The organism is Kitasatospora purpeofusca, from assembly GCF_000718025.1.
Taxonomy (GTDB): Bacteria; Actinomycetota; Actinomycetes; order Streptomycetales; family Streptomycetaceae; genus Kitasatospora; species Kitasatospora purpeofusca.
In genome coordinates this window covers 1-114,683 of the sequence record NZ_JODS01000025.1, presented here as the reverse complement: position 1 = coordinate 114,683, position 114,683 = coordinate 1, and the positions used below count along the sequence as shown (strand labels likewise).

Sequence of the window (114,683 nt, the reverse complement as noted above, 5' to 3'; positions counted from 1 at the left end):
ATCGAGTTCGGCGACGGCACCGGCGGTGTGCGGCAGTCGATGACCGAGTTCCACGGCGGAGTGCTGTGCATCGTGGCCGCCGGCGAGGGCGCCCACCTCGCCGTGGTCACCGACGAGGACGCCGACGTGGGCGTGGTCGGCCACAACATGCACGGGCTGATCGAGCAGATCGGCGTCCACCTCAGCGCGCCCGCCCGGGAGGGCGCGGCCGGGGCGGACGGCCCGGTGACCGACGGGAGCGCCCGGGCATGAGCGGGCGCGGGGGGAACACCGACGGGCGGCGGGTCCGGCCGGGCCGGGACGACGACCCGGACCGCCTGTACACCATCACCCGGGGCCGCAGCCGGGCTCCGGAGAACGCGTTCGACCTGGTCACGCTGATCGTCGCCGAGCGGGAGCCGGCGTCGGGCATGCAGTCGGAGCACGCGCGCATCCTGCGGATGTGCGAGGCGCCGACCGCCGTGGTGGAGGTCGCCGCGGAGCTGGCGCTGCCGGTGTCGGTGGTGAAGATCCTCCTCGGCGACCTGCTGGAGGCCGGGTCGATCACCGCCCGCCACCCCCGGTTCGCCCCCAACAAGGCCCGGCTGCCCGATCTCGACACGCTGAAGCAGGTACTGCATGGACTCCAACAGCTCTGAGGGCCGGGACCCTCGGCCGAGCGGGCGGACACCGCTGCGCCGCACCGCCGACAACGCGCTGAAGATCGTCGTGGTCGGCGGCTTCGGCGTGGGCAAGACCACCCTGGTCGGCGCGGTCAGCGAGATCCGTCCGCTGAACACCGAGGAGACCCTGACCAGCGCCGGGGAGGGGATCGACGATCCGACCGGCGCCTGGGGCAAGCGCTCGACCACGGTCGCCTTCGACTTCGGCCGGATCACCCTCTCCGCGAGCCAGGTGCTGTACCTGTTCGGCGCGCCGGGGCAGGAGCGGTTCTGGTTCCTCTGGGACCGGCTGTTCTCCGGGGCCCTGGGGGCCGTCGTGCTGGTGGACACCCGGCGGCTGGCGGACTCCTGGTACGCCATCGACCGGCTGGAGCACCACGGCACGCCCTTCGTCGTCGCCCGCAACAACTTCGGCGACCCGACCCACACCCTGGACCAGGTCCGGGAGGCGCTCGACCTGCCGCCCGAGGTGCCGCTGCTGGACTGCGACGCCCGGGACCGGGAGTCCGGCAAGCAGGTGTTGATCGAGCTGGTCCGCCACCTGACCGCGCGGGTCGAGGCCGAGACGGCGGGCACTCCCGCCGCCGCTGCCGCCCCCGTCCTTGAGGAGAGCACCCCGTGACCGAGCCCGCCGCCACCCCGCCGCCGGGCTGCCCGGCCCACGCCGGCGCCACCCCGCTGTACGGGCCGCGCTTCCAGACCGATCCCTCCCAGGTCTACCGGGAGATGCGGGCCGGGCACGGCCCGGTCGCGCCGGTCGAACTGGCCGGCGGGGTGCCCGCCTGGCTGGTGATCGGCTACCGCGAGCTGCAGCTGGTCACCGGCCAGCCGCAGCTGTTCGGCCGGGACTCCACCCGCTGGACCGGCTGGGCGACCGTCGCCGAGGACTGGCCGCTCAAGCCGATGATGGCGCCGGTGCCGTCGATCCTCTACGCCGAGGGCGAGGAGCACGTCCGGCGCTCGCGGGCGGTCACCGACGCGCTGGCCGCCGTCGACCCGTACGAGCTGCGCAAGCACTGCGAGGAGCTGGCGGACCGGCTGATCGACGGCTTCGCCGGGCGCGGTGAGGCGGACCTGGTCGCCGAGTACGCCCACCGGCTGCCGCTGCTGGTGCTCTGCCGGGTACTCGGGCTGAGCGAGGAGCAGGCGCCGGTGCTCATCGACGGCCTGCTGACCATGCTGGACGGCGGCCCCGACGCGCCGGCCGGTGCGCAGCGGCTGCTCGCCGTGATGCTGGAGCTGGTCGAGGAGAAGGCGGCGCACCCGGGTGACGACGTCGCCTCGCGGATGCTGGCGCACCCGGCGGGTCTCAACCACGACGAGATCATGCGGGACCTGCGGGTGATGCTGATCGCCGGTCACCAGCCGACCTCGTACTGGATGTCCAACGCGCTGCGGCTGATGCTCACCGACGAGCGGTTCGCCGCCTCGCTGTCGGGCGGGCGGCGCAGTATCAGCCAGGCGCTGAACGAGGCGCTCTGGGAGGACACCCCGACCCAGATCTTCGCGGGCCGCTGGGCGACCAGGGACACCCAGTTGGGCGGGCAGCGGATCGCCGCCGGGGACATGCTGCTGCTGGGTTTCGCGGGGGCCAACGCGGACCCGTCGGTGCGGCAGTCGGACGGGCGGCCGGCCGAGGGCAACCGGGCGTACCTGAGCTACTCGTACGGCGAGCACGGCTGTCCGTTCCCGGCGCAGGAGGCGGCCGAGGTGATCGCGACGACGGCGGTCGAGGTGCTGCTGGACCGGCTGCCGGACCTGCGGTTGGCGGTGGCCGAGCACGCGCTGGTGTGGCGGCCGTCGGCCTGGGTGCGCGGGCTGGTGGCGCTGCCGGTGTCGTTCGCCCCGGGATACGCGGGCTGAGCCCGCTCCGGGACACGGGCCCGGCCCGGATCCGGGATCCGGGATCCCGGAGCCCCGGCGGTGCCGGGGTCGCCGTACCGCTTCACCAGAACCGAAGGAGTGCTGTAGCCATGTCCGCCCCCGCCCCGTTCGTCCCCACCCCGTTCGTCCTCGATCCGCTGGCCCGCGACAATGCCGCCGAGGGTGCGCTGCTGCGTGCCGCCGGTCCGGTGGTGCCGGTGGAGCTGCCCGGTGGGGTCGCCGCCTGGGCCGTGACCCGGCACGGGCCCGCCCGTGAGCTGCTGACCGATGCCCGGCTGGTGAAGGACGCCCGGCACTGGGCGGCGTTCCAGCGCGGCGAGGTGCCGAAGACCTGGCCGTTGATCGGTCTGGCGGTGCCCGGTCCGAGCATGGTGACCACCGACGGCGCGGAGCACCGGCGGCTGCGTGCGCTGGTGGCGCACGCGTTCACCCCGCGCCAGGTGGAGCTGATGCGTCCGCGGGTGGAGGCGATCACCCGGGACCTGCTGGACACCCTGGCGGCGGGGGAGCCGGTGGTGGACCTGAAGTCCGCCTTCGCGTTCCCGCTGCCGATGACGGTGATCTGCTCGCTGCTCGGCGTCCCGGAGTCGGAGCACGCGCTCCTGCGCGACCTCTACGAGCGGTTCTTCGGCGCCCGCCCGAACCCGGAGGGCATCCAGGCGACCATCGCCGGGCTGAACGCCTTCGTCAACGGCGTGGTGGCGCAGCGCCGTTCGGTCCCCGGTGACGACCTGGCGAGTGTGCTGCTGCAGGCCGACGCCGAGGGCGGGGCGCTGACCGACGCGGAGGCGGCGGCCACCCTGCGGGTGATCATCGCGGCGGGGCACGAGACCACGGTGAACCTCATCGGCAACGCGGTGCGGGCCCTGCTGGCCCATCCGGACCAGTTGGAGCTGGTGCGGGCGGGCAAGGTCGGCTGGGACGCGGTGGTGGAGGAGTCACTCCGCTGGACGCCGCCGACCAGCAACTTCCTGTTCCGGTTCACCAGCGAGGAGGTGGCGGTGGGCGACACGGTGATTCCGGCCGGGGAGCCGGTGCTGGTCTCCTACAACGCGATCGGCCGGGACCCGGCGCAGCACGGGGTGACGGCCGAGGTGTTCGACGTGACCCGGGACCCGATCCGGCACCTGTCGTTCGGGCACGGTCCGCATGTCTGCCCGGGTTCGCCGCTGGCCCGGCTGGAGGCGGGGATCGCGCTGCCGGCGTTGTTCGAGCGCTTCCCGGGGCTGTCGTTGGCGGTGCCGGACGAGGAGCTGCGGTCGAGCGGCTCGCTGGTGGTGAACGCGCTGAAGGAGCTGCCGGTCCGGCTGTTCTGACGGCGGGGCGGTCGGGGTGGTCGGCCGCGGCGGGGGTGGTGCCGGGTGGGGTGGGCGCCCGGCGCTCGGGGTCACAACTGGGGCACGCGGTGACGAAGGGCGTGCCCGGACCTTGGCGGGCACCTCGCGGCTGCGTTACCGTCGTCGGATCGGCCGGCCGCCGCGTCCATGTCGAACGTAGAACTCCGGTACAGCGCAATGCCGTTCTGTCGCACAGCCGAGCGTTCACGCCCCGGCGAGGAGGACCGCGTTGACTCCCACCCCGACCGTGCCGTCCACGACCGTGCCGCCCCCGTTCCCTGCCCGCCCCCGTCGTCGTCGCCGTCCGCTCGCGGCGGTGGCCCTGCTGGCCGTCGCGGCCCTGACCGCGGCCTGCTCCAACAGCACCGACAGCTCGGGAGGTTCGGGCGGCGGCGGCAACCAGACCCTGTCCGGCGACTGCGCCCGCTACCAGCCCTACGCCGGCCACGGGGGCACCACGGTGACGGTGTTCGCCTCGATCCTCAGCCCCGAGTCGGACAATCTGGAGAAGTCCTGGGCCGACTTCAGCCGGTGCACCGGTATCAGGATCAGCTACGAGGGCAGCAACGACTTCGAGTCGCAGCTGCCGGTGCGGGTGAGCGGCGGCAACGCCCCGGACTTCGCGATCGTCCCGCAGCCCGGCCTGCTCGCGCAGATGGTCAAGAGCGGCAAGGTGGTCAAGCCGCCGCAGCAGACCGTGGCGAACCAGGAGAAGTGGAGCCCGGTCTGGAAGACCTACGGCTCGGTCAACGGCACCTTCTACGCGGCGCCGATGAGCGCCAACATGAAGTCCCTGGTCTGGTACTCGCCCAAGACCTTCAAGCAGGCCGGTTACGAGGTCCCGAAGACCTGGGCCGACCTGATGGCGCTCAGCGACCGGATCGCCAAGGCGGGCGGCGGCGCCAAGCCGTGGTGCGGCGGTATCTCCTCCGGTACGGCCACCGGCTGGCCGGCCACCGACTGGCTGGAGGAGGTGGTCCTCGGCACCTACGGCGGCGAGGTCTACGACCAGTGGGTGAACCACCAGGTGAAGTTCTCCGATCCGAAGATCGCCGCCGCGATGAGGACGGTCGCCGACTGGATGCAGAACCCGGCCTGGGTCAACGGCGGCTACGGTGACGTGAAGTCGATCGCCACCACGACCTTCCAGGACGCGGGCGCGCCGATCCTCACCGGCAAGTGCCTGATGCTCCAGCAGGCTTCGTTCTACAAGGCGCAGTGGCCCAAGGACACGAAGATCGGGCCGGACGGTGACATCTTCGCCTTCCACCTGCCCGCGGTGGACCCCTCGGTGCCCAACCCGGTGGAGGGCGGCGGGGAGTTCCTCACCGCGTTCGCGAGCCGGCCCGAGGTGCAGGCGGTGCAGAACTACCTGTCCAGCGCCGACTGGGCGAGCAGCCGGGTGCGGACCGCGACCGGCTGGGTTTCGGCCAATCAGGGTGTGGACAAGAGCCTCTACACCGATCCGATCGACCGGCTCTCCGCCGACGCGCTGACCGACCCGGCGGCGACCTTCCGGTTCGACGGTTCGGACCTCATGCCGGCCGCGGTCGGTGCCGGGCAGGAGTGGAAGTCGCTCACCGCCTGGTTCGCCGAGGGGCAGTCGATCCAGAAGACCGGGAGGGGGGCCCGCCGGCGGGCCCCCCCGCGCGGGGGGGGGGCGCGGCCCCCCCCCCCCCCCCCGCCCGCCCCCTCCTCCCGCCTGCTTCCTCCGGCCCGCTTCCATCGGCCCCGCGGGTTCGCGGCCGCGGTCCGCCGCGTCCCCTCGTTCGGTTCCGCCCGCCTTCCGGTAGCCCTGGTTCCCGGTATCCCCGCCTCCTGGTAACCCCGCCTCCTGGTAACCCCGCCTCCTGGTAACCCCGTTCCGCCTCCCGTTGGGAAAGGACGTGACGCCATGTCCCTCGCCGCCGGTGCCTGGGGCGACGCGATGGTCAAGTTCGGCAACGGCCTCGGTGCGATCGCCGGCTTCGTCGGCATCCTGTTGCTGGTCTTCCTGGTCGCCGGCCGCGCCTCCGGCCGGATCGCCCGCCCGCTGGCCGTGCTGGTGCTGCTCGGACCGGCACTGGTCCTGCTGCTGGTCGGCCTGGTCGCGCCGCTGGTCCGTACCGTCTACCTGAGCCTCTACAGCGACGACAGCAGCCGCTTCGTCGGCGGCGAGAACTTCGGCTGGGCCTTCACCACCGGTTCGGTGCGCGAGGTCCTGGTCAACACCCTGCTCTGGCTGGTGATCGCGCCGCTGGCGGCGACCGGGCTGGGGCTGGTGCTGGCCCTGCTGGTGGACCGGATGCGCGGCCAGGCGGTCTACAAGTCGCTGATCTTCATGCCGATGGCGATCTCCCTGGTCGGCGCCTCGATCATCTTCAAGTTCGTCTACGAGTCGCGCGACCACTCGCAGCGGCAGATCGGTCTGCTCAGCCAGCTGGCGATCTGGCTGGGCTGGGACGACCCGCCGAACTGGATGCTCGCCCAGCCGCTCAACACCTTCCTGTTGATGGCCGTCATGGTGTGGGTGCAGACCGGCTTCGCCATGGTGGTGCTGTCGGCGGCGATCAAGGCGATCCCGGACGAGGTCACCGAGGCGGCCCGGCTGGACGGCGCCCAGGGGCTGCGGCTGTTCCGGCACATCACCGTGCCGATGATCCGCACCACGGTGGTGGTGGTGCTGACCACGGTGATGATCACCACGCTGAAGGCCTTCGACATCGTCCGCACCATGACCGGCGGCAACTTCGGTACCCAGGTGCTGGCCAACGAGATGTACTCGCAGTCCTTCGTCCAGTTCAACACCGGACGGGGCAGCGCGCTGGCGGTGATCCTCTTCCTCGCGGTGCTGCCACTGGTGGCCTACAACATCCTCCAGCTGCGCAAGGAGCGTGCGGTCCGATGAGCGTACGGCGGGACGGCGGCGCCGTCCGGAAGGCCTTCTCCGCACCATTGGCCTCGGTCTTCGTGATCGCGGTGACGGTGCTGTGGACTGTCCCCACCCTCGGGCTGCTGGTCACCTCGCTGCGCCCCAAACGGGACGTCACCGCGGACGGCTGGTGGAACGCCCTGCTCCACCCGGACCTCGGGCTGGACAACTACCACACGGTGCTGTTCGAGGGCGGATCCGGCGTCTCCACCGGTCTGATGCCCTTCCTGGTGAACTCGCTGGCGATCAGCGTGCCGGCCACGCTCTTCCCGCTGGCGCTGGCGGCGATGGCCGCCTACGCGCTGGCCTGGGTGCGGTTCCGGGGCAGCGACACCCTGTTCTTCCTGGTCTTCGCGCTCCAGGTGGTGCCCCTGCAGATGGCGCTGATCCCGCTGCTCCAGCTGTTCTCGGGCGGTGCGCACCTGGGTTCGCTGACGCTGCTGCCGGCCCTGGACCTCAAGGGCACCTACGCGCCGGTGTGGCTGGCGCACACCATGTTCGCGCTGCCGCTGGCGATCTTCCTGCTGCACAACTTCATCGCCCAGCTGCCCCGCGACCTGATGGAGGCGGCGGTGGTGGACGGCGCCTCGCACTTCAAGATCTTCCGCTCGATCGTGCTGCCGCTCTGCACGCCCGCGCTGGCCTCGTTCGCGATCTTCCAGTTCCTCTGGGTCTGGAACGACCTGCTGGTGGCGCTCACCTTCGCCGGCGGCACCCCGGAGGTGGCGCCGATGACGGTCCGGCTGGCGCAGTTGTCCGGATCCTTCGGCGGGCGGTGGGAGCTGCTGACGGCGGGGGCGTTCCTGTCGATCGTGATTCCGCTGGCGGTGTTCTTCGCGCTCCAGCGCTACTTCGTGCGGGGGCTGCTGGCCGGTTCGGTCAAGGGCTGACGCCGGTCCGCCTGTTCCGCCCGTGATGCCCGGTCCGGCTGTACCGCCCGTACCGCCCGGTCCGGCTGTACCGCCCGTACCGCCCGTTGGGTCCGGGGGAACGTCGGGGTTCAGGTCATTCCATGGCGAATGTGTCGATTTCGTGGACACGGTCGGTGGGTTACCGGTACACCGTTAGGGGCTGGTCGGCCGAGATGACACAGGGGGGCGGTCATGGCAGACACGGGCACACGCCTGGGCGGGCGTACGGACAGACGCGGCGGCGGTGGTCGGGGCGGTGGCGGGAGCGCGGGCGGGCGGTGGTGGCGGCGGTCCGGAGTCCTGCTGGCGGCCCTGACCACCGCGGCGGCACTGGTGTCCGGGCCGGGCGCGTCCCCGGCGGCGGCCGTCACGGCGACGCTCGGCAGCACGGCGGTCGGCACCGCCACCGACACCGCCGACTCCAACTACCTCAACGCCTCGCGCTACGTGACCGGTTCGTCCGGCGGCACGGTCAGCAGCGTCTCGGTGTACGTGGACGCGGTGGACGCCGCGCCCAACAACCGCTTTCAGACCGCGATCTACCAGGACAACGGCGGCAGCCCGGGCGCCCTGCTGGCGAGCAGCGCCACCGCCACCCTCGGCGGGTCCGGCTGGAACACCGTCCCGCTGACGGCCACCCTGACCGCCAACACGCCGTACTGGCTGGCCTACAACACCAACGGCTCCGGTCCGACGGTCAACAACCTGCGCTACAGCCCGGGCGGCACCAGCGTGTACGGCAACGGCGGCCTGCCGTTCGGCAACTGGCCGGCCAGCGCGGGCGCGGTCACCAGCAGCGGGCTGAGCTTCTCGATCTACGCCACGTACAGCACCGAGGCGTCCCCGCCGCCCCCGCCGCCCGGCGCGGGCCCGGGCACCGAGGGTCCGATCCTGCTGGTCACCAGCCAGGCCAATCCGTACACCCGGTACCTGGCCGAGATCCTCAAGGCGGAGGGCCTGAACGCCTACCGCCAGGTGGACATCTCGGCCGTGACCGCTGCGGTGCTCGCCTCCGCCGAGGTGGTGCTGCTCGGCGAGATGCCGCTCACCGCCGCCCAGGCCGCGCTGTTCACCACCTGGACCAACGGCGGCGGCGAGCTGGTCGCGATGCGCCCGGACCGGCAGCTCGCGCCGCTGTTCGGCCTCACCCCGGCCACCGGCACCCGCGCCGACGCCTACCTCAAGGTGAACACCGCCGCCGCGCCGGGCGCGGGGATCACCGGTGACACCATGGGCTACCACGGCCCCGCCGACCTCTACACGCTGAACGGCGCCACCGCCGTCGCCACCCTGTACAGCGACGCCGCGACCGCGACCGCCAATCCGGCGGTCAGCCTGCGCACGGCCGGCAGCGGCCGCGCCGCCGCGTTCAGCTACGACCTCGCCAAGTCGGTGGTGCAGACCCGGCAGGGCAACGCCGCCTGGGCCGGCCAGCAGCGCGACGGCGTCGACGGCTACGAGGCCAGCGAGATGTTCTTCGGCACCGGCGGCCAGTCCGACTGGAACGACCTGGACAAGGCGCTGATCCCGATCGCCGACGAGGAGCAGCGGCTGCTCGCCAACCTGCTCACCCAGCTCGCCTCCGACGACGCGCCGCTGCCGCGGTTCTGGTACTTCCCGCGCGACGTCAAGGCCGTCGTGGTGATGACCGGGGACGACCACGGCGTGGGCGGCACGGCCGGCCGCTGGGACGGCTACATCGCGCAGAGCCCGCCCGGCTGCTCGGTCGCGAACTGGGAGTGCATCCGCGGCTCCTCCTACATCTACACGGACGACCCGCTCACCCCGGCCCAGGCGAAGGCGTACAGCGACCAGGGCTTCGAGGTCGGCGTGCACGTCAGCACCAACTGCCGCCCCTGGGGCAGCACCTCGGTCCTGCAGGGCTACTACCGGGACCAGTTGGCTGCCTGGCGGGCCAAGTACCCGAACCTGCCGAACCCGTCGAGCAGCCGCACCCACTGCGTGGAGTGGGACGACTGGGCCACCCAGGCGAGGACCAAGCTCGCCAACGGGATCCGGCTGGACACCGACTACTACTTCTACCCCTCGAACTTCACCCAGGACCGGCCCGGCTACTTCAACGGCACGGCGCAGATCATGCGCTTCGCCGACACCGACGGCAGCGTGATCGACGAGTACCAGGCCACCACCCAGCTCACCGACGAGTCCGGCCAGTCCTACCCGGGCACCGTCAACACCCTGCTCGACGCGGCGTACGGCGCCAAGGGCTACTACGCGGCGCTGACCGCCAACATCCACACCGACTTCGCCGCCTCCGCCGCCTCGGACGCGGTCGTCGCCGCCGCCAAGGCGCACGGTGCCCCGGTGGTGTCCGGCCGGCAGATGCTCACCTGGCTGGACGGGCGCAACGCCTCGGCCTTCACCGGGCTGGCCTGGAACGGGAGCGCGCTGACCTTCGGCATCACCGGCGGGGCCAACGGGCTGCGCGCCATGCTGCCGGTCGACGCGGCCGCCGGCACCCTGACCGGGATCACCTCGGGCGGCCGCCCGGTGCCGTACCGGGTCGAGACGGTCAAGGGCATCGCCTACGCGTTCTTCGACGGCGCGGTGGGCTCGTACAGCGCCAGTTACGGGCAGGACACCACCGCGCCCGCGGTGATCGGCACCACCCCGGCCGGCGGCGCCGACGCGGTCGCCCCGGGCACGGCGGTCCGGTTCTCCTTCAGCGAGCCGCTGGACCCGGCGAGCGTCACCGGCGGGTCCGTCACCCTGCGGACCGCGTCCGGCGGCGCGGCGGTCGCGGGGTCGGTGGCCCACGACGCGGCGGCGAACGGCGTGGTGTTCACGCCGGCCGCCCCGCTGGCCCTCACGACCGGGTACACCGCGACCGTCCAGGGCGTCCGGGACCGCTCGGGGAACGCGCTGGCCGCCCCGTACACGTTCTCCTTCACCACCGGGGGAGCGGAGCCGCGGACGATCGGGAACACGGCGGTGGGCTCGCTGATCGACGACACCGACTCCAACCACCTGAACGGGAGCCGGGTGACCACCGGCGCCGATCCGGCGGCGCTCACCGCGCTGAGCGTGCACGTCGGACCGATCGCAGCGGCGCCCAACAACCGGTACCAGCTGGCCGTCTACACCGACGCGGGCGGCTCGCCGGGCACGCTGGTGGCCGCCACGGGCCCGGGCACGCTGACCGCCAACGCGTGGAACTCGCTGCCGGTGAACCTCACCCTGAGCGCCAACACCTCGTACTGGTTCGTCTACAACACCAACGGCACGAGCACCACGGTGAACAACATGAACTACTCGACCGGCACCGCCGGGCAGGGGGCGTACAGCAACACGGTGGTGCCGTTCGGCACGTGGCCGGCGGACTTCGGGCCGGCCGTGAAGGACTCCTTCCGGTACTCGCTCTACGGGACGTACTGACGGCGGTCCGCTTCCTCCCCGGCTTCGGGCCGGGCTCTGTCACAGGGGTGCGACAGAGCCCGGCCCGGTGTTTTTGAACTTGTTCAGAATGGTCTACAGTCGGCTTCGGCCGTGGTGCCCGGTGTCCTCACCGGTGTGGTTCCGCGTGCTCGTCGGCGGACCGCCCGGAGGGTGGATTCCGCGTTCCCACCCGACCATTGAGGGGGATCCCATGTCCGGATTCAGCATGCCCGCCGCGGGCGGAGTGCCGCCCCGGCCCGGCGTCGGCGGTGCTGGTGCTGGTGCTGGTGCTGGTGCCGGTGCGGAGGCGGGGGCGGGTGCCGGTGTGCCGGCGGCCGGTCCCACCGGGGCCTTCGGCCCTGCCGGTGGCTACGGCTCCGGTGGTGCTCCCGGCGGTTTCGGCCCCGGCGGCGCTCCCGGCACCGGCCCGTACCGGGCGCCCGGCACCCCCGCGCCGCAGCCGTTCCAGTGGCTGCGGCCCAGCGACCCGGACCGGAAGGCCCCGGCCACCGGCCGGACGGTGCTGGCGGCGGTACTCGCCGGTCTGCTCAGCTCCTGGCTGCTGATCGACGGACTCGGCGTCAACCTGCTGCTCTGCGCCGCGGTCGTCACCGTGGGCGCCGGGGCCGCCGCCCGGGCCGCCGGTCGTCGGCCGAGGGCCTGGACCGTCCTGTGGAGCGCGCTCGGGCTCGCCCTGCTCGCCGTCCCGGCGCTGTACGAGGCGGGCTGGCCGGTGCTGCTGAGCACCGTCTGGGCGGTGGGCCTGGCCTCGCTGGCGCTGCACGGCGGACGGCGCTGGAGCGGTGTCCTGCTCGCGCTGCCCGGCCTGCTCTGGCAGCTCGTGCCCGGACTGGTGTGGGCCGGCCGGACCCTGCGCGGCCGCCGCGTCGGTGACCGGGGCCAGGTGGTGCCGGTGCTCAAGGGCGTCCTGGTGGCGGTGGTGCTGCTGACCGTCTTCGGCGCCCTGTTCGCCGGGGCGGACGCGGCCATGGCGAACGTCCTGGAGAGCCTCGCCCCCAGCATCGATCTCGGCGAACTCCCGGCCCGCGCGGCCCTGTTCGTGCTCGGCCTGGCGACCGCGCTGGGCTTCGCCCACATCGCGGCGGGCCCGCGGCGCTGGGACCGCACGGTGGTCCGGCCGGGCCGGGCCAGGGGCCGGCTGGAGTGGGCCCTGCCGCTGGCCGCGCTGAACCTCATGTTCGGCGCCTTCGTGGTGCTCCAGGCGGTGGTGGTGCTCGGTGGCGCCGAAGCGATCCTGGAGCGCACCGGGATGACCCGCTCCGAGTACGCCCGGCAGGGCTTCTGGCAGCTGCTGGTGGTCACCGTGCTGACCCTGGTGGTCGTCGCGCTCGCCAAGCGCTGGGCGCCGCGCGGGACGGAGGCCGACCGCCGGCTGGTGCGGCTGCTGCTCGGCGCGCTCTGCCTGCTGACCCTGGTGGTGGTGGCCGCGGCGCTCGGGCGGATGTGGTTCTACGTGGACGCCTCCGGCCTGACCACCCTGCGGCTCTGGGTGCTGGCGGTCGAGATCTGGCTGGGCGTGGTGTTCGTGCTGCTGATCGTGGCGGGCCTGACCCCGTCGGCCGGCTGGCTGCCGCGCGCGGCGGTGCTCAGCGCGGTGGCGGCCGCCGCCGTCTACGGGTTGATGGGGTCGGACGCGATGGTCGCGGAGCACAACGTGGCCCGCTTCGAGCGGACCGGGCAGATCGACCTGCGCAACGTCCGCTCGCTCTCGGCGGACGCCGTGCCGGCCCTGGACCGGCTGCCCGGCGACTACCGGACGTGCGCCCTGGGCCAGGTGGCGTACGACCTGCGGGCGGAGGGCTCCACGCCCTGGTACGCCACCAGTCTGGCGGCGTCGCGGGCCCGGGGGATCCTCGCCGAACGACCCGTGCCGGATCACCATTCGTACGCGGAGGACGCCTGCGACCGGGTGGGCATGAGCCGCGACGACGCCTTCGAGGGCTGAGCGGCGGCGCCGGTCCCGGTGGTCGCGAGCTTCCGGGAGCGTGCGAAGGGCCGGTCGGGAGCGTGCAGCTCCCGACCGGCCCTGTTCCGTGCTGTGTTGCGCGGTGCTGTGTTGCGTGACGCCGTACGTGGTGCCGTGTTGCGTGGTGCCGCGTCCGGTGCGGCCCACCGCGGTGGGCGACCGGGGTGGGCGACCGGGTCAGTGCACGGCGACGCCGGCCGTGTCCGACGGCAGGTCGGAGGCCTTCGCCTTGATGGCGACGACCGCGATCACGAAGGCCAGGCCCGCCATCACCGCGCCGACGATGAAGCCGTGCGAGATGCCCTGCGCGAGCACCTCGTTGGCGGCGCCGGTGCCCTTCGGGAACTCCTGCTTCTCCATCAGCCAGGCCTTCTGCTCCGGGGTGGCCGTGGCCATGAACCCGGGCAGCTGGACCTTGGCCTCGGCCGTGGCGTAGTGCGCGAACACCGTGGTCAGGATCGACAGGCCGAGCGAGCCGCCGATCTGCTGCATCGAGTTCAGCAGGCCGGAGGCGGCGCCGGTCTCCTGACCGGAGACACCCGCGACGGCGAGCAGCATGACCGGGACGAAGACCAGGCCCATGCCGAAGCCGAAGACCACCGTGGGGCCGAGGATGCCGTCCACGTAGCCGCTGTCCGCGTTCATGAAGGTCAGCCAGGTGAGACCGACCGTGACCAGCAGCGCGCCGCCCGCCATGAACGGCTTGGGACCGTACTTGGCCTGCAGGCTGGAGGCCAGCTGGGCGGCCACGATGATCGAGGCGCTGATCGGCATGAAGGCGAAGCCGGCCTTGAGCGGGCTGTAGTCCAGCGGGCCCTGCACGAAGAGCGTGATGTAGAAGAAGATGCCGAACATGGCGGCCGCCAGGCAGAGCATCATCACCAGCCCGCCGGTGCGGTTCCGGTTCGCGAACAGCTTCAGCGGGGTGATCGGCTGCGCGGTGCGGGTCTCGATGATCACGAACGCGGCCACCAGCACGACGCCGGCGGCGAAGGAGCCGAGCGTCACCGGGTCCGACCAGCCGTCGGACGCGGCGCGGATGAAGCCGTACACCAGGCTGACCAGGCCGAGCGTCGAGGTGAGCGCGCCCGGCAGGTCGAACTTGCCCGGGTGGCGCTCCGACTCGGCGATGTAGCGCGGCGCGGCGAAGGCGATCAGGACGGCGATCGGCACGTTGACGAAGAAGACCCAGCGCCAGTCGAGGTACTCGGTGAGCAGGCCGCCGGCCAGCAGGCCGATCGCGGCGCCCGAGCCGGCCACCGCGGAGAACACGCCGAAGGCCCGGTTGCGTTCGGGCCCCTCGTCGAAGTTGGTGGCGATCAGGGCGAAGGCCGTCGGCGAGCAGATCGCGCCGCCGATGCCCTGGAGCGCGCGGGCGGCCAGCAGCATGCCGCCGTCCTGCGCGAAGCCGCCGAGCAGCGAGGCCAGCCCGAACAGCAGCGTGCCGGCGATGAAGACCCGGCGTCGGCCGAGGATGTCGCCCGCGCGTCCGCCGAGCAGCAGCAGGCCGCCGAAGGTGAGCGTGTAGGCGTTGATCACCCACGAGAGGTTGGTGGTGGAGAAGTCCAGCGCGTCCCGGATCTGCGGCAGCGCGATGTTCACGATGGTGGCGTCGAGCACCACCATCAGCTGCGTGGCCGCGATCACGGCGAGGGTGATGCCCTTGTTCGGGCCGTGCCCGCTCCGCGTCGGAGAGTTCTTGCTGAGTGTGTCGGAGATAGCCAAGTTGATGCCCCCTGCTGGCTACTGCTTCGTATGCTGCGGACTCTGGGGTCCGGCCCGGCCCGACGGCGTCCCGCGGGCTATGAAGGAACGGTATCGTTCACTACTGTGGACGATAGCGTCGGCGAGATTATGAACGCAAGCGTTCCTTAGGGTTGGTGATGATGGATCAGTTGGTGCGGCGCCAGGCGAAGGAACGCTCGGCCGGTCGGCAGGCCCCCCGGGTCGAGGCGGAGCGCGCGCCCGAGCCCATGCGGGGCCCCTGCCCGGTCCAGGCCGTGGCCGAGGCGCTGACCAGGCCGGCGCGGCGGCGCGGGCGGGAGCTGGAGGCGGCGATCTTCGAAGCGACGCTCGATCAGCTCACCTCCGGCGGGTTCGCGCGGCTGACGATGGAAGGGGTCGCCGGTGCCGCGCGCACCGGAAAGGCCGCGCTGTACCGGCGGTGGGCGTCCAAGGTGGAACTGGTCATCGACGCCCTGGACTCCACTCTCCCACGCCCCACCGACACCCCGGACTTCGGGTCCGCCCGTGAGGAACTGCGGCACCTGGTCGAGAGTTTCGCCTCGGTGGCCCGCTCCCGGGCGGGCGGTGCCGTGACCGCGGTGATGGCCGAGTTGGACCACGAACAGGCCCAGCTGTTCAAGGACTTCATCGCCCAGCGGATGATCGAGCCCACCAAGGGCGTGATCCTGGACATCCTCCGCCGGGGCGCCGAGCGCGGCGACGTCCGACCGGACGCGGCCACCCCGCTGGTCGCCGACGTCGTCCCGGCGATGCTGCTGTACCGGGTGAAGGTCTGCGGCCGGCAGGTCGGGCCCGAGTTCGTCGACCAGTTGGTGGAGGAGGTCCTCGTCCCGCTGATCCGGGTGTGAGGGGGAGGCCGGGGCGGTCTCCTGCCCGGCCCTTCCTCCCGCCCCGCCCGGTCGTCGTCCGAGGTGGGGCGGGGCGGGAGTCGGGGGCGGGGCTCGGGCCGGTCGGGGGTGCGGGCGGGTGGCTTAGGCTGGAGTCCGACCAGCTGAACGGACCCCTCTCATGCCCATCGTCCCGCCGACGCACTCCGTCGAGCGCTCGCTGCGCCGGGCCGGCGCCAAGATCGTGGTCGGCCTCGACGAGGTCGGACGTGGTGCCTGGGCCGGTCCGGTCACCGTGGGCGCGGCCGTCACCGGCCTGCGCCGGCCCCCCGAGGGGCTGACCGACTCCAAGCTGCTCACCCAGCTCCGCCGTGAGGCACTCGCACCCGTCCTCGCCGACTGGGTCAACGCGTACGCCCTCGGTCACGCCTCCGCCTCGGAGTGCGACGAGCTCGGGATGACGGCCGCGCTGCGGCTGGCCGCCGTGCGCGCGCTGGAGGCGCTGCCGGTGGAGCCGGACGCGGTGATCCTGGACGGCAAGCACGACTACCTCGGCGGTCCCTGGCAGGTGCGCACGGTGATCAAGGGCGACCAGTCGTGCATCTGCGTGGCCGCCGCCTCCGTGCTCGCCAAGGTCCACCGCGACGGCATGATGGCCGAACTCGGCGAGGAACACCCCGAGTACGCCTTCGGCGACAACGCCGGCTACCCCTCCCCGGTCCACCGGGCCGCACTGGAGGAGCTCGGGCCGACCGAACACCACCGCCTCTCCTGGTCCTATCTGGACGCGCTGCCCAAGTGGCGTCATCTGAAGCGGATCCGGGTGGTGCCCGGCCCCGCCGGAACGGTCTCCGCCGAGTCCGCCGGGGAGCAGCTCGCGCTCGGTTTCTGACACTACGTCGGGATATTTCGACCGCGGATCGTAGGGCTCGTGGTGACCAATGGGTGGGGCGCCCGTGCGCGTTCGACCGGCATTTGATAGATATCCGGGTATGCCTGTCTTCCCCGAGGAGCCGGAGATCAACGAGAGCCTCCCGGGCCCCGGCGTTCCCAGTCCCCGCGAGTCGGACGCACAAGCCCTCCACGCGCCGGCCATCGGCGGCGCGACCCCCGTCGTACCGTCGGCCGCCGGCCCCGCGCCGGTCCAGGTGCCGGGGCCCCGCCCCGCACCGCCGCGGGCGGCTCGGCCGCGTTCGACGAGCGCGCGTGCGGATCGTCCGGGGCCGTCGCCGCGGCCGAGCCCGATCCCCAAGCCCGGTCCCCGATCCGCGCCGCAACCGGCGTCGGTCGAGGTCCGGCACGTCCCCGCCAGTCGGTCGGCGGCGCTGGACCGCGCCGACGAGACCGTCGACCAGTTGCTGGACGCCGGCCGCGAGCCCGGCGCCGTCCTGGTGCTGACCGTCGGCGCGGCGCACCCGTGGCAGCAGCACGAACTGTCCTTCGGCGAGGAGCGCTACTGGGCGCAACTCACCGAGGGCGGCGACGTCTTCTACGCCGACGCGGAGCTGACCCGCCCGGTCCGCCGACCGGTGGTCGTACTGGTCGTCAACGGCGGTTCGGCCGAGCGTGCCGCGACGGCGTACGCCAAGGCGCTGCGGCACGCGGAGGAGCTGCTGGTGGTCTGCGGCGGCGCCGACCCGGCGGTCGCCGGTACGGCGCTCGCCGCCGTCGGCGCACCCGCTCCGCGCGTTCTGCCGGCCTGAGACCCACGCCGGGATCCGCGACCCGCGGGGGCCCTTCGGCCCTCGCGGTTCCGGCCTCCCGGCCCGGTCGACGACCCCGGCCACGGCTCCGTCCAGTCCTGTTCCGGTCCCTTTCTCCCCGTCCTCCCCGTCCTGTTCCGTCCCGGCCCGGTGCCCCGTGGGTGCCGGGCTTCGGCATGCCCGGGGCCGGGAGTGCGCGGAGCCGCGGAGGGGCGGGTGGAGGGCAGGGGTGCGGGAAGCCCGACCGGCAGGGCGGCGACGTGTGCCGGAGCCGGGGCGTGCCGGAGCCGGGGCGTGTCGGAGCCGAGGCGCGCCGCAGCCGGCGCGTGCCGGACCGGCGTCCGCCGTCACGGACCGCGGACGGGAGGCCGTCCGGTCAGCGGGTGCCGGTGCGCCGGGCCGGTTCGATCGCCGTGACCCGGGCGGGCGTCCACGGGCGGTCGCCCTGACGGGACCGCTGGGTCCGGTCGCCGCGCTGCGGCCGCTCGGGTGCCGACCGCAGGGGCCGCTGGCTGTGCGAACCCTCCAGCGCCGTGCGCGGCGGCAGCTCGGTCACGGTGTGGACCGGACCTTCCGCCCACGAACCCGCGTGCGGATTGCGGCCGCTCCGCCCGTCCCCGAGGATCTGCCAGCCGGCCGGGGTCAGCGCCACGTACGCTCCGCAGCGCAGCCCGTGCAGGGTGGCGGCGTCCCGCAGGGCCCACATCCACGCACCGTCCTGCTCCGTCCAGCCGGCCGCGCCCTCGCGGCAGCGCAGCAGCACGGCCGTCCGGGCCGGGCTGGGCAGGCGCAGGTCGTGCGGGGTGACCTGGCGCAGGTGGGTGAGGATCGCGTTGCGGTGCTGCCAGCCGTCCGCATCGTGCGGCCAGGGGGCGAAGGAGGCCGAGGCGGTCACCCGGTGCTCGGGGTCCAGGACGGCGACCACGACCGTGCCCGGCTGCGGCAGGTGCCGTTGGTGCAGCTCCAGTACGAAGTCGCGGGGCTCGCGGAGCAGCGGGATCCCCGATTCCGCCCAGGCCTCCAGGTCGAGCATCCGTCTGGGCGACGAGCTCCGGGCGAGGGGATACTGACCTCGGTCGATGCCGCTGATCACGATCCTCCTTCCCGACCCACGGGCGCGCGGGTGCATGCGTACGCCGAAGGCACCGTCCATGGGACTGGGCTCCGGGTACGGTCCAATTCTCAGGGTAGGAGGGGTGGAGCGGCAATGATGAAATGATGAACGCCGCCCGAAAGCCAACGTTCTGCCGGATATATTCCACGGTCGCGCGAAACCGGCCAGGACGCCTCCGGACCGGGATCCGACCGTGGCGCAGCGCGCTCCGAAGCATCTCCGCCACCTCCGTTCCTCCTTTCCCGTGACGGTGTCCCGTTGATCCGTCCTGCGGATCCCGCCGGTTCCGGCGCCGCCGCCGGTCCGTCCTCGTGCTGTTTCCGTTCTCCCGCCGTTCCTCCTCCCCGGTTGTTCCGGTGCCCGCGCCGGACCGGCGCCGGAGCGGGGACGACGCCCTCCGTCAGCCCTGGACCGCCAGGACGAGCGGCAGGACCGCGCTCGCGCCGGCCCGGCGCAGCAGCCGGGCGGCCACCGTGACCGTCCACCCCGAGTCGACCAGGTCGTCCACCAGCAGCACCGGTCCGTTCGCGGCCGCCAGCGCCGAGGCCAGCTCCGGCGGCACGGTGAGCGCGCCCGCCACCGAGTTCAGCCGCTGGGCGCTGTTGCTGCGCGAGCCGTGCGGCGGCTGCCCGGTCGCGTACTCGATCCGCCCGAGCAGCGGCATCCGCCCGATCTCGGCGATCCGGGCGCCGAGGCTGCCGACCAGCTGGGGCCTGGACGAGGAGGCCATGGTGACCACGCCGACCGGCCGGTCCAGCCGGGCGCCGTCGGCCGCCGCCGGGCCGGCCCAGCCGCCCGGCCCGCGCGCCCAGTCGGTCAGCACGGTGACCAGCGCGTCCACCGCCTCGCCGGGGACCGGCGCGTCCGGGGCCTGGTCGGAGAGCAGGGACCGCAGCCGGTTCCCCCAGCCGATGTCCGAGAGGCGGCCGAGCGCGCGGCCCGTCTCGGCCTGCTCCCCGGCCGGGATGCGGCCCTTGAGCGGGACCCCCAGGGCGTCCATGCCGGTGGGCCAGAGCCGCCGCGGCTCGAAGCCCACACCGGGACGGCCGAGCGCCGCCCGGGCCGCCTCCAGTGCCTCGGCCGAGACCTCGGGCCCGTGTTGCGGCCCGGCGCAGTTGTCGCACCGCCCGCACGGCACGGCCTCCTCGTCGTCCAGCTGGCGGCGCAGGAACTCCATCCGGCAGCCGCCGCCGGTCGCGTACTCGCGCATCGCCCGCTGCTCGGCCTCCCGGGAGGCGGCGACCTTGGCGTAGCGGGCGCTGTCGTACTCCCAGCTCCGGCCGGTGGCCGTCCAGCCGCCCTTGACCCGGCGGACGGCGCCGTCCACGTCGAGCACCTTGAGCATGGTCTCCAGCCGGGCGCGGCGGAGGTCCACCCGCGGCTCCAGCGCGGCGGTGGAGAGCGGCCGGCCGGCCTCGGCCAGCGCGTCGATGGTGCGGCGGACCTGCTCCTCGGGCGGGAAGGCGAGCGAGGCGAAGTAGCGCCAGATCGCCTCGTCCTCGCGACCGGGCAGCAGCAGCACCTCAGCCCGGTCGACCCCGCGCCCGGCCCGGCCGACCTGCTGGTAGTAGGCGATCGGGGAGCTGGGCGAGCCGAGGTGGACGACGAAGCCGAGGTCGGGCTTGTCGAAGCCCATGCCGAGGGCCGAGGTGGCGACCAGCGCCTTGACCCGGTTGGCCAGCAGGTCGGCCTCGGCGGTGCGGCGCTCGGCGTCCTCGGTGCGGCCGGAGTAGGAGGCCACCGCGAAGCCGCGCTCGCGCAGGAAGGCCGTCACCTCGTCGGTGGCGGCGACGGTGAGGGTGTAGACGATGCCGGAGCCGGGCAGCCGGTCGAGGTGGTCGGCGAGCCACGCCAGCCGGTGCGCCGGGTCGGGCAGGGTGAGCACGCCGAGGGTGAGGCTCTCGCGGTCGAGCGGGCCGCGCAGCACCAGGGCGTGCTCGTCGCCGGCGCCCGTGCCGAGCTGCTCGGCCACGTCGGCGGTGACCCGGGCGTTGGCGGTGGCGGTGGTGGCCAGCACCGGGACCCCGGGGGTGAGCTCGGCGAGCATGGTGCGCAGCCGGCGGTAGTCGGGGCGGAAGTCGTGGCCCCAGTCGGAGATGCAGTGGGCCTCGTCGACCACCAGCAGGCCGGTGGAGGCGGCGAGCTTGGGCAGCACGTGGTCGCGGAAGTCGGGGTTGTTCAGCCGCTCGGGGCTGACCAGCAGGACGTCGACGGCCCCGGCGGCGACCTCGGCCTGGACGGCGTCCCACTCGTCGGTGTTGGCGGAGTTGATGGTGCGGGCGTGGATGCCGGCCTTGGCGGCCGAGTCCACCTGGTTGCGCATCAGGGCGAGCAGCGGCGAGACGATCACCGTCGGTCCGGCCCCCCGGGCGCGCAGCAGGGAGGTGGCGATGAAGTAGACGGCGGACTTGCCCCAGCCGGTGCGCTGCACCACCAGGGCCCGGCGGTGGTCGACGACCAGGGCCTCGATGGCCGTCCACTGGTCCTCGCGCAGGGTCGCGCCGGGGCCGGCCAGCTCGCGCAGGACGGCCTCGGCCCGGGCCCTGACCTCGGCCCGGTCGGCGGTGGTGGCGGTGGTGTGGGTCTTCGGCTGCTCCATGGCGTCCATGAAACCCCGTGGGACCGACAGGGGGCGAACGGCGGTGGGCGAGGAGCGGGCGAAGTCCGGAGGTATTTCATCCGTTCTTCTGCTGAACGGCCGTCATTTTTCCCTCGGGAGAGTGGGGCGACCGTACGCCGAACGAGGGAGGAGTTATTCACAGGCCGGGTTTATCCACAGATTCCGAAGAATTTTCCGAGGGTCCCGGGAAATTGGGACAGCCTTCGGGCCATGACCGAAGAACACATCGCGCTTCCCTTCGGCGACGGTCCCGGTGGCCGTTCGCTCACCATGCGGGGCCCGGCCGACATGGCCGAGGCGCTGCCCTACCTCCTCGGCTTCTTCCCGGACGACAGCATCGTCGCCGTCGGACTGCAGCCGCCCGGCCTGCACCAGGGCGGGGTGATCCGGCTGGACATCCCCGAGTCCGCGGCCGAGTGGCCGTCCGCCGCGGAGGAGACGGCGGACCTCATGGTCCGGCTCTCCGAGCGGGAGGCGCAGCGGCCGGTCCAGGTGCTGCTCTACCTCTGCCAGGATCCGGCCGTGCGGGGGCCGGGCCGGGAGCACGGCCCGCTGGTGGAGGAGCGGTTGCGGCCGCTCGCCGAGCGCCTGCGGCAGGCCTTCGAGAGCCGGGGCGTGCGGGTCAAGGAGTCGCTCTGCGTCTCGGCGGGCCGCTGGTGGTCCTACCTCTGCACCCGGGAGGGCTGCTGCCGACCGGGGGGACACCCGATCCGGCGCGAGCCCGCCCCCGGCCCGGTCGCGGTCGCGGCGACCGTCGCCGGACTGGCGCCGCGCGGCAGCCGCAAGGAGATCCTGGCCGGGCTGGCCCCGATCGGCCCGCCCGGGGCCGAGTCCGCGCGGGCGGCCCTGGCCCGGGCCGGGGTCGGTCCGGGAGCCGCCCCGGGCGGGCGGCGGCCGCTCGACCGGAGGGAGGGCGCCCGGCTGATCGACACGGCCGTCGCCGAGTTCATGGCCGGAGCCGTCTCGCTCGACGACGACCGGGCGGCCCGGCTGCTGCTGGCGCTCCAGGACCGGGTCCTGCGGGACCGCGCCGCCGAGTACGCCCGGCCGGCCGAGCTCGCCCCCACCCGGCGGCTCTGGGGCTTCCTGGCCACCCGCTGCGTCGCGCCCCACGAGCGCCTCGCCGCCCCGCCGCTCACCCTGCTGGCCTGGGTGTCGTGGGTCGCGGGGGACGCCGCGACCGCGCGGGTGGTGCTCGGCCACACGCTCCGCCGCGCCCCGGGCTACCTGCTCGCGCAGTTGCTCTACGAGTCGATGAACGGCGGGTTCGCGCCGGAGGTGCTGCTGGCGAGCATCGAGGAGGAGCGCCACCGCCGCACCGAGCGGGAGCGGGCGGAGAGCGAGGCGGCGGCGGCCGCGGCGGAGCGGGAGGCGGCTCCGGACCCGTCCCCCGGGCCGGACCTCGGTGGTGCGCCCGGACCCGGCCCCGATCCGGCCGGGGGAGGAGCGGCGGAGCCCGGGCCCGGTGGCGCGGGGGCGGGAGCTCCGGCACGGGGGAAGGCCCGTCGGGGCCGGCGGCGGCGCGGCCGCCCGGTGGCGGGCTCACCGTCCGTCGACACCCCGTCCGTCGACACCCCGCCGGGGTCCGGCTCCCGCACCGCCGACAGCACCGACAGCAATGACAGCAACGACACGGCGGAGCCTCCCGGCCACCCGGCCGGGCCGGACGGTGTCGAGAGGCACGGTGCCGGGCGGCCGGAGGGGATTTCGGGGACCGCCCGGAGCGCCGGGGGCGGGCTCTGCCGGGCACGGGTCCCCGGTCCGGCGCCCAGGGCGGCGGCCGTCCCGCCCGGGGGCCGACGCCGCCGGGGCGCGTGCGGGGCGGAGCGGGGGCAGAGCCGTGCCCGGTGACCTCCGCGGCGGCCCGGCCGGGTCCGTCGACTGCCTCCTCCGGTGCCGCGCCCCCGACCGGCCGCCGGGCCGGCGCCCCGGTCGTCCGGCCGGCCGCCTCGACCGCCGTCCCGACGGTCGGCCGGGGAGCCGCCGGGCGGCCCGGGGCGCGGGCGCGCTACACCTCGCCGCGCGCCATCGCGATCAGCCGGTCCAGTACCTTGCCGCCGCTGACCCGGAGGCCGTCGTGCTCCCACTCGTTGGTGATCCAGGTCCGCACCCCCCGCACGGCCCGCGCGGTCTCCAGCGAGTCGGCGGTGTCGACGTACATGTCGTCGTGGTAGACCGCCGCGAACACCGGCACCTCGTTGGCGGCGAGTGCGGCCGGGTCGTACAGGTCCGGCCAGTCGGTGCGGGCGGCGAGCAGTTCCGCGGTCTCCTTCAGCGGGCGCAGCGCCGGGTCGGTGTCGAACACCCAGGGGTAGATCATCTCCCCGGTGAACAGCACCGGCGCGCCCGACTCCAGCGCGGCGCGGGCGTCGAACTCCGGGAACTCCGCGCGCACCCGCTCGGCCGCCCAGGCGGTCCCGGCCGGGTCCACCGAGTGCTGGCCGTAGATCGACTCGTGCAGGACGGCGTAGAGCGGGCCCTGGGCGAAGGAGAGCTGCGCCTGGGCGCCGGCGAGGAAGGTGTCGGAGAGTTCGGGGCCCTCGACGCCCTCCACCCAGGCCTCCTCCAGCAGGTAGTGGAGGGTCCCGGAGCCGCTCCCGGTGCCGAGCAGCATCCCGAGGGCCTGGAACGCCTCGACGGTGAGCAGCCCGCCGTCGGGCAGGGTGGCCGGGGTCGCGGCGAGGTGCCCGGCGATCCGCCGCACCGCGTCGACGTCCTGCGGGAACCTCGCGTAGTGGCCCTCGTTCTTGCCGACGACCCGCGGGTACGCGGCCCGGTAGACGTCGGCGGCGGAGCTGCGCAGACCGGCCAGGCCGCCGGTGACGAAGGCCCGGTCCAGTCCCTCGGGAGCGATCGAGAGGTAGGTGAGGGTGCAGAAGCCGCCGAAGCTCTGACCGAGCACGCTCCAGCGGCGGTCCCCGCCGAGCAGCCGGTGGCGGATCAGTTCGGCGTCCCGCACGATCGAGTCGGCCCGGAAGTGCGCCAGGTACTCCGCCTGCTCCTTGGCCCCGCCCCGGCGGGCCAGCGTCTGCCGGGTGGCGGGTGTGGACCGCCCGGTGCCGCGCTGGTCGAGCAGGAGCACCCGGTGGTCGTCGAGCGCGCGCTCCAGCCAGCCGTCCCGGCCGAGCGGCCGGCCGGCCTTGCCCCCCGGTCCGCCCTGGAGGAACAGCAGCCAGGGCAGGTCGGTGTCCCCGGTCCGGCCCGAGGCCACCACCTCACGGGCGTACACCTCGATCTGCTCGCCCTGCGGGGCGGCGTGGTCGAGCGGCACCTGGAAGACGTGCTCGGTGAAGGCAATCCCGGGCAGCCGGCTGGCGGTCGACATACAACTCCTCGGTCTCTGCTGGTCACAGCGGTCGCGTCGGCTCCGCCCGGGGTTGCCGGTGGCGGGCCCGCGACCCCCGCACCGTATCCTGGCCGCGGCCCGGGGCCGCCTCCGGCGGCAGCCGCCCGCGACCGCCCACCCGGCGGACCGTGCGGCCGGGCCGGGACCACGGATCGGCAGCCCCGGCGGGCAGCAGGCGGTCGCGGTGCACCGGGCGGGCCCCGGACGCCCGGCGGGCGTGACCTGTGGCCGGTCTCCGGCGTTGACCCCGGGGGCCCTGCGCCCGGGCGCCACCGCCCCGGGCGGGGCGGACCGGGACCCGACCCGGCACCGGTGACGGCGCCGTCGGACGGGGCGCGGAACGGGCCGCAGGGTGGGGCCGGACATCGGCTCCGGGGCCGGCGGCGGGGTGCCGGTCGGACCGTAGGGCCCGACCGGGCAACGGGGAGGGGCCTCCGGGCGCGACAACGCCCGGGGACCAACGGCGCGGGGCGGGTACCGACCGGGTACTCGGCACCGCATGGCACGGCCCGGCATCGGGTACGGCCAGACACGGCACAGACCGGCGGGGGATTCCGCCGGTTCGGAACCAGCACGCGATCGAGCATGCTCGCGGCCCATCGGCCTGACCGGCCACCGGACCGCCGAGGGGAGGAGAGTCCGGTGACCGCGATGAGGCCGCCACAGGCCGCACCGGCCGAGAGTGTGGTCGGCGCGCCGAGACCGGCGGGCCGGCCGGACCAGGCCCACCCGGCCGGCACCGGTGGTCCGGCCAGGTCCGCGCCGCCACGCCCGCAGCCGGCCGCGGTCCACCACGCGGTGCTGTGCGTGAAGGCGCCGGCGATGGCCGCCTCGGACCCCGACGGCCAGTTGCGCGGGCACGGCCTGCACGGGTTCTACCGCTCCGGCGTCCGGGTGGTGGCCCGGATGGAGCTGCGGCTCGGCGGGATCGAACCGCTCCCGCTCCAGGGCACCCTGACCACGGCGGCCCAGGCCCGTTTCCTGGGCGCCGTCCGCCTCCCCGGCGACCTCGATCCGGACCCGGCGCTCACCGTCGAGCGGCTGCGGCACGCCGACGGCGTGGAGACCGTCACGGTGCGCAACGCCGGCGGCCGCCCGGCCCGGCTGCCGCTGGAGATCGCGCTCTCCACCGATCTCGGCCCGGTCGCCGAGATCGCGGCCGGCCACCGCTCCCCGGACCTGCCCGGCCAGGTCCAGTCCGCGGGGCTGCGCTGGGCGGGGCCCACGCACAGCGCCACGGTCAGCGCCCAGCCCTCGCCGCACGCCGTGCTGGCCGGTGCCGGTGTGCTGCGCTGGGACCTCGACGTCCAGCCGGGCGCGCGCTGGTCGGTCGAGCTCCGGGCCGAGCTGGAGAGCACGGTGCCCGCCCCGCGCCCGCCCGGCGGCCGGGGCCCCGGCGTCCCGCTGCCCTGGGCCGAGCCCGAGGTGCGCTGCGACGACCCGCGGGTGGCCCTGGTGGTGTCGCGCTCCCTGGACTCCCTGGGCGGTCTGCTGTTCGCCGACCCGGACCGGCCGACCGACCTGTACCTGGCGTCCGGCGCGCCCTGGCGGTTCGGCCTGGCCCCGGCCGACGCGCTCTGGGCGGCCCGGCTGACCCTGCCGCTCGGCACCCGGCTGGCCGCCGGCACCCTGCGCGCGCTGGCCCGTCGTCAGCAGCAGTCCGCCGCCGGGTCGGGCGGGCCCGGCCAGGGCGGCCGCCGCCCGGAGGGGCTGCTGCCCGGCGCGCTGCGGCACGGCGGCCCCGAGCTGCCGCCGACCTGCACCGCCACCGAGGCCACCCTGCTGTTCGTCACCGTGCTGGCCGAGGCCTGGCGGTGGGGCCTGCCCCGGGCGGAGGTCCTCGAACTCCTCCCGGCCGCCGAGCGCGCGCTCGGCGCGCTGCGCGAGGGCCTGGTGGACGGTTTCGTCACCGACCTGAGCCGCCCGGTCGAGGAGCGCGCCGCCCACCCGGTGCCGGCCAGGGCCGAGGTCCAGGCCCAGGCGCACCGGGCGGCCCTGCACGGTGCCGAGCTGCTGGCGGCCTTCGGCCGGCCCGGCGCCGAGGAGTGGCGGGGCTGGGCGGCCGCCCTGCGCGGTCGGTTCCGCGAGCGGTTCTGGGTGGACGACCTGTCCGGCGGGCGCCCGGCCGCCGGGCTCGCCCCGGGCGGGCAGCCGCTGCCCGCCGTGGCCGCTTCCCTGGTCCACCTGCTCGACCCCGGCCTCGCCGTCGACGGCGGCCGCCACGAGACCCTGCTGGACCGTGAGCAGACCAGGCTGCTCGCCCAGCGGCTGGCGGCGCCGGAGCTGGACAGCGGCTGGGGGCTGCGCACGCTCAGCGCCAAGTCCCCCCGGTTCAACCCGCTCGGCCACCGCAGCGGGGCGGTGCGCGTCCACGAGACCGCGCTCGCGGTCGCGGGCCTCGCCGAGGCCGGCCACGAGAACGAGGCGGGGGCCCTGCTGGAGGGGCTGCTCGCGGCGGCGGCCCACTTCGACGGGCGGCTGCCCGAGATGTACGCGGGGGAGCAGTGGACGCCCGGCTCCCCGCCGGTCCCGCACCCGGGGGCCTGCCGGCCGGCCGCGGTCTCGTCCGCCGGGGCCGCGCACGCGGTGTTCGCTCTCGCCGGCGTCCGGCCGGACGTCCCCGGCGGGCGGGTGCTGGTCCGCCCGGCCAGTACCGCGCCGCTCGGGGAGCTGGAGCTGACCGGGCTGCGGGTCGCCGGCGAGCCCTTCTCGGTGCGGGTCAGCCGGATCGGCGTCGCGATGGTCGAGGAGGCGTCCGCGGAGCTCCAGCTGGTGGCCCGCTGACGGCACCCCACCGTCACCATCACGGTCACCGCCGCCGCCCGCCCGCGGCCCGGAGCGCACCGCACCGCGCCGGACCGGGCGCGGCGGTCGGTCGGGGGCGTCCGCGACGGTCGGTAGGTGGGTCGCAGCACGGTCCGTACGCGGGCCTGTGCTTATCGTCAGAGAGACGACTATGATCGTCGCCATGTCGCGTTATGACCCGTCGGCCTTCCCCCCGTTCGCAGTCACGGTCGACCTGGTCGTGCTGACGGTGCGCGAGCACGCGCTCTGTGCCCTGCTGGTCCGCCGGGGCGAGCCGCCCTACCAGGGCTACTGGGCGCTCCCGGGCGGCTTCGTCCGCCCCGACGAGGGCCTCGCCGAGGCGGCCTCGCGGGAGCTGGCCGAGGAGACCGGCCTGCGGGCCCCCTCCGCCCCCGGGCACGACGCGGCCGGGCCCGGTGCCGCCGGTGCCCACCTGGAACAGCTCGCCACCTACGGCCACCCCCAGCGCGACCCTCGGATGCGGGTGGTCAGCGTCGCCTACCTGGTGCTCGCGCCCGACCTGCCGACCCCGCGCGCGGGCGGCGACGCGAGCGGCGCCCGGTGGGCCCCGGTCACCGAACTCCTCGGCCCGGACCGGGCCGACGGTGTCCCGCTCGCCTTCGACCACGGGCTGATCCTGGCGGACGGCGTGGAGCGCGCCCGCTCCAAGATCGAGTACTCCTCGCTGGCCACGGCGTTCTGCGCGACCGAGTTCACCGTCGGCGAGCTGCGCCGCGTCTACGAGGCGGTGTGGGGCGTGGTGCTCGACCCGCGGAACTTCCACCGCAAGGTCACCGGCACCCCCGGCTTCCTGCTGCCCTCCGGTGGCACGACGACCCGTCAGGGCGGGCGCCCGGCCCAGCTGTTCACCTCCGGCGGGGCCAATGTGCTCAACCCGCCGATGCTGCGCCCGGAGTCCTGAGCCGCCCGGTCGTCACCGGTCCGGCCGGGCTCCCCGCCGGGGCCGTACCCGGCCCCGGCGCCGGACCGCGCGTCTCGGTCGCAGGATCGGATTTTCCCCTGATCGGGTGAGGTGTGCGGGCGGTCGGCCCGTGGCGCTCCCGTAATGCCCGGAATCTCCACCGCGGGCCCCTAATGTGCTGGCGCGGAACCGTGCGGGTGCGACCCGGCGCGCCGCGGACCAGGTCGGCCGAGGGCATGGGAGCAGCCAGCGATGATCCAGATCACCGGACTGACCAAGGTTCACCGAGGGGGAGGCCCCCCGGTGCTGCTGGATCTGACCTTCGAGGCCCGCCCGGGCGCGGTGACGGCCCTGCTGGGACCCGAGGGAGCGGGCAAGTCGACCGCGCTGCGGCTGATGCTGGAACTCGAACGGGGCCGGGGCGTCACCCTCTTCGCCGGCCGCACCTACCGGCGGCTGCGTCGGCCGGAGCGCGAGGTCGGTGTGCTCCTGTCCGGACCGGTCGACGCCCCCGGGGCGGCCGACCTCGCCGGGCACCCCGGCCGGAAGGCCCGGGGGCACCTCAGGATGCTGGCCGCCGCGGTCGGCGTGCCCGCCCGGCGGGCGGACGAACTCCTGGAGCGGACCAGGCTCGCGGCCGTCGCCGAGCAGCGCCTGCGCGCCTACTCGCCGGGCATGCACCGGCGGCTCGCCCTGGCGGCCGCCCTGCTCGGAGAGCCCGGCACGCTTCTCCTGGACGCGCCCACCGAAGGCCTCTCGCCGCGCAACGTGGAGTGGTTCCACGCCTTCCTGCGGTCCTTCGCCGCGGACGGGGGGACGGTCCTGGTCACCACCCGCACCCCGCAGGAGGCCTCGCAGCTCGCCGACCGGGTGGTGACCCTGGACCGGGGACGGATGGCGGCGGACGAGTCGGTGACGGAGTTCCGGCGCACCCGGCTCAGCCCGGAGGTCGCGGTGCGGGGGCCCCAGATGGCCCGGCTCGCCGATCTGCTGGCCGGTCAGGGCGCGCAGGTCCGGCGGGACGGCGGGACCGAACTCGCGGTGTCCGGCGTCGGCCGGACCGAGATCGGCGAACTCGCCTACCGCCACGGCATCCTGTTGCACGAACTCGCCGACCGGGTGGTCGAGCGGCCGGCTCCCCGGGCGGACCTGCGGGTGGTCGCGAGCGGTCCGGGCCGCCCCCGGACGCCGGAAGCCGCAGCCGCGCCGGTGCCGGAGGACGCCAGGGCGGCGACGACCGAACAGGCCGAACAGGCCGAACGGGCCGAACGGGCGGAACGGGCGGAACGGGCCGGACAGGTCGGACAGCACGACCGGACGGTGGCGATGCCGGTGGCGCGGCCCCGGGCGCTGGCCGCCGCAGCCCGGGACGCGGAGCCCGCACCCACCCTCGCCCTGCCGGTCGCGCCGCCCCCGGCCGGCGGCTCGTCGGCCTTGACCGCGCCGGTCGCGTCCGCCGCGCCGGGGCCCCGCCGCGGCGCCCGGGCCGTCACCCGGCGCGCGGTCGAAGCGGCCGAGGCGGTCGAGGCGGTCGGGGGACCGGGCGAAGCCGCCGGTACCGCGTGGCCCGGGCGCCGCGGCGGCGGGCGGCGGGAGGACGAGACCTCCCCGGTCGTCGCGGTGGACCGGCTCTTCCGGGACGGACTGACCGGCCTGGCGCGCTCGGCACAGGCCCCGGCGGCCGCGTCGAAGGCCGAGGCCCACGAGCGCCCGGGGGAGGCGGCCGACGGACTGCTGGGCGACGACACCGTCCGCCTGGGCCGCGTCACCCGCCCGCAGCCCGACCGGGCCGACCGGCCCGCGCCCGACCGGCCCGTGCCCCATCGGTCGGCCTCACCGGGCGCGGCCCCGGCCGGGCCCGTCGTCCCCGTCACCTCTGACCTTCGGAGCGAGTGAACCGTGCGAGTTCTGGCTTATGAGCTGCGCCGGGTGCGCGGCCTGCGATCGACCTGGCTGCTGCTCGGGCTCGTGGTGGTCTGCGACGCGGTGGTCGCCGGTGTGCTGGCGGGCCAGGTGGGGGACCGGACCCTCGGCGGCGCGGCCGCGGTGCGGCTGCTGACGGCGGCGGTGCCGCTGGTGCCGCTGCCGTTCGCGGCGCTGGGTGCCGGAGTCCTGGGCGCGCTGGCGTACGGCCACGAGGTGCGGCACCGGGGGCTGGCGGCCTCGCAGGTGTCCTACCCGCGCCGGGTCCGGCTGCTGACGGCCAAACTGGCGGTGACCGGCGCCCTCGCGGCGCTGCTCGCCCTGGTCACGCTGCTGATCGACGCGGTGACCGTGCACTTCGCCCTGCCCGCCGGGGTGACGGTGGCGGCCTGGTCCGACCCGGCCGCGCTGTCCGCCCGGGTCGCGGAGGCGCTGGCCCAGTCGGGTCCCGGCGGGCTCGTCGACGTGCTGCCGCCGGTGGCGGCGCCGCTGGCCCTGGTGGCCGGCCAGGGGGCGCCGGCGGCGCTGCTGGCCTTCGTACTGCTGGTGGTCGTGGCGGGCTGGACCGGGGTGCTGACCGCCGCGCTGACCCGGAGCGCCACCGCCGGAGTGCTGCTGCTCTGCGCGCTGCCGCCGCTGCTGGAGTCCGCGGTGGCGCTGGTGCTCCGGCAGAGCGGGACGCCCTGGCCGGCCCGGGCGGCGGAACTGCTGCCGTTCCCGTCGGGGATCGAGTGGGCGTACGGATGGGTGTACGGCGGGGACGGCCGGGTTGCGGGCGGCGGAGTTCTGTCGGCGGCTCCGGCCCTGACCGATCCGGCGCTGCTGGCCGCCGCGGTGGCGCCGGTGCTGGTGTTGCTGCTGGTCACCCTGGTGGTGCAGGCCCGGCGCCGGGCGCTCTGAGTCCGCGGCACGCCGGGGCGGTTCGCCAAGATCGACCAAGGGTGACCGTAATGAGTGGTTCACCCTGATAAGAAGTCAATTATCCAGTCACGGGCGATCACCCTTTCGTGTGCTTTTCACGAGAATTCTCAAGCTGTGCCCGCCGATCGCCGACAAAGGAGCTGTGAGTACCCTTGCGCACCCCACCATGACCTCCGCCCGTTCCGCCGATGGGGCCATCCCCGGTTCGGCCGACCTGGACCGCTACTCCTACGCCGACCGGCCCATCCCGCCGGCGCCCCGCTGGGAGGGCGCCGAGTCGGACCTCGCCCGGGTCGGCCGCAAGACCACCAGCAGCCGGGGCCGAGGCCTGCACGGCCAGCTCGTCCAGCAGCTGGGCCAGATGATCGTCTCCGGCGACCTCGGCGCCGACCGGCCGCTCGTCCCGGAGGAGATCGGCCAGCGGTTCGAGGTCTCCCGCACCGTCGTCCGCGAGTCGCTGCGCGTGCTGGAGGCCAAGGGCCTGGTCAGCGCCCGCCCCAACGTCGGCACCCGGGTCCGCCCGGTCAGCGACTGGAACCTCCTGGACCCGGACATCATCGAGTGGCGCGCCTTCGGCCCGCAGCGCGACGAGCAGCGCCGGGAGCTGTTCGAGCTGCGCTGGGCGATCGAGCCGCTGGCCTCCCGGCTGGCCTCCGGCCACGGCCGGGAGGACGTCCAGCAGCGGCTGGCCGAGCTGATCGAGATCCTGGGCCACGCCTGCGCCCAGGCGGACCTCGCCACCTACGCCCGGGCCGACGCCGAGCTGCACGTGCTCATCCTGCAGCTGGCCGGGAACCGGATGCTGGAGCACCTCTCCGGGATCGTCGCCTGCGCGCTCCAGGTGTCCGGCGGGCCGGCCACCGCCTGCGAGCGGCCCTCGGAGGCCTCGGTCGGGATGCACGCCCGGCTGGTGGAGGCGCTCGGCTCCGGCGACGGCAGTGCCGCCGAGAACACCATGCGGGCGCTGCTCACCGTCCACCCCGAGATCGAGCCGTCCGTCCCGGCGCCCCGGGAGCACTGAGCGGACCGTTCGGCGACCCGACACCGCCGCCCCGCCCCGCGACCTGCTCCCCGACCCGCCCCGTCGTGGTCCGACATCCGCGATTCCTCCGCGGCCTCCCGAAGTCCCCCTCGCGACCCCCGGCCCCCCGGCTGCCGCCACGGTGCGGCCGGGGGGTCTCCGTACATCCGGGGCCGCGCGGGAACGGAGGGGCGGAGGGGGCGGCGGAAGCCGAGGGCGAACGTGGGGACGGAGGGGGCGGAAGCGGCACCCCGGCGGTGGTTCGACGGTTGTTCGACGGCGGGTTCGACGGCGATTCGGAGCAGGCCCGCACCCGCCGGACAGTGGAATGGCGTGTCCATGGTGAATGGTTCGGTCGCGGGTGGGGGATGATGGAGGTCGGCCCCGGGCCGCGGCCGCCCACCGGTGTGACCCGCGACACGAAGGCCATGCGTAACACTTGACGAGCAGCAGCGATGTCTCCTGAGCGGGAGCAGCTCCGGAATAACCCAACGTGTCAGAATGCTGTGTTGGTCCGCGGCGCTGCTGCCGTCCTGCAAACCCAGACCTCAAACCCGAGTCGGTCGGAATCGACACCGCGTGCCCGACGCGCGATCTCCTTCCCCGCCCGCTCGGGCGGCCGGTACGGGTTCGAGTCCACTCATCGTCCGAGAGGTTGTTCGTGTCGGCCAGCACATCCCGTTCGCTTCCCCCCGAGATCGCCGAGTCCGCGGCTCTGCTGGCGCTCATCGAGCGGGGCAAGGCCCAGGGGCAGATCGCCGGTGACGACGTACGCCAGGCGTTCGAGGCGGACCAGATCCCGGTCACCAAGTGGAAGAACGTCATGCGCAGCCTCAACCAGGTTCTGATTGAGGAGGGGGTGGACCTCATGGTCAGCGCGGCCGAACCGGCCGGCGCCAAGCGCAAGAGCGTTGCTGCCAAGAGCCCCGCCAAGCGCACCGCGACCAAGGCGGTCACCACCCGGAACCCGGCCGCTCCGTCGGCCCCGACCAAGCCGCCCGTGCGCATCGCGCCCGGCGCGCCCGTCTCCACGCCCACTGTCGCGGCCGCCGCCGCGCCGGTCAGCACCGTCTCCGCCGAGATCACCGTCGAGGGGGCGACCGTCGGCACCGAGGTGAAGGCGGCCGTCGCCAAGAAGGCCGTGGCCAAGAAGGCCGTCGCCAAGAAGACCGCCGCGCCGGCCAAGAAGGCCGCCGCCAAGAAGACCACCACCGCCAAGGCCGCGGGCAAGGGCGGCGAGGAGGAGGTCCTCGGCGAGGAGGAGATCCTCGAGGACGTGGCCCTGCCCGGCGACAAGCCCGCCGCCGAGGGCGACGCCCCGGAGGAGGAGTCGGAGGGCTTCGTCCTCTCCGACGACGACGAGGACGACGCCCCGGCCCAGCAGGTCGCCGTCGCCGGTGCCACCGCCGACCCGGTCAAGGACTACCTGAAGCAGATCGGCAAGGTCCCGCTGCTCAACGCCGAGCAGGAGGTCGAGCTCGCCAAGCGGATCGAGGCCGGCCTGTTCGCCGAGGACAAGCTCTCGGCCGCCGACAAGCTCGCCCCCAAGCTCAAGCGCGAGCTGGAGATCATCGCCGAGGACGGCCGCCGGGCCAAGAACCACCTGCTGGAGGCCAACCTCCGCCTGGTGGTCTCGCTGGCCAAGCGCTACACCGGTCGCGGCATGCTCTTCCTGGACCTCATCCAGGAAGGCAACCTCGGTCTGATCCGTGCGGTCGAGAAGTTCGACTACACCAAGGGCTACAAGTTCTCCACCTACGCGACCTGGTGGATCCGCCAGGCGATCACCCGAGCGATGGCCGACCAGGCCCGCACCATCCGTATCCCGGTGCACATGGTCGAGGTCATCAACAAGCTGGCCCGCGTCCAGCGCCAGATGCTCCAGGACCTGGGCCGCGAGCCCACCCCGGAGGAGCTGGCCAAGGAACTCGACATGACCCCCGAGAAGGTCATCGAGGTCCAGAAGTACGGTCGCGAGCCCATTTCGCTGCACACCCCGCTCGGCGAGGACGGCGACAGCGAGTTCGGTGACCTCATCGAGGACTCCGAGGCGGTCGTCCCGGCCGACGCGGTCTCCTTCACCCTGCTCCAGGAGCAGCTGCACTCGGTCCTGGACACCCTGTCCGAGCGCGAGGCGGGCGTGGTCTCGATGCGCTTCGGCCTGACGGACGGTCAGCCGAAGACGCTCGACGAGATCGGCAAGGTGTACGGGGTCACCCGTGAGCGCATCCGCCAGATCGAGTCGAAGACCATGTCCAAGCTGCGTCACCCGTCGCGTTCCCAGGTGCTGCGCGACTACCTGGACTGATCGACGGTTCGGCACCGACGGTCCGACCGGAAGGCCCGGAGCTTCGCGCTCCGGGCCTTCCGGCTGTTCGGGAGGGGTGGACGTCACCGTCCGGGTGGCCCTTGTCGCTCGTCCGGGTGGCGGTGCGGCACAGAGCGGTCGCGGACCGTGGTCGGTCACCTACGCTGTGCCGGTTGCCTGCTGCCGAGCCACCTGGAGACACGGTGCCGCCCACCCCGGACCGTCCGGACCGCGCCGACCCGCCGACCGACGCGCCCCGCGCCGCACGCCCCGCCGCGCGCGCGGCCGGGGCCGCCGCCGGGCCCGCTCGCGCCCGGCTGCCCCGTCGGCGCCGGGCCGCCGTGCTGACGCTGCTGGCCGCGCTGCCCGCGCCGCTGCTGGCCCTGGACCCGGCCACCGCCGCCGCGCAGGCCCGGCCGCAGGGGAGGATCGTCGGCGGAACGACCGAGAGCACGGGCGACCACCCGTGGGTGGTGGCCCTGGCCAGTCGGCAGCAGTTCGGCTCCGGCCGCTCGGGCCAGTTCTGCGGGGGAGCACTGGTCACCCCCACCAAGGTGGTGACGGCGGCGCACTGCTTCTACGACGAGTCCGGCGGGCACCAGGTGGACCGGCCCGGGCTGCGGGTCGTGGTCGGCCGGGACGACCTGCGCGGCACGGTCGGCCGGGAGGTGGAGGTGCGGGAGGTCCGGATCCACCCCGACTACTCCTTCACCACCAATATGAACGATGTGGCGGTGGTCACACTCGCCGAGTCGCAGGGGAGCCGGCCGGTGATCGACCTGGTCGGCCAGGGCGAGACCGAGCCGTACCGCGCGGGGACCCCGGCCCGGGTCTACGGCTGGGGGGACACCACCGGCCACGGCGACTACTCGCCCCAGTTGCGCGGCGTGGATGTGCCGATCATCGCGGACCAGACCTGCGCCCAGGCCTACCCGGGCGGCCAGGACGGGCGTTTCGACGCCCGGGGCATGGTGTGCGCGGGCGAGCAGCGGGGCGGGAAGGACGCCTGCCAGGGCGACAGTGGCGGGCCGCTGGTGGTCGCGGGCCGGCTCGCGGGGCTGGTGTCCTGGGGGACGGGCTGCGCCGAGGCCGCGCACCCGGGCGTCTACACCAGGATCGGCTCGGTCTCCGACGCGGTCCGCTCCCTGCTGTAGCCGAACGGGCACGGGCCGCCGCCCGATCGGGCCGCTTCCGGGGCCCGGTGGTCCGGTGACCGGCGGTTCGCGAGCCGGCGGTCCGGAAACAAGAGGTCCGGGAACGACGAAGCCGGGCGGCCGACCCTTGGAAGGGCGGTCGCCCGGCTCAACCGGTCACACGCGGTGTGCGGCCGGACACAGCTCGACGTCGGTCTGCTGCTGGAGGCGCTCGGGATCAGCGCTCGTCGTCGTTGGCCGTGGCGGCGGTGGTGCCGAGGCGGTTGCTCTCGTCCTGTATCTCCACGGCGATCTTCTTGAGCTCCGGCTCGAACTTCCGGCCGTGGTGGGCGCAGAAGAGCAGCTCTCCACCGCTGGCGAGTACGACGCGCAGGTAGGCCTGGGCGCCGCAGCGGTCGCAGCGGTCAGCCGCGGTGAGCGGGCTCGCAGGGGTCAGAACAGTAGTCACGTCGCCTCTTCTCTAGCTCGACGAGCTGTCGTACCAGGGTCAACATCCAACCAGGCCGAAAACGTTCCCGCTCGTGGCTTTTCTTCTCTGAGGATTCTGCTGTCGTTGATGAGGACGTGCCCCGGGGGCCGGTGGTTCATGCGTACCGGATCCCAGGATCCGCCCGCGGCTCGAACGCCCGATCGGAACCGGGTGCGGGAGTCCGCGTAGCATAATCCTCTGCTGGGTTGGAGCATAAGCCCCGTCCCGGGCCCCGGTAGCCTGCATAACGGCAGTTCCGGAGCCTGTGCCCGGTCCCACGGTCCGCCAGGAGCAGTGGTACCGGGAGGAGATGGCGCCCCGGCGTCCCGAATCCGGCACGGCTCTTGTTCGCGGAGCGCGTACAAGCTGCGCGGGACCGGCCTGCCGTGCTGTGCACCCAGCGGAGGGGTGCGCACACGGAGGGGAACGGCTGTCGGTGCGGTGTGCTGCACTGGCGGACGCTCCGGACCTGTCCGGATGTGCCCCGATGTGACCGATGAGACAGAACTTCACCGAGGAGAGTGCCGCGTGAGTGCCGAAACGACCGTGCCGTCCGCTCTGCTGGCCGGCGACGACGGTTCCAACTACACCGCTCGGCACCTGCTCGTCCTGGAGGGCCTGGAGGCGGTCCGCAAGCGTCCCGGCATGTACATCGGCTCGACCGACAGCCGCGGCCTGATGCACTGCCTCTGGGAGATCATCGACAACTCGGTGGACGAGGCGCTGGGCGGCTACTGCGACCGGATCGAGGTCGTCCTGCACGAGGACTCCTCGGTCGAGGTCCGTGACAACGGACGCGGTATCCCGGTGGACGTCGAGCCCAAGACCGGGTTGTCCGGCGTCGAGGTCGTGATGACCAAGCTGCACGCCGGCGGCAAGTTCGGCGGCGGCTCCTACGCGGCCTCCGGCGGTCTGCACGGCGTCGGCGCCTCGGTGGTCAACGCGCTCTCGGCCCGACTGGACGTCGAGGTCGACCGCAGCGGCCACACCCACGCGATCAGCTTCCGGCGCGGCACCCCCGGCATCTTCACCGAGGCCGGCCCGGACGCCCCGTTCGAGGCGGCCAACGGCCTCAGCCGCGCCCGCAAGGTGCCCAAGACCCGCACCGGGACCCGTATCCGCTACTGGGCGGACCGGCAGATCTTCCTCAAGGACGCCAAGCTCTCGCTGGAGCACCTGCACAACCGGGCCCGGCAGACCGCCTTCCTCGTCCCCGGCCTGACCATCCTGGTGCGTGACGAGCGGCTCACCGAGAGCGAGCAGGTCGACGAGAGCACCTTCCACTTCGACGGCGGCATCGCCGAGTTCTGCGAGTTCCTGGCGCCGGACAAGCCGATCAGCGACGTGCTGCGGCTGCACGGCGAGGGCACCTTCAAGGAGACCGTGCCCGTCCTGGACGAGCTCGGACACATGACGCCGACCGAGGTCACCCGGCAGCTCGGGGTGGACATCGCGCTGCGCTGGGGCACCGGTTACGACACCACGCTGCGCTCCTTCGTCAACATCATCGCCACCCCCAAGGGCGGTACCCACGTCACCGGCTTCGAGCGTTCGCTGGCCAAGACCGTCAACGAGGTGCTGCGGGCCACCAAGCTGCTGCGGGTCGCCGAGGACGACGTCACCAAGGACGACGCCACCGAGGGCCTCACCGCCGTGGTCACCGTCCGGCTGGCCGAGCCGCAGTTCGAGGGCCAGACCAAGGAGGTGCTCGGCACCTCGGCGGCCAACCGGATCGTCGCGGCCGTCGTCGCCAAGGAGCTCAAGGCCTTCCTCACCTCCGGCAAGCGGGACGAGAAGGTCCAGGCCCGGGCGGTGCTGGAGAAGGTCGTGGCCGCCGCCCGCACCCGGGTCGCCGCCCGCCAGCACAAGGAGGCCCAGCGCCGGAAGACCGCGCTGGAGACCAGCTCGCTGCCGGCGAAGCTGGCCGACTGCCGCAGCGACGACGTCGACCGCAGCGAACTCTTCATCGTCGAGGGCGACTCCGCGCTCGGCACCGCCAAGCTGGCCCGCAACTCCGAGTTCCAGGCCCTGCTGCCGATCCGCGGCAAGATCCTCAACGTGCAGAAGGCGTCCGTGAGCGACATGCTCAAGAACACCGAGTGCGCGGCGATCATCCAGGTGATAGGGGCCGGTTCGGGCCGCACCTTCGACATCGACCAGGCCCGCTACGGCCGGGTCATCTTCATGGCCGACGCCGATGTCGACGGCTCGCACATCCGCTGCCTGCTGCTGACCCTGTTCCAGCGGTACATGCGGCCGATGGTCGAGCAGGGCCGGGTCTTCGCGGCCGTGCCGCCGCTGCACCGGATCGAGCTCACCAACCCCAAGCGCGGCCAGGAGAAGTACCACTACACCTACTCCGACGCCGAGCTGCGCTCCACCCTGCTGGAGTTCCAGCGCAAGAACCTGCGCTGGAAGGACCCGGTCCAGCGGTACAAGGGCCTCGGCGAGATGGACGCCGACCAGCTGGCCGAGACCACCATGGACCCGCGCCACCGCACGCTGCGCCGGATCAACCTGGGCGACCTGGACCAGGCCGAGAAGGTCTTCGACCTGCTGATGGGCAACGACGTGGCGCCGCGCAAGGAGTTCATCGTGGACTCGGCGGCCACCCTGGACCGTTCGCGCATCGACGCCTGAGCGACCCCGCCGGAAGGGGCCCTCCACCCGTGGGTGGAGGGCCCCTTCGCGTCTGTTCCACCCGCCGTCCACCCCGGCGCCGATCAGCCGCGGGCGGCGGATCCGTAGCGTCGGAGAGGTCAGACAGAGCCCTCCCGGACGGAGAACCCCGATGTCCACCCTGGTCGACGCCGCCCTCGTGGTCGTGGTGATGGTGCTCGTGCTCCGGCGGCAGATGAGCCCCCGGCGCCTGGACACCGACCGCCGGTTCTGGGTGCTGCCGCTGGTCCTCGCCGCCGTCGCGCTGAGGGATCCGCAGCTGGTCGACCGGGGGCACACCGCCTGGTCGGTCGTCCTGCTCGGCTGCGGGGTGGTGGCGGTGCTCGCGGCCGGCTCGGTGTGGGGCTGGACCGTCCGGCTGTGGCGGGAGGCGGACGGGGCGCTCTGGTCCCAGGGCACCCGGGCCACGCTGGCCGCCTGGGGCGGGATGGTCGCGATCAGGGTCGGCCTGTTCGGGCTCGGGGCGGCGCTGCACCTGCGGCAGTCGAGCAGCGCGCTGCTGCTGAGCCTGGCGGTGCTGCTGCTGGTCCGCTCGCTCGTGGTGCACTGGAGGGCGCGGGCCCTCGTGACCCCCGGGCGGGTCACCCTGATGTCCTGACCACCGCTGTGCGTACGAGGAGGCCCTCCCTTGGTCGAGGTCGACCGGTTCTGGACCCGCTGGCCGTCCCGCGAGGGGCTGGAGCGCGACGCCGACAGCCGCCCCCGGCGGATCCTCGCCGGGCTCGGCCGGCTCGCCCTGCTGACCACGGTCTGCTGGGGGACCTTCTCCGACGGCCGGTACTCCGGCTGGGCGGTGGTGGCCGAGGCCGCCGGGCTGGTCGCGGCGGTCGTGCTGGTCGTCGGCTTCCTGCACGCCTGCCGGAAGCAGCGCCCGGTGCCGGCGTACGCGCTGGCGGCCGGACTGTCCGCGACCGCCTGGCTGGCCAACGCGGGGCACGCCTACCTGCTCGCCGACGTGCTCTGGTACGGGCTGGCGGTGACCGCGCTGATCCGGCTGCCGCCCGGGCCGGCCCTCGTCACCGCCGGGGCCTCGCTCGGCTCGTACGCGGCGGTCAGCTGGGCCGGCACCCTGAGCATCGTGGCCACCTGCGGCGGACTGCTGCTGCTCGGCTACCTGCTGCGGCTGGACGTCGAGGCGCGCGGGACGGCGCGGCGGCTGCTCGTCCAGGAGCGGGCCGCGCGGGCCGCCGAGGCGGAGAGCGCGGCGCTCGCCGAACGGGCCAGGATCGCCCGGGAGATCCACGACGTGCTCGCGCACAGCCTCTCCGCCCAGCTGGTGCACCTGGAGGCGGCCCGGCTGATGCTGGACGCCGGCACCGACCGGGAGCAGGTCCGGGAGCGGGTGGTGGCCGCCCGGCGGATGGCGCAGGACGGGCTGGCCGAGACCCGGCAGGCGCTCTCGGCGCTGCGCGGCGAGTTCACCCCGGTCGGCGACTACCTGGTGGAGCTGACCGGGCGGGAGCGGGCGGAGTTCCGGGTGGCCGGGATGCCGCGTCCACTGGCCGCCGAGGTGGGGCTCGCGGTCCGGCGCACGGCGCAGGAGGCACTGACCAATGTGCGCAAACACGCCCCCGGCGCGCGCTGCGCGGTGGAGCTGCGCTATCTGCCCGAGGAGGTGGAGCTGGAGGTGCGGGACGAGGCCGCGGGCGGCGCGGGAGCGCCCGGCGGGCTGGCGGCGAGCGGTGGCGGGTACGGTCTGCTGGGGATGCGCGAACGCGCCGAACTGCTCGGCGGCAGCCTGCTGGCGGGCCCGCACGAGGGAGGATGGCGCGTGCTGCTGCGAGTGCCGGCATGACGGGGCCGGCGGTGACCAGGGTGCTGGTCGCGGACGACCAGACGGTGGTCCGCGAGGGCATCGTGATGCTGCTCGGGCTGCTGCCGGGGATCGAGGTGGTCGGTGCGGCGGCGGACGGCGAGGAGGCGGTCGCGCTGGTCGCGCGGCACCGTCCGGACGTGGTGCTGATGGACCTGCGGATGCCGCGCTGCGACGGCGTCGAGGCGACCCGGCGGATCCGGGCCGGGTACCCGGGCACCGAGGTCGTGGTGCTCACCACCTATGCCGACGACGAGTCGCTGTTCCCGGCGCTGCGGGCCGGGGCGCGGGGGTATCTGACCAAGGACGCGGGCGGCGAGGAGATCGCCCGGGCGATCGCGGACGTCCGCTCGGGGGCGGCCGGGCTCTCGCCGCAGGTGCAACTGCGGCTGCTGGAGCGACTGTCGGGCGAGGCGGCGGCGGGGACGGCGGGGACGGCAGGAGTGACCGGGGCGGCCGGCCCGGTGCCGTCCGGGGAGCCGGCCGCGGGCCCGGTCGCGGTGCCGCCGGACGGGCTGACCGCGCGGGAGGCGGAGGTGCTGGGGCTGATCGCGGAGGGCCTCTCCAACACCGAGATCGCCCGCCGGCTGTACGTGAGTCCGGCGACCGTGAAGACCCACATCAACAACCTCTTCGCCAAGACCGGCGTGCGGGACCGGGCGCAAGCGGTCGCGTACGCCTTCCGACACGGAATCACCGGGTCGCCGCAGTAGTCGGATGAGCGTCTGTCGGATCATCGATCACCTCATCGAGTGAACGTATCTGCGTTGGGAGTTTGGGGAGTTGGGGCGCCCCCATGATGGTTCGGGTCACAACCCCCCGGTCCAGGAGCAGCCGTGCCACAACCGCAGACGAGAAGTCCAGAGCCGGGCGGACAACTGGACTGGTGGGCCTCGGCACCGGCATCGCCACCCGGATCACCACCGGTGCCGGCCCCGACGGCCCCCACGGCCCCGGCGGTGTCCGCACCGTCGGCCGGGGCCGATGCCGAGGGCGGACCCTCGGACGACGCCAGCACCGAGGTCTACCGCTCCGTCCAGAACAGCCTGGCCTTCCAGCGGATCCGCCACAGCTACCGCTCCTTCGTCTTCCCGGTCAGCGGTGTGTTCCTCGCCTGGTACCTGCTGTACGTGGCCGCCCAGGCCGCCGCCCCCGGGCTGATGCGCACCCCGGTCGCTGGCCCGGTCAACGTGGCCTGGCTGCTCGGCCTGCTGCAGTTCGCCACGACCTTCCTGCTGACCTGGCTCTACGCCCGCAACGCCCGCACCCAGCGCGACCGGGCCGCCCTGTCGCTGCGCTGGGACACCCAGGACCAGTTGCGATGAGGACCGCCACCCCGCCCCCCGTGGCCCCCGCCGGCGACCACCACGACCTGGCCGTGGTGCTGTTCGCCGTCATCGTCCTGGTCACCCTCGGGATCACCTTCTGGGCCGGCCGCCGCCGAGGCGGCGGCGCCGACGACTTCTACGCCGGCGGCCGCGACTTCACGCCGCTGCAGAACGGCTTCGCGCTCTCCGGCGACTACCTCTCCGCCGCCTCCTTCCTCGGCGTCGCCGGGCTGATCGCGCTGTTCGGGTACGACGGCGTGCTCTACAGCATCGGCTTCCTGGTGGCCTGGCTGGTGGTCCTGATGCTGGTCGCCGAGCTGGTCAGGAACGCCGGCCGGTACACCCTGGCCGATGTGCTGGCGCTGCGGCTGCGCCGGCGCAAGGTCCGGGCCGCGGCCGGCGGCGCCAGCGTCGTGGTCACGCTGTTCTACCTGGTCGCCCAGATGGTCGGCGCGGGCAGCCTGGTCGCCCTGCTGCTCGGCACCAACAGCGCCGAGGCCAGGACCTGGACCATCGTGGCGGTGGGCGGTCTGATGATCGTCTATGTCACGGTCGGCGGGATGCGGGCCACCACCTGGATCCAGATCGTCAAGGCGTTCCTGCTGGTCGCCGGCTCGGTGCTGCTGACGGTGCTGCTGCTGGTGCGCTTCCACGGCGACGTCGCCGAGCTGATGCGGCAGGCGGCCCAGCACAGCGGCGCCGGCCAGCGCTACCTGGAGCCCGGGCTGAAGTACGGCAAGAGCTTCACCAGCCGACTGGACTTCTTCAGCCTCGGCCTCGCCCTGGTGCTCGGCACCGCGGGTCTGCCGCACATCCTGTCCCGCTTCTACACCGTGCCCACCGCCCGGGCCGCCCGGCGCTCGACGATGTGGGCGATCGGTCTGGTCGGCGGCTTCTACCTGATGGCCATCGCGCTGGGCCTCGGCGCCACCGCGCTGGTCGGCTCGGCGGAGGTCCGGCACGCCAACGCGGCGGGCAACACCGCCGTCCCGCTGCTCGCGCTGGTGCTCGGCGGCGGCAACGGCTCCACCGGCGGGGTGGTGCTGTTCGCGGTGATCTCGGCCATCGCCTTCGCCACCATCCTCGCCGTGGTCGCCGGGCTCACCCTGGCCTCCTCGGCGGCCTTCGCCCACGACATCTGGGCGGGCGCCTGGCGGGGGCGTCCCCGTCGCACCCGCGGCGGCCGCGGGGTGCGGGGCTCGCGCGGCCGGCGGGCGCTCGTGCCGGCCTCCCGGCGGGCGCGCGGCGGTGCGGACGCGGCGACCGGAACGACGACGGCGGAGCGGACCGAGGACGGGGCGCCGGTGACCACCGAGCGCCAGGAGGTGCTGGTCGCCCGGATCGCGGCGGTCGGGATCGGCGCGGTGGCGATCGTGCTGAGCCTCTTCGCGCAGCAGCTGAACGTCGCCTTCCTGGTCGGCCTGGCCTTCGCCGTGGCCGCCTCCGCCAACCTGCCGGTGCTGCTCTACAGCCTGTTCTGGCGGCGGTTCACGCCGCGCGGCGCGGTCTGGTCGGTGTACGGCGGGCTGATTCCGGCGGTGGTGCTGGTGGCCTTCTCGCCGGTCGTGTCCGGTACCAAGGTGGCGCTCTTCCCCGGCGTGGACTTCCACTGGTTCCCGCTGGAGAACCCGGGCCTCGTCTCCATCCCGCTGGGCTTCCTGGCCGGGTGGATCGGCACCCTCACCTCGCCCGAGCCGGCCGATCCGGACCGGTACGCCGAGCTGGAGGTCCGCTCCCTGACCGGGGCCGGGGCCGCCTGACGGCGATGCCCGGCCGTGGCCCGGCCGATGTCCACGACCCCCGGCGGAGCCCCGTCGGGGGTCGTGCCGTTCTCCGCTCCCGGGGAGGGGCGGGCCGCTCAGAGCTCCCGCAGGGAGGTGACCTCCATCCGGGACGGCGTGCCCGCCGCCTTGCCGCAGCTCTCGGGCCGGGCCGGCTCGCTGACGCCCTCGGCCACCTCGACCTCCCAGGACCGGCCGTCCTCGTGCCGGACGTCGACCCGCCAGCGGCCCGCGCCGTCCGCCCGCTGGGCCAGGGTCAGCGCGTCCGCCCGGGTCTCGCCGGTGACCAGCCGCACGGCCTGGTCGGCGGCCTGGCTCGGCCGGTCCCAGCCGGAGCAGCCGCGCGACCACTCCGGCGCCATGTGGCCGGCCGCGGTGGCCGCCAGCACCTCCTTGGCCGACTCGGCGGTCAGCCGTCCGTAGGTGTAGCCGTACGGCAGGACCAGCATCGTGGGGGAGAAGCGGTGCCCGCCCAGGTGCGTCACCTCCCACACCTCGCTGTGCCCGGCGGCGGCCAGTTCGGCCGCGAGCGGGCGGCCCAGCAGGGCGCAGCAGCGGTCGCGGCGGCCGTTGGTGCACACCAGGGCGATCGGGCCGCCGATGTGGGGGGTTCCGAAGCCTCCGTGCTCGCCGGCGCCCAGCGCGGTGAAGTCCAGGGCGAGCAGTTCCGCCGGGTCCGTCACCTGGCCCCGGCGCACCCAGCTCCGGCCGGGCGTCGGGACGGTGTGCGCCACGACCACCTCGTGCCGGGCGGTCGGCAGGCAGTCCGCGTGCCGGCCGGGGCGGCGGATCAGCGCGACCCGGACGCCGGTGCCGCCGGTCGCGGCGTCCAGCGCGCGGCCGACCTCCGGGTCCAGGTGGCTCTGGGCGAGCGCCTTGGCGCCCCACGGGCCGGTCTGTTCGACCAGCAGCCAGGTGGTGGCGGTCGCGGCGGTGGCGGCCAGCGGCTCCGACAGTTCACGCGACAGCGTCGCACAGGTGCTCACGGCGGTAAGGCTACCCTTGCCGGTCCTCCGCGGCCCGGCCGACCGCGTCGGTGCGGGGCGGTGCGGTGCGAGGTGGCCCGGCCGCCGGGGCGCACCGCGACGGGAGGCCCGTGACCCGTGCCCGCCCGGGAACGCCGGAGGGGCGCCGACCGAGCGGGTCGGCGCCCCTCCGGGCATGGGCGGGCGGACCTAGACGGGCCCGGCCACGGTGCTGATCGGGCTGCTCACCGGGGTGCCGGAGCCGTCCCGGCGCGGGTCGCGCTCCGGCAGGTCGACCGGCGCGCCCTTGGGGCCGGCGGCGCGGGCGGGAGCCGGACCGGCCCAGGCGAAGGCGAGCGCGTCCTCGCCGCGCAGGAAGCGCTGGCAGCGCACCCCGCCGGTGGCCCGGCCCTTGCGCGGGTACTGCTCGAAGGGGGTGACCTTCCAGCTGGACTGGGCCTCGCCGGTGAGGGTGCCGGAGGCGCCGGCCACCGAGACGACCACCGCGTCGACGGCCGGGTCGACGGCGGTGAAGGAGAGCACCCGGGCGCCGTCGGACAGCTTGACGCCGGCCATGCCGCCGGCCGGCCGGCCCTGCGGGCGGACCTGCCCGGCGGGGTAGCGCAGCAACTGGGCGTCGGAGGTGATGAAGACGAGGTCCTCCTCGCCGGTGCGCAGCTCGACCGCGCCGACCACCTCGTCGCCGTCCTTGAGCCCGATCACCTCGAACTCGTCCTTGTTGGCGGGCCATTCGGGCACCACCCGCTTGACGACGCCCTGGACGGTGCCCAGCGCCAGGCCGGGGGAGGACTCGTCGAGCGTGGTCAGCGCGAGCACCCGCTCGTTGTCCTCCAGCCGGAGGAACTCGGTGACGAGCGCGCCGCCGGCCAGCGTCGGCGACGGGGTGGGCGGCAGCGCCGGCAGGTCGATGACCGGCAGTCGCAGGACCCGGCCGGCCGAGGTGACCACGCCGATGTCGGCGCGGGCGGTGGTCGGCACCGCGGAGACGATCACATCGTGCTTGGCGCGCTTCTCCGACACCTCGAACGGCTCGCCGTCGGCGGTGCGGGCGAGCAGGCCGGTGGAGGAGAGCAGCACCCGGCAGGGGTCGTCCGCGACCTCCAGCGGAACGGTCAGCGAGGCGGCCGGAGCGGCGCCGGCCTCCAGCAGGACGGTGCGCCGCTCGGTGCCGAACTGCTTGGCGACGGCGCCGAGTTCGGTGGAGACCACGCTGCGCAGCCTGGTGTCGGACTCCAGGATCTCGGTCAGCTCGGCGATCTCCGAGTTGAGCTTGGCCTGCTCCTGCTCCAGCTCGACCCGGTCGAAGCGGGTGAGCCGGCGCAGCGGGGTGTCGAGGATGTACGCGGTCTGCGTCTCGCTCAGCGAGAAGCGCTCGATCAGGCGCTCCTTGGCCTGGGCGGCGTTGTCGCTCGACCGGATGAGGGCGATGACCTCGTCGATGTCGACCAGGGCGACCAGCAGGCCCTCGACCAGGTGCAGCCGCTCCTGGCGCTTGCGGCGGCGGAAGTCGCTGCGCCGGCGGACCACCTCGAAGCGGTGGTCGACGTAGACCTCCAGCAGCTCCTTGAGGCCGAGGGTGAGCGGCTGGCCGTCGACCAGCGCCACGTTGTTGATGCCGAAGGTCTCCTCCATCGGCGTCAGCTTGTAGAGCTGCTCCAGCAGGGCCTCGGGCACGAAGCCGTTCTTGACCTCGATGACGAGGCGCAGCCCGTGCTCGCGGTCGGTGAGGTCCTTGACGTCCGCGATGCCCTGGAGCTTCTTCGCGTTGACGAGGTCCTTGATCTTGGAGATGACCTTCTCCGGGCCGACGTTGTACGGCAGCTCGGTGACCACGATGCCCTTGCGGCGGGCGCTGACGGCCTCGATGGTCGTGGTGGCGCGGATCTTGAAGGTGCCGCGGCCGGACTCGTAGGCGTCCCTGATGCCGGAGAGGCCGACGATCCGTCCGCCGGTGGGCAGGTCGGGGCCGGGGACGAACCGCATCAGGGTGTCGAGGTCGGCGCTCGGGTGCTTGATCAGGTGCCGGGCGGCGGCGACGACCTCGGAGAGGTTGTGCGGCGGCATGTTGGTGGCCATGCCGACGGCGATCCCGGTGGCGCCGTTGACCAGCAGGTTGGGGAACGCCGCCGGGAGGGCCAGCGGTTCCTGCTCGCTTCCGTCGTAGTTGGGGCCGAAGTCGACGGTCTCCTCGTGGATCGACTCGACCATGGCCATCGAGGCGGCGGTGAGCCGCGACTCGGTGTAGCGCATCGCGGCCGGCGGGTCGTCGTTGCCGAGCGAGCCGAAGTTGCCGTGGCCGTCGATCAGCGGCAGCCGCATCGAGAACGGCTGGGCCATGCGGACGACCGAGTCGTAGATGGAGGCGTCACCGTGCGGGTGCAGCCGGCCCATCACCTCGCCGACCAGGCGGGCGCACTTGACGTGGCCGCGCTCCGGGCGCAGGCCCATCTCGTTGGCCTGGTACAGGATGCGGCGGTGCACCGGCTTGAGGCCGTCCCGCGCGTCCGGGAGGGCCCGGGAGTAGATGACGGAGTAGGCGTACTCGAGGAACGAGCCCTGCATCTCGTCCACGACGTCGACGTCGAGGATGCGCTCCTCGAAGTCTCCGGGGGGCGGGGTCTGCGAACTGCGGCGGGCCATCGCGGCGGGGCTCCCTTACGTCTCGCTTGCTTCTCGTCCACGTCTCGTCGGCGCGGTCTCGCCGGGCTGTCGGCTGTGCTGTCAACAGGGCTCGGCGCCCCCATTGTGGACCCTCCCGCCGACAGTCCCGGCCAGCGCCCCTCTTCCGCCCCTGGCGAACGTCCTGTCCGCGCGGACACATCCACGGCGCTCGCGCGTTGCACCACAATGGGGGACGCCACACGAAAGACCCCCGACGTCGACGACGGGAAGGACCCGAGCGCATGGCCAACCCGGCCCCCGCCTCCGAGCAGCGAGGCATCGCCATCACCGAGCACCGCCTGGCCAATGGCCTGCGCGTCGTCCTCTCCGAGGACCACCTGACCCCGGTGGCCGCGGTCTGCCTCTGGTACGACGTGGGCTCCCGGCACGAGGTGAAGGGCCGCACCGGACTGGCCCACCTGTTCGAGCACCTGATGTTCCAGGGGTCCGCCAACGTGTCCAACAACGGGCACTTCGAGCTCGTCCAGGGCGCCGGCGGCTCGCTCAACGGCACCACGAGCTTCGAGCGCACCAACTACTTCGAGACCATGCCGGCCCACCAGTTGGAGCTCGCGCTCTGGCTGGAGGCGGACCGGATGGGCTCGCTGCTGGCCGCCCTCGACGACGCGTCGATGGAGAACCAGCGCGACGTGGTGAAGAACGAGCGCCGCCAGCGGTACGACAACGTGCCCTACGGCACCGCGTTCGAGCGGCTCACCGCGCTGTCGTTCCCGGACGGCCACCCGTACCACCACACCCCGATCGGCTCGATGGCCGACCTGGACGCGGCGACGCTGGAGGACGCCCGGGCGTTCTTCCGCACCTACTACGCGCCCAACAACGCGGTGCTCTCGGTGGTCGGCGACATCGACCCGGAGCAGGCGATCGCCTGGGTGGAGAAGTACTTCGGCAGCATCCCCGCGCACGACGGCAAGCAGCCGCCGCGCGACGGCTCCCTGCCGGAGAGCATCGGCCGGGAGATCCGCGAGCTGATCCGCGAGGACGTGCCCTCCCGCGCGCTGATGGCCGCCTACCGGCTGCCGCACGACGGCACCCGCGAGGCGGACGCCGCCGACCTGGCGCTGACCGTCCTGGGCAGCGGCGAGTCGAGCCGGTTGTACAACCGGCTGGTCCGCCGGGACCGCACCGCCGTCGCCGCGGGCTTCGGCCTGCTGCGGCTGTCCGGTGCGCCGAGCCTGGGCTGGCTGGACGTCAAGACCTCGGGCGACGCCACGGTCGAGCAGATCGAGGCCGCCGTCGACGAGGAGCTGGCCCGGTTCGCGGCCGAGGGCCCGACCGCGGCCGAACTGGAGCGCGCCCAGGCGCAGATCGAGCGCGAGTGGCTGGACCGGCTCACCACGGTGGCCGGCCGCGCCGACGAACTCTGCCGCTACGCCGTGCTGTTCGGCGACCCGAAGCTGCTGAACGACGCCCTGCCGAAGGTCCTCGACGTCACCGCCGAGGAGGTGCGGGCCGTCGCCGCGGCCCGGCTGCACCCGCAGAACCGGGCGGTCCTGGTGTACGAGCCGACCACGGCCGAGGACACCGCCGCCGACACCGCTGCCACCGCCGAGACCGACGAGGAGGGCGCCGCCGTATGAGCACCGAGTACGTCCCCGCCATGACCTTCCACCCGCAGCCCCAGCCCGGCACGCCCACCCCGTGGGCGTTCCCGGCGCCGGAGCGCGCCGCGCTCGGCAACGGCATCACGGTGCTGCACTGCCACCGCCCCGGCCAGCAGCTGGTGGCCGTCGACGTGCTGCTCGACGCCCCGCTCGCGGCCGAGCCGGAGGGCCTGGACGGCGTCGCCTCGATCCTCGCCCGGGCGCTCAGCGAGGGCACCGACACGCTGACCGCCGAGGAGTTCGCGGCCGAGCTGGAGCGGGCCGGCGCCACCCTGGACGCGCACGCCGACCACCCGTGCATCCGGGTCTCGCTGGAGGTGCCGGCCTCCCGGCTGGCCCGCGGCCTGGACCTGCTGGCCGCCGCGCTGGGCAGCCCGGCGCTGCCGGAGGACGAGATCGAGCGGCTGGTCGCCAACCGGCTGGACGAGATCGTGCACGAGCAGGCCAACCCGGCCCGGCGGGCCGCCAAGGCGCTGTACGCCTCGCTGTTCGACGCCGCCGACCGGCTCTCCCGCCCGCGCGGCGGCAGCGCCGAGACGGTCAAGACCATCGACCGGGCCGCCGTCCGGGCCTTCTACGAGGGGCATGTGCGGCCCGCCACCACCACCGTGGTGGTGGTCGGCGACCTCACCGGCACCGATCTGCCGGCCCTGCTGGAGTCCACCCTCGGCGGCTGGAAGGGCGCCCAGGCCGCGCCGGCCGCGCACGCCCCGGTGACCGGTGACGACACCGGCCGGGTGATCATCGTGGACCGGCCCGGTTCGGTGCAGACCCAGCTGCTGATCGGCCGGATCGGCCCGGACCGGCACGACCCGGCCTGGGCCGCGCAGATCCTCGGCACCTACTGCCTGGGCGGCACCCTCACCTCCCGGCTGGACCGGGTGCTGCGGGAGGAGAAGGGCTACACCTACGGCGTGCGGGCGTTCGCGCAGCCGCTGCGCTCGGCCCCGGACGGCAGCGGGCGCGCCATGCTGGCGATCAGCGGCTCGGTGGACACCGCTTCCACCGCCCCGGCGCTGGCCGACACCTGGACCATCCTGCGCACGCTGGCCGCGGAGGGGCTCACCGACGCGGAGCGCGAGGAGGCGGTGCAGTTCCTGGTCGGGGTGGCGCCGCTGAAGTACGAGACGGCGGGTTCGGTGGCCGGCACCCTGGCCGACCAGGTCGAGCAGCACCTGGCGGACGACTTCCAGGCGGAGGTCTACCGGCAGCTGGCCGAGCTGTCGACCGCCGCCGCCACCGAGGCCGTGGTGAGCGCCTTCCCGCCGGACCGGCTGGTGACGGTCCTGGTCGGCGACGCCTCGGCGTTCGCGGACCAGGTGCGTGAGCTGGGCATCGGCGAGGTGACCGTGATCGGGGCCTGATCCGGCGCCCGGTCCGGCAGCGGACCCCGGGGCCCGGTGGAGCGTTGCGACGCTCCGCCGGGCCCTTTCGCGTGCCGGCGGCGGTACCGGCACCGCCGCGGGCCCCCGTGCTGCTGATTCCCGGGCCGCTGACTTCCCGTGCTGCTGATTCCCGGGCCGCTGACTTCCCGTGCTGCTGATCCCCGGGCCGCTGACTTCCCGTGCCGGCGTTAATTCCCTTGCCGGGGTGGCGCGCTGCGTGGCTAGATATCCCCGGCAACCGGTGCACACACGGAGAGGAGGCGGTCACCATGCGGGTCGAGTCCTATCGACAGTGCTCCCCGAGACTGTCCTCCCGAAGCCCCTTCGCGGTCTGAGCACCGCTCCCGCGTCGGCCGAGCGCCGCCGCCCCCGCTGACGTCCCCGAACCGCGCCGGGTCTTTCGCGCGGTACCTGCCTACGCTTGAACCGTCCGACCCCAGGAGGTCGTTGAACCATGTCGTACACCGAGGTACCCGGCGTCCGGACTCCGATCCGGATGTGGACCGACCCGGCCACCGTCGAGGGCCAGGCCATGGAGCAGCTGCGCAACATCAGCTCGCTGCCCTGGCTGCACGGCCTCGCCGTGATGCCCGACGTCCACCTGGGCAAGGGGGCGACCGTGGGTTCGGTGATCGCCATGCGCGGCGCCGTCTGCCCGGCCGCGGTCGGCGTGGACATCGGCTGCGGGATGAGCGCGGTGAAGACCTCGCTCACCGCGAAGGACCTGCCGGACGACCTGTCGCGGCTGCGCTCGCAGATCGAGCGGACCATCCCGGTCGGGCGCGGTCTGCACTCCGACCCGGTCGACCCGGGCAAGCTGCACGGCGTCCCGACCGCAGGCTGGGACGACTTCTGGCAGCGGTTCGACGGGGTCGCCTCCGAGGTGAAGTGGCGCCGGGACCGGGCGGCCCAGCAGATGGCGACGCTCGGCGGCGGCAACCACTTCATCGAGGTGTGCATCGACGACACCGGCGCGGTCTGGCTGATGCTGCACTCCGGTTCGCGCAACATCGGCAAGGAACTGGCGGAGCACCACATGGGCGTGGCCCGGTCGCTGCCGCACAACCAGGGCCTGATCGACCGTGACCTCGCGGTGTTCATCGCGGACACCCCGCAGATGGCCGCGTACCGGCAGGACCTCTTCTGGGCGCAGGAGTACGCCAAGCGCAACCGGGCGTTGATGATGGCGCTGTTCCAGGACGTGGTCCGGCGCGAGTTCCCCCGGGCGAAGGTCGTCTTCGACGAGGTGATCAGCTGCCACCACAACTACGTCGCGGAGGAGCGCTACGACGGCGTCGACCTGCTGGTCACCCGCAAGGGTGCGATCCGGGCCGGGGCCGGTGACTACGGGATCATCCCGGGCTCGATGGGCACCGGGTCGTACATCGTGCGCGGACTGGGCAACGAGGCGTCGTTCAACTCGGCCTCGCACGGCGCCGGCCGGAAGATGAGCCGCACCGCGGCGAAGAAGCGGTTCAGCACCAGCGACCTGGTCGAGCAGACCGCGGGCGTGGAGTGCCGCAAGGACGCCGGGGTGGTGGACGAGATCCCGGGCGCCTACAAGTCGATCGAGAAGGTGATCGAGCAGCAGCGGGACCTCGTCGAGGTCGTGGCGCACCTGAAGCAGGTGGTCTGCGTCAAGGGCTGAGCGCCCTCCGGCGTCCGTCGCACGAAGCCCCCGGCCCCCGGCCGGGGGCTTTCGCGTGCCCGGACCCGGCGGCTCAGACGCTGTCGCGCCGGGGGTTCAGCCGCCGGTAGCCGGGGTGCACCCCGGCGGTGAGCTGCTGCGCCTCGGCGATCCGACGCAGCAGTCCGGCCAGGGCGATACGTTCCTGCGGGTCGAGGCCGGTGCAGAGCGCCTCCTCGTGGGCGAGTGCCGCCTCGGCGAGCCCGCGCATCGCCTCCTCGCCCTTGGGCGCGAGGTAGAGGTCCTGGAACCGGCGGTCCTTGGGGTTGCGGCGGCGCTCGACCAGTCCGCGTTCCTCGATGGCGTCGATGAAGGCCACGAACCGGCTCGGCGACATGCCGAGCCGCCGGGCGAGTTCCTGCTGGTGCTGGCCGGGGGCCAGGCTGACCGCCCGGAGCAGGCCCGCCTGGGCCGGGGTGAGATCCAGCTCGGCGACCCGCCGGGCGAAGGCCTGCGAGGCGTGCTCACCCAACTGGGACAGCAGAAATGCGACTTGGGCTCCCTGCGGTCCCGGATGGGGCGACGGGGCGCGGTCGGGAGGTTCGGTCATGGAAACACGATACCAGTGGACAATGATGTCCCCGAGTGAACTATTCTAGACAAGGAACTACCGGCGTCGGTGCCGACCCGTCCGTCGTCGGCCTCCGGACCACCCATCGACCCGTTTTCGACTGGAGTGCCCCTCATGACCACGACATCTGCGGTGCCGGCCGCCTCCGCCCGGCGACAGCAGTCAGGTCCCCCCTTGCTGCTCCCCGCCGTGGCGTTCGCGGCGCTGATGGTGGTGTCCATCGTGTTGGCCCGGCAGACCCCTCTGCCCACCGATTCGGCGGCCGACACCCTCGCCTACTACAAGGACCACGCGACCGCCGCCAAGGTGTCCGGGACGCTGCAGTTCGCCGCCTCGCTGCCGCTCGCGGTCTGGGCCGCGATCGTCTACCAGCGGCTGCGCCGCCTGGGCGTCACCGCCCCCGGCCCCGGCATCGCGCTGGTGTCCGGAGTGCTCGCCTCCGCCGCGATGGCGCTGTGCGGCCTCACCGTCTGGGCCGCCTCCCGCTCCGGTGACCTCGGCGACGCCTCGCTGGCCCGCTCGCTGGCCGACCTCACCTTCGCCTCCGGCGGGCCCGGGCACGTGGTGCCGTTCGCCGTGATGCTGGCCGGGGTGGCCGTGCCGATGCTGCTGCTCGGCTTCGGGCCGAAGGGCTTCGCCTGGGCCGGCCTGGTGCTCGCCGGGATCGGCGTGCTGGGGACCCTGGCCCTGCTCTCCACCAGCCTCGGCTTCTTCCTGCCGATCGCCCGCTTCGGCGGCCTGATCTGGCTCATCGCGGCCAGCGTGATCCTGCCCAAGCAGCGTCCGCGCCGCACGCCGGGTGCCGAGGTCGACCCGGCCTGACCGGGGACCCGGTGTTCTGACTGCTCCGGCGCGGTGACGGCCCGGACCCCCCGTTGGTGGTGCTCCGGGGGGTGGGGCCGTCCCGGCCGGGGGCGGGCGGCGGGGGAGCGGCGCCGGGAGGCGCGGTCGACCCGGTCGCTACCGAGCGGGCCGCAGGGCTCGTGAGGAAAAGGGAGGGCGGCGCGGCGGTGTCCTGGGGAGGAAGGCCGCCGCGCCGCCTACCGTCGTACGGCGACCGGAGGGGGGTCGCCGGCCGGCGGGGTGGTGCGGGTGCGGTCCGGGGGGCGGACGCGCCTGGTACGGGAGTGGCGTGGGTGAAAGGGGTTCGCCCGACGGGCCCGTGAGTCGTGGGCGGGGGGAGCCGCCCGGCTGTCAGGCCGCCGCGAGACGGCGGTCGAGAACGGCGAGAATCAGCTCCTCGACGCGGCGGGCGACCGGATCGCTCTCGCCGCCCGGGCCGGCCAGCAGGTCGAAGGTCTCGAAGCTGGTCAGCATGAACAGCATCTCCACCAGTTCGTCGAGCCCGGCCTCGTCGACCTCGGCGCCCCGGTCGGCGAGCAGCCGGTTGAGGACCACCTGGAGGCCGCCGCGCCGCCGCTCGCTGCGGCTCTGCAGCGCGGTGTCGAGCTCCGGGTCGAGGATTCCCAGGCCGCGCAGCCGGCGCAGGGCGACCCGGCCGGAGGCGTAGAAGCCGTTCAGCACGTCGAGCAGCGCGGTGAGCGCCTCGCGGCCGCTGGGGGCCATGAACGCCGCGGGCATCCTGGCCATCCCGCCGCGCTGGGCCAGATCGTCGAAGAGTGCCTCCAGCAGGCCGGTCTTCGAGTCGAACTGGTAGTAGACGGTCATCCGCGCCACTCCGGCGGTCTTGGCGACGGCGTCCATGCTGAACGAGGCCGGGCCCTTCTCCCCGGTGAGCAGCTCGCAGGCCGCCTCCAGAATGCGGGTGCGGGTCTGTTCGGCGGCTACCTGGCGTTGGCCGGCTCGGTACTGGCGTGGGCTCATGGGCTGTTGACGTCTCCTGAGGCGGGTGCTATCACATTCATTGTACACTCAGTCTATATAAAAATACGGGGGCAGGGAACGGTGCGGCGGAGGCCGCCTCCCGTACCCGCCCCCCGCAGAGGACCGGCGCCACTCCCGTCACGTCATCCCCCCATACTGCGGAGGCCACGATGAGGTACCGCCATGTGAGTGTGCCGAGGCTCGGCGGAGCCGAGGTCCTGAGGCTGTCCAGCGACGAACTCCCGGCACCGGCCGTCGGCCAGGTCCGGGTCCGGGTGCTCGCCGCCGGCGTCTCCTACGGTGACATTCTGCTACGTGCCGGCGTGATCCCCGGCGGGCCCAAGCGGCCCTTCACCCCCGGATACGACCTGGTGGGGGTCGTGGACCAGGTCGGGCCGGGCACCAGGGCCCCCGAACCGGGCACCCGGGTGGTCGCGTTGGTGCGCAGCGGCGGCTACGCGGAGTACGCGCTGGTGGCCGCCAACCGGCTGGTTCCGCTGCCCGACGGCGTCGACCCGGTGGAGGCCTCGGCGCTCTCGCTGAACTACTTCATCGCCCAGCAGATGCTGCACCGGGTGGCCGAGGTCCGGCAGGGCAGCACCGTCCTGGTGCACGGCGCGTCCGGCGGCGTCGGCACCGCCTTCCTGGAGCTGGCCGCGCTCGCCGGGGTCACCGTCTACGGCACCTGCTCCGCCGCCCGGGCCGACCAGGTGCGGGCGCTCGGCGGCCGTCCGATCGACCGGGACGCCGAGGACTTCCGCCGGGTGGTGCGCGGCCTGCCGGGCGGCGCGGTGGACGCGGTGTTCGACCCGATCGGCGGCCCGCACTTCCTCCGCTCGTACCAGGCGGTGCGGCGCGGCGGAGTGATGGTCGGCTTCGGCCAGAACGCCGCGCTGCGCGGCAACCAGCGGGACCTGCTGACCGGCGCCCAGGGCTTCCTGGGCGGCATCGTGCTGCCGAAGCTGATCCCGGACGGCAAGCGCACGCTGTTCTACAACGCCTGGAGCCTGGAGAAGTCCCACCCGGCCGCGTACCAGCAGGACCTCGCGACCGTGCTGGAGCTGCTGCAGAAGGGCCTGGTCAAGCCGCGGGTGGGCCGCACCATGTCGCTGGAGGAGGCGGCCGACGCGCACCGGGCGATGGAGACCGCCGCGATCACCGGGAAGATCGTGCTCGTCCCGGCCGCGGCCTGACCGAAGGGGCGCGCCTCCAGGGCACGGGGCGCGCCCGGGCCGCCGTACTCCTGTCCCCGGTCAGGGGGGCGGCGGCCGGGGACGGGGCAGGAAAGGTTCCCAGCGTGTTGGGGATTCCCGACCCATGACGGTGGGACGGCGGGTCCGCAGGATGGCGGTAGCACCGCTTCCCCCCGTTGCCGTCCCGTCGGAGGCTCCCCGATGCGAACCGCCCTGCGCCGTGCCCACCGCCGTCTGCTGCTGCGCCGCTGGATGCGGCGGGGCGGCCGCTACCTGGCGGACGGGCTGATCTGGCTCGGTCTGGCGATGGGGGCGATGACCTCGCCCTCCGCCCTGCCGGGGGCGCGGAAGCCGGAGGACGTGCTGCCTCCGGTGGGGGTGCCGGAGTGGCACCCGGAGCGGACCTCGGCGCCGGCCGAGCCGCTGAGCCTGCGCGAGGAGGAGCTCTGGGCGCAGCTGCTGGAACGCTGACCGGGCCCCCGGGGCCCGGCCCGGCCCCGGGCCCGTCCTGTCGACCGGCTCGGACCCGGGAGCGAACGGCGGGGCCGCCCGGCCCGGCCCGCGTACCCGGCCCGCGCCGGAGGGCGCACCCCTGAGCAGGGGTTCTAACTGCCGAGTCCGGCCCGCCGGGCCCGGACGGCCGCCTCGGCGCGGTCGGCCACCTGGAGCTTGCTGAAGATCCGGGAGAGGTAGTTGCGCACCGTCTTCATGGAGAGCCCGAACTCATTGGCGATGTGCGCGTTGTTGCGGCCGTCGGCCAGCATGGTCAGCACCGCCATCTCCCGGGGGGTCAGGTCGGGGAACGGCTCGCGCTCCGGAGCCGGCCGGCGCACCTGGGCCAGCAGATGGGCGGCGGCCTCCGGGCCGAACAGCGCCCCGCCCTGGCTGACCGCGGTGATCGCCCGGCGGACGTCGTCCAGGCCGGCGCCCTTGACCAGGTAGCCCCGCGCACCCGCGCGGACCGCCGCGACGATGGAGTCGTCGTTGTCGTCGGCCGTCAGCATCACCACCGCCACCCGGGGGTGGCGGGCGAGCAGGGTCCGGGTCGCCTCGATGCCGTCGGTGCCGGGCATGCTGATGTCCATCAGGACGACGTCCGGCGCGAGCCGCTCCACCGCGGAGAGCACGTCGGCCCCGCTGGAGGCCTCGCCCACCACCGTCAGTGAGTCGATCCGGTCGAGGAGTTGGCGCAAACCCGCCCGGAACAGCTCATGGTCGTCGACGACCAGGATGCGGAGGTTTCGAGGTACGGCCGGATCCATGGGGGCTCCTAAGGGGAGGGTGAGGGAACACGGTCAACTCGGTGGGCGCACGGGGTCGCAGGGAAACGGCACGGGTCGGTCGGACACGGAGCCCGTGGCCGCCGGGAGGCGGGGGAGAGAGGACGAGGGGCCGGTCAGTCGAGCCGGTGGGTGCCGTCGACGAGCGCCGAGTGCGGCAGTCGGACCCGGACCACGGTGCCGTGCGGGGCCCTGGTCCCGATCGAGAAAAAGCCGCCGAGTTCTCTGGTGCGCAGGCACATCGAAGGAAGTCCGATTCCGCCGACCGCGTCGCCGGAAATGCCGATCCCATCGTCCTCGATGGAAAGGACGAGGCCCTCCGGGCCGATCGACGCGGAGATCCGGCAGAACGATGCCCCGGCATGCCGGACGACATTCGCGACAGCCTCGCCGGAGATGTTCTTCAATTCTTTCTGGACACGTGTCGGAAAATCGTCCAGGACGGCCGGGAGCTCGGTGACGACCCGGAGCCGGCCGGCCCCGGCCTCCTCGAAGGCGCGGGCCTGCCGGTGCAGGAACTGGCGCAGTGTGCCGGTGGCGGCGACGGTCCGGGGCTCGGAGGTGTCGAGGTCCCGGATCACCTGTCGGACATCCGCGATCGCGGTGCTGACATCCTCCCGGGCCTGGGCCAGCAGGGCCGGGGCCTGGTCGGCGTCACCGGTCAGATTGAGACCGGCGAGTTCCATGCGCATGTGCAGAGCGGCCAGCCTGGGCGCCAGGGAGTCGTGCAACTCCCTGCGCACACGGCGGCGTTCGTCGAGTCGGGCGGCGGCAGCCGGACAGCCGGACTCCGCTTCGTCGACCGGCGTTCCGGCCGGCCGGGGTCGTGGCTGCGCCGGTGGCAGGCCGGCTGCGCCGATGCCGGTGACCAGCCCGACCAGGGTGTTCACCAGCCGACCGATCCGGTCGGAGGTGTTCCGTTCACCGCGCGTAGCGAGCGCTCCGACGCCGCTCACGGCCAGGCTCGTCGGTCTTCGGTCGGCCCTGCCGGAGGATTTGAGTATCTGGTCCAGCATGGTTCCTGAGATCCCCCCGTCGCTCGCGTCTTACCCACTGTGCACGGGCGTTCCTGGCGCGGGGAAATGGAATTCCTCGGGCATGTCCGAAAACAGGCACGGCGGACCTCTGAGTATCGGTCCGTCGTTCGTTTCCATGCCGTGATCCCAATCCACCCGGGACAAGACCTTAGGGGCGTGGTTGCGCAGGGCGCAAGGGTGGGAGGGCCGGGTGGGGGAGGGGGCGGTGACGGATTCGGACACTTGGTTGCACCCATGTGAGTGAGCACTTACCCTCATGGAGTCGGGCCACGAGCGAGACCGGCGAACGAGGCGCGCGGCGCCCCGCCGGCCGTCCCCCGGAGAGCCGAGGAGGCGACCCCATGGGCACATCCCGCACCACCGATCTGACAGTGGATCAGATCGTCGAGATCTATCGCACGATGAGTGTGATCCGGGCCTTCGAGGACCGTCTGCACGGACTGGCGAAGAGCCTCCCCGGCGCGGTCCACCTCTACAGCGGGCAGGAGGCCGTCGCAGCCGGTGTCTGCGCGGCCCTCGCCCCGGACGACTACATCGCCAGCACCCACCGCGGCCACGGTCACGCGATCGCCAAGGGCTGCGACGTCGAGGCGATGATGAAGGAGTTGCACGGCCGCCCGGACGGGATCTGCGGCGGCAAGGGCGGCTCGATGCACATCGCGGACTTCGACCGCGGCATGCTCGGCGCCAACGGCCTGGCCGGCGGCGGCGTCCCGCTCGCCTGCGGGGCCGCCCTGACGGCACGTCAGCAGGGCACCGGCCAGGTGTCGGTGGCGTTCACCGGCGACGGCGGTGCCAACCAGGGCGCCGTGCTGGAGAGCCTGGTGCTGGCCCGGATGCTCGACCTGCCGGTGATCTTCGCGATCGAGAACAACGGCTACGCCCAGGCGACCCCGGCCGCCGCCCACTTCTCCGGCACCGACATGGCCCAGCGCGCGGCCGGCTTCGGGATCCCCGGCGCGGTGGTGGACGGCTACGACGTGATCGCCGTGCACGCCGCCACCGCCGAGGCGGTCCGGCGCGCCCGGGCCGGCGAGGGCCCGACCGTGCTGGAGTTCCGGGCCGAGCGCTTCCACGGCCACATGGAGCTGTGGGACGACCAGTCCTACCGGCCGGACGCCGACCCGGAGCGGCTGCGCACCGAGTCCGACCCGCTGCTGCTGCTCCGCTCCCGGATCGCCGAGGGCACCGTGGCCGGACCCGCCGCCTTCGAGCTGGACCGGATCGACCGCGACGCGACCGCCCTGGTCGAGGCCGCCGTCACGGCCGCCTCGGAGCCCTTCACGGCCGACCCGCGCACCCTGCTCGACCACGTCTACACCCGCTGACCCGCTCCGAGGAGGGAGTCCCATGCGCACGATCACCTACCAGCAGGCCATCGGCGAGGCGCTGGCGCAGCAGATGCGCTTCGATCGCTCGGTGGTCCTGATGGGCGAGGACAGCACCAATGCCTGGGGCCCGACCAAGGGCCTCCACCTGGAGTTCCCGGACCGGGTCCTGGACATGCCGATCACCGAGGCGGCCTTCGTCGGCGCCGCGGTCGGCGCCGCCGCGACCGGACTGCGGCCGGTGGTCGACCTGCTGTTCATCGACTTCGCCACCGTCGCCTTCGACCAGATCGCCAACCAGGCCGCCAAGCTGCGCTACATGGCCGGCGGCCGGATCTCGGTGCCGCTGGTGCTGCGCGCGATGTGGGGCACCGGCCTGCGCCGCGGCGCCCAGCACTCGCAGGCGCTGCACCCGCTCTTCGTCCACCTGCCCGGCCTCAAGGTGGTCGCGCCGTCCAACCCCTACGACGCCAAGGGGCTGATGGCGCAGGCGCTGGTGGACGACGACCCGGTGCTGTTCCTGGAGCACAAGATGCTCTACTTCATGCCCGGCGGCGTGCCCGAGGAGCCGTACGCGATCCCGTTCGGCTCGGCCAAGGTGGTCCGGCCCGGCACCGACTGCACCGTGGTCGCGATCGGCCGGATGGTGTCGGTCGCGCTCGCCGCCGCCGAGCAGCTGGCCGCCGAGGGCGTGCAGATCGAGGTGATCGACCCCCGGACGCTGTCGCCGCTGGACACCTCGACCATCTACGGCAGCGTCGAGCGGACCGGGCGGCTGGTCGTGGTGGACGAGGCCCACCCGCGCTGCAGCCTGGCCACCGACATCGCCGCACAGGTCGCGCAGGACCGTTTCGCCGCCCTGCGCGGGCCGGTCAGGATGGTCACCGGGCCGCACGCGCCGGTGCCGTTCAGCCCCGAGCTGGAGGACGCCTTCGCCCCCGGCCCGGACCAGGTCGCCGAGGCCGTGCGCGCCACCGGCCTGGTGAAGGACGCGGCCGTCCGGTCGCGCTGAGGATCGATCAGTTTCCGTACCGCTGTGCTGCCGGGCCCCGAACGAGGGCCCGCCGACCGAGGAGGAACCGAGTGACGTCCCAACCGTTCGTGAAGCAGCCCGACGAGGGCCGCGCCATCTGGCACGTGGGCGCGCTGCTGCAGTTCAAGGCGACCGGCGCCGAGACCAACGGGCAGTTCTGGCTCGCCGAGCAGCTCTCCCCGGCGGGCTACGCCTCGCCGGTCCACCTGCACACCCGCGAGGACGAGTTCTTCATCGTCCAGGAGGGCGAGATGGTGCTGCGGATCGGCGACGACGAGCACAAGGTCGGCCCGGGCGCCACGGTCTTCGCGCCGCGCGGCATCGCGCACCAGTACCGGGTGGAGACCGAGGGCACCCGCTTCCTGGTGCTCGGCACCCCGGCCGGCTTCGAGGAGTGGTTCTTCAAGACCGGCGAGCCGGCCACCAGCCTCGAACTGCCGCCGCCGCTCCAGGGCCCGCCGGACTTCGCCCGGCTGCTCGGCGAGCTGGCGCCGCTCGGCGTGCAGCTGGTCGGGCCGCCGCCCGGCGTCGGCGGGCCCGCCGGGCCGCCGCGCTGAGCGGTGCCACCGCTGAAGCCTGTCCCGCCGGCCCCGGCGCCCCTCGTGGGCGGCGGGGCCGGCGCGCCGTTCGGGGTCCCCGGCGAAATCGGTGAGCGGGTACTCACCTGCACGCTATCCTTCGGGTGCCCCTCCGCAGCCGCGGCCCGCTCGGAAGCCGGCCGCCCCGTTCCTTCGGAGCCTTCATGAGTATGCGCGAGCAGATCGTCGACGCCGCCGAGCGGGTGATCCGTGACCTCGGCCTGGCCCGCTGCACCACCAAGGAGATCGCCGAGGTGGCGGGCTGCTCCGAGGGCACCATCTACCGGCACTTCCGCAGCAAGGAGGACGTCTTCCTGGCCGTCCTCGCCGAGCGGCTGCCCGGCCTGCTGCCGGTGCTGCGGGCGCTGCCGGAGGAGATCGGCAGCGAGGGCGAGGTACGGGCGTCCCTCCAGCAGGTGGCGGAGGAGGCGCTCGCGTTCTACCGGGCGTCGATGCCGATGCTGCTGTCCGTCTTCGCCGAGCCCAAGCTGCTCGACCGCCACCGGGAGTGGATGCAGGCCAACAACGCCGGGCCGCACCGGGCCGTCGAGCTGCTGGCCGACTACCTGCGCCGGGCCCAGCGGGCCGATCTGGTCAGCCGGGACGCGGATCCGGTGGCGGCGTCCCAACTCCTGCTCGGCGCCTGCTACCTGGCCGCCTACGGGGGCGTGTTCGCGGCCCCGGGCACCGGGTCGGAGCCGCTCCGGGAGGCGGAGGCCTTCGTCCGGCAGCTCTGGCGGACGCTGGCCCCGGCCCAGTCGGCGGCGGCGCCGGCGCGGGGCCGCGCCAAGGCCCGCTGAACCACCGGGCCGAGCTGGACCACCGGGTCCGCAGAACCGCGGACCGGCCCGTCGCCCGGCGGGAAACCGCCGGGCGACGGGCTTTCGCATGCCCGGACCGCACGGACCGGACGCGCCGCCGGTGCCCGCACGGACGCACGGACGCCCGGGCGCGCGGCAACGGGGAGGGGCGGACGGCCCGCGGCCGCCCGCCCCTCCCCGTGCTCCCGCCGTGCTCAGCCCTGGAGGCCCAGCACCTGGGCCGCCGCCTCGACCTGGCCGAGGTCCCCGGCGCAGGGCATCAGCAGCAGCTCGTCGCAGCCCGCCTCGGCGTACTTGCCGACCAGCCCGCGCAGCTTGCCGGGGTTGTCGGCCGCGCCGCGCAGGATGTGCTCGACGAACGGCCCGGCGTCGCGGTAGTACGACCGCAGGTAGCCCTCGGTGTACTTGGTGCCGTCCGCACCGAGCGCGAAGTAGGCGAGCGCCACCAGTCGGGGCGCCCCCTCCCGGCCCTCGGCCGCCCACTGCTCGCGCAGCGCCTGGGCGCCCTGGGCGAACATGATCGGGCCGGTGCCGCCGCCGATCCACCCGTCGCCCAGCCGGGCCGCCCGGGCCAGTGCGGCCGGGGAGTGCCCGCCGAGGATCAGCTCCGGCCCGTTCGGCCGGATCGGGGCCGGTCCGACCGAGGGCTCCCGGCCGGACTGGGCATCGGCCCAGTGCCGCCGCAGCTCGGCCACCTGGGTGCCGGTCCGGGCGCCGCGGCCGGCCTTCTCGACCTGGCCGACCTCGAAGTCGTCCGGCCGCGAGCCGACCGCCATGCCGAGGGTGAGCCGGCCGCCGGAGAGGCGGTCCACGGTGGCGGCCTGCTTCGCCAGCAGCGCGGTGTTGGCGCGCAGCGGCGAGATCAGGATGCTGGTCGCCAGGCCGATCCGCTCGGTCACCGCGGCGGCCGCGGCCAGCGTGGTGAGCGGTTCCCAACTGGTGTGCACCAGGCGGTCGATGGTCCCGAGGGTGGAGTAGCCGGCCTGCTCGGCCAGCCGGGCCCAGGCGACCACGTCGGCGCCGGCCGCGCCGGCCAGCGAGGTGGGGAGTCCGATTCCGATCTTCATCGCGTTCACTCGCCTTCGAGCGGCTGGTCGTGGCGGCGGGAGAGCACGTTCTCCATCGAGGCCAGCCGGAAGAACGCCTGCGCGCCCTCACGGCTGGTCATGTCGCGCGGCACGGCGAGGTGCTTCTCCAGCTCCCGCTCGAACTCGCGGACGGCGGGCTGCTGGCTCATGTGCGCGGCGACCAGCGGCAGCGGGCCCTCGATCTCGATCACCCGGACGGCCAGTTCCTTGCCGACGAAGGCCTGGGTGCCGAGGAGCTTGCCGACCACGGTGCCGTCGGGGCTCTTGACGTCGAAGTCCGGGCGGCCGCTCTTGCGGAACAGGTCCTTGACGATGTCCTCGCTGCCCGGCAGCAGCGGGTAGTACAGCGCGTGCCACGTGCTCATGGTCGTCTCCTGGGTTTCTCGGGGCCGGGCTCGGCCCGTCGGTGGGTGTGGGGCGGTGCGGGCGGGGTCTCACTGGCTGGTGGTGACGCCGCCGTCCACGTACAGCACCTGGCCGCTGATGAAGCCGGCCCGCGGCGAGGCGAGGAAGGTGACCGCGTCGGCCACCTCGTGCAGTTCGGCGGTGCGGCCCAGCGGGATCCGGCCGAGCACCATCCGCATGAACTCCGGGTTGCTCGCGTTCTCCTGGACGAAGTCGGTGCGGACGAAGCCGGGGGCGACCGCGTTGACCGCGATCCCGTGCCGGCCCCATTCCGCGGCCAGCTGCTTGACCAGCAGGTCCAGGCCGGCCTTGCTGGCGCCGTAGGCGCTGAAGCCGCGCCGGGCGCCGAACTTGCCGCGCACCGAGGAGAGGTGGACGATCCGGCCGCCGCCGGCCGCGATCATCGCCCGGCCGACCGACTGGGAGAGCCAGAAGGCGCCCAGCAGGTTGGTGTCGACGATGGTGCGCCAGTCCTCCTCGGAGATGTCCTCGGCGCCGACGGTGACCAGCGCGCTGGCGCAGTTCACCAGGACGTCGATGCCGCCCCAGTCCGCGGTCACGGCCGCCACCAGCCGGTCCACGTCGGCGCGGTCGGCCACGTCCACGGCGTGCGGGACCACGGTGCCGCTGCGGGCGGCCAGCGGGGCGAGCCGCTCGGCGGTCTCCTCGGCCTTCTTCAGTGAACGGCCGGCCACCGCGACCCGGGCGCCCTGGGCGGCGAGGTCCTCGGCGACGGCGGCGCCGATGCTGCCGTAGCCGCCGACCAGCAGGACCCGGCTGCCGAGGAACTCCCGGTCGGCGGGGACGCGTTCGGGTGCGGGCCGGGGCGGGGCGGCGAAGCCGGGCGGAGGCCCGCCGGCTCCCGGCGGGGGTCCGCCGAAGCCGGGCGGGGGTCCTCCGAATCCCGGCGGGGGTCCGCCGAGGCCCGGAGGCGGCCCGCCCGCTCCCGGGGGTGGCCCGCCGAAGCCAGGGGGCGGTCCGCCGGCGCCGGGCGGCGGTCCGCCGCCCGGGCGTCCGCCGGGCGGCCCGGACGGTGGGGTCGGTGCGGCTGCCGTCATGACAGCACCTCCCTGTCGCGTGTCGGTGGTGCGGGGAATCCGACGGAGCGTCGGATCGGGGGACGCCGGGGGTGGTGAGGAGTCCGGGCCCGGTGCTGTCCGGGTCCGCTCGGCCGGCGTCGGGTCCGGTCCCGCCCGGTGCGGGCGGGACCGGGTTCAGGTCGCGTCGGACGCGCCGGGCAGGCCGAACAGCCCGGCGGCGTTGTCGTGCCGGATCCGCGCGACGTCGGCCGGGGCCAGGCCGAGCCCGTTCAACCGGGTCAGCGAGGCGTCCAGCGGCGCGCTCATCGGCGGGGAGTCGGTGCCGAACATGACGTTGCCGACCCCGAAGGCGTCGACGGCGGCGGCCACGGCCCGCAGGCTCGGGGTCGCGGTGTCGACGTAGACCCGGCGCAGGGCCTCGGCCAGCGGCGGGACGGCGGGCCCGGCCGGAGCGGCGCCCGGTCCCCCCGGTCCGCCGGGTCCGCCGGGGCCACCGGTCCCGGGTCCGCCGGGACCGCCCGGGCCACCGGCACCGGGACCGCCGACCCCCGGCGGAGGCCCGCCGGGAGCGCCGGCCGGAGGTCCGCCCGGGGCCGCGCCCGGCCGGCCGAAGGTGACCGGCATCCGCCGGGCCACCTCCAGCCGCTCCAGCAGCAGCGGCAGCCCGCCGCCGCAGACCGGGGCGACGATCCGCAGTTCGGGGTACTTCTCCAGCCACCCGGCGAACAGCACCGCCGCCGTCCCCAGCGTGACGTCGCACGGCCGGGCGATCTGCTCGACCAGCCGCAGGTCGTCGAGCTCCCCGGCCCCGGCCGGTTCGGCCGGCGGGTGCAGCATCACCGGGGTGCGGTACTGCGCGGCCATCGCGAAGAAGGCGTCGGCCCGCGGGGTGTCCAGGAACCGCCCCTCGATGCTGGAGTTGACCATCAGCCCGACGAATTCGTCCTGCTCCAACCGCTTGGCGGCGGCGGCGAGTTCGGCGTCGGAGCCGAGCGGGTTGGTGTAGACGTAGCCGCGCAGCGCCGCGGGCCGGGCCCGGACCTGCTCGCCCAGCCAGTCGTGGAAGCGTTCGAGGGTGTCCAGCGGCTGGCGGTAGTTGTCCAGTCCGGGCGTGCGCACCATGGTGCCCGCGCCGACGGGACTGCCGACCAGGGACATGGTGATCCCGGCTGCCGCCTTGAGCTCCACCATGCCGTCGACGTCGACGAGGCTCGGCGGCATGGGGAAGCGGCGGAAGAGTTCGGGCGACGTGATGTGGCCGTGCACATCGATCGTCATCGGCTCGGCACCTCCTGGGATGTCCGCCGGCCGGTCGGCGCGGCGGGGTGGTCGCGGGCCCTGGGCTCTCGGTGAGTGAGTGCCCGCTCGCACCGTAGGGTGCGTCCGGTGGGCGCGTCAACACGGCCCGGAATCCGGGAGGTTGGTGCAACGAACCGGCTGGGCGGACGGCCCGGAACGGCCGGGACGCGGTCCGTGACGGCCGGGGCGACGTCCCAGCCCGGTGGAGACGGATGCCTCCTGACACTGGGACCGCCCGGCGGCAAGGATGAGGCGGCGGGGCAGCCCCGGGGGCCGAGATGCCCCGGCCCCCGGGGTCCCGTGTCTCTCGCATCGGGCGACCCCGCCCCGGTTCGCCGCATCGACGCGGCGGACATTCCGCGATCCCGGATCGATTCGAGGAATCGATATGAAGGACATGAAGGATAATTCGGACGTCTGGTTGGTTACCTCGTCCAGCGTTCAGCTCGGCACGCTCTGGATCATGAAGACCTCGATCCTGCCGATGCTCAACTCCCTGCCCTACGACCGGTACGTCAACACCTGCCAGCTGATCGACATGCACGTGTTCCACCCGATCGCCTTCTGGAACGGCCTGGCCACCGCCGCTGTCGGCGCCACCAAGGCCGTCCGGTCGGAGAGCAAGGTGGCCAAGGTGCTGTACGCGGCCGGCACCGTCGGCATGGCGACCGTCGCGGTCGCCTCCGAGGGCGTCAACCGGCCGATCTGGCGCCAGATCGAGCGCTGGAGCCCGTACCGCGACACCGACGCCGCCTGGCGCGGCAAGCGCCGCCGCTGGCACCTGGCGCACGAGACCCGGACCATGGGCGCGATCGGCGCGGCGGCCTGCTTCGTCCTCGCCTCGCTCATCTGACCGGTCCGCTCCCCGCACCTCGCGCCGCACCGCGCACCGGCCGGCTCCCGGAGCCTCCCCGTTTCCCGGGCCGGCCGCCGCCCCACGCCCATCCGGACCGCCCTCGGCCGTGCACCGGCCGGGGTCGTCCGCCGAGCAAAGGACTGTCATGACCTCGTCCACCGAGAGCGCGGTGGAGGCCAACAAGGCCCTCATCCGCGAGCTGACCGAGCGGGCGTTCAACGACGGCGACCTCTCCGCCATCGGTGACCGCTTCGCCGAGGACTACGTGGTGCACGCCCCCGGCCTGCCCCCGATGCCCCCCGGCCCGGACTCCTTCCGCCAGGCCGTGCTGCTCTGGCGCAACGCCTTCCCGGACGTCAACGTGACCGTGGAGGACGTGGCCGGCGACGGCGACCGCGTCTACGCCCGGTTCACCACCCGCGGCACCCACCAGGGCCAGCTGTTCGACATCCCGCCGACCGGCAAGCCGGTCACCGTGCACGAGATGTCCTGCCACCGGATCGTCGACGGCCGCGTCGTCGAGTCCTGGATCGGCGACAACGTGCCCCGGATCCTGCTCGACATCGGCGCCATCCAGCCGGTCGGCCGCCCGCAGCACTGAAGCCGCGGCGCCGGACCCGACCCCGGACAGCCACAGCCCGAGAGAGCCCGAGAGTCCGAGAGAGCCCGTACCCCGAGGGGAGCCCGCATGCACCGCACACTGATCATCGCCCGGATGCTGCCCGGCGCGGAGGGCGACGTCGCCCGCGTGTTCGGTGAGTCCGACGAGACCGAACTTCCCCGTCTCGCCGGCGTCACCCACCGCTCGCTGTACAAGCTCGGCGATGCCTACGTCCACCTGCTGGAGACCGACGACCCGGGCCAGGAGGCGGTCGACGCCGCCCGCCGCCACCCGGAGTTCGCCCGGGTCAGCGAACGGCTCACCCCGTTCATCTCTCCCTACCTGCCCACCTGGCGTTCGCCGCAGGACGCGGTCGCCCAGTGCTTCTACACCTGGGAGTCCGGCACCGGCGGTCGGTGAGCCCGCCCTCCGCCGGCGGCGCCGGCCGAACGGGGGCCCGTTCACCCCGTACGGCCGCGCCGCGAGGCCCAGGAGCAGTCCCTACACCGGAGAAACGAGAGGCAGCACCATGACCGACCACCAGGCCGGCGGGACGACCACTGTCGTCACCGCGGAGGAGATCGAGAACGTCCTCATCACCAGCGCCGGCGCGGCGCCGGACGTGTTCGAGGGCTCCCGGCACGTCCCCCTGGAGGAGCTCGGCCTCGACTCGCTGGCCGTGCTGGAGCTGGAGGCGGTGATCGCCGACCGTTACGGCCTGAAGGTCCCGGACGGCGCCGTCGCCCTCAGCGTCGACCAGATCGTCGCCGAGCTGCAGACCGCCGGGGCGGTGGGCTGAGCGATGGCCGGACACACCGAGAACAGCATCGTCATCCAGGCCCCGCTCAAGCTCGTCTGGGACGTCACCAACGACGTCGCCGGCTGGCCGCAGCTGTTCACCGAGTACGCGTCCGCCGAGATCGTGGAGCGCCGCGGCGAGACCGTCCGGTTCCGGCTCACCATGCACCCGGACGAGGAGGGCCGGATCTGGAGCTGGGTCAGCGACCGCACCGTCAACGTCGCCGACCGCACCGTCCACGCCCACCGGGTGGAGACCGGCCCGTTCGCCTACATGCAGATCCACTGGCGGTACGAGGAGCTGCCCGAGGGCGGCGTCCGGATGACCTGGATCCAGGACTTCTCCATGAAGCCCGTCGCCCCGGTCGACGACCAGGGCATGACCGAGCGGCTGAACATCAACTCGCCCGTGCAGCTGGAGATCATCCGGCAGAAGGTCGAGGCCCTCGCCGCCGGTTCCACCGCCGTCCCCGCCGAGAAGGAGTGAGCGCCGTGGCCGCCAGGAACATCCGCATCATTTCCGCCGACGACGTCCCCGCCAACCGCAAGCGCGGCGGCGAGACCCGCGCGGTGCTCTCGCCCGCCACCTGCGGTGCGACCTCCGGTTTCATGGGGACCGCCCGGCTCCAGCCGGGGGAGCGGATCACCGAGCACTACCACCCGTACAGCGAGGAGTTCCTGCTGCTCGTCCGCGGCGAGCTGACCCTCGACCTGGACGACAAGCCCTTCGAGCTGTTCGCCGGCCAGGGCGTGCTGATCCCCAAGGACATCCGCCACCGGCTGCGCAACACCGGCTCCGAGGAGGCCTTCGCGGTCTTCCACCTCGGCCCGCTGGCGCCGTCCCCCGAGCTCGGCCACGTCGACACCGAGGACGGCCCGGGCACCAAGGCCGAGGGCCACATAGTGCTGGGGGAGCGATGACCGCTTCCCCGTCCACGGGTGACCGCCGCGTGGTGGTCACCGGGATCGGCGTGGTGGCCCCCGGGGGCACCACCCGCGAGACCTTCTGGGAACTGATCACCTCGGGCCGCACCGCGACCCGTCGGATCTCCGCCTTCGACCCGTCGGCGTTCCGCTCGCAGATCGCCGCCGAGGCCGACTTCGACCCGGTCGCGGCCGGCCTCACCCCGCTCGAACTGCGCCGCGCCGACCGCTACGTGCAGTTCGCGCTGGCCGCCTCCCAGGAGGCGGTGCTCGACGCCGGGCTGGAGCTCGACGAGCGCACCCGGGAAGCCACCGGCGTGGTGCTCGGCTCCGCGGTCGGCGGCACCATCGTCCTGGAGGACGAGTTCGTCGTCGCCAGCGACTCCGGCCGCAACTGGCTGGTCGACCCCGACGTCACCAGCCCGTTCCTCTACCAGGGCCTGATCCCCAGCAGCCTGGCCGCCGACGTGGCCGTCCGGCACGGGGCGCACGGCCCGGCGCTGGTCGTCTCCACCGGCTGCACCTCCGGCATCGACGCCATCGGCCACGCCTACCAGCTGCTGGTGGACGGCGAGGCCGAGGTGATGATCACCGGCGCCTCGGACTCCCCGATCTCCCCGGTCACCGTCGCCTCCTTCGACGCCATCAAGGCCACCACCCCGGACAACGACGACCCGGCGCACGCCTCCCGGCCGTTCGACCGGGACCGGCACGGCTTCGTGCTGGGCGAGGGCTGCGCGGTGCTCGTCCTGGAGGAGCTGGAGCACGCCCGTCGGCGCGGCGCCCGGATCTACTGCGAGGTGGTCGGCTACGCCAACCGCGGCAACGCCTTCCACATGACCGGTCTGCGCCCGGACGGCCTGGAGATGTCCGAGGCGATCACCGAGACGCTGCGCCAGTCCCGGCTCAACCCCGAGGACATCGGCTACATCAGCGCCCACGGCTCCGGCACCCGGCAGAACGACCGGCACGAGACCGGCGCCTTCAAGCGCTCGCTCGGCCACGCCGCCTACGGGGTCCCGATCAGCTCGATCAAGTCGATGGTCGGCCACTCGCTGGGCGCGATCGGCGCGATCGAGATGGCCGCCTGCGCGCTGGCCGTCGACCGCGGGGTCGTCCCGCCGACCGCCAACTGGCAGAACCGCGACCCCGAGTGCGACCTCGACTACACGCCCAACACCGCCCGCGAGGTGCGGGTCGGCGCGGCGCTCTCGGTCGGCAGCGGCTTCGGCGGCTTCCAGTCCGCGATGCTCTTCGCCAAGCTGGGGAGGGGCCGATGAGCGCACGACGTGCCGTCATCACCGGCATCGGCGTGGTCGCGCCCAGCGGCGTCGGCAGCGAGGCGCACTGGAAGTCGGTCTGCGGCGGCGAGAGCCGGATCGCTCCGATCACGCTCTTCGACGCCGGCCAGTACGAGACCACGCTGGCCGGCGAGGTCCCGGACTTCGACGTCAACCGGTACGTCGAGCGCCGGCTCCAGGTGCAGACCGACCGCTGGACCCACCTCGCCTACGCGGCGGCCGAACTGGCCTTCGGCGAGGCCGAGCTGGACCCGTCCACGGTCGAGCCGTACAAGCTGTCGGTGGCGCTCGCCAGCTCCTCCGGCGGCAACCAGTTCGGCCAGCGCGAGCTCCAGCGGCTCTGGCAGCCCGACACCTCGCGGACCGTCGGCGCCTACCAGTCGATCGCCTGGTTCTACGCCGCGACCGTCGGGCAGCTGGCCATCAAGCACCAGGCCAAGGGCCCGTCCAGCGTCCTCGTCTCGGAGGGCGCCGGCGGCCTGGACTCGCTGGCCCACGCCGCCCGGCTGGTCCGCCGGGGCGCCGACGTGGTGCTCGCCGGCGGCACCGAGGCACCGCTCGGCCCGTACGCGCTCGCCTGCCAGCAGCGCAGCGGCCGGCTCTACACCGGCTCCGACCCGGCCGAGGCCTACCTGCCCTTCGACGAGCGGGCGGCCGGCTTCGTGCCGGGCGAGGGCGGGGTGGTGTTCGTGGTCGAGGACCTCGACCACGCGCTCGCCCGCGGTGCCCGGATCCGCGCCGAGATCGCCGGCTGGTCCGCCACCCAGGACGCCGTCGCCTCCACCAGGACCGGCTCCGGCTCGGTCCGCCAGTACGCCCGGGCGCTCGGCACCGCGGTCGAACGGGCCGGCCTCACCCCGGGGGACGTCGACGTGACCTTCCCGGACGCGGTGGGCCTGCCCGCCTACGACCGCACCGAGGCCGAGGCGCTGCGCGCGGTCTTCGGCGACGCCGGCCCGGCCGCCGTCACCACTCAGAAGCCGCTCACCGGCCGCCTCTACCAGGGCGGCAGCGCCCTGGACGCGGCCACCGCGGTGCTCGCCATGGACAACGGCCTGATCCCGCCCTCGGCGGGCCCGGCCCGTCCGGCGGACGGCTGCGACCTGGCCTTCGTCCGCGAGGAGCGGGCCGCCGAGGTGCGCACCGCGCTGATCGGCGCCCGCGGTTTCGACGGCTTCAACAGCGCCGTCCTGCTGCGCGCGCACTCCTGACACCCACGAGCACCACGACCCGGAAGGAGACCGTCATGCCGGTCGACGAGGGCGCGGCACAGGGCCGCGTGCTCTTCCTGATCACCGTCAAGGAGGAGCGCCGGGAGGACTTCCTCAAGGCGTACGAGCAGATCCGCCACCTGGTCGCCGAGGGCGTCCCCGGACACGTGCGCGACCAGGTCTGCCAGTCCTCCACCGACCCGGAGCAGTGGCTGATCACCAGCGAGTGGCGCTCGCTGGACGACTTCGTCGCCTGGGAGCGGACCGAGGAGCACCGGGACCTGGTGCGCCCGATGCGCGAGTGCTTCAGCGACGCGAAGTCCATCCGCTTCCACATCAAGGCCGAGACCTCGCGGGACACCCCGAAGGCGGGCCTTTCCACTCCTACCACCGCGGGGTGAGGTCATGACACGGACTCTGATCATCGGCGGCAGCGTCGCCGGCCTGGTGGCCGCGCTGGCGTTCGCCGACCTGGGGCACGACGTCACCGTGCTGGAGCGGGACGCCAACGAGGCCCCCGACACCGTCGACGACGCGCACGGCGACTGGCAGCGGCCGACCGTGCCGCAGCTCCACCACTCGCACGCGTTCGGCTCGCTCGGCACCAACCTGCTGCGCGAGCGGCTGCCCTCCGTCTACCAGGCGCTGGTCGCGGCCGGCGTGCGGGAGATCGAGCTCGGCAAGGCCATGCCGCCGACCCTGGCCGACAAGACGCCGCACCCGGCCGACGCCGAGCTGCGGATGCTCGGCAGCCGCCGGACCACCTTCGAGCTGGTCCTGCGCCAGGAGGCGCTGCGCAAGCCGGGCATCTCGCTGCGCCGCGGCGAGACGGTGCGCGGTCTGACCGTCGCCGACCGCGGCCCGGCCCGGGTGACCGGTGTGGTCACCAAGGACGGCCGCACCATCGCCGCCGACCTGGTGATCGACGCCAGCGGTCGCCGCTCGCAGGGCCACGAGTGGCTGCGCGAGCACGGCCTGGCCGAGCCGGAACTCGTCGCGCAGAGCGCCGACATCACCTACTACACCCGCTACTACCGCGCGCACGGTCCGCGCCCGGTCGGCCCGCTCAACCGGGGCTTCGGCGCCGGCGGGCTCTGGGACCACTACACCGGCGTGATGTTCCTCGGCGACAACAACACCTTCGCCATCTCGTTCGGCATCCTGCCGGACGACACCGAGCTGAAGCAGATGCGTGCCGAGGACGTCTTCACCGCCGTGGTCCGGGCCACCCCGCTGCTCGCCCCCTGGGTGTCGCCGGAGGCCTCCGACCCGATCTCGCCGGTGCACGCGATGGCGGGTCTGGACAACTCGCTGAAGCTGTACGGCCAGGACGCCCAGCCGGTGCCCGGCTTCCTTCCGGTCGCCGACGCCGTCTGCACCACCAACCCGGCGTTCGGCCGCGGCGTCTCGCTGGCCATCGCCCATGTGCTCGGCCTGGCCGACCTGGTGCGCGAGCACCCGGAGCCGGACGCCGAGCAGGCCGCGCTGGCGGCCGGCCTGGCCGGGCGGACCTTCCGTCCGTGGTTCGAGGACGCCGTCCGCAACGACGCGGGCCGCGCCCGGCTCTGGCGGGCCACGGTGGCCGGCCAGCAGCTGCCGCCGCTGCCGCCGGACGTGCTCACCTTCGGCACGGTCGCCGAGGCGGCCGGCACCGACGAGGTGGTCTGGCGCCGGCTGGTCCGCACCATGATGTCGCTCGACAACCCGGCCGGCCTGTACGAGGACGAGGAGATCCGGCTGCGGGTCAAGCAGGCGGTCGCGGGCGGGCCCCCGCCGTTCCCCGCCCCGGACCGGGCGACCCTGGTCGACATCGTCCGCCGCGCCGCGAACTGACGATCCGTCACCACTGCGTCGAAAGAAGCCGGTTGCACGGTTCCGCGCGACGCCGCTCCACCGCACGGCCCGCTCCACCGCACGGCCCAGCTCTATTGCACGGCCCCGCATCGCACCGTCGCACAGCTACAGGAGGAGAGTCATGAAGGTCGTCGACCACCCCAACGCCAAGCTCATGGAAGCGGTCTACGCCGCGTTCACCGTGGGCGACGTGCAGAAGGCGGCCAGCTACTGGACCAAGGACTGCGTGCACTACTACCCGGGCACCAGCGAGCTGTCCGGCGCGCACGAGGGCATCGAGTCCGCGCTGGCCTTCGCCGGCCGGATGTTCGAGATCTGCCAGGGCCGGATCACGATGGAGATCCACGAGATCGGCGCGAGCGACTCGTTCGCCTTCGCCACCGTCTTCACCCGGTACGAGCGCGAGGGCAAGAGCCTCGAGATGCCCTTCGTCAACGTCGCGCGGATCCAGGACGGCCTGATCGCCGAGTTCTGGACCTACCCCGAGGACCAGTACGCCGTCGACCAGTTCTGGGCCTGACCGCCCCCCGACTATTGAGAGGTCGCATCATCATGGCAGGCATCATCAGCAGCTGGGGTGACAACACCAACGGCCAGCTCGGCGACGGCGGGACGGTCAACCGGACCACCGCGCAGGACATCAAGGGCCTGGAGAACGTGGTCAAGGTGGCGGCCGGCAGCGGCCACGCGCTGGCCCTGACCGGCGACGGCGAGCTCTGGGGCTTCGGCCGCAACGCCTTCGGCCAGCTCGGCGACGGCTCCACCGAGAACCAGGCCACCCCGGTTCGCACCGTCGGTCTGCCCGGCCGGGTCCGCTCGGTCGGCGCCGGCGGCGGCCACACCGCCGCCCTGCTGGAGGACGGCACCGTCTGGGCCTGGGGCGCCGGCTTCTTCTGCGCCCTCGGCGAGGCCAACTTCGGCGTGCAGCCGGTCCCGGTCCGGGTCGACGGCCTGGAGGACGTGGTCGAGCTGGCGGTCGGCGGCGCGCACAACCTCGCGCTCAAGGCCGACGGCACCGTCTGGTCCTGGGGCCGCGACGACCGCGGCCAGCTGGGCGACGGCCCCGGTTCGACCCGCGAGGGCCGGATCGTCCGCTCCTACATGACCGCCTCCTTCGACTGCCGGCCGCGCCCGGCCGTGATCGAGAACCTGGAGCCGGCCGTCAAGCTCAGCGCCGGTGGCGGCCACAGCATGGTCGTGCACGCCGACGGCACCGCCTCGGTCTGGGGCTTCAACGACCGCGGCCAGCTCGGCGACGGCACCACCGAGGACCGTGCCGCCCCGCAGAAGGTCGCGGGCCTGCGCTCGGTCACCCAGCTGGTCGGCGCCTACCACCACACGGTGGCGCTGCTGGCCGACGGCACCGTCTGGGCCTGGGGCCTCAACGACGGCGGCCAGCTCGGCGACGGCACCACCGCCGACCGCGCGGTGCCGGCCCCGGTACCGGGCCTGACCGGCGTCAAGGCCGTGTCCGCCAGCGGCGGCGGCACCGACGCGGCCCCCGGCAACGGCGGGCACGCGCTGGCGCTGCTGGCCGACGGCTCGGTGCAGGGCTGGGGCTGGAACAACTGGGGCCAGCTGGCCGCCGGCCAGGTCCAGATCGTCCCCACCCCGACCCGGATCGCGCTGACCGGACCGGCCGTGGGCGTCGCGGCCGGCGGTGAGATCCCGCCGACCAACAAGTTCATGGCCAACCCCGGCGGTGGCTTCGCCTTCGCCCTGCTGGGCTGAGTCCCGGCCGTGCGCAACCGCCGGGCGGCCCGGCCTTGACGGGCCGCCCGGCGCGGGGCCGTCCGGCCCGTCCACCCATGACCGCTGACCTCGGGCCGGGGGCGCCGTCCGCCCCCGCCCCGGTCCCCGCAGGGAGGCCTCACCCCATGACCGCCGTTCCCCAGACCGCCCCTGCTTCGGCCGGCGCGGTGTTCCTCTCCGAATTGATGTTCCCGTCCACCCCGCGCTGCCTGGCGCTGGCCGCCGAGTTCAAGCTCGCCGAGCTGCTGGCCGAGGGCCCGCTGCCGGTGGCCGAGCTCGCCGAGCGCGCCGGAGCGACCGCGAGCGCGCTGGCCAAGGTGCTCTCGCTGCTCACCGAGGACGGTGTCTTCGAGGAGGTCGAGCCCGGCGTCTTCGCCAACACCGGGCTCTCCGAGCTGCTCCGCCCGGGCGTGCCCGGTTCGATGGACGCGATGGCCCGGATGGTCGGCGCCGAGTGGCTCTGGGCCTCCTGGGGCGCGCTGGACCACAGCCTGGCCACCGGGAAGCCCGGTTTCGAGAAGGTGCACGGCACCGCGCTCTGGCCCTGGCTGCAGAAGAACCCGTCCGCCGCCGCGACCTTCAACCAGGCGATGACCGACTTCACCGACGCCCTCTCCGACGCCCTGGTGTCGGCGTACCCCGAGTTCGCCGAGGCCGGCGCGGTCTGCGACCTCGGTGGCGGGCAGGGTACCTACCTGGCGGCGATCCTGCACAAGTACGACGCCCTCGCCCGGGGCGTGCTGGCCGACCTGCCGAGCGTCATCGAGCAGGCCAGGACCCAGCCCGACGTCGCCAAGCTGGCCGAGCAGGGCCGGCTGGACTTCGAGCCGGTCGACTTCTTCGCCGGGGTCCCGGCCGGGATCGGCGCCTACGTCACCAAGCAGGTCTGGCACTCCTGGCCGGACGACGCGCTGGTCCGGCTGCTCCGCAAGTGCCGGGAGGCCTCGCCGGGCGCCCGCTTCGTCGCGGCGGAGCTGGTGCACCGCGAGGGCGTGCCGCGGTTCGTGAAGAACTTCGACCTGGTCATGCTGGTCACCATGAGCGGCGAGGTCCGCACCGAGGAGCAGTTCGCCGAGGTCTTCCGGCGCGGCGGCTACCGGCTCAACCGGGTGGTGTCCACCGGGACGGCCTTCTCGCTGCTGGAGGCCGTGCCGGACCCCGACCCGCTGGACTGACCGGACGTCCGGGGCCGCCCGGGGGGGAAATCCTCCGGGCGGCCCCGGGCGATTTCCGACGATGCTGCGAGCGGCATTGCGAGCGGCACCGCGAACGGTATTGCTAACGGTATTGCGAGAGGGCCCGGATCCGATTTCGGATCCGGGCCCGCGGTATTCCCTCCGGGTATTTCCCGGAGGGGTGGTGCCGATCAGTCGAACCGGAATTCCGACAGGCCGCCGCGGGACCGGTAGCCGAGCGAGCCGAACAGCGCCTGGACGCCGTCGTTGCCCTCGGCGGTGACCGCCATGCCGACCAGCCCCTCGGCCCGCACCTCGGTCGAGGACTCGGCGAGCAGCGCCCGGGCGTACCCGCCGCGCCGGGCGTCGGGCCGCGAGTAGATCGGGCCGTAGCGGACCACGCCCGCGACGGCGGCGGTCCGGCCGAGGATCGCGACGGGCTCGCCGTCGAGCTCCCAGGCCCGCAGCAGGCCGCCGGCGATCTGGCCCCGGACGGAGCGCGAGGCCATCTCCCGGCTGAGCCCGGCGCCGTGCGCGGCCTCCAGGCACCAGTCGGTGAACAGCTCCGCCTCCTCCTCGCGGGCGGCCCTGGACTGCCCGTCCGGGGTCGGCCGGCCGTCGGTGGTGACCGCTCCGTCCAGGCACAGCATCCGCTCGCGGCGGTCGGCCCTGGTCGGCCGGCCGGTGGCCTCGGACCAGGCCGCGGCGAAGGCGGCGGCCGCCGCGTCCGGCCCGATCACGCCGGGCAGGAGGTCGGGCCCGGCGCCCAGTTCGGCGCCGAGCGCGGCCGCGGCGGCCGCCGGCATCCCGCTCAGCACGACCAGGTGCGGCGCCGTGAACGCCGCGACGCCGACCACCGGCGCCGTGTCCGAGGCCGGGTCCTCGACCCGGCTCCAGGCTATCGGCGGGGCGGTCGGCGGGCGGAATTTGGCGCCGGCCAGCATGGTCAGCAGGATGGAATTCTCGACGGGGTTGCCGGCAATCCACCCACCGGTTTCCGAGATGAACTCTTCGGTGTTCCTCGTGGTTTTTACGAACATATCGAAAAAATAGCCCGAGGGTGGATTGCTGGCAATGGGACGAGTGGGAACGGGCCCCGGTGCGTCCGGTTCCGGTCAGTTCCCGGCGGGCCGCCCGGCGCCCGGCCCGCCCTGGCCCGGAGCACCCTGGCCGCCCTGTGCACCGGGACCGCCCTGGCCGCCGCCGGGCCGCCCCATCGTCCCGGCCGTGACGCCGGCCGTCATGCCGCCCTCCAGCCCGAACAGCGAGCCGGTGACGAAGCTGGCCGCGTCGCTGCTGAGGAAGACCACCGCGTTGGCGACCTCCTCCTCGGTCGCGATCCGCCCCAGGGCGGTGGCCGCGCCGGCCCGCTCCAGCGCGCCGGGCTGGCCGCCGACCCGCTGGCGGAAGTCCTCGGTGTCGACCGGGCCGGTGATCAGCGCGTTGACCCGGATGCCCGCCGGGCCGGCCTCCAGCGCGGTGGCCCGGGTCAGGCCGACCACACCGTGCTTGGCCGCGGTGTACGCGCCCAGGCCGAAGGCGGTGCCCTGGACGCCGGCGGTGGAGGCGTTGTTGATGATGCTGCCGCCGCCGCTCGCCCGCATGGCGGCGATCTCGTGCTTCAGCGAGTGGTAGGTGCCGACGAGGTTGACCGCGATCACGGCGGCGAAGGCGTCCGCCGGGACCCGGTCCAGCGGGCCGAACGCCCCGCCGCCGCCGGCGTTGTTGAAGGCGATGTCGAGGCGACCGTGTCGCTCGACCGTGGTACTCACCAGGCGGGCGACGTCATCCTCGACGGTGACGTCGGCGGCGACGAAGTCCGCCTGCCCGCCCTTCTCCCGGATCCGCTCCACCACGGCGTTGCCCAGCTCGGCACGGCGGCCGGAGACCACGACGTGCGCCCCGGCGGCGGCGAGCGCCAGTGCGGCGGCGGCCCCCATGCCCGAGGTAGAACCGGTCACGAGCGCGATCTTCCCCTGGAGTTGGCTCATCGTTAGCTGCCCTTCCGGGCGGCCGCGGCCGCCCTTGACGTTGGCTCTTGACGGCTAATTTTGATTGTATAGTCTATACGAATTCAAGCTCGGAGCAAGGTCTCCGAGTCGGCGGACGCCTCTCAAGGAGTACCCAATGAGCGCCCCGTACGCTGCACCCGCCCCGGAAGTGCCACGTAAAACCTTCTTGACGATCTTTGCTGCCCTGGTGCTTGCCATGTTCCTGGCAGCCCTGGACCAGACGATCGTGGCGACGGCCCTGCCGACCATCGCCGGTGACCTCGGCGGCGTGACCCACCTGGCCTGGGTCATCACCGCCTACATGCTGGCCGCCACCGCGGCCACGCCGCTCTGGGGCAAGCTGGGCGACCTCTACGGCCGCAAGCTGATGTTCCAGTCGGCGATCACCATCTTCCTGCTCGGCTCGGCGCTGTCCGGCCTCTCCGCCAACATCGGCCAGCTGATCGGCTTCCGTACTCTCCAGGGTCTGGGCGCCGGCGGTCTGATGGCGCTGGCCATGGCCCTGATCGCCGAGCTCGTCCCGCCCCGCGAGCGCGGCAAGTGGCAGGGCTACGCGCAGTCCTGCTTCGTGATCGCCGGTGTGGTCGGCCCGCTGATCGGCGGCGCCTTCGTCGACCACCTGTCCTGGCCGTGGATCTTCTACATCAACCTGCCGATCGGCGCGGTCGCGCTGGTGGTCGTCAGCTCGGTGCTGAAGCTGCCGGTCACCAAGCAGAAGAAGAAGCTCGACTACCTGGGTTCGGCGCTGCTCAGCTCCGCCATCGTCGCGATCCTGCTGGTCTCGGTCTGGGCCGGCGACCAGTACTCGTGGGGCTCGGTCCAGATCATCGGCCTGCTGGTGCTCGCCGCGGTGCTGCTGGTCGGCTTCGTCCTGCAGGAGAAGCGGGCCAGCGAGCCGGTCGTCCCGCTGGAGCTGTTCAAGGACCCGGTCATCCTGGTGGCCACCGTCGGCCTCTTCCTCGCCTCGATCTCGCTCTTCGTGGCGACCGTCTACACCCCGCTCTTCCTCCAGGTCGCCAACGGGGACACCGCCACCGAGTCCGGGCTGCTGCTGGTCCCGCTGATGATCGCGACCGTGGTCAGCCTGACGATCTCGGGCAAGGTCGTCGCGGCGACCGGCAAGTACAAGCTGTTCCCGATCGCGGGCCTGCTGATCATGGCGGTCGGCCTGTACCTGATGTCGACCCTCAAGGCGGACTCCTCCCAGGTGGCCGCCGGCGGCTTCCTCGCGGTGTTCGGTATCGGCTTCGGCCTGGTCACCCAGGTGCTCATCGCGGCGGTGCAGAACTCCGTCGAGATGCGCCAGCTGGGTGTGGCGACCGCCGCGGCGAACTTCTTCCGCTCGCTCGGTGGTGCCATGGGTGTGACCGTCTTCGGTGCCATCCTCAACGCCCAGCTGCGCGACCAGCTGCCGAAGAAGGTGCCGGCCGAGGCGCTGGCGCGGCTCGGCACGGACGGTCTGCTGACCTCGCCGGCCAAGGTCCGGGCGCAGGCGCCCGAGGTGCGCGACGGTGTGGCCTCGGCGCTGGCCGAGTCGCTGCACACGGTCTACCTGATCGGCATGGTCATCGCGCTGCTCGGCGCCCTGGTCGTGGTCTTCCTCCAGGAGCGTCCGATGCGGGCGCCGATGGGCGCGCCCGGCGGCAAGGGCCCCGGCGGCCAGGGCGGCCCCGGCGGTCCCGGCGGTCAGCACCAGGGCCAGGGCGGCCCCGGTGGCGGCCAGTGGCAGGGTCAGGGTGGCCAGGGCGGAGGCCAGGGCCAGGGCCAGGGCGCGCCTGCCGGCGGCCAGTGGCAGGGCCAGGGCGAGGGCGCCCCGGCCGGCAAGGGCCAGGGTGCCCCCGCGGCGGGCCAGGGCGGTCAGCCCGGGCACGCCGGTCCCGCGGGCGGACGGCCGGAGACCGCGGCCGGCTGACGGCCGCCGCTCCGCCCCGGTCGACCGACCGGTGTCCGCCCCGACAGCCCCTCCTCCCCCACCGTTACCCCCGGCGGTGGGGGAGGAGGCTTGTCCGGGGCCGGAACTGATCGCACGTCAACACCGGATACGGCTCGAAACGGACGCCGAAAGCCGTCGCGGAGTGAGTGTTCACCCGCTAGGCTGGACGGGCAGTCGGCACCCCGGCCGCGGTGGGGCGGGGTGTCTGGCACGGCCTTCCCCGCCGCACTCCGAGCGCCGGGAGTACCGGCGCGACCAGTCCACCAGGAAGCGGGTCGACTCCATGGCCGACATACCCAGCCGGCGGCGTGCACTCTCCCGGGACCTCCCGCCCGCCGCCGCCCCCGGCATACCCCCGGCGACCAGGATCGGTGTCATAGGTCTTGGCGTCATGGGCGGAGGCATGGCCTCCCGCCTGCTCGACCAGGGCCACCGGATCGTGGTCCACAACCGCACCCCCGAGCGCGCCGCCCCGTTCGCCGCCCGCGGCGCCGTGGTCGCGGCCACCCCGGCCGAACTGGCCGCGCAGGTGGACGTGGTGCTGCTCAGCCTGGCCTCCGAGGCCGCCGTCGAGGAGCAGCTGTTCGGCACCGGAGGGGTGCTGGAGACGCTGCCCGCCCACGGCATCGTGATGGACACCAGCACCGTCTCCCCGGACTTCGCCCGGTCGGTGGCCGAGCGCGTCGCCGGCCGCGGCCGCAGCGCCGTGGACGCCTGCATCATCGGCAACGGCCAGCACGCCAAGGACGGCGAACTGCGCTTCATGGTCGGCGGCTCCGCCGAGACCTTCGAGCGGCTGAGCGCCGTACTGGAGCCGCTCGCCAAGGAGATCCGCCACCTCGGCCCGAGCGGCCTCGGCGCCACCGCCAAGGTGATGCTCAACGTGCTGATGGGCGTCGAGATGCAGGTGCTCGCCGAGTCGGTGACGCTGGCCCAGCGGGCCGGCATCGACCGCGAGCTGGCCCTCTCGATGATCAGCGAGAGCGGCTTCAGCTCGCCCGTGATGAAGTACAAGGCCGGCGTGATGCGCCGCCGGGCCTACGGCGAGCCGCAGTTCCGGCTCGACCTGATGCGCAAGGACCTCCGGCTGGCCACCGCCGAGGCGGGCCGCCTGGGTGTCGCGACCCCGGTCTGCGACGCCACCCACGAGACCCTCGTCGCCGCCGCCGAGGCGGGCCTCGGCGAGCTCGACTGCGCCGCCGTGCTCTCCCACGCGGAGGTCACCGCCGGGCTTCCCGGCACCCCGGACCGTACGTGAACCACTCGCCCTCACCGAGGAGTTGATCCACGTGTCCCAGCCAAGACGGCCCCGGGCGGCCGGTTTCGGCACCGCCCTGGTCGCCCTGTTGACCGCCCTCGTGCTGCTCGCCGCCACCAATGGCGCGGGCGCCGAGGACACCGAGTCCCGCCCCCGCCCCCCGGCCAACTGGAGCGGCTGGCAGTTCGACCAGGCCGGCAGCCGGTTCAACGGCCAGGAGAGCCGGATCACCCCGGCCACCGTCGGCGGCCTCGGCCTCAAGTGGGCCTTCGGCCACGAGAAGGTCCAGGGCGTCTACCTCGGCAGCCAGCCCGCCGTGGTGGACGGCACCCTCTACGTCGGCGGTGCCGAGGGCACCTTCCACGCCATGGACGCGAAGACCGGCGCGGCGCGCTGGACCTTCGACGTCGCCCCGGTGGCCGGCGCCCACTCGGCCACCAACCCGGACCCGGTCCGCAGCAGCCCGGCCGTCGAGGGCAACACCGTCTACTTCGGTGACAACCGCGGCTACCTGTACGCGCTCGACCGCCGCACCGGCGCCCTGCGCTGGTCGCTGAAGCTCGACACCCACCCGCTGGCCCAGATCACCAGCTCGCCGCTGGTCTACAACGGCCAGGTCTACGTGGGTGTGTCCAGCAAGGAGTCGGGTGCCACCTTCGACCTGACCTACCCCTGCTGCACCTTCCGCGGCTCGGTGGTCGCCGTCAACGCGTACACCGGACAGCTGAGCTGGCGGCACTGGACCACCCCGCAGCCGCAGCAGGTCGGCACCTGGCCCAACGGCGCGGCCCGCTACGAGCCCTCCGGCGTCGCCGTGTGGAGCTCCCCGGTGGTCGACCGGGAGACCGGCACCATCTACGTCGGCACCGGCCAGAACTACACCGGCGCGGCCGGCGACACCGACTCGGTGCTCGCCCTGGACGCCCGCAACGGCAACGTGCGCTGGCGCTCCCAGGAGGTCTTCCCGGACACCTTCACCGTCGCCTGCGGCATCGCCGGGGCCGACGCCTACTGCCCGAGCAAGGCCAACGGCACCGACCACGACTGGGACTTCGGCGCCAGCGCCAACGTCTTCAGCATCGGCAACCGCCGGGTGATCGGCATCGGCCAGAAGAACGGCATCTACCACGTCTACGACGCGCTGACCGGCGCCAAGGTCTGGGACCGCGCGGTGGTCGCCGACCCCAACACCAAGGGCGGCAGCTCCGGCATCCAGTGGGGCACCAGCTACGACGGCACCCGGCTCTACGTCGCCACCTGGTTCGCCAACCCGGGCACCCTGTACGCGCTCGACCCGGCGACCGGGGCGATCCTCTGGCAGACCGAGAGCCCGGCCGACGGCTGCCAGTGGGGCGGCGCGGCCGCCAACCCCGAGCTGTGCCAGCGGGCCTTCACCCCCGCGGTGACCGCCACCCGCGGCCTGGTCTACGAGGGCGGCGCCGACGGCAAGATGCGCGTCTTCTCGGCCACCACCGGCGCGGTGCTCTGGCAGTACGACGTGGTCCGCGACTTCACCACCGTCAACGGTGTGCCGGGGCACGGCACGGCGCTCTCCGGTGGCGGCGGCGCGGTGGTCGCGGACGGCATGCTCTACGTCCAGGCCGCGTACTACCCGCAGTACCCGAGCAATGCGGGCGGCGTTCTGCTCGCCTTTTCCCTACCGTAGGACCCGTCGGCGTAGCGAAGGTCAACTCACGGCCGGCGGCAACCAGTTGCCGCCGGCCCCGGCAAGGAGGAAATTATGGAGATCGTCGTGGTGGGAGCGGCCGGTCGGACCGGACGGCTGCTCGTCGAGAAGGCCCTGGAGAACAAGCACAGCGTCACCGCGCTGCTGCGCGACCCGGCCAAGCTGCCGCTCGAGCACGAGCGGCTGAGCAAGGTCCGCGCGGACGTGTTCGACGTGGAGTCGCTGACCGGCCCGCTGGCCGGCAAGGACGCCGTGGTGATCGCGCTGGGGGTGACCACCCGCACCACGACCACGGTGTTCTCCGAGGGCGCGCGCAACGTCATCGCCGCCGCCCGGGCGGGCGGGGTGCGCCGACTGGTCACCATGTCCTCGGCGGGCCTGGAGACCAAGCACCTGCCGGCGATGCAGCGCTTCGTCGCCGAGTTCGTGGTGGACCGGGTCTACCGGAACATCCACCTGGACCTGGCCCGGATGGAGGACGAGGTCGAGGCCAGCCCGCTGGACTGGACGATCGTCCGGGTTCCGATGCTGACCGACGGTCCGGCCACCCCCAACTACCAGGCGGTGGTGGGCGGCCACATCGCGAAGGCGTCGCGCATCGCGCGGGCGAACGTCGCGGACTACATCGTCACCCATCTGGATGACACGGCCACCTACGGCCGGCGCGTCGAGGTGGCCAACTGATGACCCCCGGCGGGGGCCGGCCCGCCCGCGGCACGTCCGCGGCGCGGGCCGGCCACCGGCCGGCCGCCCGCCGCCGGGGCCGACCGGGCCTGACCGGGTCCGACCGGGCCGACCGGGCCTGACTGATCCGACCGAGGCCGTCCGAGGCCGACCAAGGCCGATCGAGGGGGAAACGCACCGTGAACATCGTCGTCTTCGGCGCGACCGGTGGCACCGGCCGCCACTTCCTGGAGCTGGCCGCCGAGGCCGGGCACTCCACCGTCGCCTTCGCCCGCGACCCGCTGGCCCTGGCCGACGCCCGCCCCAGCACCATCCGGCAGGGCGACGTCCTCGACCCGGACGCGGTGGCCCGCGCCGTCGAGGGCGCGGACGCGGTGGTCTCCGCGCTCGGCATCGGCTACAGCCGGGCCGCCACCACCGTCTACTCGGCCGGCACCGACCACATCCTCAAGGCCATGCGCGCCACCGGCGTCTCCCGGGTCGTGTGCGTCTCCACCACCAGCATGAGCCCGGTGCCCTGGCGCGCCGCCCCGTTCCAACGGGCCCTCACCTCCTGGGTGCTGCACCCGATGCTCCGCCGGCCGTACGCCGACATGGCGCGAATGGAGCGGTTCCTGCTGGAGGACACCGAGCTGGACTGGACGCTGGTCCGGGCCGCCCGGCTCACCGGCGGCCGGGCCCGGGGCCGCTACCGCACGGCGGTCGGCCGCCGGCTGCCCGGGGCCTGGTCGATATCCCGCGCCGACCTCGCGCACTACCTGCTCGCCGCGCTCCAGGAGCCGGCCGCGCGGCGCGAGGTCGTGGAGATCGCCTACTGACCGCCCGCCCGCCGCCGGTCCGTAGCCCACCCGCGGCCCGTGCGCAGCCCGTCCGGCGCCCGTTCGCCGAACGATCCCGGCCGTCGGCCGCCCGCGCGCCGCGCCGCCCGTACTCAACGAGCGGTACGGCCGGCTACTCCCGCCGTGCGATGCCCCGCCCACCCCGGCCGGGCAGAGTAGGGGGTGATCCCGTGGATCACCCAAGCCGTGGGCCGGCGGCCGTACACCATCCACCCGGTGGCCGCCGGCCCGTGGCCCGCGTCGCCCCTCGCCCTCCGGAGCACAAGCCGATGCCCACACCTCCTGGTCCGCCCGCCGCCGACACCCCCGAGGCCCCGACGGCCCCCGCCGGGACCCCGGCCGGCCGCGCCGACCGCGCCGCCGACCGGCCGGAGCCCCCGGCCGGCCTCGCCGGGCGCCTGCGCCTGCCCAAGCACGCCCGCCGGGTCTGGTTGACCGTGCACGTCGCCTGCTCGGTCGGCTGGCTCGGCCTGACCGCCGGTGTGCTCGCCCTCGGCATCGCCGGCCGCTTCTCCGACAACCCGGACACCGTGCGCGCCGCCTACCTGGCGCAGGAGATCTTCGCCGACTGGCTGCTGATCCCGATCAGCCTGCTCTCGCTGCTCTCCGGCGTGCTGCTGTCCCTCGGCACCACCTGGGGCCTGCTGCGCTACCGCTGGGTCGCCACCAAGTTCTGGCTCACCCTGGCCGCCACCCTGGCCTCGATCTTCGCCCTGCGCGCCTTCATCCACGACGCGGCCGGCCAGGTCGCGGCCGGCACCGTCCCGCCGGACGGCCGCTCGCCGCACGTGCTGGTGATCGCGCCCTCGGTGGCCCTGACCATCTACCTGACCGCCACCGTGCTCTCCGTGGTCAAGCCCTGGGGCATGACCAAGCGGGGGAAGCGGCTGGCCGCCGAGGCCCGCGCCGCGCGCATCGACCGGGCCGCGGGCGCGGCGCCGGGGCGGTGACCGTTACCCGTTCATGAGCACCGACCACGTGAGCACAGGCCACGATCCCTATCCCGGACCGCCGTGGACCAGACCCTCCTGGACCAGGCTCTCCGCCCTCCTGGTGGCCCTGGTCCAGGTGGTCGGCTCCACCGCCGCCGCCCGCCAGCAGACCGACCGGGCCGCGCTCGACGCGGTCGGCTACGCGCTGCTGCTGCTCGGGCCCGCCCTGCTGCTCCTGCGCGACCGCTTCCCCGGCCCGGTGGTGGCCGGCGTCACCGCCGTCACCGTCGGCTACCTGCTGGCCGGCTACCCGTACGGCCCGGTGTTCTTCAGCCTCGCCGTCGCCGTGTACGGCGCGCTCGCCCGCGGCCGCCGCCGGTGGGCCTGGATCTCGCTCGGCGGCGGCTACCTGATCCACCTGGCCAGCTCCCACCTGCTGCCGAACGACTGGCAGCGCGCCCCCGGACCCGGCCCCAGCTGGTGGCAGGAGGCCGGGGCGGCGGCCTGGCTGCTGCTGATCCTGGCCGGCGCCGAGATCATGCGCTCGCGCGGCGAGCAGCTCGCCGCCCGCCGGCTGGCCCGGCGCCAGGCCGAGGAGAACCGCGCCGCCGAGGAGCGGCTGCGGATGGCCCGCGAACTCCACGACATCCTGGCCCACTCCATCTCGGTGATCCACCTCCAGGCCGGGGTGGCCCTGGAGCTCATCGACGAGCACCCGGACCAGGTGCGGGCCGCGCTGACCGTCATCAAGGCGACCAGCAAGGAGGCGCTCGGCGAGGTCCGCCAGGTGCTCGGCACCCTGCGCGGCCCGGACGGCCAGGCCCCGCGCACCCCCGCCCCGGGCCTCGCCCGGCTGCCCGAACTCGTGACCCAGGCCGGCCACGCCGGGCTCACCGTCACCGTCGACACGGTCGGGACCGCCCGGCCGCTGCCCGCCCAGGTGGAGCTGGCCGCGTTCCGGATCGTCCAGGAGGCGCTGACCAACGTCATCCGCCATTCGGCCGCGCGGAGCGCCACCGTTCTGATGGACTGGTCCTCCCCGGCGGGGCTGCTGCTCCGGGTGGACGATCCGGGCCCGGCCGCCGGCGGTGACGGCGGCGGCTCCGGCAACGGCCTGGTCGGCATGCGCGAGCGGGCCGCGGCCTTCTCCGGCGAGCTGACCACCGGTCCGCACGGTGGCGGCTTCCGGGTCCGGGCCTGGCTGCCCGACCCCGCGGGGGCGGGCACGGCGAGCGAGGGGAAGCGGACGGGATGATCCGAGTACTGCTGGCGGACGACCAGGTCCTGGTCCGGGCGGGGTTCCGGGCCCTGCTCGACGCCCAGCCCGACATCGAGGTGGTCGGCGAGGCGGACGACGGCGGGGCGGCCGTCCGGCTGGTGGAGGAGCTGCGGCCGGACGTCGTGCTGATGGACATCCGGATGCCCGGCACCGACGGCCTGGAGGCCACCCGGCTGATCTGCTCCCGGCCCGAGCTCTCCGCCGTCCGGGTGGTGGTGCTGACCACCTTCGAGATGGACGAGTACATCTTCGAGGCGCTGCGGCTGGGCGCGGCCGGCTTCCTCGCCAAGGACACCGAACCGGCCGACCTGCTGCGCGCCGTCCGGGTCGCCGCGGTCGGCGACTCCCTGCTCTCCCCGGGCGTGACCCGTCGGGTGATCGACGAGTTCGCCAGCCGCTCCCGGGAGCCCTCCGCCGGCGGGCAGCTGCTGGACGCGCTCACCGACCGGGAGCGCGAGGTGCTCACCCTGGTCGGCATGGGCCTGAGCAACGACGACATCGCCCGCCGCCTGGTGGTCAGCCCGCTCACCGCGAAGACCCACGTCAGCCGCGCCATGGTGAAGCTCGGCGTCCGCGACCGCGCCCAGCTGGTCGTCCTCGCCTACGAGTCCGGCCTGGTCCGCCCCGGCTGGCTCTAGGGCCCGTCTTCAAACCCGCGCCTGCGGGGCGACGCCGGGGCACGCACCTCGACGGCTTCTCGTCGGTCGCCGATGCTCCGCATGGACTCCCTCCTCGGCACCGCCGATGCACGCACCCCAACGCCGCCCCGCCCGCCCTCCGGGCGGACGGCGGGGGTTTGAAGACGGGCCCTAGAGGCAGGTCTGCGCCGGCCGGCCGCAGCGGCGGCCACCCGGGAGCAGTGCGGTCCCCGGGGCGTACTCCCGGTGTCGTACCCGCGGTGCCGCTCCCCGGAGGACGCGGCGGACCCCCCTTCGGCGAGAAGCTCGTGGTGGCCTCGGAGACCGTCCGGGGCCGGCGCGGCCCCCGTCCCAACGTGCGGGGCACACCGAGGAGTTGACCGACATGCAGAGCACCGCACTGCTCGCCGACGCTTACTGCCGGGAGGGTTGGGGTCCCTGGAACGGGGGCGGCCCCGGTCCGTGGTTCCTGCTCTTCCCGCTGTTCTGGCTGATCGTCCTGGTCACCGTGTTCACCGTCTTCCGCCGCCGCGGCTTCGGCCGGCGCGGGCCGTGGGGCCCGCCGTGGGCCGGCGGCCAGTGGGGCGGCCCCTGGGGCGGCGGCCCGGGCTGGCGCGGCGGTCCGTGGGGCGGCGGCGGCACCGAGGCCCCGCTGGCGAGCCTGGCCCGCCGGTACGCCGACGGTGAGCTGACCGAGGAGGAGTACCGCACCCGTAGGGACACCCTGCTGGAGCACTTCCAGGGCCCGGACGACACCAAGCCGGGTCAGGGCGGTACCAAGTGACCACCATCCCGGTCCTCGAACTGGTCGAAACCGACCGGATGGCCGCCCGGGTGGCCGACGCGGTCAAGGTCTACGGGGTCGGACGCACCGAGGTGCGCGCCCTGGACCACGTGACCGTCGGCTTCCCGGCCGGCCGGCTCACCGCGATCATGGGGCCGTCCGGCTCCGGCAAGTCCACCCTGCTGCACTGCGCGGCGGGCCTGGACCGGCTGACCGCCGGCACCGCGATGATCGGTGACACCGAGCTGGAGAACCTCAACGACCGCAGGCTGACCCTGCTGCGCCGGGAGCGGATCGGCTTCGTCTTCCAGTCCTTCAACCTGGTGCCGGTGCTGACCGCCCGGGAGAACATCACGCTGCCGGTCGACCTGGCCGGCGGCGAGGTGGACCGGGAGTGGGTGGAGACCCTGATCGACGCGGTCGGCCTGCGGGACCGGCTGGAGCACCGGCCGACCGAGCTGTCCGGCGGCCAGCAGCAGCGGGTCGCGCTGGCCCGGGCGCTGGCCGGCCGTCCGGAGGTGGTCTTCGCGGACGAGCCGACCGGCAACCTGGACTCCCGGACCGGCGCCGAGGTGCTGGAGCTGATGCGCCGCGCGGTGGACGAGATGGGCCAGACGGTGGTCATGGTCACCCACGACCCGACCGCTGCCGGCTACGCGGACGAGGTGCTGTTCCTCGCCGACGGCCGGCTGGTGGACCGGATGGAGCGGCCCACCCCGGCCGGGGTGCTGGACCGGATGAAGGACTTCGACCGTGCCCCCGCGGCAGCCCTGGGAGGCGCGGGGTCATGAGCAGTGCGACCGCCACCCTTCGGATCAGTCTGCGCTCGCTGGCCGCGCACAAGCGCCGGCTGGCCGGGACGTTCACCGCGATCCTGCTCGGGGTGAGCTTCCTGACCGGCACCCTGGTGCTCGGCGACACCCTGCGCGGCAGCTTCGACACCCTGTTCGCCGATGCCAACCGCGGCACCGACGCGGTGGTGCGCAGCGCCGACGTGATGGACACCGAGAACACCTTCGGCGGCGTCCGCGCCCCGGTGGACCTCGCGCTGGCGGACCAGCTGCGCCAGGTGCCCGGGGTCGCGGCGGCCGAGCCGGCCATCCAGGGCTCCGGCCAGCTGATCGGCAAGAACGGCAAGGCGGTGGGCGGCCAGGGGCCGCCCACGCTGGCCGGTTACTGGCAGCCGGACAGCGGGCTCAACCCGTACCGGCTGGCCGAGGGCCGGGCGCCGCAGCAGCCGGGGGAGGCGGTGATCAACCGGGGCGCGGCCAAGGCCGGTGAGCTGAAGATCGGCGACTCGACCATCCTGCGCGCCCCCGACCCGGTGTCGGTGACGATCGTCGGCATCGCGACCTTCGGCGCCTCGGCCGACGGCATGGGCCAGAACACCTACACCGGGCTGACCCTCGCGGACGCCGAGCGCTACCTGACCCCGAAGGGGCAGGGCCAGGCCACCTCGATCCAGTTCCGGGCCTCGGGCGGCGTCTCCCAGCAGGAGCTGGTGACGGCGCTGACGGCGAAGCTGCCGGCCGGGCTGGAGGCGGTGACCGGGACGAAGGTCTCGGAGGAGGCCACCGCGCAGGTGTCCAGCCGCTTCCTGACCATGTTCACCACCCTGCTGCTGGTCTTCGCGGGCATCGCCCTGCTGGTGGCGACCTTCACCATTCACAACACCTTCGCCATCGTGGTGGCGCAGCGCACCAGGGAGAACGCGCTGCTCCGGGCGCTGGGCGCGGCCCGCGGCCAGGTACTGGGGGCGACCCTGGCGGAGGCGGTGGTGGTCGGGCTGGCGGCCTCGGCGGCCGGAGTGCTCGGCGGGATCGGGATCGCGGCCGGGCTGACGTCGCTGTTCAAGGTGATCGGCTTCAGCCTGCCGACCGGCAGCCTGGTGATCGGCGCGGTCTCGGTGGCCCTGCCGCTGCTGGTGGGCACGGTCACCGCGGTCGGCTCGGCGGTCGCGCCGGCCGTGCGGGCGGGCCGGACGGCGCCGCTGGCCGCGATGCGGGCGGTGGCGGTGGACGGCGCGGCCGACGGCCGGGCCGGGCGGGTCCGCTGGACCGCCGGTGCGCTGCTGGTCGCGGCCGGGGTGGCCGCCACGGTGGTCGGCGCCACGGACGGCCCCTCGGTGGGGCTGACCGCGGGCGGCGCGGTGGCGACGCTGCTCGGTGTGGTGGTGCTCGGCCCGGTGTTCGCGACCTTCGTGGTGCGGCTGCTGGGTGCGCCGCTGCCGCGGCTGCGCGGGATGCCGGGCGTGCTGGCGCAGCGCAACGCGACCCGCAATCCGAAGCGCACGGCCGCGACGGCCAGCGCGCTGATGGTCGGGGTCACGGTGGTCTCGCTGTTCACCGTCTTCGGCGCCTCGATCAAGGCGACCATGGACGACACGGTGAGCCGGACCTTCGCCGGGGATCTCGCGATCTCCACCGGCGGCTTCCGGGCCGGTGCGCTCAGCCCGAAGCTGGCGGACGCGGTGGCCGGTCTGCCGGAGGTGCGGCAGAGCGTGGGCCTGGGCCGGGGTGTGGCGCGGGTGGACGGCCACGGCCGGACCCTGGACGTCACCGACCCGACCCGGCTGGCCGGGATCGTGGACCTCGGCCGGGTGGACGGTTCGCTCCAGTTGGGCACCGACGGCCTGGCGGTGTCCAGGTCGGAGGCGGAGAAGCAGGGCTGGCAGGTGGGCACGACCGTGCCGGTGCGGTTCAGCGACGGTGCCGAGGCGCCGTTCACGGTGAAGGCGCTGTACCAGGGCAGTGAGCTGGCCGGCGACTACCTGGTCACCCGGGAGGCGTGGGCCCCGCACAAGGGCCAGGACTCCGACTCGCTGGTGGCGGTGGCGCTGAAGGACGGGGTCTCGCTGTCGGCCGGCAAGGCGGCGGTGACGGCGGCGGCGGTGCCGTTCGGCGACCCGAAGGTGCAGACCCGGGCGGAGTACGCGAAGGACTCGGCCTCGGTGGTCGACATCATGCTCTCGGTGGTCTACGCGCTGCTGGCGCTGGCGGTGCTGATCGCGCTGCTGGGGATCGCCAACACGCTGACCCTGGCGGTCCACGAGCGGACCAGGGAGCTGGGCCTGCTGCGGGCGGTCGGCCAGACCCGGAGCCAGTTGCGCGCGATGGTGCGCTGGGAGTCGGTGCTGGTGGCGATGTTCGGCACGATCGGCGGCCTGGGCCTGGGGTCGTTCCTGGGCTGGGCGCTGGTCCGGGCGGCGGACACCGAGGGGACGGGCAGCTTCGCCGTCCCGCCGCTCCAGCTGTCCGTGGTGCTGGTGGCCGGGCTGGTGGCGGGTGCGGTGGCCGGTCTGCGGCCGGCCCGCCGGGCGGCCCGGCTGGACATCCTGCGGGCGATCGCGGCCGGCTGACGGCCGCCGCCGCGCACACCGGAGCCCGGGCCCCCCGACCAACGGGGCACGGGCTCCGGACGTGTGCGCGCTGCGGGACTCAGGCTGCGGCGGGCAGCTCGTCCAGGCCCTGCTGGACCAGCGCGGCCAGGCGGTCCAGGGCCTCGTCGGCGCCCTCGGCGTCGGAGGCCAGCACGACCTCGTCGCCGCCCTGCGCGCCGAGCGCGAGCAGGCCGAGCATGGAGCCGGCGTTGACCGGGTTGCCGCCCGGCTTGGTGATGGTGATCGGCACGCCGGTGGCCGCGACGGCCTTGACGAAGACGGAGGCGGGACGGGCGTGCAGGCCCTCGGCCCAACCGATGGTGACGCGGCGCTCTGCCATGAGACGTGCCTTTCCGGTGAAGCTGGTCATGGCCGCGATGGGGGGAACGGCCATGTTGTCTAGACCAGTGTTGCATGCAGCCGACCCCTGCGAGCCGCCGCGTTCGGGACTTGTGATTGTTTCTTTCAGAGCCATAAACGGCGCATAATCCCCGTTCAGAGGCCCTGCCCACCCTGCCGCGAACGCACGCCCGGCGCCATTCGGCCCGCCGCCGGATAACCTGGCGATCGTGGACGACTCCGCGGCACCGCACCCCGAGCAGGACCCGACGCCCGCCCGGACGGCGGCCCGCCAGGACCGCGCCCCGGCTCTCCCGGACTACCCCCAGCACTGGGAGGCCGACGTCCTGCTGCGCGACGGCGGCACGGCCCGGATCCGCCCGATCACCCCGGCGGACGCGGGCCGTCTGGTCGAGTTCTACGAACAGGTGTCGGACCAGTCCAAGTACTTCCGCTTCTTCGCGCCCTACCCCCGGCTCTCCGACAAGGACGTCCGGCGCTTCACCCACCACGACTTCGTCCACCGGGTAGGCCTCGCCGTCGTCGTCCGCGACCGCTTCATCGCCACCGTCCGCTACGACCGGATCGACGCCGACGGCCGCCCCTCGGAGACCGGCACCGACGCCGAGGTCGCCTTCCTGGTCCAGGACGCCCACCAGGGCCGGGGCGTCGCCTCCGCGCTGCTGGAGCACATCGCCGCGGTCGCCCAGGAACGCGGCATCCGCCGTTTCCAGGCCGAGGTGCTGCCGGAGAACCGCAAGATGGTGAAGGTCTTCACCGACGCCGGCTACGTCCAGCGCCGCAGCTTCGCCGACGGCGTGGTGCACCTGGAGTTCGACCTCGAACCCACCGCCGCCTCGCTCGCCGTCATGCGGGCCCGCGAGCACCGCGCCGAGGCCCGCTCGGTGCAGCGGCTGCTCACCCCGCGCTCGGTCGCCGTGATCGGCGCCTCCCGCAACCCGCAGACCGTCGGCCGGACCCTGCTGCGCGACCTGCTCACGGGCTTCGCCGCCGCCGACCGCCCGGTGTACGCGGTGAACCGCAACGCCCCGCCCGGCACCGAGCTCGACGGCCTCCCGGTTCACCGCTCGGTCCTGGAGATCCCCGGCCCGGTCGACCTCGCCGTGATCGCCGTGCCCGCCTCCGCGGTGCCCCAGGCGGTCGCCGAGTGCGGCGCGCACGGCGTCCAGGGCCTGGTGGTGGTCACCGCCGGCTACGCCGAGACCGGCCCCGAGGGCCGCGACCGCCAGCGCGCCCTGGTCCGCCAGGCCCGGGCGGCCGGCATGCGGGTGATCGGCCCCAACGCCTTCGGCCTGATCTCCACCGACCCGGAGCACCCGCTGAACGCCTCGCTCGCCCCGGTGCTGCCCGCCCGGGGCACCTTCGGCGTCTTCTGCCAGTCCGGCGCGATCGGCGTCGCCCTGCTGGAGGCCGGCCACCGGCGCGGCCTCGGGGTCTCCTCCTTCGCCTCGGTCGGCAACCGCGCCGACGTCTCCGGCAACGACTTCCTCCAGTACTGGGCCGAGGACCCGGCCACCGAGGTCGTCCTGCTCTACCTGGAGTCCTTCGGCAACCCCCGCAAGTTCACCCGGATCGCCCGCCGGCTCGCCCAGGCCAAGCCGGTGGTCGTGGTCAAGGGCGCCCGCCACACCGGCAGCCTGCCGCCTGGCCACGCCGTCCCGGCCACCGCCACCGGCCTGCGGGACGCCACCGTCGACGCCCTCTTCCAGCAGGCCGGCGTCACCCGGGTGGAGACCATCACCGAGCTGTACGACACCGGCGACCTGCTCGCCCACCAGCCGCTGCCGCCCGGCGACCGGGTCGCCGTGGTCGGCAACTCCGACTCGCTGGGCCTGCTCACCCACGACGCCTGCCTCTCGGCCGGCCTGCGCCCGCGCACCCCGGTCGACCTCACCACCGCCGCCACCGGCGAGAACTTCCGGATCGCCCTGGACACCGCGCTCACCGACCCCGGGGTGGACGCGGTGATCGCCGTCGCCATCCCGCCGATCGGCAGCCAGTCCTGGGGGCCCCGCCCGGCCGGCCGGCCCGCCGGCCCCACCGGCCCCGAGGTGGGCTCCGACGATCCGGAGATCGCCGCCGCCCTGCTCGCCGCCGGCGAGCGCGCCCGGGCCGCCGGCAAGCCGCTGCTCCTCGCCCACCTGGCCCTCACCGACCTGCCGGACCGGCTGCGCCCCGGCGGCATCCCCTCCTACCCCGCCCCCGAGCGGGCGGTCCGGGCCCTCGCGCACGCCGTCCACTACGCCGACTGGCGCCGCCGGATGGCCGAGGCCGAGGAGACGGCCAGGGTCCCCGAACTCGACCGGATCGACGAGGCGGGCGCCCGCGCCCTGGTCGACGCCGCGCTCTCCACCCGCCCCGCGGTCGCCGCCCGCACCCAGCCCGGCGGGGCGCGGATCACCCTGCCCGACCCCGAGGCGGCCGCCCTGCTCGCCCGCTACGGCATCGACGTCTCGCCGACCCTGCCCGCCCCGGACGAGGAGAGCGCGGTGCGGGCAGCCGCGGCCCTCGGCTACCCGGTCGCGCTCAAGGCCACCGCCCCGCACCTGCGCCACCGCCCCGACCTGGGCAGCGTCCGGCTCGACCTGACCGGCGAGGCCGGACTGCGCCACGCGCACCGCGAGCTGGACGAGCTGCTCGGCGGAGCCGCCCAGGCCGCGCTGGTGGTCCAGCGGCTCGCCCCCCGCGGCGTGGACACCGTGATCGGCGCCACCGTCGACCCGGCGGTCGGCGCGATCCTCTCCTTCGGTCTGGCCGGCGCCCCCGCCGAACTGCTGGGCGACGTCGCCCACCGACTGGTTCCGGCCACCGACCAGGACGTCGCCTCACTCGTCCGCGAGGTCAGGGCGGCCCCGCTGCTGTTCGGCTGGCGGGGCGCCGAGGCGGTCGACACCGACGCCCTGGAGGAGCTGCTGCTGCGGGTGTCCCGGCTGGTGGACGACCTGCCGGAGGTCGCCTCGGTGGACCTCGAACCGGTGGTCGTCGCCCCGCACGGACTGGCGATCCTGGGGGCGCGCGTACGCATCGCGCCCCTGCCGGTCCGCAGTGATCTGGGCCCGCGCGCCATGAGCACGCTGTAACCTTCCTTGGTTGCGTCCGGACCCGGGCGCCGTTGTCCGAAGCTCGGCGCCGTGCCGCCCGCTTCGTCGGGGGACCATGCCAGGATGGAGTTATGGCGAAGACCGGTACCACCACCACACAGGACCTGCGCTCGGCGATCGAGCGCAGCGGCTACTACCCGGCCCTGGTGTCCGAGGCGGTCGAGTCCGCGGTGGGTCCCGAGCCGATCAGCTCCTACCTGGTGCACCAGGAGACCACCTTCGACGCCAACGAGGTCCGCCGGCACGTCACCGTCCTGGTGCTGACCCCGACCCGCTTCGTGGTCAGCCACACCGACGAGCAGACGGGGGACGGCAGCAGCCCCGCCGTCCCGCTCGCCACCACCTCCACCGAGAGCGTCCGGCTGGACCGGATCAACTCCGTGGTGGTCAGCCGGATGGTCGCCAACCCGGAGACCTACACCCCGGGCACGCTGCCCCGCGAGGTGGTGCTGACCATCGGCTGGGGCGCCGTCCAGCGGCTCGACCTCGAACCGGCCGGCTGCTCCGACCCGAACTGCGAGGCGGACCACGGCTACACCGGCTCCGCCACCGCCGACGACCTGTCCCTGCGGGTCAGCGAGGCCGGCGACGGACCGGAGACGGTGGCCCAGGCCCTGATCTTCGCCCGCGCCCTCTCCGAGGCGACCGTCACCAGCGGCCCCCGGGTCTGACCCCACCCCGCGTCGCCCCACCGACCCGCACGGACCCGCACAACCCCGAACAGACCCGCAGCACCGCGCCGACCGGCGCCGCCCCGCACGGTCGCGCGCCGACCGCCGCCCCGCCGCCGTCCGGACACCGCCCGCCACGGGTCCGGACCGCTCCGGCCAGCCAGGAAGCCACCCCCGCCACCATGCCCTTCGCCCCCGACGGCCACGACGCCTTCGAGCTCCTCGACCCCGCCACCGCGCCCGCGCCGCCCTACGGCAGCGGCTCGCTCAGCGACCTGCTGCCCTCGGTGGCCGCCGGCCTCGGCGTGCCCGGCTTCAGCACCGCGCTGCCGCTCGCGCCCGCCGACCGCGCGGTGGTCTTCCTGGTCGACGGCCTGGGCTGGGAGCTGCTGCTGCGCCACCCCGAGTACGCGCCGTTCCTCACCTCGCTGACGGCCGGCTCGCTCGGCGGCACCGGCCGGCCGCTGACCGCGGGCTTCCCGTCCACCACCGCCACCTCGCTGGCCTCGGTCGGCACCGGCACCCCGCCCGGTCTGCACGGCCTGGTCGGCTACACGGTGGCGGTGCCCGGCGCCGGGCACCTGATGAACCAGTTGCGCTGGCAGCCGCCGACCGACCCGGCCGCCTGGCAGCCGTACCCCACCGTCTTCCAGCAGGTGCACGCCGCCGGGGTGGCCACCGCCCAGGTGTCCTCCCCGCTGTTCGCGCAGACCCCGCTCACCCGGGTCGCGCTCTCCGGCGGCACCTTCCTCGGCCGCACCACCGGTGAGGAGCGGATGGACCGGGCCGCCGCCTGGCTCGCCGAGCACGACCGCGCGCTCGTCTACACGTACGTCAGCGAACTCGACGGCGCGGGCCACCGCTTCGGGGTGGACTCGGACGAGTGGCGGATGACCCTGGACGCCGTCGACCGGCTGGCCCGCCGGCTGGCCGAACAGCTGCCCCCGCGCTCGGTGATGTACGTCACCGCCGACCACGGCATGATCGACATCGCCCCCGAGGACCGGATCGACTTCGACGAGGACTGGGAGCTCGGCGCCGGCGTCGCCCTGCTCGGCGGCGAGGGCCGTGCCCGCCACGTCTACGCCGTCCCCGGCGCCGCCGCCGACGTCCACACGGTCTGGAGCGAGGTGCTCGGCGACCGGATGTGGGTGGCCACCAGGGACCAGGCGATCGAGGCCGGCTGGTTCGGCCCCGCCGTGGACGACCGGGTCTACCACCGGATCGGCGACGTGGTCGCCGCCGCCCGTGACGACATCGCGGTCGTCGCCTCCCGCAACGAGCCCGGCGAGTCCGCGATGATCGGCCTGCACGGTTCGATGACCCCGGTCGAGCAGTTCGTGCCGCTGCTCGAATTCCGCCGCTGAACTCCCTCGATGCGAAAGGCATTTGCACCACCCATGGCTGAACTGGTGTTCTTCTCCGGCACGATGGACTGCGGGAAGTCGACCCTCGCGCTCCAGATGGACCACAACCACGCCGCCCGCGGCCGGCAGGGGATCATCCTCACCCGCAACGACCGGGCCGGTGCGGCCACCATCTCCAGCCGGCTCGGCCTGCGCGCCGACGCGGTCGAGGTGGCCGACGAGTTCGACTTCCACGCCCATGTGGTGCAACGGCTCTCGGCCGGCGGCCGGGTGGACTACCTGATCTGCGACGAGGCCCAGTTCTTCGACCCCGGGCAGATCGACCAGCTCGCCCGGGTGGTCGACGAACTCGACATCGACGTCTACACCTTCGGCATCACCACGGACTTCCGCACCCGGCTCTTCCCCGGCTCCCAGCGGCTGATCGAACTCGCCGACCGGGTCGAGGTGCTCCAGGTCGAGGCGCTCTGCTGGTGCGGCGCCCGGGCCACCCACAACGCCCGCACCGTCGGCGGGGTCATGGTGGTCGAGGGCGCGCAGGTCGTCATCGGTGACATCTCGGTCCGCGAGGACGAGGTCGGCTACGAGGTGCTCTGCCGCCGCCACCACCGCCGCCGCCTGACCGCGGCCACCGCCCGCGCCGCCGTGCTCTCCCCGGACGTCCTCCCCTTCGAGGAGCAGCAGGCCTGAGCCGCGGCGTCAGCCCGCCTGCAGCACCGAGAAGTGCCCGCCGCGCGGGTCCGCCAGCCGGGCCGCCCGGCCGCGCGGCGTCCCCTGCGGTGCCACCAGCACCCGGCCGCCCAGCTCGGCCGCCCGCCGGGCCGTCAGATCGACGTCGGCCACCGCGAAGTGGGTGCGCCAGCGCGGCGGGTGGCCGCGCAGCTCGGCGCCGCGCCGGATCCCCGCGACCGGCCGACCGCCGACCAGCAGCGCCGACCCGCCCTCGGCCTCGGCCACCGGAACCCCGAGCACCGCGCGGTAGAAGCCGGCCGCGCCGTCCGCGTCCGGGGTGAGCAGCTCCGTCCAGGCCGGTCCGCCCGGCCCCGGCCCGGTCTCCCGGCCGAGGTGCTCCTCGCCCTGCCAGAGTCCGAACACCGCGCCGGAGACGTCGGCCGCGATCGCCAGGCGCCCGGCCCGCTCCGCCTGGAGCGGCCCGACCGCGACCGTGCCGCCGCACTCCCGCACCAACTGGGCCGCGCGGTCCGCGTCGTCCACGGCGAAGTAACTGGTCCACTGCACCGGGAAGCCGTCCACCGCGGACACCCCGAGCCCGGCCACCGGCTCCTCGCCGAGGCGGGCCCGGACGTACTCGCCGAGCTGCGCCGGCCCCGGGGCGAAGGTCCAGCCGAGCAGTTCGCCGTAGAAGGCCCGGGCACCGGGCAGGTCGTCGGTCATCAGGCTGACCCAGCACGGGGTGCCCTGGGCCAGCCGGAGTGTCAGCGCGGGCATGACAGGTCTCCTCAACGGGCGGTCGGCGCACGAAACGGCGCAGTGAGGGTGATGCTTCCACCGTGGCGCTCGTCGAACCCTCGGGCCGCGCGGAAAATCCGGCAAAGAGCGCACAAAGAGCGCTGGCCCTCCGGGCGGCCCGGTACTGCGCCAGAATGACCGCCATGACCACCATTCACAATGACTCCCCGCTGGTGTCGGTGACCGGTTTGCAGGAGTCGCTCGACTCCGGGCGCCCGCCGCTCCTGCTCGATGTGCGCTGGCAGCTCGGCGGTCCGCCCGGCATCGAGGACTACACCGCCGGCCATCTGCCGGGTGCCCGTTTCGTCGCCCTCGACACCGACCTCGCCGCCCCGGCCGGCCCGCCCGGGCAGGGCGGCCGCCACCCGCTGCCCGACCCGGAGGAGTTCGGCGCCGCGCTGCGCCGCCTCGGCGTCTCGGCCGACCGCCCGGTGGTGGTCTACGACGGCGCCACCTCGCTGGCCGCGGCCCGCGCCTGGTGGCTGCTGCGCTGGGCCGGGCACCCGGACGTCCGGGTGCTGGACGGCGGCTTCGCGGCCTGGCAGGAGGCCGGACTGCCGGTCACCACCGAGGTGCCGCCGGCCGGGGACGGCGACTTCAAGCCGGTCCCGGGGCAGCTGCCGGTGGTCGACGCGGACGGCGCCGCCGCCTGGGCCCGGGAGGCGCTGCTGCTGGACGCCCGGGCGGGGGAGCGCTACCGGGGCGAGACCGAGCCGATCGACCCGCGCGCCGGCCACATCCCCGGCGCGGTCTCCGCGCCGACCACCGAGAACGTCGGCCCGGACGGCCGCTTCCGTCCGGCCGCCGAACTCGCCGCCCGGTTCCGGGAGCTGGGCGCGGGGGAGCGGAGCACCGCCGTCTACTGCGGCTCCGGGGTGACGGCCGCGCACCAGATCCTGGCGCTCGCGGTGGCCGGTCTGCCGGCCACGCTCTACCCGGGTTCGTGGAGCGAGTGGTCCAGTGACGCGGCCCGCCCGGTCGCCGTGACCGACCAGCCCGGCTGAGCCCGCGGACGCCGAAGGCGCGGACGACCGGGGTCGTCCGCGCCTTCGCGCCGCTCTGCTGTCCCGCTGTCCTACGGCCCTGCTACTCCTGCTTCTTGCGCCGACTGCCGAAGACGATCTCGTCCCAGCTCGGCACGGTGGCCCGGCGCCCGGGCCGCACGCCGTCGGCCTCGGCCTGGCGGTCGGTGGTGCCGACCAGCCGCTCCCGGTGCGGTGCCACCGCCCGGGGCATCAGGATGTCCGCGTACGCCGAGCCGGCGCCGACCGCCGGGGCGGCGGCCGCGGGCTCCGCCGCCTCCTCCTCGGCCACCTCGGCGGGGACCGGTTCGATCGGCGGCGGCGCGCCGACCGCGAGGTCGCCGCGGAAGGCGGGCACCACGTCCAGCAGGCTGGTCAGCGAGTCCCGGGACTCGGCCGTCGCCTCGCGGGACTCCCGGACCTCGCGGGAGGACATGATCCGGTCGGCCGAGGGCCGGTCGATCATCGGGCGCAGCGGCCGGTCGTGGGGGAGTCGGGCGATCCGCGGGATGAACGGGAAGACCGAATCCTCCTCGCGCTCGACCGACTCACCGATCAGCGCGCGGGCCTCGTCGTCGTTGGGCTGCACCAGTCGCCGGGGTGGGTCGTACGTCCAGGCCGCGCTGCGGCCCTCGCCGTCGGCCCGGTAGGAGAGGATGACCTCCCAGGTGCCGTCGTCGCGCCGCCAGGAGTCCCAGCGCTCGGTCTCCTTCTCGGCGCCGCGCAGGGCCAGCCGCTCGGAGACCGCCTCGCCCAGCTGCGGGCCGGGGGCCTCGCCGTGCCGGCGGATCGCGGTCTTGCGGGCCCGCTCGGCCATGAAGGCGCGCTCGGCCAGCACCGGACCCTCGAAGCGGCGGACCCGGTCGACGGAGATGCCGGCGGCCTGGGCGACCTCCTCGGCGGAGGCACCGGCTCGTATCCGCGCCTGGATGTCCCGGGGGCGGAGGTGGCTCTCGACCTCGATCTCGATCTGGCCGAGGCGCGGCCGGTCACCACGGATGGCGGCCCGGAGCCGCTCGTCGATGGGGAGGGTGTACTCCGTGCTGTCGGCAGCCTTGAGCACCAGCCGTGTGCCGTCGTTGCTGACGGCCACAACCCGCAGTTCGGGCACGCTTACCTCCCGGGTGGTGCCTGCCGACGTCACCTGCGTCGCTGCTCCCGTACTGAGTGTGGCCTGCCCACTCGCGACTGGCCACAACCTTGCTGAGTTCCCCGGCGTGTCGGGCTTACGCCCGGCCACGCCGCTGTGGCACGGTTGCCTTTTTGCCACGTCATCCGTCGACGTCGCGCCTGGGTGCCCCGACCGTCCTCGCACGTGGAGTGACGCGACGATCCGGGACCGGTGTCGCCGTGCGCGCCTGCGCCACCACTCCTTGTCAAGCTGCCGGTTGATGGGCAGTCGACAAGTCGACCTGGGCTCAGGCTTTACGAACAGTACTCCATTCGTGGCATCCGGAGGGGCGGCTCGCCGCTCAAGTCTCCCGCGATTCACGGGAATCTCAAGAGCGCACGACCCCAATGGCCGAGGATCGACCGATGAACGGTGATCATCTTCACATATATCTCTCGCGAAGAACCGCATTTTCGACCCTTGTGTCCTTCTTTGGGCAGGATGGAGTGACTTGTTCGAAGGACAGTCGTACTGACGCGAGGGATGTCGATGCCGGAGCAGAAGCCCGAACGGGGCGGAGCGGAGGAAGGTCGCAGGCGAATTGATCTGAGTGGGACTCAGGTCGCCGCCAGCGCGTTGGCCACCGTGGTGGGGGCGGTGCTCGCGTCCGAACTCGGGGTGTACGGAACCATTCTCGGCGCGGCGGTGGTGAGTATCGGCGCGACCACGGGCGGGGCGCTGTTCCAGCACCTCTTCCGGCGCACCGGGGAACAGCTGCGCGGCGCGGTCGACCGGGCCGCCGGTCCGGGGCAGCTGGTGAACGGGCTGCGGCAGGCGCCGGAGCCGGACCGGGCCGATCCGGCCCCGCCGCCCGGTTCGGCCGAGTGGAGCACGCCGCGGGTGGTCCGGGCGCGCCGCCGGTGGGGCTGGAAGACGTACGCGGCCGTCTCGGCCCTGGTGTTCACGGTCGCGATGGTGCCGATCCTCGCCTTCGAGCTCGCGACCGGCCGACCGGTGTCGGCGACGGTCCAGGGCGAGTCGGGCACCGGCACCTCGCTGGGCGGCCGGGTCGACCGGAAGCCGCCGACCGACCCGCCGCCCTCCGGGCCGGCCGACGTGCCCTCGCCCTCGACGGGCCGGGACGGCGGCGCCTCCGGGCGGCCGAGCCCCGGCGCCCGTCCGGGCACGGAGGGTGGAGGGCCGTCCTCGGACCCGACGGCCTCCCCGTCCTCCGGCGCGTCGGGCGGTTCCGGCGCGACGCCCTCCGGGCCGGCCTCCGGCTCCCCTTCGGCCCGCCCCTCCGGCGAGCCGTCCGCCTCGGCCACGCCCTCGGCGCCGTCCGGCGGCGGGAGCGCCTCCGCGAAGCCGTCCGGCGGCGCGAGCCCGAAGCCCCCGGAGCCGACCACCGCCGTCGTTCCCCCGCCGGCGGCCCCGGACCCGGCGACGACGCCCCGGGCGCCCCAGGCGTCCCAGGGGGGCCAGGGGGCCCAGGGGTCCTAGGTGCCCAGCACCCGGCGCAGGTAGTCGTTGCCGAAGCGGCGGTCGGGATCGAGCTCGTCGCGCAGCGCGGTGAAGTCCGCGAAGCGCGGGTAGACCCCGGCGAGGTACTCGGCGTCCCGGGTGTGCAGCTTGCCCCAGTGCGGCCGGCCGCCGTGCTCGGTCATCAGCCGCTCCACCGCCGTGAAGTACCCCTGCTCCGCGGTGCCCCGGTAGAGGTGGACGGCGATGTACGCGGTGTCCCGGCCGTGGGCGGTGGAGAGCCAGACCTCGTCGGCCGGGGCGAACCGCACCTCGACCGGGAAGCTGATCCTCCAGCGGGACCGCTCGACCATGGCCCGCAGCTCGCGCAGCACCTCGCCCACCGAGGCGCGCGGCACCGCGTACTCCATCTCGACGAAGCGCACCTTGCGCGGGCTGGTGAAGACCCGGTGGGCGGTGTCGGTGTAGCTGCGGTCCGACCAGGCGCGGCTGGCCAGCGCGGCGATCGTGGGCACCGAGGCGGGGAAGCGGCGCCCGACCCGGCAGGCGCCCTCCCACACCGTGTTGGAGAGGAAGTCGTCCTCCAGCCACTCCTTGAACCGGGGCAGCGGAGCGGCCGGTCCCTGGCTGCGGTTGTTGCGCTTGGTGGCGCAGCGGTCGGTGTGCGGGAACCAGTAGAACTCGAAGTGCTCGTTGACGGCGGTGAGGTCGTCCAGCCGGTGCAGCACCTCGTCGAAGCGCATCGGCTGCTCGTGCGCGGTGAGCAGGAAGGCCGGTTCGACGGCGAGGGTGAGCGCGGTGATCACGCCGAGCGCGCCGAGGCCGAGCCGGGCGGCCTCGAACAGCTCCGGGCTCTCGGTGGGGGAGCAGTGCCGGACGCTTCCGTCGGCGAGCACGATCTCCAGGCCGCGGATCTGGGCGGCCAGCGAACCGGAGTCCCGGCCGGTGCCGTGGGTGCCGGTGCTGGTGGCGCCGGCCACGGTCTGCACCTCGATGTCGCCCATGTTGGTGAGCGAGAGGCCGGCGGCGGCGAGCAGCCGGTTGAGCCGGTGCAGCGGCAGTCCGGCCTCGACGGTGACGGTGCCGTTCTCGTGGTCGATCCCGCGTACGGCGGTCAGTCCGTGCGGCCGGACCAGGACGCCGTTCCCGGCGGAGGCGATCGCGGTGAAGGAGTGGCCGGAACCGACCGCCTTGACGGTCTCGCCCCGGTCGGCGGCGCGCAGGATCTCCTTGGCCAGCTCCTCCGCACTGCCGGGGGTGACCACCCGGGCGGGGACGGTGCTCTGGTTGCCCGCCCAGTTGGTCCAGCGGGTGCGGGTAGCGGTACTGGCCTGGGGCATTGCGGCGCCTCCTGCTCCGTGGCCGAACGGGTGTCGGCTCACCTCATTCCCTACCCACGGGTAGGCCGCGGGTAGGGAGGAGGGTAAGGCAGGTCAGCGTCCGAGGTCCACGGTTTCGGCGGACGCGGGACTGCCCGGCTCGGCGTCCAGCCCGGCCCGCAGCCGCTTGAGCCCGGCCGCCGCCGTCAGCACGCCGAACACCCCGGCGGTCAGCGGGACCCAGTAGCCGGCCGCCGCTCCCGCGCCGTCGACGGTCCAGCCGCCGACCGAGGAGCCGACCGCGACGCCGATCGCCAGCCCGGTGGTCGTCCAGGTCATGCCCTCGGTCAGCTGGGCGGCCGGGACCAGCCGCTCGACCAGGGCCATCGCGGTGATCAGGGTGGGGGAGATGGCGATGCCCGCGATCAGCAGCGCGCCGCCGACCGCGACCAGGCCGCCGACCCCGCTCACCGACTCGGCGACCAGCAGCAGCGGCACCATGCTGACCGCCATGAAGACCACGCCGCCGAAGAAGCGGCTCGCCATCGACCCGGTGAGCTTCAGGGTGCCGAACACGAAGCCGGCCACGCAGGAGCCGAGCGCCCAGAGCGCCAGGATCACGCTGGAGATCGCCTTGTGGCCCTGGTCCTCGGCGTAGGCGACGGTGACCACCTCGACCGAGCCGAAGATCGCCCCGGTGGCGACGAAGGTCAGCACCAGGACGATCAGGCCGCCGTTCAGGATCGCGCTGCCGCCGGTGTGGGCGTGCGCGGGGTGCAGCGGCGGTTCGGTCCGCCGCTGGGAGGTGAACAGGGCGATGCCGACGGCGAGGAAGATCCCGGCGAGCAGGACGCCCGCCTCGGGGAAGACCGCGGTGGCCAGTCCGATCGAGAGGATCGGGCCGACGATGAAGCAGACCTCGTCGACCACCGCCTCGAAGGAGTAGGCGGTGTGCAGCTTCGGTGCCTCGTCCCGGTAGAGGTGCGCCCAGCGCGCGCGGACCATGGCGCCGGTGCTGGGCATCCCGCCCATACCGATCGCGAAGACGAACAGCGTCCAGGTCGGCGCCGAGAAGTGGGCGCAGAGCAGCAGTCCGGTCGCGGCGGCGATCGTGATGACGGTCGCCGGCACGGCGACCCGGCGCTGCCCGTGCCGGTCCACCAGCCAGGAGACCATCGGCCCCAGGACCGCCGCCGAGACCGCCAGCGTCGCCGACACCAGGCCCGCGATGCCGTACGAGCCTCTGAGCTGGGAGAGCATCGTGACGATGCCGATGCCGGTCATCGAGATCGGCAGCCTGGCTATGAAGCCGCTGGACGAGAAGGCCAGAGTGCCGGGGGCGGCGAATATCTGGCGGTAGCTGGACAGCACGGTAGCTCCGCAAATCGGGGGGTAAGGGACGAGGCTGGCAAACACAGCTTACGAACCTTGGCAATCGGTATTTTCCGGACACCGGGCGCCGTCCCGGCATCGGCCCCCCGGCCCACAGTGGCAGGATCGGTCCCATGTCCGACGCGCGCAACACCTCCCACACCGGCGCCGCCCCGTACGACGCCCTGCTGCTGCTCTCCTTCGGCGGGCCCGAGGCCCCCGAGGACGTCGTGCCGTTCCTGGAGAACGTCACCCGGGGCCGGGGGATCCCCAAGGAACGGCTCCGGGAAGTGGGCAAGCACTACTTCCTGTTCGGCGGCGTCAGCCCGATCAACGAGCAGAACCGCGAACTGCTGGCCGCGCTGCGCAAGGACTTCGCCGAGCACGGCCTCGACCTGCCGGTGTACTGGGGCAACCGGAACTGGGCGCCCTACCTGGTCGACACCCTGCGCGAGCTGGCCGCCGACGGGCACCGCCGGATCGCCGTCCTCGCCACCAGCGCCTACGCCGGCTACTCCGGCTGCCGCCAGTACCGGGAGAACCTCGCCGACGCGCTGGCCGCCCTGGCCGCCGAGGGCCTGCCGGAGCTCCGCGTCGACAAGCTGCGGCACTTCTACAACCACCCCGGCTTCGTCGAGCCGATGATCGAGGCCACCCTGGCCGCCCTGGACCGACTGCCCGAGGGGACCAGGGCCGGCGCCCGGCTGGCGTTCACCACCCACTCGATCCCGGACACCATGGCCGAGACCTCCGGCGCCCCGGACGACCCGGCCCGGGGCCGCCCAGGCGGCGCCTACGTCGCCCAGCACCTGGACGTGGCCCGGCTGGTCGCCGACGCCGTCGCCGGGCGCACCGGAGTCGCGGACCGCCCCTGGGAGCTGGTCTTCCAGAGCCGCAGCGGCGCCCCGCACATCCCGTGGCTGGAGCCCGACATCTGCGACCACCTGGAGGCGCAGCACGCCGACGGCGCCCCGGCCGTGGTGATGGTCCCGATCGGCTTCGTCTCCGACCACATGGAGGTCAAGTACGACCTCGACACCGAGGCGACGGCCAGGGCCGCCGAGCTCGGCCTGCCGGTCGCCCGGGCCGCCACCGTCGGGGCCGACCCCCGGTTCACCGCCGCCGTCCGCGAGCTCGTCCTGGAGCGGGCCGCCGCCGAGCGCGGCGAGCCGGTGTCCCGCTGCGCCCTGGGCGCGCTCGGCCCCAGCCACGACGTCTGCGCGGTGGCCTGCTGCCCCAACCCGCGCGCGCCCCGCCCGGCCGCCGCCGAGCGTTGACCGCCGCCGAGCGTTGACCGCCGCCGAGCGCTGACCGGCGCCGAGCACCGACCCGCCGCCGAGCACCGACCGCCCCGCCCCGGAGGAGATCCCCGTGTCCAGCCCCGCCGTGCCCGACCCCGCCCTGCTCGACGAGCTGCTCGACGTCGCCCTGGACGCCGCCCGCCGGGCCGGGGCGCTGCTGCTCGACGGCCGGCCCGCCGACCTCGGCGTGGCCGCCACCAAGAGCAGCCCGGTCGACGTGGTGACCGAGATGGACCTGGCCTCGGAGAAGCTCGTCCTGGAACTGATCACGGCCCGCCGGCCCGAGGACGGCTACCTCGGCGAGGAGGGCGCCGAGCGGCCCGGCACCAGCGGTGTGCGCTGGGTCGTCGACCCGCTCGACGGCACCGTCAACTATTTGTACGGGCTGCCCTCCTGGGCGGTCAGCGTGGCCGCCGAGCTGGACGGGCGCGCGGTGGTCGGGGTGGTGTACGCCCCGGCGCGCGGTGAGCTGTTCCACGCCGTGATCGGTCGGGGGGCGCACCGGGACGGGCAGCCGCTCTCCACCCGCCCGGCGCCGCCGTGGGGCCAGGCGCTGATCGGCACCGGTTTCGCCTACGTCCGGGAGGTGCGGGTGCGGCAGGCGGAGGTGGTGCTCGCCCTGATGCCGGAGGTGCGCGACATCCGTCGGGCCGGCGCCGCGGCCGTGGACCTCTGCGACGTCGCGGCGGGCCGGCTGGACGGCTACTACGAGCGCGGGCTGGCCCCCTGGGACCGGGCGGCGGGCTGCCTGATCGCGGCCGAGGCCGGCGCCCTGGTCGGCGGCCGCCCGGGGCACGGCCCGGACGGCGAGCTGACCGTGGCCGCCGCGCCCGGGGTGTACGAGCCGCTCCAGGAGCGGCTGGCCGCGCTGCGCGCCTGGGCGGACCGGGCGGTGCCCGCCGAGTGACCCGGACCCGGTCCCCCGCCGGGCCGCCCTGTCCGGGCGGGCCCGGCGGGGGGACACCCGGGCAGCGAAGAGCCCTGACATACGGGGGATGCCAGGGCCTGGGTTTTCGCACGGCCCCCGCAGGGCCGCTGGTGCCGGAGGTCCGGCGACGGGTCGGGCGGTCGGAGGATCAGGCGGCGGTGCGGTGGCGCTCCAGCACCGTGTCCACGCCGTGCTCGGCGGCGAGACGGCGCAGGTCGTCCAGCTCGGACTGTTCCACCTCGGCGAGGAACTCGTCCCCGGCCTCGATCGCGCGGTGCAGGTCCTGCTCGGCGTTGGCGATGCGCTGCAGGATTCCGGCGGTGAAGGCGTCCATACGGGCCCCCTTACTGTGTCGGACGTGCACGGTCGTGCGCCCCCTGCCCCAGGTGTGCGGTAGCCAGCGGAAGCGTCCGATCCGGTCGGGTGAAGATGTCCGGTCGGGCGCGGAGACGGCCCTCGGCCGCTCCCGTGACGCCCCGAGCCCCAGGGCCGGCGCGGATGAACGCACGGCGGGTGGGTGCGATCGGCTCAGAACCGGATCGCGGGTGTGCAGCACTCCTCCCCGCCCCGGGGGCGGGGAAACCTCCCGCCGCGAGAAAGTTGCCCGCGTCACAGTCCAACCGGACTGCTCCCGCCACGAACCCCTGGCCGTGAACCCCCGTGCGGACCCCGCCGCGGGCCCGGCGCCGCCGGCGGGCGGACCTGCCTCCGGGGCAGCTTATCGCTGCTTTACCGCAGGACCAGGCAGGATGGAGCCACCGTCGGAGCCGTGCGTCCGCCTCCGGGGCCGGCCTGGAGAAGGGACAACGACCGTGCGGGTTCTCGTCGTCGAGGACGAGCAGCTGCTCGCCGAGGCAGTCGCCACGGGTCTGCGCCGCGAGGCGATGGCCGTCGACGTGGTGTACGACGGGGAGGCCGCGCTCCAGCGCATCGCGGTCAACGACTACGACGTGGTCGTCCTCGACCGCGACCTGCCGCTCGTGCACGGCGACGATGTCTGCCGCAGTGTCGTCGAGCAGGGCCTCGCCACCCGGGTGATCATGCTGACCGCCTCCGGCGACATCAGCGACCGGGTCGAGGGCCTGGAGATCGGGGCGGACGACTACCTTCCGAAGCCGTTCGCCTTCAGCGAACTCGTCGCCCGGGTCCGCGCCCTGGGCCGCCGTGCCACCGTCCCGCTGCCCCCGATCCTGGAACGGGCCGGCATCTCGGTCGACCCGGGCCGTCGCGAGGTCATCCGGGACGGCCGCCCGGTCCAGCTCGCCCCCAAGGAATTCGCCGTCCTGGAGGTCCTGATGCGGGCCGGCGGTGCCGTCGTCTCCGCCGAGCAGCTGCTCGAGAAGGCCTGGGACGAGCACACCGACCCGTTCACCAACGTCGTGCGCGTCACCGTGATGACCCTGCGCCGCAAGCTCGGCGACCCGCCGGTGATCGTCACCGTGCCCGGTTCCGGCTACCGGATCTGACCGGACCCGCCCCCACCCCGCGCCCGCCCAGGCGGACGCCCCGAGAGGACCATCATGACCACCCCGCCCTCGGCCGGCGGGCCCTCCGGCGCGCCCTCCGGCGGGCGCGCCGTGCCCGGCCGGCCCGTCCCGCCCAAGCCGTCCCAGCCGCCGCGTGCCCCCCGACTGCACCAGCCCGAGGGCTACGTGCCCGGGGACGGCATGCTCGCCTGGCTGCCGTTCCGCCCGACCATCCGGATCCGGCTCACCCTGCTCTACGGCGGGATGTTCCTGATGGCCGGGGTGGTGCTGCTGCTGCTGATGTACGTCTTCGTGCGGCAGGGATTCCGCGACACCCAGTTGCCGAACATCTCGCTCCGCTCCGAGGTGCCGTTCACCTTCATCACCCCGGACGGGCAGAAGGTGGCGGCCCAGGACTTCAACAACTGGCTGGACGCCTACCAGACGAACCAGGCCAACACCGCGCTCAACCTGCTGCTGCGCAAGACCCTCACCATGCTGGTCTGCCTTGCCGCGATCGCCTTCGCGGCCGGCTACGCGATGGCCGGCCGGGTGCTGCGCCCGCTCGGCCGGATCACCCGCACCGCCCGCGAGGTCGCCTCCTCCGACCTGCACCGGCGGATCGAGCTGGACGGCCCGGACGACGAGCTCAAGGAGCTCGCGGACACCTTCGACGACATGCTGGAGCGGCTGGACCGGTCCTTCGACTCCCAGCGCCGCTTCGTCGCCAACGCCTCGCACGAGCTGCGCACCCCGCTGGCGATCAACCGCACGCTGCTGGAGGTCCAGCTCTCCGACCCGGAGGCCTCGGCCGACCTCCAGCAGCTCGGCAAGACCCTGCTGGCCACCAACGAGCGCAGCGAGCAACTGGTCGAGGGTCTGCTGCTGCTCGCCCGCAGCGACAACGAGCTCACCGACCGCAGCCCGGTGGAGCTGTCCGAGGCCGCCACCCGGGCCCTGGAGCAGACCAGGGCCGAGGCAGCCAAGCGCGGGGTCGACCTGCGCGCCACGCTGCACCCGGCGGTGGTCGCCGGCAACGGCATCCTGCTGGAGCGGATCGCGCTCAACCTGCTGCAGAACGCCGTCCGCTACAACTCCCCGGACGGCTGGGTCGAGATCACCACCGCCCCGGTCCCCGGCGGCGGCGAGCTGGTGGTCTCCAACACCGGCCCGGTGGTGCCCGGCTACGAGCTGGAGCACATCTTCGAGCCGTTCCGCCGGGTCAAGGGCGCCGACCGCACCCGCAGCGACAAGGGGGTCGGCCTCGGCCTCTCGATCGTCCGCTCGGTGGTCCGGGCGCACAACGGCACCATCGAGGCGACCCCGCGCGCCGGCGGCGGTCTCACCATGCGCGTGCGCATCCCCGGCATCTAGCGGGCGCCCCCGGAGACCCTCCTGCACCCGTGCACACCGGAGGGCTCCGGGGGCCGTCACGACCCCCTCACGGCCCTTCTCGGGCCCGTCCGCCGTCCCGGTCGGGCGACCTCCGTACGCCGACCGTTCCCAGCCGCCCCCGCCAGGCCCGTCAAGACGACATAAGCCCTGGCGGGGGCGGCTTGTCTTTTCCGGTCCGGGCAACTTACGGTGTCGTAACCTACGCAACCGTAAGTGTGGTTGCCCAGTACTCCGGTGTGCCCGTCCAACGCGCTCCTCCGGCGCGTGACCTCCCCCAGGAGCCAGACCCGTGACCATCGCCCCCGTGCAGCGCAGTACCTCGCTCGGTTCGAGCGCCTGGACCGACGCGCGACTGATCCTGGCCCTCGAAGAGGTCGTCGAGAAGGAGCTCGACCGTCACCTCAAGGTCGCCAAGGAGTGGATGCCGCACGAGTTCGTCCCCTGGAGCCGCGGGCGCGACTTCCCCGGCGTGCTCGGCGGCGAGGCCTGGGAGCCCGGCGACTCCAAGGTGACCCCGCTCGGCCGGGTCTCGCTGGTGGTCAACCTGCTCACCGAGGACAACCTCCCGAGCTACCACCACGAGATCGCGACCATGTTCGGCCGCGAGGGCGCCTGGGGGACGTGGGTCCACCGCTGGACGGCGGAGGAGGGCCGGCACGGCATAGCCATTCGCGACTACCTGCTCACCACCCGGGCCGTCGACCCGGACGAGCTGGAGCGGGCGCGGATGTCCCACATGTCGGAGGGCTTCGTGTCCGACAACGCGCACAGCATGCTGCAGTCGGTCGCCTACGTGGCCTTCCAGGAGCTCGCCACCCGCATCTCGCACCGCAACACCGGCCACTACGCCGGCTGCCCGCTGGCGGACCAGCTGCTCGCGAAGATCGCCAACGACGAGAACCTGCACATGGTCTTCTACCGGAACCTGCTGAAGGCCGCCCTGGAGATCGCCCCCGACCAGGCCATGCGCGCCGTCGCCGACGTGGTGACCGACTTCCGGATGCCCGGCCACGGCATCCCCGGCTTCGAGCGGGCCGCCGCCCAGATCGCCCTCGGCGGCGTCTACAACCTCCGCATCCACCACGACGACGTGCTGCAGCCCGTGCTGCGCCACCTCAAGGTGATGGAGATCGGCGGCCTCGGCCCCGAGGGCCTGCGGGCCCAGGAGGAGCTCGGCGTCTTCCTCGACGGGCTGGACGCCCAGGCGACCAAGTTCGACGAGCGGCAGGCGGCCCGGCTGGCGCGCATCGCGGCCCGGAAGCAGTAGGCGCGGCGGAGGGGCGCCCTCCGGACGCCCCTCCGGGGCCCCGGAGGGTGCCGCGGCAGACGTACTGGCTTGGGCGGATTTTCCATGTTTTGCCCAGCCCGGGGGTGAACGTGACCAAGGTCACACTGTGTCGCTCCGGAGGATCGGGCAACCCCGGAGAGTGATCATCGTCCCGAGTGCTCCGATCGCCGTCCGTGAGCGGAACGGCGATCGGAGGCGGGACGAAGGATTGGCTCTCCGCCCTGGTGGGCAAGGGAATTGGCGGGCGCGCGGGGGACCTTCGCTCACGGAGCGTGTCCGCCGGGCGCTCGTCGGCACGCTCCCGCGGTGCCCCTGCGTGAGGCTTCGGGGGGCCGAGTGGATCATCGCGGCGGACCCCCGGCTGAGTGTCGATTGAGTAACAGGGCTTGAAGTAAGGCAAAATCTCCGCCTCGGGTCGGGCACAAGACCGACCCCCCATGCGTTACGTGCGCTGGAGATACCGCACACACCGCACAACCCGGAGGGGGAGAGCGAAATATGGCTACCGACTACGACACCCCACGCAAGACCGACGATGAGCTCAACGAGGACAGCATCGAGGAGCTCAAGGCCCGCAGGAACGACAAGGGCGGCAACGCGGTCGACGTCGACGAGTTCGAGGCGGCCGAGGGCATGGAGCTCCCCGGCGCGGACCTCTCGAACGAGGAACTCTCCGTCCGGGTGCTGCCGCGGCAGGCCGACGAGTTCACCTGCATGAGCTGCTTCCTGGTCCACCACCGCAGCCAGCTGTACAGCGAGAAGAACGGCAACCCGATCTGCCGGGACTGCGGCGCCTGAGGACCAGGGCGTCATGACTCGGGCCTCGCGGTGTCCGCGAGACCGGTGCGACGCCCCTTCCGGCCCCGGGCAGCGGGGCCGGACGGCAGCTCCGGCGTCCGTCCCGACGGACGCACCAGTCATACGGACGGATGGAAAAGCGTCTCCCGGAGACGCCGAGGGACGGTACCGCGAGGCGGTACCGTCCCTTTCCGTCTTCCCGGCCCGGGCCGGGCGTCCCCCGGTGGGGGCCCCGCTCAGGCGCGGGCGTTCCGGCGGGCCTCTTCCAGGGCCTCGGCGAGCTTCATCGGCGAGCGGGTGGAGAGGTAGAGGTAGGGCGTCGGGTCGGCCGGATCGCTGACCTCGACCCGGAGCGCGGTCGGCACGTAGCTGCGCAGCAGCATGAAGGCCCGCGGGTCGGCCTTGGGGCCGCGCCAGGCGGCGGCCTCGGCCGGACCGAGTGCGTGGGCGGCGCCGAGGGCGTCCACCGGGATCCGGGCCGGGCCGGCGACCAGCGAGCCCTGGACCACCCGGATCCGGGCGGAGCCGTAACTGCTGATCGCGGCGGCGCCGGCGGCGATGCCGACCACCAGCCCGACCAGGGCGCCCACCGCGCTGATCCGCAGCAGGATCAGGGCGAGCGTGAGGCCGATCAGGACCGGGAACAGCCACCAGGAGCGCGGCGCGGTGAGGCGTTCGTCGTACATGCCCCCCATTGTGGGTGCCGATACACCGGGCGCCGGACGCAACCCCCGCTCCCGGCACGGCTACCGGTCGGTAGGGTGGGGCGCCGTGACCGGTTCGACTGCCCCCACCGCGCCCCTGACCCCCGCCGCCCCCAGCGAGTCCGCGGCCCCGGCCCACCCGGCGTCGCCCGCGACGCCCCCGCCGGAGGCCGTCCTCCCGCCGCGCGCGCCCGAGGCCCCGGCCCCCGGCCCCCGGCACCCGCCTCGGCTCCCACTACGAGCACTGCTTCGGCTGCGGCCCGCAGCACCCCGGCGGACTGCGGATCGACGCGGTCGCCGGGACCGGCCTCGACGTCACCGCCGAGTTCACCGTCCGCCCGGAGCACCAGGGCGGCCCCGGCCTGGCCCACGGCGGCCTGCTGACCACGGCCATGGACGAGACCCTCGGCACCCTCAACTGGCTGCTGCACGTCCCCGCCGTCACCGGCCGGCTGGAGACCGACTTCCTCTCCCCGGTCCCGGTCGGCTCCACGCTGCATCTGCGGGCCTGGATAACCGGTGCGCACGGCCGGAAGATCTACAGCGCCGCCGAGGCGCGGATCGGCGGGCCCGACGGCCCGGTCGCCGTGCGCGCACGGGCACTCTTCATCCAGGTGAAGCTGGAACACTTCACCAAGCACGGTCGTCCCGAGGACATCGAGAAGGTCCTCGACGACCCCGACCTGATGCAGCGCGCCCGAACCTTTGAGGTGAACCCTTGAGCACCACCCCCCGCGAGCCCCTCGACGTCCTGATCCGCCGGCTCGACCCCGAGCTGCCGCTGCCCGAGTACGCGCAGCCCGGCGACGCCGGCGCCGACCTGCGGACCACCGTGGACGCGGAGTTGGCCCCCGGCGAGCGGGCGGTGCTGCCCACCGGCATCGCCATCGCGTTGCCCGACGGCTACGCCGCGTTCGTCCACCCCCGGTCCGGACTGGCAGCTCGTTGCGGCGTTGCTCTGGTGAACGCCCCAGGGACGGTCGATGCCGGGTACCGTGGAGAGATCAAGGTGATCGTCGTCAATCTGGACCCGCGCGAGACCGTCGGCTTCCGCCGAGGGGACCGGATCGCCCAGCTGGTCGTCCAGCCGGTCGAGAAGGCCCGCTTCCACGAAGTGGCCGAGCTCCCGGGGTCGGCACGGGCCGAGGGCGGGTTCGGGTCGACCGGTGGCCACGCAGCGGTCTAGGCTGCCCGCGGCCTCGCAGGAAGCCGAGCAGGTATTCGCATCGGTCTTGGACCGGGAAGGACAGTGACCGTGTTCCGTCGTCGCCAGAAGAGCGAGGACGCTGTCGAGCAGCTCGCCGACGACGCCATCAGCGCCGACGAGACGGCCGATGACGTCGAAGGTTCCGCCGAGAGCGAGAACGTGACCGAGCTGGACCCGACGGACCGGGTCGGCCTGCCGCCGGCTCCGCGTCCGGACGGTCCGTGGGACCACTCCGAGCTGGAGAACCCGGAGGAGGGCCGCGTCGACCTCGGCGGCCTGCTGGTCCCCGGTGTCGAGGGCATGGAGCTCCGGGTCGAGGTGGCCGGCGACGCGATCGTGGCCGCGACCCTGGTCCTGGGCAGCAGCGCCATCCAGCTCCAGGCCTTCGCGGCCCCCAAGTCGGAGGGCATCTGGGGCGAGGTCCGTGAGGAGATCGCCAACGGCATCACCTCGCAGGGTGGCATCGTCGAGGAGGAGGAGGGCCCGCTGGGCTGGCACCTCCGTGCCCAGGTCCCGGTGCAGCTGCCGGACGGCACGCAGGGCGTGCAGCTGGTGCGCTTCGTCGGCTGCGACGGTCCGCGCTGGTTCCTGCGCGGTGTCATCTCCGGCCAGGCCGCCGTCCAGCCCGAGATGGGCGGGATCCTGGAGCAGGTCTTCCGGCAGACGGTCGTCGTCCGCGGCGAGACCCCGATGGCGCCCCGCGACCCGATCGTGCTGAAGCTCCCCGAGGACGCGCAGATGGTCGCCGACGGCGGCGGCGCCGTCGCGGCCACCGGTGAGGGCGACAACCGCTACGGCGGCACCTCGCTCGACCCCTTCGCCCGGGGCCCGGAGATCACCGAGGTCCGCTGAGCACAGCGCCCCAGTACGCCGATCGCCCCCGCCCGGACCACCGGGCGGGGGCGATTTGCTTCTGACGCTCCCGTCCCCGTACAGTTCCGGAGTCGCCGCGAGAGAGCGGGGACAAGCGGAAAGCGAAGTCGGCTGAATGAAACTCCGGAAAACGGAGCGGAAAACAT

99 protein-coding genes and 1 pseudogene (1 of these 100 running past the window's edge) are annotated in these 114,683 nt (G+C 74.0%); 76 read left to right on the top strand and 24 right to left on the bottom strand.

Going from position 1 to position 114,683, the window contains the following annotated elements; translation table 11 throughout:
• From IF01_RS0129595 to IF01_RS42465, 10 genes are all read left to right on the top strand, one after another.
• On the top strand, positions 1–252 hold the 3' portion of the coding sequence (locus IF01_RS0129595) for a roadblock/LC7 domain-containing protein (protein WP_030396646.1). It extends 195 nt beyond the left edge of the window; 252 of the gene's 447 nt are visible here — the last part of the coding sequence; its start codon lies beyond the left edge, outside the window; its stop codon occupies positions 250–252.
• Complete coding sequence (locus tag IF01_RS0129590) at positions 249–638, top strand: DUF742 domain-containing protein (RefSeq protein ID WP_030396645.1); 390 nt, start codon at positions 249–251, stop codon at positions 636–638. The genes IF01_RS0129595 and IF01_RS0129590 overlap by 4 nt, the downstream gene beginning before the upstream one ends.
• Positions 619–1,284 carry a GTP-binding protein gene (locus tag IF01_RS0129585; RefSeq protein WP_051742866.1) on the top strand — a complete coding sequence of 222 codons (666 nt, stop codon included), beginning with the start codon at positions 619–621 and terminating at the stop codon, positions 1,282–1,284. The genes IF01_RS0129590 and IF01_RS0129585 overlap by 20 nt, the downstream gene beginning before the upstream one ends.
• Complete coding sequence (locus IF01_RS0129580; RefSeq protein WP_030396643.1) at positions 1,281–2,525, top strand: cytochrome P450; 1,245 nt, start codon at positions 1,281–1,283, stop codon at positions 2,523–2,525. Before IF01_RS0129585 ends, IF01_RS0129580 begins: the two co-directional genes overlap by 4 nt.
• Before the next feature lie 110 nt (positions 2,526–2,635).
• The gene (locus IF01_RS0129575; protein WP_030396642.1) at positions 2,636–3,862 is read left to right on the top strand and encodes a cytochrome P450 family protein; all 1,227 of its coding nucleotides are present in this window, start codon (positions 2,636–2,638) and stop codon (positions 3,860–3,862) included.
• Between the two features lie 250 nt (positions 3,863–4,112).
• Positions 4,113–5,708 carry an ABC transporter substrate-binding protein gene (locus IF01_RS0129570; protein ID WP_244215668.1) on the top strand — a complete coding sequence of 532 codons (1,596 nt, stop codon included), beginning with the start codon at positions 4,113–4,115 and terminating at the stop codon, positions 5,706–5,708.
• Positions 5,709–5,777: 69 nt separating this feature from the next.
• Positions 5,778–6,770 (top strand): carbohydrate ABC transporter permease, encoded by a 993-nt coding sequence (locus IF01_RS0129565; RefSeq protein WP_030396640.1) that lies wholly within the window; start codon positions 5,778–5,780, stop codon positions 6,768–6,770.
• Positions 6,767–7,684 (top strand): carbohydrate ABC transporter permease, encoded by a 918-nt coding sequence (locus IF01_RS0129560; protein WP_030396639.1) that lies wholly within the window; start codon positions 6,767–6,769, stop codon positions 7,682–7,684. Before IF01_RS0129565 ends, IF01_RS0129560 begins: the two co-directional genes overlap by 4 nt.
• Before the next feature lie 213 nt (positions 7,685–7,897).
• Entirely contained in the window at positions 7,898–11,101 is a 3,204-nt protein-coding gene (locus IF01_RS44405) for an Ig-like domain-containing domain (protein ID WP_157855381.1), read from the top strand.
• 211 nt (positions 11,102–11,312) lie between these two features.
• Positions 11,313–13,067 carry a DUF4153 domain-containing protein gene (locus IF01_RS42465; protein ID WP_078880417.1) on the top strand — a complete coding sequence of 585 codons (1,755 nt, stop codon included), beginning with the start codon at positions 11,313–11,315 and terminating at the stop codon, positions 13,065–13,067.
• Positions 13,068–13,265: 198 nt separating this feature from the next.
• Here IF01_RS42465 and IF01_RS0129545 read toward each other — a convergent pair whose 3' ends face one another.
• The gene (locus IF01_RS0129545; protein WP_369826375.1) at positions 13,266–14,813 is read right to left on the bottom strand and encodes an MFS transporter; all 1,548 of its coding nucleotides are present in this window, start codon (positions 14,811–14,813) and stop codon (positions 13,266–13,268) included.
• Between the two features lie 158 nt (positions 14,814–14,971).
• On the opposite strand from IF01_RS0129545, the gene IF01_RS0129540 reads away from it, so the two are divergent.
• The 3 genes from IF01_RS0129540 to IF01_RS51385 all read left to right on the top strand — a co-directional run bounded on the left by IF01_RS0129540 (position 14,972) and on the right by IF01_RS51385 (position 17,364).
• Complete coding sequence (locus tag IF01_RS0129540) at positions 14,972–15,682, top strand: TetR/AcrR family transcriptional regulator (RefSeq protein WP_078880416.1); 711 nt, start codon at positions 14,972–14,974, stop codon at positions 15,680–15,682.
• Between the two features lie 160 nt (positions 15,683–15,842).
• Complete coding sequence (gene rnhB, locus IF01_RS0129535; protein WP_030396634.1) at positions 15,843–16,553, top strand: ribonuclease HII; 711 nt, start codon at positions 15,843–15,845, stop codon at positions 16,551–16,553.
• Between the two features lie 463 nt (positions 16,554–17,016).
• Complete coding sequence (locus IF01_RS51385; RefSeq protein ID WP_341845509.1) at positions 17,017–17,364, top strand: hypothetical protein; 348 nt, start codon at positions 17,017–17,019, stop codon at positions 17,362–17,364.
• Between the two features lie 376 nt (positions 17,365–17,740).
• Here the strand turns inward: IF01_RS51385 and IF01_RS0129525 are convergent, their stop codons facing one another.
• Positions 17,741–18,397, bottom strand: a complete 657-nt coding sequence (locus IF01_RS0129525; RefSeq protein WP_051742862.1) for a hypothetical protein — start codon at positions 18,395–18,397, stop codon at positions 17,741–17,743.
• Between the two features lie 481 nt (positions 18,398–18,878).
• A complete protein-coding gene (locus tag IF01_RS0129520) occupies positions 18,879–21,086 on the bottom strand; it encodes a RecQ family ATP-dependent DNA helicase (RefSeq protein WP_037781579.1) in 2,208 nt (735 codons plus the stop codon).
• A 222-nt stretch (positions 21,087–21,308) separates the two neighbouring features.
• On the opposite strand from IF01_RS0129520, the gene IF01_RS0129515 reads away from it, so the two are divergent.
• The gene (locus IF01_RS0129515; protein ID WP_051756470.1) at positions 21,309–22,949 is read left to right on the top strand and encodes a DUF4192 domain-containing protein; all 1,641 of its coding nucleotides are present in this window, start codon (positions 21,309–21,311) and stop codon (positions 22,947–22,949) included.
• Positions 22,950–23,106: 157 nt separating this feature from the next.
• On the opposite strand, the gene IF01_RS0129510 is transcribed toward IF01_RS0129515, so the two are convergent.
• Complete coding sequence (locus tag IF01_RS0129510) at positions 23,107–24,423, bottom strand: alpha/beta fold hydrolase (protein ID WP_030396629.1); 1,317 nt, start codon at positions 24,421–24,423, stop codon at positions 23,107–23,109.
• A gap of 672 nt (positions 24,424–25,095) precedes the next feature.
• Between IF01_RS0129510 and IF01_RS0129505 the strand changes: the two genes are divergently transcribed.
• The 7 genes from IF01_RS0129505 to IF01_RS0129475 all read left to right on the top strand — a co-directional run bounded on the left by IF01_RS0129505 (position 25,096) and on the right by IF01_RS0129475 (position 35,498).
• The gene (locus IF01_RS0129505; protein ID WP_078880432.1) at positions 25,096–27,228 is read left to right on the top strand and encodes a glycogen debranching N-terminal domain-containing protein; all 2,133 of its coding nucleotides are present in this window, start codon (positions 25,096–25,098) and stop codon (positions 27,226–27,228) included.
• 184 nt (positions 27,229–27,412) lie between these two features.
• Positions 27,413–28,171, top strand: coding sequence for an NUDIX hydrolase (locus IF01_RS0129500; RefSeq protein ID WP_030396627.1), 759 nt, complete (start codon positions 27,413–27,415; stop codon positions 28,169–28,171).
• Between the two features lie 303 nt (positions 28,172–28,474).
• The gene (locus IF01_RS44400; RefSeq protein ID WP_167349779.1) at positions 28,475–30,067 is read left to right on the top strand and encodes a DUF8746 domain-containing protein; all 1,593 of its coding nucleotides are present in this window, start codon (positions 28,475–28,477) and stop codon (positions 30,065–30,067) included.
• A 3-nt stretch (positions 30,068–30,070) separates the two neighbouring features.
• Positions 30,071–30,994, top strand: a complete 924-nt coding sequence (locus IF01_RS42460; protein ID WP_157855380.1) for a hypothetical protein — start codon at positions 30,071–30,073, stop codon at positions 30,992–30,994.
• 109 nt (positions 30,995–31,103) lie between these two features.
• Complete coding sequence (locus IF01_RS0129485) at positions 31,104–32,036, top strand: FadR/GntR family transcriptional regulator (RefSeq protein ID WP_078880415.1); 933 nt, start codon at positions 31,104–31,106, stop codon at positions 32,034–32,036.
• Between the two features lie 655 nt (positions 32,037–32,691).
• Positions 32,692–34,344, top strand: a complete 1,653-nt coding sequence (locus IF01_RS0129480) for an RNA polymerase sigma factor (protein WP_078880414.1) — start codon at positions 32,692–32,694, stop codon at positions 34,342–34,344.
• A 317-nt stretch (positions 34,345–34,661) separates the two neighbouring features.
• Complete coding sequence (locus tag IF01_RS0129475; RefSeq protein WP_030396622.1) at positions 34,662–35,498, top strand: S1 family peptidase; 837 nt, start codon at positions 34,662–34,664, stop codon at positions 35,496–35,498.
• A 217-nt stretch (positions 35,499–35,715) separates the two neighbouring features.
• On the opposite strand, the gene IF01_RS0129470 is transcribed toward IF01_RS0129475, so the two are convergent.
• Positions 35,716–35,946 carry a DUF7455 domain-containing protein gene (locus IF01_RS0129470; protein WP_030396621.1) on the bottom strand — a complete coding sequence of 77 codons (231 nt, stop codon included), beginning with the start codon at positions 35,944–35,946 and terminating at the stop codon, positions 35,716–35,718.
• 549 nt (positions 35,947–36,495) lie between these two features.
• Here IF01_RS0129470 and IF01_RS0129465 point away from each other — a divergent pair.
• The 6 genes from IF01_RS0129465 (at position 36,496) to IF01_RS0129440 (ending at position 43,547) form a co-directional block, all read left to right on the top strand.
• Complete coding sequence (locus IF01_RS0129465) at positions 36,496–38,607, top strand: DNA gyrase/topoisomerase IV subunit B (protein WP_030396620.1); 2,112 nt, start codon at positions 36,496–36,498, stop codon at positions 38,605–38,607.
• Between the two features lie 151 nt (positions 38,608–38,758).
• Positions 38,759–39,244: a hypothetical protein gene (locus IF01_RS0129460; protein ID WP_051742860.1), complete on the top strand. Its 486-nt coding sequence runs from the start codon at positions 38,759–38,761 to the stop codon at positions 39,242–39,244.
• 30 nt (positions 39,245–39,274) lie between these two features.
• Entirely contained in the window at positions 39,275–40,441 is a 1,167-nt protein-coding gene (locus IF01_RS0129455; protein ID WP_030396618.1) for a sensor histidine kinase, read from the top strand.
• A complete protein-coding gene (locus IF01_RS0129450) occupies positions 40,438–41,172 on the top strand; it encodes a response regulator transcription factor (protein WP_030396617.1) in 735 nt (244 codons plus the stop codon). The genes IF01_RS0129455 and IF01_RS0129450 overlap by 4 nt, the downstream gene beginning before the upstream one ends.
• 246 nt (positions 41,173–41,418) lie before the next feature.
• Complete coding sequence (locus tag IF01_RS42455) at positions 41,419–41,784, top strand: DUF485 domain-containing protein (RefSeq protein ID WP_051742876.1); 366 nt, start codon at positions 41,419–41,421, stop codon at positions 41,782–41,784.
• A complete protein-coding gene (locus IF01_RS0129440; RefSeq protein ID WP_051756466.1) occupies positions 41,781–43,547 on the top strand; it encodes a solute symporter family protein in 1,767 nt (588 codons plus the stop codon). Before IF01_RS42455 ends, IF01_RS0129440 begins: the two co-directional genes overlap by 4 nt.
• A gap of 98 nt (positions 43,548–43,645) precedes the next feature.
• Here IF01_RS0129440 and IF01_RS0129435 read toward each other — a convergent pair whose 3' ends face one another.
• Positions 43,646–44,554: a ferredoxin family protein gene (locus IF01_RS0129435; RefSeq protein ID WP_030396614.1), complete on the bottom strand. Its 909-nt coding sequence runs from the start codon at positions 44,552–44,554 to the stop codon at positions 43,646–43,648.
• 189 nt (positions 44,555–44,743) lie between these two features.
• Positions 44,744–47,194 carry a DNA gyrase/topoisomerase IV subunit A gene (locus tag IF01_RS0129430; RefSeq protein ID WP_030396613.1) on the bottom strand — a complete coding sequence of 817 codons (2,451 nt, stop codon included), beginning with the start codon at positions 47,192–47,194 and terminating at the stop codon, positions 44,744–44,746.
• Positions 47,195–47,457: 263 nt separating this feature from the next.
• Here IF01_RS0129430 and IF01_RS0129425 point away from each other — a divergent pair, with 263 nt between their 5' ends.
• The 3 genes from IF01_RS0129425 to IF01_RS0129415 all read left to right on the top strand — a co-directional run bounded on the left by IF01_RS0129425 (position 47,458) and on the right by IF01_RS0129415 (position 51,873).
• The gene (locus tag IF01_RS0129425) at positions 47,458–48,816 is read left to right on the top strand and encodes a M16 family metallopeptidase (RefSeq protein WP_030396612.1); all 1,359 of its coding nucleotides are present in this window, start codon (positions 47,458–47,460) and stop codon (positions 48,814–48,816) included.
• Between the two features lie 20 nt (positions 48,817–48,836).
• Entirely contained in the window at positions 48,837–50,204 is a 1,368-nt protein-coding gene (locus IF01_RS0129420) for a M16 family metallopeptidase (protein ID WP_030396611.1), read from the top strand.
• A gap of 475 nt (positions 50,205–50,679) precedes the next feature.
• The gene (locus tag IF01_RS0129415; protein WP_030396610.1) at positions 50,680–51,873 is read left to right on the top strand and encodes an RtcB family protein; all 1,194 of its coding nucleotides are present in this window, start codon (positions 50,680–50,682) and stop codon (positions 51,871–51,873) included.
• Between the two features lie 73 nt (positions 51,874–51,946).
• Here the strand turns inward: IF01_RS0129415 and IF01_RS0129410 are convergent, their stop codons facing one another.
• On the bottom strand, positions 51,947–52,384 hold the full coding sequence (locus IF01_RS0129410) for a MarR family winged helix-turn-helix transcriptional regulator (RefSeq protein ID WP_231978555.1): 438 nt from the start codon (positions 52,382–52,384) through the stop codon (positions 51,947–51,949).
• Between the two features lie 273 nt (positions 52,385–52,657).
• Between IF01_RS0129410 and IF01_RS0129405 the strand changes: the two genes are divergently transcribed.
• Positions 52,658–53,305, top strand: coding sequence for a DUF4386 domain-containing protein (locus IF01_RS0129405; RefSeq protein WP_078880412.1), 648 nt, complete (start codon positions 52,658–52,660; stop codon positions 53,303–53,305).
• Between the two features lie 372 nt (positions 53,306–53,677).
• On the opposite strand, the gene IF01_RS0129400 is transcribed toward IF01_RS0129405, so the two are convergent.
• Positions 53,678–54,307: a TetR/AcrR family transcriptional regulator gene (locus IF01_RS0129400; protein WP_030396607.1), complete on the bottom strand. Its 630-nt coding sequence runs from the start codon at positions 54,305–54,307 to the stop codon at positions 53,678–53,680.
• 170 nt (positions 54,308–54,477) lie between these two features.
• Here IF01_RS0129400 and IF01_RS0129395 point away from each other — a divergent pair, with 170 nt between their 5' ends.
• Positions 54,478–55,500, top strand: a complete 1,023-nt coding sequence (locus IF01_RS0129395) for a medium chain dehydrogenase/reductase family protein (RefSeq protein WP_030396606.1) — start codon at positions 54,478–54,480, stop codon at positions 55,498–55,500.
• 201 nt (positions 55,501–55,701) lie between these two features.
• Positions 55,702–55,971 carry a hypothetical protein gene (locus tag IF01_RS0129390; protein WP_030396605.1) on the top strand — a complete coding sequence of 90 codons (270 nt, stop codon included), beginning with the start codon at positions 55,702–55,704 and terminating at the stop codon, positions 55,969–55,971.
• Positions 55,972–56,105: 134 nt separating this feature from the next.
• On the opposite strand, the gene IF01_RS0129385 is transcribed toward IF01_RS0129390, so the two are convergent.
• Together IF01_RS0129385 and IF01_RS0129380 are read right to left on the bottom strand one after the other, a co-directional pair.
• Positions 56,106–56,762, bottom strand: a complete 657-nt coding sequence (locus tag IF01_RS0129385) for a response regulator (protein ID WP_030396604.1) — start codon at positions 56,760–56,762, stop codon at positions 56,106–56,108.
• A gap of 134 nt (positions 56,763–56,896) precedes the next feature.
• The gene (locus IF01_RS0129380; RefSeq protein ID WP_051742859.1) at positions 56,897–57,736 is read right to left on the bottom strand and encodes a sensor histidine kinase; all 840 of its coding nucleotides are present in this window, start codon (positions 57,734–57,736) and stop codon (positions 56,897–56,899) included.
• Positions 57,737–58,158: 422 nt separating this feature from the next.
• Between IF01_RS0129380 and IF01_RS0129375 the strand changes: the two genes are divergently transcribed.
• The 4 genes from IF01_RS0129375 to IF01_RS42450 all read left to right on the top strand — a co-directional run bounded on the left by IF01_RS0129375 (position 58,159) and on the right by IF01_RS42450 (position 61,556).
• Entirely contained in the window at positions 58,159–59,145 is a 987-nt protein-coding gene (locus tag IF01_RS0129375) for a thiamine pyrophosphate-dependent dehydrogenase E1 component subunit alpha (protein ID WP_030396602.1), read from the top strand.
• 22 nt (positions 59,146–59,167) lie between these two features.
• Positions 59,168–60,157 carry an alpha-ketoacid dehydrogenase subunit beta gene (locus IF01_RS0129370; RefSeq protein ID WP_030396601.1) on the top strand — a complete coding sequence of 330 codons (990 nt, stop codon included), beginning with the start codon at positions 59,168–59,170 and terminating at the stop codon, positions 60,155–60,157.
• Positions 60,158–60,228: 71 nt separating this feature from the next.
• The gene (locus IF01_RS0129365; protein WP_030396600.1) at positions 60,229–60,735 is read left to right on the top strand and encodes a quercetin 2,3-dioxygenase; all 507 of its coding nucleotides are present in this window, start codon (positions 60,229–60,231) and stop codon (positions 60,733–60,735) included.
• 185 nt (positions 60,736–60,920) lie between these two features.
• On the top strand, positions 60,921–61,556 hold the full coding sequence (locus tag IF01_RS42450) for a TetR/AcrR family transcriptional regulator (protein ID WP_030396599.1): 636 nt from the start codon (positions 60,921–60,923) through the stop codon (positions 61,554–61,556).
• Between the two features lie 215 nt (positions 61,557–61,771).
• On the opposite strand, the gene IF01_RS0129355 is transcribed toward IF01_RS42450, so the two are convergent.
• From IF01_RS0129355 to IF01_RS0129340, 4 genes are all read right to left on the bottom strand, one after another.
• A complete protein-coding gene (locus IF01_RS0129355; RefSeq protein WP_030396598.1) occupies positions 61,772–62,644 on the bottom strand; it encodes an LLM class flavin-dependent oxidoreductase in 873 nt (290 codons plus the stop codon).
• 5 nt (positions 62,645–62,649) lie between these two features.
• Complete coding sequence (locus IF01_RS0129350; protein WP_030396597.1) at positions 62,650–63,030, bottom strand: SchA/CurD-like domain-containing protein; 381 nt, start codon at positions 63,028–63,030, stop codon at positions 62,650–62,652.
• Between the two features lie 69 nt (positions 63,031–63,099).
• Positions 63,100–64,128 (bottom strand): SDR family NAD(P)-dependent oxidoreductase, encoded by a 1,029-nt coding sequence (locus IF01_RS0129345; RefSeq protein WP_078880410.1) that lies wholly within the window; start codon positions 64,126–64,128, stop codon positions 63,100–63,102.
• A 156-nt stretch (positions 64,129–64,284) separates the two neighbouring features.
• Positions 64,285–65,388: an amidohydrolase family protein gene (locus IF01_RS0129340; RefSeq protein WP_030396595.1), complete on the bottom strand. Its 1,104-nt coding sequence runs from the start codon at positions 65,386–65,388 to the stop codon at positions 64,285–64,287.
• A 409-nt stretch (positions 65,389–65,797) separates the two neighbouring features.
• Here IF01_RS0129340 and IF01_RS0129335 point away from each other — a divergent pair, with 409 nt between their 5' ends.
• The 13 genes from IF01_RS0129335 to IF01_RS0129275 all read left to right on the top strand — a co-directional run bounded on the left by IF01_RS0129335 (position 65,798) and on the right by IF01_RS0129275 (position 75,881).
• Positions 65,798–66,262, top strand: a complete 465-nt coding sequence (locus tag IF01_RS0129335) for an anthrone oxygenase family protein (protein WP_231978553.1) — start codon at positions 65,798–65,800, stop codon at positions 66,260–66,262.
• A 148-nt stretch (positions 66,263–66,410) separates the two neighbouring features.
• The gene (locus IF01_RS0129330) at positions 66,411–66,866 is read left to right on the top strand and encodes an ester cyclase (RefSeq protein WP_030396593.1); all 456 of its coding nucleotides are present in this window, start codon (positions 66,411–66,413) and stop codon (positions 66,864–66,866) included.
• An 87-nt stretch (positions 66,867–66,953) separates the two neighbouring features.
• A complete protein-coding gene (locus IF01_RS0129325) occupies positions 66,954–67,286 on the top strand; it encodes a TcmI family type II polyketide cyclase (protein ID WP_030396592.1) in 333 nt (110 codons plus the stop codon).
• 109 nt (positions 67,287–67,395) lie between these two features.
• On the top strand, positions 67,396–67,665 hold the full coding sequence (locus tag IF01_RS49380) for an acyl carrier protein (protein ID WP_030301380.1): 270 nt from the start codon (positions 67,396–67,398) through the stop codon (positions 67,663–67,665).
• Positions 67,666–67,668: 3 nt separating this feature from the next.
• Positions 67,669–68,151 (top strand): SRPBCC family protein, encoded by a 483-nt coding sequence (locus tag IF01_RS49375; RefSeq protein WP_030396591.1) that lies wholly within the window; start codon positions 67,669–67,671, stop codon positions 68,149–68,151.
• A 5-nt stretch (positions 68,152–68,156) separates the two neighbouring features.
• Positions 68,157–68,585, top strand: a complete 429-nt coding sequence (locus tag IF01_RS0129310; RefSeq protein ID WP_045942344.1) for a cupin domain-containing protein — start codon at positions 68,157–68,159, stop codon at positions 68,583–68,585.
• Positions 68,582–69,868, top strand: coding sequence for a beta-ketoacyl-[acyl-carrier-protein] synthase family protein (locus IF01_RS0129305; RefSeq protein WP_030396589.1), 1,287 nt, complete (start codon positions 68,582–68,584; stop codon positions 69,866–69,868). The genes IF01_RS0129310 and IF01_RS0129305 overlap by 4 nt, the downstream gene beginning before the upstream one ends.
• Entirely contained in the window at positions 69,865–71,100 is a 1,236-nt protein-coding gene (locus IF01_RS0129300) for a beta-ketoacyl synthase N-terminal-like domain-containing protein (RefSeq protein ID WP_030396588.1), read from the top strand. The genes IF01_RS0129305 and IF01_RS0129300 overlap by 4 nt, the downstream gene beginning before the upstream one ends.
• 35 nt (positions 71,101–71,135) lie before the next feature.
• Positions 71,136–71,501 carry an antibiotic biosynthesis monooxygenase family protein gene (locus IF01_RS0129295; RefSeq protein ID WP_030396587.1) on the top strand — a complete coding sequence of 122 codons (366 nt, stop codon included), beginning with the start codon at positions 71,136–71,138 and terminating at the stop codon, positions 71,499–71,501.
• A gap of 4 nt (positions 71,502–71,505) precedes the next feature.
• Positions 71,506–72,933 (top strand): FAD-dependent oxidoreductase, encoded by a 1,428-nt coding sequence (locus IF01_RS0129290; protein ID WP_030396586.1) that lies wholly within the window; start codon positions 71,506–71,508, stop codon positions 72,931–72,933.
• A gap of 142 nt (positions 72,934–73,075) precedes the next feature.
• A complete protein-coding gene (locus IF01_RS0129285) occupies positions 73,076–73,474 on the top strand; it encodes a nuclear transport factor 2 family protein (RefSeq protein WP_030301365.1) in 399 nt (132 codons plus the stop codon).
• 32 nt (positions 73,475–73,506) lie between these two features.
• Entirely contained in the window at positions 73,507–74,685 is a 1,179-nt protein-coding gene (locus IF01_RS0129280) for an RCC1 domain-containing protein (protein WP_030396585.1), read from the top strand.
• 146 nt (positions 74,686–74,831) lie between these two features.
• Entirely contained in the window at positions 74,832–75,881 is a 1,050-nt protein-coding gene (locus IF01_RS0129275) for an ArsR family transcriptional regulator (protein ID WP_030396584.1), read from the top strand.
• A 191-nt stretch (positions 75,882–76,072) separates the two neighbouring features.
• Here the strand turns inward: IF01_RS0129275 and IF01_RS0129270 are convergent, their stop codons facing one another.
• Together IF01_RS0129270 and IF01_RS0129265 are read right to left on the bottom strand one after the other, a co-directional pair.
• Positions 76,073–76,825: a GNAT family N-acetyltransferase gene (locus IF01_RS0129270; protein ID WP_051756464.1), complete on the bottom strand. Its 753-nt coding sequence runs from the start codon at positions 76,823–76,825 to the stop codon at positions 76,073–76,075.
• A 171-nt stretch (positions 76,826–76,996) separates the two neighbouring features.
• Positions 76,997–77,872 (bottom strand): SDR family NAD(P)-dependent oxidoreductase, encoded by an 876-nt coding sequence (locus IF01_RS0129265; RefSeq protein ID WP_078880409.1) that lies wholly within the window; start codon positions 77,870–77,872, stop codon positions 76,997–76,999.
• Between the two features lie 187 nt (positions 77,873–78,059).
• Between IF01_RS0129265 and IF01_RS0129260 the strand changes: the two genes are divergently transcribed.
• From IF01_RS0129260 to IF01_RS0129200, 11 genes are all read left to right on the top strand, one after another.
• The gene (locus tag IF01_RS0129260) at positions 78,060–79,805 is read left to right on the top strand and encodes an MDR family MFS transporter (protein ID WP_244215666.1); all 1,746 of its coding nucleotides are present in this window, start codon (positions 78,060–78,062) and stop codon (positions 79,803–79,805) included.
• 370 nt (positions 79,806–80,175) lie between these two features.
• A complete protein-coding gene (locus IF01_RS0129255) occupies positions 80,176–81,084 on the top strand; it encodes an NAD(P)-dependent oxidoreductase (RefSeq protein WP_051742875.1) in 909 nt (302 codons plus the stop codon).
• Positions 81,085–81,115: 31 nt separating this feature from the next.
• Positions 81,116–82,750: an outer membrane protein assembly factor BamB family protein gene (locus IF01_RS0129250; protein WP_233290498.1), complete on the top strand. Its 1,635-nt coding sequence runs from the start codon at positions 81,116–81,118 to the stop codon at positions 82,748–82,750.
• A 75-nt stretch (positions 82,751–82,825) separates the two neighbouring features.
• Complete coding sequence (locus IF01_RS0129245) at positions 82,826–83,455, top strand: NAD(P)-dependent oxidoreductase (RefSeq protein WP_030396578.1); 630 nt, start codon at positions 82,826–82,828, stop codon at positions 83,453–83,455.
• Between the two features lie 179 nt (positions 83,456–83,634).
• Positions 83,635–84,273, top strand: a complete 639-nt coding sequence (locus tag IF01_RS0129235; RefSeq protein WP_030396577.1) for an NAD(P)-dependent oxidoreductase — start codon at positions 83,635–83,637, stop codon at positions 84,271–84,273.
• 290 nt (positions 84,274–84,563) lie between these two features.
• Positions 84,564–85,244, top strand: a complete 681-nt coding sequence (locus IF01_RS0129225) for a DUF2269 domain-containing protein (RefSeq protein ID WP_244215665.1) — start codon at positions 84,564–84,566, stop codon at positions 85,242–85,244.
• Positions 85,245–85,257: 13 nt separating this feature from the next.
• On the top strand, positions 85,258–86,481 hold the full coding sequence (locus IF01_RS0129220; RefSeq protein ID WP_078880407.1) for a sensor histidine kinase: 1,224 nt from the start codon (positions 85,258–85,260) through the stop codon (positions 86,479–86,481).
• Positions 86,478–87,143 (top strand): response regulator transcription factor, encoded by a 666-nt coding sequence (locus IF01_RS0129215; RefSeq protein WP_030396574.1) that lies wholly within the window; start codon positions 86,478–86,480, stop codon positions 87,141–87,143. Before IF01_RS0129220 ends, IF01_RS0129215 begins: the two co-directional genes overlap by 4 nt.
• 385 nt (positions 87,144–87,528) lie before the next feature.
• The gene (locus tag IF01_RS0129210; protein WP_051742857.1) at positions 87,529–87,927 is read left to right on the top strand and encodes an SHOCT domain-containing protein; all 399 of its coding nucleotides are present in this window, start codon (positions 87,529–87,531) and stop codon (positions 87,925–87,927) included.
• Positions 87,928–87,965: 38 nt separating this feature from the next.
• On the top strand, positions 87,966–88,718 hold the full coding sequence (locus IF01_RS0129205) for an ABC transporter ATP-binding protein (protein ID WP_030396572.1): 753 nt from the start codon (positions 87,966–87,968) through the stop codon (positions 88,716–88,718).
• The gene (locus IF01_RS0129200; RefSeq protein ID WP_030396571.1) at positions 88,715–91,285 is read left to right on the top strand and encodes an ABC transporter permease; all 2,571 of its coding nucleotides are present in this window, start codon (positions 88,715–88,717) and stop codon (positions 91,283–91,285) included. Before IF01_RS0129205 ends, IF01_RS0129200 begins: the two co-directional genes overlap by 4 nt.
• A 79-nt stretch (positions 91,286–91,364) precedes the next feature.
• Here IF01_RS0129200 and IF01_RS0129195 read toward each other — a convergent pair whose 3' ends face one another.
• Positions 91,365–91,646: an HPr family phosphocarrier protein gene (locus IF01_RS0129195; RefSeq protein ID WP_030396570.1), complete on the bottom strand. Its 282-nt coding sequence runs from the start codon at positions 91,644–91,646 to the stop codon at positions 91,365–91,367.
• A gap of 229 nt (positions 91,647–91,875) precedes the next feature.
• Here IF01_RS0129195 and IF01_RS0129190 point away from each other — a divergent pair, with 229 nt between their 5' ends.
• From IF01_RS0129190 to IF01_RS0129175, 4 genes are all read left to right on the top strand, one after another.
• A complete protein-coding gene (locus tag IF01_RS0129190; protein ID WP_094745668.1) occupies positions 91,876–94,746 on the top strand; it encodes a bifunctional acetate--CoA ligase family protein/GNAT family N-acetyltransferase in 2,871 nt (956 codons plus the stop codon).
• A 92-nt stretch (positions 94,747–94,838) separates the two neighbouring features.
• On the top strand, positions 94,839–95,438 hold the full coding sequence (locus IF01_RS0129185; protein WP_030396568.1) for a DUF5998 family protein: 600 nt from the start codon (positions 94,839–94,841) through the stop codon (positions 95,436–95,438).
• A 182-nt stretch (positions 95,439–95,620) separates the two neighbouring features.
• Entirely contained in the window at positions 95,621–96,805 is a 1,185-nt protein-coding gene (locus IF01_RS0129180) for an alkaline phosphatase family protein (protein ID WP_030396567.1), read from the top strand.
• A gap of 33 nt (positions 96,806–96,838) precedes the next feature.
• Positions 96,839–97,495 (top strand): thymidine kinase, encoded by a 657-nt coding sequence (locus IF01_RS0129175; protein WP_030396566.1) that lies wholly within the window; start codon positions 96,839–96,841, stop codon positions 97,493–97,495.
• Between the two features lie 9 nt (positions 97,496–97,504).
• On the opposite strand, the gene IF01_RS0129170 is transcribed toward IF01_RS0129175, so the two are convergent.
• A complete protein-coding gene (locus IF01_RS0129170; protein WP_030396565.1) occupies positions 97,505–98,254 on the bottom strand; it encodes a VOC family protein in 750 nt (249 codons plus the stop codon).
• 164 nt (positions 98,255–98,418) lie between these two features.
• On the opposite strand from IF01_RS0129170, the gene IF01_RS0129165 reads away from it, so the two are divergent.
• Positions 98,419–99,279, top strand: coding sequence for a sulfurtransferase (locus IF01_RS0129165; protein ID WP_030396564.1), 861 nt, complete (start codon positions 98,419–98,421; stop codon positions 99,277–99,279).
• 82 nt (positions 99,280–99,361) lie between these two features.
• Here the strand turns inward: IF01_RS0129165 and sepH are convergent, their stop codons facing one another.
• Positions 99,362–100,441, bottom strand: coding sequence for a septation protein SepH (gene sepH, locus IF01_RS0129160; RefSeq protein ID WP_078880406.1), 1,080 nt, complete (start codon positions 100,439–100,441; stop codon positions 99,362–99,364).
• A gap of 645 nt (positions 100,442–101,086) precedes the next feature.
• Here sepH and IF01_RS49075 point away from each other — a divergent pair.
• Positions 101,087–101,908 carry a hypothetical protein gene (locus IF01_RS49075; RefSeq protein WP_208624374.1) on the top strand — a complete coding sequence of 274 codons (822 nt, stop codon included), beginning with the start codon at positions 101,087–101,089 and terminating at the stop codon, positions 101,906–101,908.
• On the opposite strand, the gene IF01_RS0129150 is transcribed toward IF01_RS49075, so the two are convergent.
• Both IF01_RS0129150 and IF01_RS0129145 read right to left on the bottom strand, forming a co-directional pair.
• Positions 101,905–103,227 (bottom strand): D-arabinono-1,4-lactone oxidase, encoded by a 1,323-nt coding sequence (locus IF01_RS0129150; RefSeq protein ID WP_030396561.1) that lies wholly within the window; start codon positions 103,225–103,227, stop codon positions 101,905–101,907. The genes IF01_RS49075 and IF01_RS0129150 overlap by 4 nt on opposite strands.
• A 93-nt stretch (positions 103,228–103,320) precedes the next feature.
• A complete protein-coding gene (locus IF01_RS0129145) occupies positions 103,321–104,577 on the bottom strand; it encodes an MFS transporter (RefSeq protein WP_051742855.1) in 1,257 nt (418 codons plus the stop codon).
• Between the two features lie 134 nt (positions 104,578–104,711).
• On the opposite strand from IF01_RS0129145, the gene IF01_RS0129140 reads away from it, so the two are divergent.
• Together IF01_RS0129140 and IF01_RS0129135 are read left to right on the top strand one after the other, a co-directional pair.
• Positions 104,712–105,854, top strand: coding sequence for a ferrochelatase (locus IF01_RS0129140; protein ID WP_030396559.1), 1,143 nt, complete (start codon positions 104,712–104,714; stop codon positions 105,852–105,854).
• Between the two features lie 109 nt (positions 105,855–105,963).
• A complete protein-coding gene (locus IF01_RS0129135; RefSeq protein ID WP_030396558.1) occupies positions 105,964–106,785 on the top strand; it encodes an inositol monophosphatase family protein in 822 nt (273 codons plus the stop codon).
• A gap of 169 nt (positions 106,786–106,954) precedes the next feature.
• On the opposite strand, the gene IF01_RS0129130 is transcribed toward IF01_RS0129135, so the two are convergent.
• Positions 106,955–107,140 carry a hypothetical protein gene (locus IF01_RS0129130; protein ID WP_030301315.1) on the bottom strand — a complete coding sequence of 62 codons (186 nt, stop codon included), beginning with the start codon at positions 107,138–107,140 and terminating at the stop codon, positions 106,955–106,957.
• A gap of 478 nt (positions 107,141–107,618) precedes the next feature.
• Between IF01_RS0129130 and IF01_RS0129125 the strand changes: the two genes are divergently transcribed.
• The 4 genes from IF01_RS0129125 (at position 107,619) to IF01_RS0129110 (ending at position 111,753) form a co-directional block, all read left to right on the top strand.
• Positions 107,619–108,272 (top strand): response regulator transcription factor, encoded by a 654-nt coding sequence (locus IF01_RS0129125; protein WP_030396557.1) that lies wholly within the window; start codon positions 107,619–107,621, stop codon positions 108,270–108,272.
• A 54-nt stretch (positions 108,273–108,326) separates the two neighbouring features.
• On the top strand, positions 108,327–109,646 hold the full coding sequence (locus IF01_RS0129120; RefSeq protein WP_030396556.1) for a sensor histidine kinase: 1,320 nt from the start codon (positions 108,327–108,329) through the stop codon (positions 109,644–109,646).
• 310 nt (positions 109,647–109,956) lie between these two features.
• Positions 109,957–110,934, top strand: a complete 978-nt coding sequence (locus IF01_RS0129115; protein WP_030396555.1) for an acyl-ACP desaturase — start codon at positions 109,957–109,959, stop codon at positions 110,932–110,934.
• A gap of 519 nt (positions 110,935–111,453) precedes the next feature.
• Complete coding sequence (locus IF01_RS0129110; protein ID WP_030396554.1) at positions 111,454–111,753, top strand: DUF4193 domain-containing protein; 300 nt, start codon at positions 111,454–111,456, stop codon at positions 111,751–111,753.
• Between the two features lie 236 nt (positions 111,754–111,989).
• On the opposite strand, the gene IF01_RS0129105 is transcribed toward IF01_RS0129110, so the two are convergent.
• Positions 111,990–112,439 (bottom strand): DUF3093 domain-containing protein, encoded by a 450-nt coding sequence (locus IF01_RS0129105; protein ID WP_369826374.1) that lies wholly within the window; start codon positions 112,437–112,439, stop codon positions 111,990–111,992.
• Positions 112,440–112,554: 115 nt separating this feature from the next.
• On the opposite strand from IF01_RS0129105, the pseudogene IF01_RS42445 reads away from it, so the two are divergent.
• The 3 genes and pseudogenes from IF01_RS42445 to IF01_RS0129090 all read left to right on the top strand — a co-directional run bounded on the left by IF01_RS42445 (position 112,555) and on the right by IF01_RS0129090 (position 114,516).
• Positions 112,555–113,179: pseudogene (locus IF01_RS42445) on the top strand (PaaI family thioesterase).
• A complete protein-coding gene (gene dut / locus IF01_RS0129095) occupies positions 113,176–113,643 on the top strand; it encodes a dUTP diphosphatase (RefSeq protein WP_030396552.1) in 468 nt (155 codons plus the stop codon). Before IF01_RS42445 ends, dut begins: the two are co-directional and overlap by 4 nt.
• 69 nt (positions 113,644–113,712) lie before the next feature.
• Positions 113,713–114,516, top strand: coding sequence for a DUF3710 domain-containing protein (locus IF01_RS0129090; protein WP_030396551.1), 804 nt, complete (start codon positions 113,713–113,715; stop codon positions 114,514–114,516).
• Positions 114,517–114,683: the final 167 nt, after the last annotated feature.

Coding starts and splice junctions, on each gene's coding strand:
- IF01_RS0129590 (WP_030396645.1), top strand. CDS start 249: ATGAGCGGGCGCGGGGGGAACACCGACGGGCGGCGGGTCCGGCCGGGC.
- IF01_RS0129585 (WP_051742866.1), top strand. CDS start 619: ATGGACTCCAACAGCTCTGAGGGCCGGGACCCTCGGCCGAGCGGGCGG.
- IF01_RS0129575 (WP_030396642.1), top strand. CDS start 2,636: ATGTCCGCCCCCGCCCCGTTCGTCCCCACCCCGTTCGTCCTCGATCCG.
- IF01_RS0129565 (WP_030396640.1), top strand. CDS start 5,778: ATGTCCCTCGCCGCCGGTGCCTGGGGCGACGCGATGGTCAAGTTCGGC.
- IF01_RS0129560 (WP_030396639.1), top strand. CDS start 6,767: ATGAGCGTACGGCGGGACGGCGGCGCCGTCCGGAAGGCCTTCTCCGCA.
- IF01_RS44405 (WP_157855381.1), top strand. CDS start 7,898: ATGGCAGACACGGGCACACGCCTGGGCGGGCGTACGGACAGACGCGGC.
- IF01_RS42465 (WP_078880417.1), top strand. CDS start 11,313: ATGTCCGGATTCAGCATGCCCGCCGCGGGCGGAGTGCCGCCCCGGCCC.
- IF01_RS0129540 (WP_078880416.1), top strand. CDS start 14,972: ATGATGGATCAGTTGGTGCGGCGCCAGGCGAAGGAACGCTCGGCCGGT.
- rnhB (WP_030396634.1), top strand. CDS start 15,843: ATGCCCATCGTCCCGCCGACGCACTCCGTCGAGCGCTCGCTGCGCCGG.
- IF01_RS0129525 (WP_051742862.1), bottom strand. CDS start 18,397: ATGCTCGACCTGGAGGCCTGGGCGGAATCGGGGATCCCGCTGCTCCGC.
- IF01_RS0129520 (WP_037781579.1), bottom strand. CDS start 21,086: ATGGACGCCATGGAGCAGCCGAAGACCCACACCACCGCCACCACCGCC.
- IF01_RS0129515 (WP_051756470.1), top strand. CDS start 21,309: ATGACCGAAGAACACATCGCGCTTCCCTTCGGCGACGGTCCCGGTGGC.
- IF01_RS0129510 (WP_030396629.1), bottom strand. CDS start 24,423: ATGTCGACCGCCAGCCGGCTGCCCGGGATTGCCTTCACCGAGCACGTC.
- IF01_RS0129505 (WP_078880432.1), top strand. CDS start 25,096: ATGAGGCCGCCACAGGCCGCACCGGCCGAGAGTGTGGTCGGCGCGCCG.
- IF01_RS0129500 (WP_030396627.1), top strand. CDS start 27,413: ATGTCGCGTTATGACCCGTCGGCCTTCCCCCCGTTCGCAGTCACGGTC.
- IF01_RS0129460 (WP_051742860.1), top strand. CDS start 38,759: ATGTCCACCCTGGTCGACGCCGCCCTCGTGGTCGTGGTGATGGTGCTC.
- IF01_RS0129450 (WP_030396617.1), top strand. CDS start 40,438: ATGACGGGGCCGGCGGTGACCAGGGTGCTGGTCGCGGACGACCAGACG.
- IF01_RS0129440 (WP_051756466.1), top strand. CDS start 41,781: ATGAGGACCGCCACCCCGCCCCCCGTGGCCCCCGCCGGCGACCACCAC.
- IF01_RS0129430 (WP_030396613.1), bottom strand. CDS start 47,194: ATGGCCCGCCGCAGTTCGCAGACCCCGCCCCCCGGAGACTTCGAGGAG.
- IF01_RS0129425 (WP_030396612.1), top strand. CDS start 47,458: ATGGCCAACCCGGCCCCCGCCTCCGAGCAGCGAGGCATCGCCATCACC.
- IF01_RS0129420 (WP_030396611.1), top strand. CDS start 48,837: ATGACCTTCCACCCGCAGCCCCAGCCCGGCACGCCCACCCCGTGGGCG.
- IF01_RS0129415 (WP_030396610.1), top strand. CDS start 50,680: ATGTCGTACACCGAGGTACCCGGCGTCCGGACTCCGATCCGGATGTGG.
- IF01_RS0129400 (WP_030396607.1), bottom strand. CDS start 54,307: ATGAGCCCACGCCAGTACCGAGCCGGCCAACGCCAGGTAGCCGCCGAA.
- IF01_RS0129395 (WP_030396606.1), top strand. CDS start 54,478: ATGAGGTACCGCCATGTGAGTGTGCCGAGGCTCGGCGGAGCCGAGGTC.
- IF01_RS0129390 (WP_030396605.1), top strand. CDS start 55,702: ATGCGAACCGCCCTGCGCCGTGCCCACCGCCGTCTGCTGCTGCGCCGC.
- IF01_RS0129385 (WP_030396604.1), bottom strand. CDS start 56,762: ATGGATCCGGCCGTACCTCGAAACCTCCGCATCCTGGTCGTCGACGAC.
- IF01_RS0129375 (WP_030396602.1), top strand. CDS start 58,159: ATGGGCACATCCCGCACCACCGATCTGACAGTGGATCAGATCGTCGAG.
- IF01_RS0129370 (WP_030396601.1), top strand. CDS start 59,168: ATGCGCACGATCACCTACCAGCAGGCCATCGGCGAGGCGCTGGCGCAG.
- IF01_RS42450 (WP_030396599.1), top strand. CDS start 60,921: ATGAGTATGCGCGAGCAGATCGTCGACGCCGCCGAGCGGGTGATCCGT.
- IF01_RS0129355 (WP_030396598.1), bottom strand. CDS start 62,644: ATGAAGATCGGAATCGGACTCCCCACCTCGCTGGCCGGCGCGGCCGGC.
- IF01_RS0129350 (WP_030396597.1), bottom strand. CDS start 63,030: ATGAGCACGTGGCACGCGCTGTACTACCCGCTGCTGCCGGGCAGCGAG.
- IF01_RS0129345 (WP_078880410.1), bottom strand. CDS start 64,128: ATGACGGCAGCCGCACCGACCCCACCGTCCGGGCCGCCCGGCGGACGC.
- IF01_RS0129340 (WP_030396595.1), bottom strand. CDS start 65,388: ATGACGATCGATGTGCACGGCCACATCACGTCGCCCGAACTCTTCCGC.
- IF01_RS0129335 (WP_231978553.1), top strand. CDS start 65,798: ATGAAGGACATGAAGGATAATTCGGACGTCTGGTTGGTTACCTCGTCC.
- IF01_RS0129330 (WP_030396593.1), top strand. CDS start 66,411: ATGACCTCGTCCACCGAGAGCGCGGTGGAGGCCAACAAGGCCCTCATC.
- IF01_RS0129325 (WP_030396592.1), top strand. CDS start 66,954: ATGCACCGCACACTGATCATCGCCCGGATGCTGCCCGGCGCGGAGGGC.
- IF01_RS49380 (WP_030301380.1), top strand. CDS start 67,396: ATGACCGACCACCAGGCCGGCGGGACGACCACTGTCGTCACCGCGGAG.
- IF01_RS49375 (WP_030396591.1), top strand. CDS start 67,669: ATGGCCGGACACACCGAGAACAGCATCGTCATCCAGGCCCCGCTCAAG.
- IF01_RS0129305 (WP_030396589.1), top strand. CDS start 68,582: ATGACCGCTTCCCCGTCCACGGGTGACCGCCGCGTGGTGGTCACCGGG.
- IF01_RS0129300 (WP_030396588.1), top strand. CDS start 69,865: ATGAGCGCACGACGTGCCGTCATCACCGGCATCGGCGTGGTCGCGCCC.
- IF01_RS0129295 (WP_030396587.1), top strand. CDS start 71,136: ATGCCGGTCGACGAGGGCGCGGCACAGGGCCGCGTGCTCTTCCTGATC.
- IF01_RS0129290 (WP_030396586.1), top strand. CDS start 71,506: ATGACACGGACTCTGATCATCGGCGGCAGCGTCGCCGGCCTGGTGGCC.
- IF01_RS0129285 (WP_030301365.1), top strand. CDS start 73,076: ATGAAGGTCGTCGACCACCCCAACGCCAAGCTCATGGAAGCGGTCTAC.
- IF01_RS0129280 (WP_030396585.1), top strand. CDS start 73,507: ATGGCAGGCATCATCAGCAGCTGGGGTGACAACACCAACGGCCAGCTC.
- IF01_RS0129275 (WP_030396584.1), top strand. CDS start 74,832: ATGACCGCCGTTCCCCAGACCGCCCCTGCTTCGGCCGGCGCGGTGTTC.
- IF01_RS0129270 (WP_051756464.1), bottom strand. CDS start 76,825: ATGCTGGCCGGCGCCAAATTCCGCCCGCCGACCGCCCCGCCGATAGCC.
- IF01_RS0129265 (WP_078880409.1), bottom strand. CDS start 77,872: ATGAGCCAACTCCAGGGGAAGATCGCGCTCGTGACCGGTTCTACCTCG.
- IF01_RS0129245 (WP_030396578.1), top strand. CDS start 82,826: ATGGAGATCGTCGTGGTGGGAGCGGCCGGTCGGACCGGACGGCTGCTC.
- IF01_RS0129225 (WP_244215665.1), top strand. CDS start 84,564: ATGCCCACACCTCCTGGTCCGCCCGCCGCCGACACCCCCGAGGCCCCG.
- IF01_RS0129220 (WP_078880407.1), top strand. CDS start 85,258: ATGAGCACCGACCACGTGAGCACAGGCCACGATCCCTATCCCGGACCG.
- IF01_RS0129215 (WP_030396574.1), top strand. CDS start 86,478: ATGATCCGAGTACTGCTGGCGGACGACCAGGTCCTGGTCCGGGCGGGG.
- IF01_RS0129210 (WP_051742857.1), top strand. CDS start 87,529: ATGCAGAGCACCGCACTGCTCGCCGACGCTTACTGCCGGGAGGGTTGG.
- IF01_RS0129205 (WP_030396572.1), top strand. CDS start 87,966: ATGGCCGCCCGGGTGGCCGACGCGGTCAAGGTCTACGGGGTCGGACGC.
- IF01_RS0129200 (WP_030396571.1), top strand. CDS start 88,715: ATGAGCAGTGCGACCGCCACCCTTCGGATCAGTCTGCGCTCGCTGGCC.
- IF01_RS0129195 (WP_030396570.1), bottom strand. CDS start 91,646: ATGGCAGAGCGCCGCGTCACCATCGGTTGGGCCGAGGGCCTGCACGCC.
- IF01_RS0129185 (WP_030396568.1), top strand. CDS start 94,839: ATGGCGAAGACCGGTACCACCACCACACAGGACCTGCGCTCGGCGATC.
- IF01_RS0129180 (WP_030396567.1), top strand. CDS start 95,621: ATGCCCTTCGCCCCCGACGGCCACGACGCCTTCGAGCTCCTCGACCCC.
- IF01_RS0129175 (WP_030396566.1), top strand. CDS start 96,839: ATGGCTGAACTGGTGTTCTTCTCCGGCACGATGGACTGCGGGAAGTCG.
- IF01_RS0129170 (WP_030396565.1), bottom strand. CDS start 98,254: ATGCCCGCGCTGACACTCCGGCTGGCCCAGGGCACCCCGTGCTGGGTC.
- IF01_RS0129165 (WP_030396564.1), top strand. CDS start 98,419: ATGACCACCATTCACAATGACTCCCCGCTGGTGTCGGTGACCGGTTTG.
- IF01_RS0129150 (WP_030396561.1), bottom strand. CDS start 103,227: ATGCCCCAGGCCAGTACCGCTACCCGCACCCGCTGGACCAACTGGGCG.
- IF01_RS0129140 (WP_030396559.1), top strand. CDS start 104,712: ATGTCCGACGCGCGCAACACCTCCCACACCGGCGCCGCCCCGTACGAC.
- IF01_RS0129130 (WP_030301315.1), bottom strand. CDS start 107,140: ATGGACGCCTTCACCGCCGGAATCCTGCAGCGCATCGCCAACGCCGAG.
- IF01_RS0129120 (WP_030396556.1), top strand. CDS start 108,327: ATGACCACCCCGCCCTCGGCCGGCGGGCCCTCCGGCGCGCCCTCCGGC.
- IF01_RS0129110 (WP_030396554.1), top strand. CDS start 111,454: ATGGCTACCGACTACGACACCCCACGCAAGACCGACGATGAGCTCAAC.
- IF01_RS0129105 (WP_369826374.1), bottom strand. CDS start 112,439: ATGTACGACGAACGCCTCACCGCGCCGCGCTCCTGGTGGCTGTTCCCG.